104 protein-coding genes and 1 tRNA gene (1 of these 105 cut by a window edge) are annotated in these 115,343 nt (G+C 69.4%); 69 read left to right on the top strand and 36 right to left on the bottom strand.

The genetic code is table 11. The features are described from left to right. The first annotated feature begins 41 nt into the window (after positions 1-41). The 14 genes from ASF76_RS11575 to ASF76_RS11510 all read left to right on the top strand — a co-directional run bounded on the left by ASF76_RS11575 (position 42) and on the right by ASF76_RS11510 (position 12,965). Positions 42-689, top strand: coding sequence for a SatD family protein (locus ASF76_RS11575; RefSeq protein ID WP_055957733.1), 648 nt, complete (start codon positions 42-44; stop codon positions 687-689). Further along, positions 686-1,396 carry a hypothetical protein gene (locus ASF76_RS11570; protein WP_055957730.1) on the top strand — a complete coding sequence of 237 codons (711 nt, stop codon included), beginning with the start codon at positions 686-688 and terminating at the stop codon, positions 1,394-1,396. The genes ASF76_RS11575 and ASF76_RS11570 overlap by 4 nt, the downstream gene beginning before the upstream one ends. A 24-nt stretch (positions 1,397-1,420) precedes the next feature. Then, a complete protein-coding gene (locus ASF76_RS11565; RefSeq protein ID WP_200936126.1) occupies positions 1,421-2,005 on the top strand; it encodes a putative glycolipid-binding domain-containing protein in 585 nt (194 codons plus the stop codon). 277 nt (positions 2,006-2,282) lie between these two features. After that, positions 2,283-3,596 (top strand): tyrosine--tRNA ligase, encoded by a 1,314-nt coding sequence (gene tyrS / locus ASF76_RS11560; protein WP_055957727.1) that lies wholly within the window; start codon positions 2,283-2,285, stop codon positions 3,594-3,596. Position 3,597: 1 nt separating this feature from the next. Further along, on the top strand, positions 3,598-4,398 hold the full coding sequence (locus tag ASF76_RS11555) for a DUF4184 family protein (protein ID WP_055957724.1): 801 nt from the start codon (positions 3,598-3,600) through the stop codon (positions 4,396-4,398). 154 nt (positions 4,399-4,552) lie between these two features. Further along, entirely contained in the window at positions 4,553-5,455 is a 903-nt protein-coding gene (locus ASF76_RS11550) for a ParA family protein (protein ID WP_055957721.1), read from the top strand. Next, a complete protein-coding gene (locus tag ASF76_RS11545) occupies positions 5,439-6,311 on the top strand; it encodes a segregation and condensation protein A (RefSeq protein ID WP_055957717.1) in 873 nt (290 codons plus the stop codon). The genes ASF76_RS11550 and ASF76_RS11545 overlap by 17 nt, the downstream gene beginning before the upstream one ends. Beyond that, positions 6,301-6,948 carry an SMC-Scp complex subunit ScpB gene (gene scpB, locus ASF76_RS11540; RefSeq protein WP_055957715.1) on the top strand — a complete coding sequence of 216 codons (648 nt, stop codon included), beginning with the start codon at positions 6,301-6,303 and terminating at the stop codon, positions 6,946-6,948. The genes ASF76_RS11545 and scpB overlap by 11 nt, the downstream gene beginning before the upstream one ends. After that, entirely contained in the window at positions 6,945-7,754 is an 810-nt protein-coding gene (locus ASF76_RS11535; RefSeq protein WP_055957712.1) for a pseudouridine synthase, read from the top strand. Before scpB ends, ASF76_RS11535 begins: the two co-directional genes overlap by 4 nt. Positions 7,755-7,809: 55 nt before the next feature. Continuing rightward, entirely contained in the window at positions 7,810-8,943 is a 1,134-nt protein-coding gene (locus tag ASF76_RS11530; RefSeq protein WP_055957709.1) for a prephenate dehydrogenase, read from the top strand. Beyond that, positions 8,936-9,706 carry a (d)CMP kinase gene (gene cmk, locus ASF76_RS11525; protein WP_082485027.1) on the top strand — a complete coding sequence of 257 codons (771 nt, stop codon included), beginning with the start codon at positions 8,936-8,938 and terminating at the stop codon, positions 9,704-9,706. The genes ASF76_RS11530 and cmk overlap by 8 nt, the downstream gene beginning before the upstream one ends. Then, on the top strand, positions 9,696-11,219 hold the full coding sequence (der, locus tag ASF76_RS11520) for a ribosome biogenesis GTPase Der (RefSeq protein WP_055957703.1): 1,524 nt from the start codon (positions 9,696-9,698) through the stop codon (positions 11,217-11,219). The genes cmk and der overlap by 11 nt, the downstream gene beginning before the upstream one ends. A gap of 144 nt (positions 11,220-11,363) precedes the next feature. Further along, positions 11,364-11,801: a DUF805 domain-containing protein gene (locus ASF76_RS11515; RefSeq protein ID WP_055957701.1), complete on the top strand. Its 438-nt coding sequence runs from the start codon at positions 11,364-11,366 to the stop codon at positions 11,799-11,801. 261 nt (positions 11,802-12,062) lie between these two features. Continuing rightward, positions 12,063-12,965 carry an NUDIX domain-containing protein gene (locus tag ASF76_RS11510; protein WP_055957695.1) on the top strand — a complete coding sequence of 301 codons (903 nt, stop codon included), beginning with the start codon at positions 12,063-12,065 and terminating at the stop codon, positions 12,963-12,965. Between the two features lie 126 nt (positions 12,966-13,091). On the opposite strand, the gene ASF76_RS11505 is transcribed toward ASF76_RS11510, so the two are convergent. The 3 genes from ASF76_RS11505 to ASF76_RS11495 all read right to left on the bottom strand — a co-directional run bounded on the left by ASF76_RS11505 (position 13,092) and on the right by ASF76_RS11495 (position 15,033). After that, positions 13,092-13,883 carry a bestrophin-like domain gene (locus ASF76_RS11505; protein WP_055957693.1) on the bottom strand — a complete coding sequence of 264 codons (792 nt, stop codon included), beginning with the start codon at positions 13,881-13,883 and terminating at the stop codon, positions 13,092-13,094. Positions 13,884-13,958: 75 nt separating this feature from the next. Then, positions 13,959-14,342 (bottom strand): RNA-binding S4 domain-containing protein, encoded by a 384-nt coding sequence (locus ASF76_RS11500; protein WP_055957691.1) that lies wholly within the window; start codon positions 14,340-14,342, stop codon positions 13,959-13,961. A gap of 127 nt (positions 14,343-14,469) precedes the next feature. Then, positions 14,470-15,033: a GNAT family N-acetyltransferase gene (locus ASF76_RS11495; protein WP_055960006.1), complete on the bottom strand. Its 564-nt coding sequence runs from the start codon at positions 15,031-15,033 to the stop codon at positions 14,470-14,472. A 144-nt stretch (positions 15,034-15,177) separates the two neighbouring features. Here ASF76_RS11495 and ASF76_RS11490 point away from each other — a divergent pair. Continuing rightward, positions 15,178-15,251: transfer RNA gene (locus tag ASF76_RS11490), tRNA-Pro, on the top strand. A gap of 56 nt (positions 15,252-15,307) precedes the next feature. Here the strand turns inward: ASF76_RS11490 and ASF76_RS11485 are convergent. From ASF76_RS11485 to ASF76_RS11475, 3 genes are read right to left on the bottom strand one after another with little or no spacing between them, the layout of a single operon-like run. Then, positions 15,308-16,036, bottom strand: a complete 729-nt coding sequence (locus tag ASF76_RS11485; protein ID WP_235561295.1) for a tyrosine-type recombinase/integrase — start codon at positions 16,034-16,036, stop codon at positions 15,308-15,310. Between the two features lie 53 nt (positions 16,037-16,089). Further along, positions 16,090-16,452, bottom strand: a complete 363-nt coding sequence (locus tag ASF76_RS11480) for a PIN domain-containing protein (RefSeq protein ID WP_055957688.1) — start codon at positions 16,450-16,452, stop codon at positions 16,090-16,092. After that, on the bottom strand, positions 16,452-16,892 hold the full coding sequence (locus ASF76_RS11475; protein ID WP_055957685.1) for a helix-turn-helix domain-containing protein: 441 nt from the start codon (positions 16,890-16,892) through the stop codon (positions 16,452-16,454). The genes ASF76_RS11480 and ASF76_RS11475 overlap by 1 nt, the downstream gene beginning before the upstream one ends. 456 nt (positions 16,893-17,348) lie before the next feature. Between ASF76_RS11475 and ASF76_RS16780 the strand changes: the two genes are divergently transcribed. The 3 genes from ASF76_RS16780 (at position 17,349) to ASF76_RS17100 (ending at position 27,965) form a co-directional block, all read left to right on the top strand. Beyond that, complete coding sequence (locus tag ASF76_RS16780) at positions 17,349-23,393, top strand: hypothetical protein (RefSeq protein WP_235561294.1); 6,045 nt, start codon at positions 17,349-17,351, stop codon at positions 23,391-23,393. Beyond that, positions 23,302-24,018: a hypothetical protein gene (locus ASF76_RS11445; RefSeq protein WP_200936124.1), complete on the top strand. Its 717-nt coding sequence runs from the start codon at positions 23,302-23,304 to the stop codon at positions 24,016-24,018. The genes ASF76_RS16780 and ASF76_RS11445 overlap by 92 nt, the downstream gene beginning before the upstream one ends. A 173-nt stretch (positions 24,019-24,191) precedes the next feature. Then, on the top strand, positions 24,192-27,965 hold the full coding sequence (locus ASF76_RS17100; protein WP_156459237.1) for a hypothetical protein: 3,774 nt from the start codon (positions 24,192-24,194) through the stop codon (positions 27,963-27,965). A 314-nt stretch (positions 27,966-28,279) separates the two neighbouring features. Here the strand turns inward: ASF76_RS17100 and ASF76_RS11435 are convergent, their stop codons facing one another. The 5 genes from ASF76_RS11435 to ASF76_RS11415 all read right to left on the bottom strand — a co-directional run bounded on the left by ASF76_RS11435 (position 28,280) and on the right by ASF76_RS11415 (position 31,388). Next, positions 28,280-29,455 (bottom strand): acyltransferase family protein, encoded by a 1,176-nt coding sequence (locus ASF76_RS11435; RefSeq protein ID WP_082485025.1) that lies wholly within the window; start codon positions 29,453-29,455, stop codon positions 28,280-28,282. Between the two features lie 85 nt (positions 29,456-29,540). Beyond that, on the bottom strand, positions 29,541-29,840 hold the full coding sequence (locus tag ASF76_RS11430; RefSeq protein WP_055957656.1) for a SelT/SelW/SelH family protein: 300 nt from the start codon (positions 29,838-29,840) through the stop codon (positions 29,541-29,543). A gap of 89 nt (positions 29,841-29,929) precedes the next feature. Beyond that, positions 29,930-30,388, bottom strand: a complete 459-nt coding sequence (locus tag ASF76_RS11425; RefSeq protein WP_082485024.1) for an acyl-CoA thioesterase — start codon at positions 30,386-30,388, stop codon at positions 29,930-29,932. Between the two features lie 84 nt (positions 30,389-30,472). After that, the gene (locus tag ASF76_RS11420) at positions 30,473-30,979 is read right to left on the bottom strand and encodes a GNAT family N-acetyltransferase (protein ID WP_055957652.1); all 507 of its coding nucleotides are present in this window, start codon (positions 30,977-30,979) and stop codon (positions 30,473-30,475) included. A 34-nt stretch (positions 30,980-31,013) separates the two neighbouring features. After that, positions 31,014-31,388: a DUF732 domain-containing protein gene (locus ASF76_RS11415; protein WP_162240821.1), complete on the bottom strand. Its 375-nt coding sequence runs from the start codon at positions 31,386-31,388 to the stop codon at positions 31,014-31,016. A gap of 119 nt (positions 31,389-31,507) precedes the next feature. On the opposite strand from ASF76_RS11415, the gene ASF76_RS11410 reads away from it, so the two are divergent. After that, complete coding sequence (locus ASF76_RS11410) at positions 31,508-32,287, top strand: SDR family NAD(P)-dependent oxidoreductase (protein WP_055960000.1); 780 nt, start codon at positions 31,508-31,510, stop codon at positions 32,285-32,287. A 134-nt stretch (positions 32,288-32,421) separates the two neighbouring features. Here ASF76_RS11410 and ASF76_RS11405 read toward each other — a convergent pair whose 3' ends face one another. The 3 genes from ASF76_RS11405 to ASF76_RS11395 all read right to left on the bottom strand — a co-directional run bounded on the left by ASF76_RS11405 (position 32,422) and on the right by ASF76_RS11395 (position 34,410). After that, positions 32,422-32,958, bottom strand: coding sequence for an AAA family ATPase (locus ASF76_RS11405; RefSeq protein WP_055957645.1), 537 nt, complete (start codon positions 32,956-32,958; stop codon positions 32,422-32,424). Between the two features lie 191 nt (positions 32,959-33,149). Beyond that, a complete protein-coding gene (locus ASF76_RS11400; protein WP_055957641.1) occupies positions 33,150-34,139 on the bottom strand; it encodes a zinc-binding metallopeptidase family protein in 990 nt (329 codons plus the stop codon). Positions 34,140-34,221: 82 nt separating this feature from the next. Next, positions 34,222-34,410: a hypothetical protein gene (locus ASF76_RS11395; RefSeq protein ID WP_055957637.1), complete on the bottom strand. Its 189-nt coding sequence runs from the start codon at positions 34,408-34,410 to the stop codon at positions 34,222-34,224. Positions 34,411-34,584: 174 nt separating this feature from the next. Between ASF76_RS11395 and ASF76_RS11390 the strand changes: the two genes are divergently transcribed. The 3 genes from ASF76_RS11390 to ASF76_RS11380 all read left to right on the top strand — a co-directional run bounded on the left by ASF76_RS11390 (position 34,585) and on the right by ASF76_RS11380 (position 36,349). Continuing rightward, positions 34,585-34,929, top strand: coding sequence for a YnfA family protein (locus tag ASF76_RS11390; protein ID WP_055957633.1), 345 nt, complete (start codon positions 34,585-34,587; stop codon positions 34,927-34,929). Between the two features lie 23 nt (positions 34,930-34,952). Further along, complete coding sequence (locus tag ASF76_RS11385) at positions 34,953-35,162, top strand: hypothetical protein (protein ID WP_156459235.1); 210 nt, start codon at positions 34,953-34,955, stop codon at positions 35,160-35,162. A 374-nt stretch (positions 35,163-35,536) separates the two neighbouring features. Continuing rightward, the gene (locus ASF76_RS11380) at positions 35,537-36,349 is read left to right on the top strand and encodes a shikimate 5-dehydrogenase (RefSeq protein WP_055957626.1); all 813 of its coding nucleotides are present in this window, start codon (positions 35,537-35,539) and stop codon (positions 36,347-36,349) included. Positions 36,350-36,558: 209 nt separating this feature from the next. Here the strand turns inward: ASF76_RS11380 and ASF76_RS11375 are convergent, their stop codons facing one another. The 4 genes from ASF76_RS11375 to yczR all read right to left on the bottom strand — a co-directional run bounded on the left by ASF76_RS11375 (position 36,559) and on the right by yczR (position 41,775). Then, complete coding sequence (locus ASF76_RS11375) at positions 36,559-38,394, bottom strand: Na+/H+ antiporter (protein WP_055957623.1); 1,836 nt, start codon at positions 38,392-38,394, stop codon at positions 36,559-36,561. Positions 38,395-38,457: 63 nt separating this feature from the next. Then, positions 38,458-39,720 carry an MFS transporter gene (locus tag ASF76_RS11370; RefSeq protein ID WP_055957620.1) on the bottom strand — a complete coding sequence of 421 codons (1,263 nt, stop codon included), beginning with the start codon at positions 39,718-39,720 and terminating at the stop codon, positions 38,458-38,460. After that, positions 39,717-40,307 carry an ArsR/SmtB family transcription factor gene (locus tag ASF76_RS11365; protein ID WP_055957615.1) on the bottom strand — a complete coding sequence of 197 codons (591 nt, stop codon included), beginning with the start codon at positions 40,305-40,307 and terminating at the stop codon, positions 39,717-39,719. The genes ASF76_RS11370 and ASF76_RS11365 overlap by 4 nt, the downstream gene beginning before the upstream one ends. Positions 40,308-40,311: 4 nt before the next feature. Further along, positions 40,312-41,775, bottom strand: a complete 1,464-nt coding sequence (gene yczR / locus ASF76_RS11360; RefSeq protein WP_055957612.1) for an aminotransferase-like domain-containing protein — start codon at positions 41,773-41,775, stop codon at positions 40,312-40,314. Positions 41,776-41,794: 19 nt separating this feature from the next. Between yczR and ASF76_RS17095 the strand changes: the two genes are divergently transcribed. Next, positions 41,795-42,109 (top strand): hypothetical protein, encoded by a 315-nt coding sequence (locus ASF76_RS17095; protein WP_055957608.1) that lies wholly within the window; start codon positions 41,795-41,797, stop codon positions 42,107-42,109. A 58-nt stretch (positions 42,110-42,167) separates the two neighbouring features. Here the strand turns inward: ASF76_RS17095 and ASF76_RS11350 are convergent, their stop codons facing one another. Next, positions 42,168-42,716: a GNAT family N-acetyltransferase gene (locus ASF76_RS11350; RefSeq protein WP_308220473.1), complete on the bottom strand. Its 549-nt coding sequence runs from the start codon at positions 42,714-42,716 to the stop codon at positions 42,168-42,170. A gap of 159 nt (positions 42,717-42,875) precedes the next feature. Between ASF76_RS11350 and ASF76_RS11345 the strand changes: the two genes are divergently transcribed. Further along, on the top strand, positions 42,876-44,657 hold the full coding sequence (locus ASF76_RS11345; RefSeq protein ID WP_082485022.1) for an HNH endonuclease signature motif containing protein: 1,782 nt from the start codon (positions 42,876-42,878) through the stop codon (positions 44,655-44,657). Between the two features lie 467 nt (positions 44,658-45,124). Here ASF76_RS11345 and ASF76_RS11340 read toward each other — a convergent pair whose 3' ends face one another. From ASF76_RS11340 to ASF76_RS11330, 3 genes are read right to left on the bottom strand one after another with little or no spacing between them, the layout of a single operon-like run. Further along, a complete protein-coding gene (locus tag ASF76_RS11340) occupies positions 45,125-48,472 on the bottom strand; it encodes an ATP-binding protein (RefSeq protein ID WP_055957597.1) in 3,348 nt (1,115 codons plus the stop codon). After that, the gene (locus ASF76_RS11335; RefSeq protein WP_055957594.1) at positions 48,469-49,176 is read right to left on the bottom strand and encodes a DUF4194 domain-containing protein; all 708 of its coding nucleotides are present in this window, start codon (positions 49,174-49,176) and stop codon (positions 48,469-48,471) included. The genes ASF76_RS11340 and ASF76_RS11335 overlap by 4 nt, the downstream gene beginning before the upstream one ends. Beyond that, a complete protein-coding gene (locus ASF76_RS11330) occupies positions 49,169-50,644 on the bottom strand; it encodes a DUF3375 domain-containing protein (RefSeq protein ID WP_055957591.1) in 1,476 nt (491 codons plus the stop codon). Before ASF76_RS11330 ends, ASF76_RS11335 begins: the two co-directional genes overlap by 8 nt. 275 nt (positions 50,645-50,919) lie before the next feature. Here ASF76_RS11330 and ASF76_RS17225 point away from each other — a divergent pair, with 275 nt between their 5' ends. Beyond that, complete coding sequence (locus ASF76_RS17225; protein WP_162240820.1) at positions 50,920-52,296, top strand: hypothetical protein; 1,377 nt, start codon at positions 50,920-50,922, stop codon at positions 52,294-52,296. 20 nt (positions 52,297-52,316) lie between these two features. Then, a complete protein-coding gene (locus tag ASF76_RS17220) occupies positions 52,317-53,882 on the top strand; it encodes a S8 family peptidase (RefSeq protein ID WP_055957582.1) in 1,566 nt (521 codons plus the stop codon). A gap of 176 nt (positions 53,883-54,058) precedes the next feature. Here ASF76_RS17220 and ASF76_RS11315 read toward each other — a convergent pair whose 3' ends face one another. From ASF76_RS11315 to ASF76_RS11300, 4 genes are all read right to left on the bottom strand, one after another. Then, positions 54,059-55,471, bottom strand: coding sequence for an APC family permease (locus ASF76_RS11315; protein WP_082485171.1), 1,413 nt, complete (start codon positions 55,469-55,471; stop codon positions 54,059-54,061). A 218-nt stretch (positions 55,472-55,689) separates the two neighbouring features. Beyond that, entirely contained in the window at positions 55,690-57,084 is a 1,395-nt protein-coding gene (locus ASF76_RS11310) for an aspartate aminotransferase family protein (RefSeq protein ID WP_055957579.1), read from the bottom strand. Then, the gene (locus ASF76_RS11305; protein ID WP_055959993.1) at positions 57,081-57,551 is read right to left on the bottom strand and encodes an Lrp/AsnC family transcriptional regulator; all 471 of its coding nucleotides are present in this window, start codon (positions 57,549-57,551) and stop codon (positions 57,081-57,083) included. Before ASF76_RS11305 ends, ASF76_RS11310 begins: the two co-directional genes overlap by 4 nt. A gap of 181 nt (positions 57,552-57,732) precedes the next feature. Then, positions 57,733-58,530, bottom strand: a complete 798-nt coding sequence (locus ASF76_RS11300; RefSeq protein WP_055957576.1) for an alpha/beta fold hydrolase — start codon at positions 58,528-58,530, stop codon at positions 57,733-57,735. A 57-nt stretch (positions 58,531-58,587) separates the two neighbouring features. Between ASF76_RS11300 and ASF76_RS11295 the strand changes: the two genes are divergently transcribed. From ASF76_RS11295 to ASF76_RS11270, 6 genes are all read left to right on the top strand, one after another. Further along, on the top strand, positions 58,588-59,154 hold the full coding sequence (locus ASF76_RS11295) for a mismatch-specific DNA-glycosylase (RefSeq protein ID WP_055957573.1): 567 nt from the start codon (positions 58,588-58,590) through the stop codon (positions 59,152-59,154). Further along, positions 59,151-59,561 (top strand): ribosomal maturation YjgA family protein, encoded by a 411-nt coding sequence (locus ASF76_RS11290; protein WP_055957570.1) that lies wholly within the window; start codon positions 59,151-59,153, stop codon positions 59,559-59,561. The genes ASF76_RS11295 and ASF76_RS11290 overlap by 4 nt, the downstream gene beginning before the upstream one ends. 94 nt (positions 59,562-59,655) lie before the next feature. Beyond that, on the top strand, positions 59,656-59,952 hold the full coding sequence (locus ASF76_RS11285) for a DUF1905 domain-containing protein (RefSeq protein WP_055957566.1): 297 nt from the start codon (positions 59,656-59,658) through the stop codon (positions 59,950-59,952). Positions 59,953-59,960: 8 nt separating this feature from the next. Beyond that, the gene (locus tag ASF76_RS11280) at positions 59,961-60,419 is read left to right on the top strand and encodes a prepilin peptidase (RefSeq protein ID WP_055957561.1); all 459 of its coding nucleotides are present in this window, start codon (positions 59,961-59,963) and stop codon (positions 60,417-60,419) included. A 211-nt stretch (positions 60,420-60,630) separates the two neighbouring features. Beyond that, positions 60,631-61,704: a YihY/virulence factor BrkB family protein gene (locus ASF76_RS11275; RefSeq protein ID WP_055957557.1), complete on the top strand. Its 1,074-nt coding sequence runs from the start codon at positions 60,631-60,633 to the stop codon at positions 61,702-61,704. A gap of 47 nt (positions 61,705-61,751) precedes the next feature. Beyond that, positions 61,752-62,498 (top strand): NAD(P)H-hydrate epimerase, encoded by a 747-nt coding sequence (locus ASF76_RS11270; RefSeq protein WP_082485021.1) that lies wholly within the window; start codon positions 61,752-61,754, stop codon positions 62,496-62,498. Between the two features lie 122 nt (positions 62,499-62,620). On the opposite strand, the gene ASF76_RS11265 is transcribed toward ASF76_RS11270, so the two are convergent. Then, positions 62,621-63,376, bottom strand: coding sequence for a glutamine amidotransferase (locus ASF76_RS11265; protein ID WP_082485020.1), 756 nt, complete (start codon positions 63,374-63,376; stop codon positions 62,621-62,623). A 68-nt stretch (positions 63,377-63,444) separates the two neighbouring features. Between ASF76_RS11265 and ASF76_RS11260 the strand changes: the two genes are divergently transcribed. After that, positions 63,445-63,672, top strand: a complete 228-nt coding sequence (locus ASF76_RS11260; protein ID WP_055959987.1) for a hypothetical protein — start codon at positions 63,445-63,447, stop codon at positions 63,670-63,672. After that, a complete protein-coding gene (locus ASF76_RS11255) occupies positions 63,669-64,313 on the top strand; it encodes a CYTH domain-containing protein (protein WP_055957554.1) in 645 nt (214 codons plus the stop codon). Before ASF76_RS11260 ends, ASF76_RS11255 begins: the two co-directional genes overlap by 4 nt. A 151-nt stretch (positions 64,314-64,464) precedes the next feature. Here the strand turns inward: ASF76_RS11255 and lpdA are convergent, their stop codons facing one another. Together lpdA and ASF76_RS11245 are read right to left on the bottom strand one after the other, a co-directional pair. Next, positions 64,465-65,862, bottom strand: a complete 1,398-nt coding sequence (gene lpdA, locus ASF76_RS11250; protein WP_055957551.1) for a dihydrolipoyl dehydrogenase — start codon at positions 65,860-65,862, stop codon at positions 64,465-64,467. A gap of 9 nt (positions 65,863-65,871) precedes the next feature. Beyond that, a complete protein-coding gene (locus ASF76_RS11245; RefSeq protein WP_055957548.1) occupies positions 65,872-66,513 on the bottom strand; it encodes a copper resistance CopC family protein in 642 nt (213 codons plus the stop codon). Positions 66,514-66,781: 268 nt separating this feature from the next. Here ASF76_RS11245 and ASF76_RS11240 point away from each other — a divergent pair, with 268 nt between their 5' ends. From ASF76_RS11240 to ASF76_RS11230, 3 genes are all read left to right on the top strand, one after another. Beyond that, on the top strand, positions 66,782-67,267 hold the full coding sequence (locus ASF76_RS11240) for an FHA domain-containing protein (RefSeq protein WP_082485019.1): 486 nt from the start codon (positions 66,782-66,784) through the stop codon (positions 67,265-67,267). Then, positions 67,267-67,953: a transcriptional regulator FtsR gene (ftsR, locus tag ASF76_RS11235; RefSeq protein WP_055957544.1), complete on the top strand. Its 687-nt coding sequence runs from the start codon at positions 67,267-67,269 to the stop codon at positions 67,951-67,953. Before ASF76_RS11240 ends, ftsR begins: the two co-directional genes overlap by 1 nt. A 96-nt stretch (positions 67,954-68,049) precedes the next feature. Beyond that, positions 68,050-68,595 (top strand): MerR family transcriptional regulator, encoded by a 546-nt coding sequence (locus ASF76_RS11230; protein WP_055957540.1) that lies wholly within the window; start codon positions 68,050-68,052, stop codon positions 68,593-68,595. Positions 68,596-69,056: 461 nt separating this feature from the next. Here the strand turns inward: ASF76_RS11230 and ASF76_RS11225 are convergent, their stop codons facing one another. After that, positions 69,057-69,869, bottom strand: coding sequence for a ParA family protein (locus ASF76_RS11225; protein ID WP_055957537.1), 813 nt, complete (start codon positions 69,867-69,869; stop codon positions 69,057-69,059). Between the two features lie 68 nt (positions 69,870-69,937). On the opposite strand from ASF76_RS11225, the gene ASF76_RS11220 reads away from it, so the two are divergent. From ASF76_RS11220 to ASF76_RS11210, 3 genes are read left to right on the top strand one after another with little or no spacing between them, the layout of a single operon-like run. After that, positions 69,938-73,345, top strand: coding sequence for a pyruvate carboxylase (locus ASF76_RS11220; RefSeq protein WP_055959980.1), 3,408 nt, complete (start codon positions 69,938-69,940; stop codon positions 73,343-73,345). Positions 73,346-73,391: 46 nt separating this feature from the next. After that, a complete protein-coding gene (locus tag ASF76_RS17690) occupies positions 73,392-76,004 on the top strand; it encodes a nucleotide-binding protein (protein ID WP_327037575.1) in 2,613 nt (870 codons plus the stop codon). Next, positions 76,001-76,492, top strand: coding sequence for a peptide deformylase (locus ASF76_RS11210; RefSeq protein ID WP_055957534.1), 492 nt, complete (start codon positions 76,001-76,003; stop codon positions 76,490-76,492). The genes ASF76_RS17690 and ASF76_RS11210 overlap by 4 nt, the downstream gene beginning before the upstream one ends. Positions 76,493-76,635: 143 nt before the next feature. On the opposite strand, the gene ASF76_RS11205 is transcribed toward ASF76_RS11210, so the two are convergent. Further along, positions 76,636-78,462: an AMP-dependent synthetase/ligase gene (locus ASF76_RS11205; RefSeq protein ID WP_200936123.1), complete on the bottom strand. Its 1,827-nt coding sequence runs from the start codon at positions 78,460-78,462 to the stop codon at positions 76,636-76,638. A 155-nt stretch (positions 78,463-78,617) separates the two neighbouring features. On the opposite strand from ASF76_RS11205, the gene ASF76_RS11200 reads away from it, so the two are divergent. Genes ASF76_RS11200 through ASF76_RS11190 form a run of 3 tightly spaced genes read left to right on the top strand, consistent with a single transcriptional unit; the run spans position 78,618 to position 81,616 of the window. Continuing rightward, complete coding sequence (locus ASF76_RS11200) at positions 78,618-79,553, top strand: ROK family glucokinase (RefSeq protein ID WP_055957527.1); 936 nt, start codon at positions 78,618-78,620, stop codon at positions 79,551-79,553. A gap of 2 nt (positions 79,554-79,555) precedes the next feature. Further along, a complete protein-coding gene (locus tag ASF76_RS11195) occupies positions 79,556-80,269 on the top strand; it encodes a lysophospholipid acyltransferase family protein (RefSeq protein ID WP_055957524.1) in 714 nt (237 codons plus the stop codon). A gap of 9 nt (positions 80,270-80,278) precedes the next feature. Continuing rightward, positions 80,279-81,616, top strand: coding sequence for a class II 3-deoxy-7-phosphoheptulonate synthase (locus ASF76_RS11190; RefSeq protein ID WP_055957521.1), 1,338 nt, complete (start codon positions 80,279-80,281; stop codon positions 81,614-81,616). Positions 81,617-81,821: 205 nt separating this feature from the next. On the opposite strand, the gene pknB is transcribed toward ASF76_RS11190, so the two are convergent. Together pknB and ASF76_RS11180 are read right to left on the bottom strand one after the other, a co-directional pair. Further along, on the bottom strand, positions 81,822-83,774 hold the full coding sequence (gene pknB / locus ASF76_RS11185) for a Stk1 family PASTA domain-containing Ser/Thr kinase (RefSeq protein ID WP_055957518.1): 1,953 nt from the start codon (positions 83,772-83,774) through the stop codon (positions 81,822-81,824). A 60-nt stretch (positions 83,775-83,834) separates the two neighbouring features. Next, entirely contained in the window at positions 83,835-84,824 is a 990-nt protein-coding gene (locus ASF76_RS11180; RefSeq protein ID WP_055957515.1) for a LysM peptidoglycan-binding domain-containing protein, read from the bottom strand. A 149-nt stretch (positions 84,825-84,973) separates the two neighbouring features. Between ASF76_RS11180 and ASF76_RS11175 the strand changes: the two genes are divergently transcribed. Beyond that, positions 84,974-85,318, top strand: coding sequence for an Rv2175c family DNA-binding protein (locus ASF76_RS11175; RefSeq protein WP_055957511.1), 345 nt, complete (start codon positions 84,974-84,976; stop codon positions 85,316-85,318). A 95-nt stretch (positions 85,319-85,413) separates the two neighbouring features. Here the strand turns inward: ASF76_RS11175 and ASF76_RS11170 are convergent, their stop codons facing one another. Next, positions 85,414-86,493, bottom strand: a complete 1,080-nt coding sequence (locus ASF76_RS11170; RefSeq protein WP_055957508.1) for a polyprenyl synthetase family protein — start codon at positions 86,491-86,493, stop codon at positions 85,414-85,416. Between the two features lie 64 nt (positions 86,494-86,557). Here ASF76_RS11170 and ASF76_RS11165 point away from each other — a divergent pair, with 64 nt between their 5' ends. The 20 genes from ASF76_RS11165 to ASF76_RS11070 all read left to right on the top strand — a co-directional run bounded on the left by ASF76_RS11165 (position 86,558) and on the right by ASF76_RS11070 (position 106,158). Further along, positions 86,558-86,953, top strand: coding sequence for a DUF3040 domain-containing protein (locus ASF76_RS11165; RefSeq protein WP_055957503.1), 396 nt, complete (start codon positions 86,558-86,560; stop codon positions 86,951-86,953). A gap of 385 nt (positions 86,954-87,338) precedes the next feature. Further along, positions 87,339-87,770, top strand: a complete 432-nt coding sequence (mraZ, locus tag ASF76_RS11160) for a division/cell wall cluster transcriptional repressor MraZ (RefSeq protein WP_055957500.1) — start codon at positions 87,339-87,341, stop codon at positions 87,768-87,770. A 99-nt stretch (positions 87,771-87,869) separates the two neighbouring features. Next, positions 87,870-88,823: a 16S rRNA (cytosine(1402)-N(4))-methyltransferase RsmH gene (rsmH, locus tag ASF76_RS11155; protein WP_200936122.1), complete on the top strand. Its 954-nt coding sequence runs from the start codon at positions 87,870-87,872 to the stop codon at positions 88,821-88,823. After that, entirely contained in the window at positions 88,820-89,446 is a 627-nt protein-coding gene (locus ASF76_RS11150; protein WP_055957496.1) for a hypothetical protein, read from the top strand. Before rsmH ends, ASF76_RS11150 begins: the two co-directional genes overlap by 4 nt. 5 nt (positions 89,447-89,451) lie before the next feature. Beyond that, entirely contained in the window at positions 89,452-91,245 is a 1,794-nt protein-coding gene (locus ASF76_RS11145) for a peptidoglycan D,D-transpeptidase FtsI family protein (RefSeq protein WP_055957493.1), read from the top strand. Between the two features lie 64 nt (positions 91,246-91,309). Next, entirely contained in the window at positions 91,310-92,722 is a 1,413-nt protein-coding gene (locus ASF76_RS11140) for a UDP-N-acetylmuramoyl-tripeptide--D-alanyl-D-alanine ligase (protein ID WP_055957490.1), read from the top strand. Then, positions 92,719-93,825, top strand: coding sequence for a phospho-N-acetylmuramoyl-pentapeptide-transferase (gene mraY, locus ASF76_RS11135; RefSeq protein WP_055957487.1), 1,107 nt, complete (start codon positions 92,719-92,721; stop codon positions 93,823-93,825). The genes ASF76_RS11140 and mraY overlap by 4 nt, the downstream gene beginning before the upstream one ends. After that, a complete protein-coding gene (gene murD, locus ASF76_RS11130; protein WP_442922764.1) occupies positions 93,807-95,342 on the top strand; it encodes a UDP-N-acetylmuramoyl-L-alanine--D-glutamate ligase in 1,536 nt (511 codons plus the stop codon). Before mraY ends, murD begins: the two co-directional genes overlap by 19 nt. Before the next feature lie 11 nt (positions 95,343-95,353). After that, positions 95,354-96,604, top strand: coding sequence for a putative lipid II flippase FtsW (gene ftsW / locus ASF76_RS11125; protein WP_055957481.1), 1,251 nt, complete (start codon positions 95,354-95,356; stop codon positions 96,602-96,604). Between the two features lie 52 nt (positions 96,605-96,656). Next, a complete protein-coding gene (locus ASF76_RS11120; RefSeq protein WP_055957477.1) occupies positions 96,657-97,730 on the top strand; it encodes a UDP-N-acetylglucosamine--N-acetylmuramyl-(pentapeptide) pyrophosphoryl-undecaprenol N-acetylglucosamine transferase in 1,074 nt (357 codons plus the stop codon). A gap of 102 nt (positions 97,731-97,832) precedes the next feature. After that, positions 97,833-99,239, top strand: coding sequence for a UDP-N-acetylmuramate--L-alanine ligase (gene murC, locus ASF76_RS11115; protein WP_055957475.1), 1,407 nt, complete (start codon positions 97,833-97,835; stop codon positions 99,237-99,239). 2 nt (positions 99,240-99,241) lie between these two features. Continuing rightward, entirely contained in the window at positions 99,242-100,174 is a 933-nt protein-coding gene (locus ASF76_RS11110; RefSeq protein ID WP_055957472.1) for an FtsQ-type POTRA domain-containing protein, read from the top strand. Positions 100,175-100,508: 334 nt separating this feature from the next. After that, positions 100,509-101,696 (top strand): cell division protein FtsZ, encoded by a 1,188-nt coding sequence (gene ftsZ / locus ASF76_RS11105; RefSeq protein WP_055957469.1) that lies wholly within the window; start codon positions 100,509-100,511, stop codon positions 101,694-101,696. A gap of 71 nt (positions 101,697-101,767) precedes the next feature. Then, entirely contained in the window at positions 101,768-102,451 is a 684-nt protein-coding gene (locus ASF76_RS11100; RefSeq protein WP_055957465.1) for a YggS family pyridoxal phosphate-dependent enzyme, read from the top strand. Positions 102,452-102,482: 31 nt separating this feature from the next. Beyond that, positions 102,483-102,956, top strand: a complete 474-nt coding sequence (locus tag ASF76_RS11095; protein WP_055957462.1) for a cell division protein SepF — start codon at positions 102,483-102,485, stop codon at positions 102,954-102,956. A 6-nt stretch (positions 102,957-102,962) separates the two neighbouring features. After that, positions 102,963-103,265, top strand: a complete 303-nt coding sequence (locus ASF76_RS11090; protein ID WP_055957458.1) for a YggT family protein — start codon at positions 102,963-102,965, stop codon at positions 103,263-103,265. Positions 103,266-103,400: 135 nt separating this feature from the next. Beyond that, a complete protein-coding gene (locus tag ASF76_RS11085) occupies positions 103,401-104,021 on the top strand; it encodes a DivIVA domain-containing protein (protein WP_055957456.1) in 621 nt (206 codons plus the stop codon). Positions 104,022-104,030: 9 nt separating this feature from the next. Continuing rightward, positions 104,031-104,621 (top strand): signal peptidase II, encoded by a 591-nt coding sequence (lspA, locus tag ASF76_RS11080; RefSeq protein ID WP_055957453.1) that lies wholly within the window; start codon positions 104,031-104,033, stop codon positions 104,619-104,621. A 1-nt stretch (position 104,622) separates the two neighbouring features. Next, positions 104,623-105,546 (top strand): RluA family pseudouridine synthase, encoded by a 924-nt coding sequence (locus ASF76_RS11075; RefSeq protein WP_055957449.1) that lies wholly within the window; start codon positions 104,623-104,625, stop codon positions 105,544-105,546. Between the two features lie 45 nt (positions 105,547-105,591). Further along, positions 105,592-106,158 carry a GNAT family N-acetyltransferase gene (locus tag ASF76_RS11070; RefSeq protein WP_055957447.1) on the top strand — a complete coding sequence of 189 codons (567 nt, stop codon included), beginning with the start codon at positions 105,592-105,594 and terminating at the stop codon, positions 106,156-106,158. A 3-nt stretch (positions 106,159-106,161) separates the two neighbouring features. On the opposite strand, the gene ASF76_RS11065 is transcribed toward ASF76_RS11070, so the two are convergent. After that, positions 106,162-106,635, bottom strand: a complete 474-nt coding sequence (locus tag ASF76_RS11065) for an NUDIX hydrolase (RefSeq protein WP_055957444.1) — start codon at positions 106,633-106,635, stop codon at positions 106,162-106,164. 148 nt (positions 106,636-106,783) lie between these two features. On the opposite strand from ASF76_RS11065, the gene dnaE reads away from it, so the two are divergent. The 5 genes from dnaE to ASF76_RS11040 all read left to right on the top strand — a co-directional run bounded on the left by dnaE (position 106,784) and on the right by ASF76_RS11040 (position 114,844). Then, positions 106,784-110,248 (top strand): DNA polymerase III subunit alpha, encoded by a 3,465-nt coding sequence (gene dnaE, locus ASF76_RS11060; RefSeq protein WP_055959974.1) that lies wholly within the window; start codon positions 106,784-106,786, stop codon positions 110,246-110,248. A 96-nt stretch (positions 110,249-110,344) separates the two neighbouring features. After that, the gene (locus ASF76_RS17495; RefSeq protein ID WP_055957441.1) at positions 110,345-111,700 is read left to right on the top strand and encodes a hypothetical protein; all 1,356 of its coding nucleotides are present in this window, start codon (positions 110,345-110,347) and stop codon (positions 111,698-111,700) included. Between the two features lie 308 nt (positions 111,701-112,008). Continuing rightward, complete coding sequence (gene hisD, locus ASF76_RS11050) at positions 112,009-113,310, top strand: histidinol dehydrogenase (RefSeq protein WP_055957438.1); 1,302 nt, start codon at positions 112,009-112,011, stop codon at positions 113,308-113,310. 2 nt (positions 113,311-113,312) lie between these two features. Further along, entirely contained in the window at positions 113,313-113,813 is a 501-nt protein-coding gene (gene nrdR / locus ASF76_RS11045) for a transcriptional regulator NrdR (RefSeq protein WP_055957435.1), read from the top strand. Positions 113,814-113,818: 5 nt separating this feature from the next. Continuing rightward, entirely contained in the window at positions 113,819-114,844 is a 1,026-nt protein-coding gene (locus ASF76_RS11040; RefSeq protein WP_055959970.1) for a quinone-dependent dihydroorotate dehydrogenase, read from the top strand. A 163-nt stretch (positions 114,845-115,007) separates the two neighbouring features. On the opposite strand, the gene ASF76_RS11035 is transcribed toward ASF76_RS11040, so the two are convergent. After that, positions 115,008-115,343, bottom strand: the 3' portion of a protein-coding gene (locus ASF76_RS11035) for a DUF3043 domain-containing protein (protein ID WP_055957432.1). Its footprint extends 237 nt past the window's final position; 336 of the gene's 573 nt are visible here — the last part of the coding sequence; the start codon falls outside the window, past its right edge; it ends in the stop codon at positions 115,008-115,010.

Below are 115,343 nucleotides of genomic sequence, written 5' to 3'. Positions count from 1 at the left end.
TTCACTTATCAAAATGAAATGATAAGCGATAGGCTTATGTCGTGACCGTGGTCGTGATCGCCGACATCGTCGCCTCCCGGCGGCTGAGCGATCGCGCCGCCGCGCAGCACCGCCTCGCAGAGGTGGTCGAACAGGTCGGCGCCGATCTGCCGGTCGCCGTGCAGGCGCTGACGGCGACGGTCGGCGACGAACTCCAGGGCGAGTATGCCCGCCTCGACGACGCTCTCGCCTCGCTGCTGCTGGTGCGCCTGACCCTGCCCGACGACGTCGACTGCCGCTTCGGCGTGGGGGTGGGCGAGGTGCGCCCCATCGTGCTCGACGACCGCACCGTGCCCGAGGGGCCCGCGTGGTGGGCCGCGCGAACGGCCGTCGAGACCGTCGAGGGGATGCAGCAACGCGCCGCGCCGTTCGCGCGCACCTGGATCGCCGCGTCCGAGGGAGAGGATGCCGCCATGGCCGATACCGTCGCCGTCGCGAACGCGTATGCCCTCGCTCGCGACCAACTCGTCTCGGCGATGAGCGAGCGCACGCGCCGGCTCACCGCCGGGCGCTGCCTCGGATGGTCGCAGCGCGAACTCGCCGAACAGGAGGGCATCAGCCAGTCGGCGGTGTCGCAGGCGCTCGCCGCAGCCGGGTCGGCCGCGCTCGTCGAGGGCTTCGCCGTGCTCACGCGGAAGGGCCGCGCGTGATCGCGGCAGGTCTCCTTCTCCTCGCCGTCGGTGCGGTCGATCTGCTCCGTCAGATGATCCGCAGCCGCCGGTGGATCGCCTACGCGGTCGCCGCGGCACTGCTCATCGTCGCCGCGGCGGGTGTCAACGCCGTGATTGCGGGCCTGCTCGCGGTGGCCGTCGCCGCGATCTGGACGTGGGTCGTGCCCGAGCAGGGCCCCGCCCGTGCGGGGCTCTGGCCGGTCGCGCTGCTCGCGCTCGCCGCCGCCGCGTGCGTGGTGGTCGCCCCCGGCCGTGCGCGTCCCGGCATCCTGGGCGAGATGTGGGCCTCGTATCGCCCGACGGATGCCGTCTCGATCGACGTGGTCGTGCTGGTCGTGGGGTGCCTGGTGTTCCTGCTCGAGTCCGGCAACGCCGTGGTGCGCATCGCTCTGCGCTCGGAGATGGGCGCGGGCGAGACACCCGACGAGACGACGGCGCCGACGCTCAAGGGCGGCAGGCTGATCGGGCCGCTGGAGCGCATCCTCGTCTTCGCTCTGACGCTGGCAGGGGCGTACACGCTCATCGCCGCCGTGCTCGCCGCCAAGGGCATCGTGCGCTTCCCCGAGATCTCCCGCGACGGCGACGGTGGCGACCGCGCGGAGTATTTCCTCATCGGCAGCCTCGTGAGCTGGGTGACGGCGTTGGCGGCGGCGTTCCTCGTGGCGTGGGGTATCGCGCCCGGCTGAGCGCGAGGGCCGAGGAGGACGCAGATGGACCGGATGACGTCGCTCCCGGCGGCCGCGAGTTGGCGACACCACGGAACCCGAACCGGGTTCGAGGTGGCCTTCTTCGCGGCGACGCCCGGCGGGCATCGCCTCGCCGGTCGCACGACGGCCGACGACGGTGCATCGATGTGGTCGATCGACTATGCGGTGATCGTCGACCGCGCGTGGCGCACCCTCGAGGCGCGGGTATCGGCGTCGACCGCGTCCGGTGAGACGCACATGACGCTGACCCGTGACGACGTCAGCGGATGGAGCGTCGAGGGGGAGCCCCGACCGGAGCTGCACGGGTGCGTCGACATCGATTTCGAGTCGTCGGCGATGACGAACATGCTTCCCGTTCGCCGCCTCGAGATGATCGAGGGGGTGACCCGCGAGGTACCGGCCGCGTTCGTACGAGCGCCCGACCTGCGGGTCGAGCGCCTCGAGCAGCGGTACACCCTGATCGAGGCCGCCCCGGAACGCGTCGTCTTCCACTACGAATCGTCGACCTTCGACTTCGCGTGCGAGCTGGTCTACGACGGGGCCGGACTCGTGACGGGGTACCCCGGCATCGCCACGCGGCACGCGTGACCCCGCGGTGCGGTGGGCCGCGGCAGTCCGCAATGCGGTAGCCCGCGGTGTGGTGGGCGCGTGACCCCGCGGTGCGGTGGGCCGCGGCAGTCCGCGGTGCGCTGGCCCGCGGTGTGGTCGGCGCGTGACCCCGCGATGCGGTGGGCCGCGGCAGTCCGCGGTGCGGTGGGCCGCGGTGTGGTGGGGCCGCGGTGTGGGGGGCCCGCGGTGCGGCGGCCCGCGGTACGGGGACGCCGCGGCATCCGGAGCCCGACACCCCCGCTGATACCCTGAACCGGTGTCTGCCTCCCTCGACGCGGCGCCCGTGAGCGCCCTCGCACCTGCCAACGACCCGACCTTCGACAACGTCTGGGACGAGCTGGTGTATCGCGGACTCGTGCAGGTGTCGACCGACGAGGGCGAGCTGCGAGAGCTCCTCTCGGGCGACCCGATCGTGTACTACTGCGGATTCGACCCGACCGCACCGAGCTTGCACCTCGGAAACCTCGTGCAGCTGCTGACCATGCGTCGTCTGCAGCTCGCCGGTCACCGTCCGCTCGGTCTCGTCGGCGGTTCGACCGGTCTCGTCGGCGACCCGCGTCCGACGGCCGAGCGCACGCTCAACACCCGCGAGACCGTCGAGGAGTGGGTCGGCAAGCTCCGTGCCCAGGTCGAGCGTTTCCTCAGCTTCGAGGGTGAGAACGCCGCCCGCATCGTCAACAATCTCGACTGGACCGCCCCGCTGAGCGCCATCGACTTCCTCCGCGAGATCGGCAAGCATTTCCGCGTCGGCACGATGCTGAAGAAGGACGCCGTCAGTGCACGCCTGAACTCCGAGGCCGGGATCAGCTACACCGAGTTCAGCTACCAGATCCTCCAGGGCCTGGACTACCTCGAGCTGCACCGCCAGTACGGCTGCGTGCTGCAGACCGGCGGCAGCGACCAGTGGGGCAACCTCACCAGCGGTACCGACCTGGTCCGCAAGGTCGAGGGCGTCTCGGTGCACGCGATCGGTACGCCGCTGATCACCAACAGCGACGGCACGAAGTTCGGCAAGAGCGAGGGCAATGCCATCTGGCTGGATGCCGAGATGTGCAGCCCGTGGACGATGTACCAGTTCTGGCTCAACACCGACGACCGCGACGTCGTGGAGCGTATGAAGGTGTTCACGTTCCTCACGCGCGACGAGATCACCGCCTACGAGGCGCTCGTCGAGGCGGAGCCGTTCCGCCGCGCCGCGCAGAAGCGCCTCGCCCGCGAGGTGCTGACCACCGTGCACGGCGAGGACGCGACCGAGGCGGTCATCGCGGCGACCGAGGCGCTGTTCGGTCAGGGTGATGTGACGGCGCTGGATGCCGCCGTGCTCCGCACCGCGCTCGACGAACTGCCGCACGCGACCGTCGCCGCCGGCACCACCGTCGTCGAGGCCCTCACGGCCACGGGCCTGTCGAACAGCCTCAGCGACGCGCGTCGCGCGATCGCCCAGGGCGGTGTCTCGCTCGACGGCGAGAAGGTGACCGCCGACGATGCGATCGTCACGGGCGCGCTGCCGGGTGGGGTCTCGGTGCTGCGCCGCGGCAAGAAGACGCTCGCGGGGCTGTTCCTGAGCTGACATGCCGTTCACCGTCAGTCACGCGGTCGTCGCGCTGCCGTTCGTGCGCACACCGCTGGTGCCCGCCGCGATCGCCATCGGCGCGATGACACCCGATCTGCCGCTGTTCCTCCGCGGGATCGTGCCGCCGTACTCGGTGACCCATGACCTGAGGTGGCTTCCGGTGACGGTGGTCATGGCATTCGTGCTGCTCCTGGTGTGGCGCTGCGTGCTGCGTCCCGCCACCCGGGAGCTGGTGCCGCGGCCCGTCGCCGAACGACTGCCGGACGAATGGGATGCCGGTGCCCCGGCGGCCGCGAGGGAGACGCTGAGCGGGGGAGTCGTCGGCATCCTGTGGCTCGTGCTGTCGCTGGCGCTCGGGGTGATCACGCACGTCTCGTGGGACTTCTTCACGCACGAGGGTCGGGCGGGGGAGTCCCTGCTCCCGGCCCTCGAGCAGCAGTGGGGACCGCTGCCGGGCGTGAAGTGGTTGCAGTACGGGTCGGGGGTGTTCGGGCTCGCGGTGCTGGCGATCTTCGCGCTGCGGTGGCTGTCGCGGCGGACCGCGGGGCCCGTCGACCGCGTGTTTCCGGATGCCGTGCGCGTGGCCTGGTGGCTGTCGCTGCCCGCCGCGATGATCGTCGCGACCCTCGTCGCGCTCGTGGTCGAGGGGGGCTTCGGCGCCGACTACACCCCGACCCACCTCATCTACGGCGTGCTGGTGAAGGTCGCCGCCGCCTGGGGTGCGGCGACGCTGGTGCTCGCGCTCGCCGTGCAGGTGCGGCGGACGCGCACGCTCAGTGATTCGCGCAAAGTCAGCTGAGCGTCGCTGGTTCGGGCAGAGGTTGTGCGCATCGCGGAGGTTGTGTGCACGGGCCCCGCGCGTCGCGGTCCCTTCGACAGGCTCAGGGACCTGAGCCGGCGTCCGGCGCGTGCACCGGGCGGGGGAGCGGGCGGCGGCTAGACTCGACGACGTTATGACGAAGGCGGGAGACTCGGTGTCGGCGAGCACGAAGGGCACGAAAACGGGCGCGGACGAGGTCATCCTCGGACCCACCGGACGCCCCTACCACGGGTTCCCCACCCCGAAGCCGCTCGACGGACACGGTCCCGCCCGCATCATCGCGCTGTGCAACCAGAAGGGCGGCGTCGGTAAGACGACGACGACCATCAACCTGGCCGCCTCCCTCGCCGGCTACGGCCGTCGCGTGCTCGCGATCGACTTCGACCCGCAGGGCGCCCTGTCGGCGGGTCTCGGCATCCAGACGCACGACGTGCCCACCATCTACGACCTGCTGCTCGACACCAAGCGCGACCCGCGCGAGGTCATCGTGGCCACCCGCGTCGAGGGTCTCGACCTCCTACCGGCCAACATCGACCTGTCGGCGGCCGAGGTGCACCTGGTCAACGAGGTCGCGCGCGAGACGATCCTCGCCCGGGTGCTGCGCAAGGTGGCGGCCGACTACGACGTCATCCTCATCGACTGCCAGCCCTCGCTGGGGCTGCTCACAGTGAACGCGCTCACCGCGGCGCACGGCGTGCTGATCCCGCTCGAGTGCGAGTTCTTCGCCCTCCGCGGAGTGGCCCTGCTCGTCGAGACGATCGACAAGGTGCGCGATCGGCTGAACCCGGCCATCGAACTCGACGGCGTGCTCGCCACGATGTACGACCCCCGCACGCTCCACTCGCGCGAGGTGCTCGAGCGCGTGGTCGAGGCGTTCGGCGACGACGTGCTCGAGACGGTCATCGGCCGCACGGTGAAGTTCCCGGATGCCTCGGTCTCGGGCATGCCGATCACGGAGTTCGCGCCCGAGCACGCCGCCGCCCAGGCCTACCTGCGGCTGGCGCGGGAGCTGGTCGCCCGTGGCGCCGTCGCCTGACGACACCCTCGCCGACACGTCGGCCCCCGAGCGTGCGACCCGGGTCGCTGAGCCCGTCGAAGGGACCGCCGCGGCACCCGGCTTCCGCGTCACCCTTCCCGTCTTCGACGGACCGTTCGACCTGCTGCTCACCCTGATCTCGCGGGCGGAGCTCGACATCACCGAGGTCGCGCTCAGCCGCGTGACCGACGAGTTCATCGCGTACCTCCGCGCAATGGGTCCCGAGGGCGATCTCGACGAGGCCTCAGAGTTCCTCGTCGTCGCGGCGACTCTGCTCGACATGAAGATCGCCGGCCTCCTCCCACAGGGAGAACTCGTGGATGCCGAGTCGGTGGCGCTCCTGGAGGCGCGCGACCTGCTGTTCGCGCGTCTGCTGCAATATCGGGCGTTCCGAGAGGTGTCGGCGTGGTTCGCCCGCTGCCTGCAGCGCGAGGACCGGCGGCACACCCGCAGCGTGCGCCTCGACGAGAAGTACCGCAGCGCCGTGCCGGAGTTGAAGTGGACGCTCAGCGCCGACGATTTCGCCGCCCTTGCCGTGATGGCGTTCGCACCGAAGCAGATTCCGACGGTGGGCCTTGATCACCTGCACGCACCGCTCATCAGCATCCGCGAGCAGGCCGCCATCGTCGTCACCCTCCTCCGCTCGGCGGGCACCCTGAACTTCCGCGACCTCGTCGCCGGCGTCACCGAGACCGGCGTCGTCGTCGCGCGGTTCCTATCGATCCTCGAGCTGTACCGTCACGCCGCGCTGTCGTTCGAGCAGCTCGAACCGCTGGGGGAGCTGACCCTGCGCTGGACCGCTGAACGGTGGTCGGAAGACAACCTCGCCGCCCTCGGAGCCGACTATGACCGCTGACACCACCATCACCGCAGCCGAGCACGGCGACGACACCTCGCCCACGCCGGCCACGAGCCTCGCCTCGCGCCCGAGCGACACGGCATCCGTCGCCCGTCGTCTCGAGGCGATCCTGCTCGTCATCGACGAACCCCAGAGCCTGGTGAGCCTCGCGACGGCGGTGGCGGCGCCCGTGCCCGCCGTCCGCCAGGCGATCGAGGCGCTTGTCGCCGACTACGACGGTGAGACCGGCGGCCCACGTCGGGGCTTCGAGCTGCGCGAGGTCGGGGGCGGGTGGCGCCTCTACGTCCGAGAGGAACACGACGATGTCGTGGCCGAGTTCGTGAACACCCAGGCCCCCTCGCGCCTGTCGCAGGCGGCGCTGGAGACCCTGGCCGTCATCGCGTACAAGCAGCCCGTCACGCGCGGGCAGGTGGCATCCATCCGCGCCGTGAACGTGGACTCGGTCGTTCGGACCCTGCTCTCGCGCGGGCTGATCACCGAGGTGTTCACCGACCCCGACACGGGCGCCATCCACTACGGGACCACCAACCAGCTGCTGGTCAACCTCGGCATCAACTCGCTCGACGAGCTGCCGCACATCTCGCCGTTGCTCGACGACGGCTCGGACGGATTCGACGGAGAGGTCCCGAAATGAGTGACACGACAGGTTCAGCGACCGGGGGCGAAGGCCCAGCGAGCGGAGGGTCGGCCAGCGACGACGGCATCCGCCTGCAGAAGGTGCTCGCCAATCGGGGAGTGGCCTCGCGCCGCGTCGCCGAGCAGATGATCGTCGAGGGCCGCGTGCGGGTGAACGGCCTCGTCGTCACCGAGCTCGGTCGCCGCATCCACCCCGAGACCGACCTCGTCGACGTCGACGGTACGGCGATCCAGCTCGACGAGTCCAAGCGCTACGTCATCCTGAACAAGCCCACCGGCGTCGTGAGCTCGATGAGCGACGACCGAGGCCGCCCCGACCTGCGCCAGTTCACGACGGACTGGGACGAGCGCCTGTACAACGTGGGGCGATTGGATGCCGACACCTCGGGCCTGCTCGTGCTCACGAACGACGGCGACCTCGCGCACGTGCTCGCCCACCCGAAGTTCGGGGTGACGAAGGTGTACATCGCCAAGGTCGAGGGTCAGGTGCTGCCGCAGACCATCCAGCGGTTGATCCATGGCGTGGAGCTGGAAGACGGACGGATCGCGACCGACAAGGCGCGGCTGCTCGACTCCTCGCGCGGGGAGAGCCTGGTGGAGCTGACGCTGCACTCGGGCAAGAACCGCATCGTCCGGCGGTTGATGGCGGAGGTCGGCCATCCCGTCGTCGAGCTCGTGCGGCGGCAGTTCGGACCCCTGCACCTGGGAACTCTCCCGGTGGGAGCCGCGCGCGAGTTGACTACAGTAGAACGTGGTGCCCTGCTGACGCTGTCTCGTCGAGACGGCGACACTCCGACGGAGTGAGCCTCCGGGGCGTCTTGCGGCGCCTGGCGCACCGCACAGGGCAGCAGGAGACCCGATGAGCGAACCGAACGGAACGTCCGCGCGCGCGGCCGGTCCTTTGGCGACCCGCACGAGCGGCAGCGTCCGCATCGTCGGCTCCGGTCTGCTCGGCGCGAGCATCGGCCACGCACTCATGGCCCGCGGGGTCGATGTGGTGCTGGTCGACGCGTCTCCGTCGCAGTTGCGCCTCGCGATCGACTACGGCGCGGGCCGCGCCGAGCGTCCCGACGACGCTCCGTCGCTCATCGTGGTGGCGGTGCCGCCCGACGTCACGGCCGACGTCGTGCAACGCGAGCTCGGGGCGTACCCGGATGCCGTGGTCACCGACGTCGCGAGCGTCAAGCTCGAGCCGCTGCGCACCCTTCGCCGGCGCGGTGTCGATCTGACGCACTACATCGGTTCGCACCCCATGGCCGGCCGCGAGCGCGGGGGAGCGATCTCGGCCCGCGCCGACATCTTCGTCGGACGCCCGTGGGTGGTGTGTCGCGATGGTGAGACCTCCGCGCACGACCTCTCGCTCGTCGAGGGTCTCGCGCTCGACCTCGGCGCGACCCTCATCGAGATGACGCCCGAGGAGCACGACGAGTCGGTGGCTCTCATGTCGCACGTCCCGCAGCTGGTGGCGAGCCTGCTCGCCGGCCGCTTCGTCGAGACGCCCGACGGCTCGCTGCGTCTCGCAGGTCAAGGGGTGCGTGACACCACGCGCATCGCGGCATCCGCTCCCGAGTTGTGGGTGCAGATCCTCGGTGCGAACGCCGCTCCCGTGGTCGAGGTGCTCGACCAGCTGGCCGCCGATCTCGGCGACGTCGCCGACGCCCTGCGCGACCCCGAAGCGCCGGGGGCCCGCCGCGCGATCGCCGACACCATCCGCCGCGGAAACGAGGGCGTGGAGCGCCTCCCCGGCAAGCACGGCCAGAACCGCCGTTTCGACACCTTCGTCGTCATGATCGACGACACCTCCGGCCAGCTGGGTCGCCTTTTCGGCGAACTCGGCGACCTCGACGTCAACGTCGAAGACCTGCGCCTCGAGCACTCGCCCGGAGCCCCCTTCGGCCTCGCCGAGATCAGCGTCGTCCCCGACGCGGTCCGCCGGGCCGTCGACGGGCTGCAGCAGCGCGGATGGCGGATTGCGAGCACCACCCATGACTGAATCCACCCCCACCATCTTCCGGTCGGGCGTCGCGGCGCCGGTCACGACGCCGGTCGGCGGCTCCGCGCCCGAGGGCTCGGCATCCGCTCCGGTCGTCATCGCGATCGACGGCCCCGCCGGCAGCGGCAAGTCGAGCGTCTCGAAGGCGACGGCGGTGCGGCTCGGCTACGGCTTCCTCGACACCGGCGCCGCCTACCGGGCCCTCGCGTGGCACGCGCTCCAGCACGGGGCTGACACCTCCGACGCCACGGCCGTGCTCGAAGTGTTCGGCGACTTCGACTACGCCATCTCGCTCGACACGGCCCACCGCTGGGTGCGCGTCGGCGACGTCGACGTGACGACGGCGATCCGAGAGCCCCGGGTCACCGACGCCGTCAGCGGTGTGGCGCGTGTCGCGCCGGTGCGCAAAGCGGTGAACGAGCTGTTCCGCCGGCTCGTGGCATCCGCCGCCGTGTCGGGCGTCGTCGTCGAGGGCCGCGACATCACCACTGTCGTGTTCCCCGACGCGCCCGTGCGCATCCTGCTGACCGCGGCTCCCGAGGTGCGAGCCGCCCGGCGCAGTGCCGAGCTGACCGATCAGGATGCCGCCAAAGTCGCCGCAGCGCTCCACCGCCGCGACGCCGCCGATTCCACGGTCGTCGACTTCCTCACCGCCGCCCCCGGCGTCGAGGTCGTCGATTCGACTCACTTGAATTTCGAACAGACCGTCGACGCCGTGCTGAGCGTCGTCGAGACCACGATGGGAGCCCGCGATGGGCGTTGAAGACGAGTACGAAGGCGGGCCCGACCAGCTCGCCGAGAAGATGGAGCAGCTCGACGAGGTGCTCGCCGAACAGCGGGCCGAAGCGCTGCGCGCGGGGTTGGAGGACTTCGACCTCGACGAAGAAGACGCCGAACTCCTCGCCGGTCTCGCCTCGGGCGAGGGGGCGATCGAGTTCCTGCCCGCGCTGCCGGTGGTCGCGATCGTCGGCCGCCCGAACGTCGGCAAGTCCGCGCTGGTCAACCGCATCCTCGGTCGCCGTGAGGCCGTCGTGGAGGACACCCCGGGTGTCACGCGCGACCGCGTCACGTACAAGGCCGAGTGGCTCGACCGCCGCTTCTCGCTGGTCGACACCGGCGGCTGGGAGCCCGACGCGAAGGGCATCGACCGTTCGGTCGCCGCCCAGGCCGAGGTCGCGATCGATCTCGCCGACATCGTGCTCTTCGTGGTGGATGCCACGGTGGGGGCGACCTCGACCGACGAGCACGTCGTGAAGTTGCTGCGCAAGAGCGGCAAGCCGGTGTTCCTCATCGCCAACAAGGTCGACGACGCCCGCCACGAGCCCGAGGCCGCAGCCCTGTGGAACCTCGGCCTCGGCGAGCCGCACCCCGTCTCGGCCATCCACGGTCGCGGCGTGGCCGACCTGCTCGACGAGATCATGAAGGTGCTGCCCGAGATCTCGGCCGTGGCGCGGTACGAGATCGGCGGACCGCGTCGCGTGGCGATCCTCGGTCGCCCGAACGTCGGCAAGTCGTCGCTGCTCAACAAGGCCGCCGGCGAAGAGCGCGTCGTCGTCAACGAGCTCGCCGGCACCACGCGCGATCCCGTCGACGAGGTCGTCGAGCTCGGCGGCAAGCTCTGGACCCTGGTCGACACCGCCGGCATCCGCCGCCGGGTGCACCTGTCGCAGGGCGCCGACTTCTACGCCTCCCTCCGCACCTCCACGGCGCTCGAGAAGAGCGAGGTCGCCGTCGTCGTGATCGACGTGTCGCAGCCGATCAGCGTGCAGGACCTCAACATCATCGACCTCGTGCTCGAGTCGGGCCGTGCGCTCGTGCTGGCGTTCAACAAGTGGGACCGCCTGAACGACGACGACATGGAGAACCAGGACCGTCGCCGCTACCTCGAGCGCGAGATCGAGCAAGACCTCGCGCACGTCGCGTGGGCCCCGCGCGTGAACATCTCGGCGCGCACCGGCCGTCACCTCGACAAGCTGGTGCCCGCTCTCGAGCAGGCGCTGGAGTCGTGGGACACCCGCATCCCCACCGGCAAGTTCAACGCGTTCCTCTCGGAGCTCGTCGCCGAGCACCCGCACCCGCTGCGCGGCGGCAAGCAGCCCCGCATCCTGTTCGGTACGCAGGCGGCGACGCGTCCGCCGACGTTCGTGCTGTTCACGACCGGGTTCCTCGACCCCGGCTACCGCCGGTTCATCCAGCGGCGCCTGCGCGAGATCTACGGCTTCGAGGGCACCCCGATCGTGCTCAACATGCGCATCCGCGAGAAGCGCCAGCGCTGACCCGCGTCGCGAACGCCCCGGTTCCCTCGAAGGGAGTCGGGGCGTTCGCGCGTGAGCGCAAGGGCACGGGGCGGATGCCGAGACCTCGGTACAGTCGGGCCACGGAGCCGCCGCGGCATCCGGGATCCGCACGGGAGACATCTCATGAGCCACGTCGAACCACCCCTCGACCAGCCGTACTACGGCGCACCCCTCGGTGCGGCCGTGCGCCGCTTCTTCGCGAAATACGCCACGTTCTCGGGCCGAGCGAGCCGCAGCGAGTACTGGTGGTGGGTTCTCGTGGGTGCCGTCGTCGGCACCGTGCTGAACGCCCTGCCGACGCTCACCGACGGCATCCGCATCGAAGCCGACGGGTCGGCGACGATCACGGGCCCCCTCGGCGTCATCCTCGGCCTGGTTTGGCTCGTCTGGGCCGTGGGCACGTTCCTTCCGACGCTGGCCGTGCTCGTGCGCCGGCTGCATGACACCGGCCGCAGCGGTTTCTGGGTGTTCATCGGGCTCGTGCCCCTGATCGGCATCCTGGTGCTCGTCGTCTTCACGGTGCTCGGGCCGCGTCCCGAGGGCGCGCGGTTCGATCGGTGAGGTGCGACGCCGCAGCCGGGGTCTCTGCGAGCGGGTCGGGGTGACGGCGCCGGTCGACGCCTCAGCCCGTGCATGTGCCGGCGGGCAGGGGGCTCGTGCCGGCACGCCTGCGCGGGTCTGCGCGGCGCGATGTGACGTTCGTCGACGCCCGCGCGGTGCGGCTGTGCGAAGGCCTCGGGCCGGCACACCCGCGCGGGTCTACGCGGCGCGATGTGACGTTCGCCGACGCCCGCGCGGTGCGGGTGTGCGAGGCTGAGAGCGATGACCATCGAGCCTCCCGCCCCGGGTGAACCGCGGCGTCCGCACGGTCCCCGCGACCCCGGCGACGCGTGGGTCGTCGCGCCCACCGGCGAGAAGTATTGGGGCCGTTTCGGCGCGTCGGGCCTATTAGCCCTCGACGCCGAACGGGGTGTGCTGCTGCAGCATCGCGTGTCGTGGAGCCACTTCGGTGACACGTGGGCGCTTCCCGGCGGCGCGCGGCACGAGGGCGAGTCAGCGCGCGACGGCGCTCTTCGCGAGTCCGGCGAAGAGGCGGGCGTGCCCGAGGATGCCGTGCAGGCCCGTTTCGAGAGCGTGCTCGACCTCGGCATCTGGTCGTACACGACGCTCGTCGCCGATGTCACTTCACCGTTCGAGCCGGTGATCAGCGACCCGGAGAGCGTCGCGCTGGCGTGGGTCCCCGTCGACGAGGTCGACGCGCTTCCGCTGCATCCGGGATTCGCGTCCGCGTGGCCCGCACTCCGGGCGGCGCTGGAGGCGCGCCCCGCGATCCTCGTCGACGCGGCGAACGTCGTGGGCTCGGTGCCCGACGGGTGGTGGAAGGACCGCGCGGGAGCCGCCGGCCGCCTGCTCACGCGCCTGTCCGCCCTGGCCGAAGGGGGAGTGGATGCCGAGGAGCTGGGGCTCCCGGCCACGCGCTGGTTCCCCTTCGTCGGCGCCGTGCTCGAGGGCGAGGCGCGTGCGGCCGAGATCGATCACGACGGTGTGGCGGTGTGGCGGGCACCCGCGTCGGGCGACGATCGGATCGTGGCCGTGACGGAGGACCTGGTGGCGACGTGGAACCCGGTCGTCGTGGTCACCAGCGACCGCGGCCTGGCGGCGCGGGTCGAGGCCCTCGGCGCGACGGTGCGCGGTGCGGGTTGGCTGCGCGACCAGCTCGGCTGACGGGCGAAGCTGCCTCGGCCGGCATATGGACCGGCTTGGCTGAGGTGAGACGTCGCCTTGGCCTGACCGCAGGGATGGGTTTGGCTGACGAGGGATGCTGTCTCGGCCGGCTGCATAGACTGCGGCCTAAGGCGACTGCAGGAACAACCCGGTGAGCAGCTCGCGGAAATGCTCCGGCGTCACCGCGATCGGCCCCGAATAGACGTGGTCGAAGCCGGCGATCGAATAGACCAGGATCGCCAGGAACGTCGAGATCAGCCCGCTCATGAGCAGGTGGATGCGCAGGTCTCTGACCTCGATCAGGGCGAGCAGCACCGCGTTCAACAGCGCTCCCACGCCAATGACGATCCACAACATCCACGGCAGCGACAAGTGTGTCAGCGAGATGCGCTCGCGTCGGTCGGTGATGAAGGTGTTGAAGGCGCCGATGGTCTGAGACTTCGCCACGACATCGGAGTCGGTCGCGGGTTCGAAGTCGGCGATGGCCCGCTGGATGGCCGTGACGTGTTCGTCGGTGGTCTCGGGGGTGATCTGCTGCTCCTGCAGGGGCCAGTCCTCGGTGATCACGGCGTTCGTGTAGGCGACCAGGGCGTCCTTGAGCTCGGATGACGCGGGCTCGCTCAGGAACGCCGCATCACGGTAGAGGACGGCGACCGAGGAGGACTCTTTGACCACGACGCTGTTCACGAGGGCGAAGTTGCCGTACGCGCCGGCGGCGATGAGGCCCAGCGTCACGCCGTAGATGATGCCGTAGGCGCCGACCGCGTAGCTGAGCACCCGGTCCCACTCGCCCCGGCCCGCGGACGCCCTGCGCACCCATCCGCGGAGGGCGAGGACCAGCAGGCTCGACACGGCGACGACCACGAGGACGAAGATGGGGAGTCCCACCCAGATCGGCAGGTCGAAGAACGACGGCATCGGGTTCCTTCCGAACGATGAAGGAAATCATGACAGAAGGTCTGCAGCCGGGGGCGCCCCTCGCGGCTCGAGAAGTCAGTCCAGCTCGCGCCCGCGCAGCTTCTCGATCTCGCGACGGTCGCGTTTGGTGGGTCGCCCGGCGCCACGGTCGCGGACGGGCACGAACGGCATGCTCTCCTTCGACGGCGGTGGGGGAGTACGGTCGTCGACCGATTCGGCGACGAGGGCCGCGCCGACGCGCTTCGCGATGGTCTTCTTCACGACGAGGATGCGGTCGAACCCCTGGATCCGCACTCGCAGCTCATCGCCCGGCCGGACGGGTTGCGCGGCCTTGGCCCGCTCGCCGTTGACGCGCACGTGTCCGGCGCGGCACGCCGTCGTCGCCGCTGAGCGGGTCTTGTAGACGCGGATCGCCCACAGCCACGCGTCGACGCGCGCGGTGGTGCTGGCATCCGTCATGTGGGGTCCCCGTTCGGCGAACCTCCATCGTAAGACGGCCGGTCAGTCGCGGAGGGTCAGGGAGACGAGCGCGGGGTCGGTTTCGCTTGGCCGGCCAGGGGCAAACCGGCCGGTCAATCGCGGAGGGTCAGCGCGACGAGGCGCGGTCGGGTTTCGGTCGGTCGACCACTGTGAACTCCGCCGCCTCGAAGACGGGCAGGATGCCGCGGAACAGCTGATTGGACGACCTCTTCGCCGCGGCGGGGTCGAGCGGATAGCCCTCGACCACGCGGGCGCCTCCCTCGCGGGCGGTGGCGACCGCGGCATCCAGGAGTCGGGCCGTCAGGCCCTTCTTGCGATGCTCCGTGCGGACGACGAAGCACGAGACGGCCCAGACGTCGTCGTCGTCGAGCGGTTCTTCGGTGGATGCCGTGACGTCGCGGGTGCGCGTCAGGCGCGGCTGCGCGGTGCGCGGCCCGACCCGTACCCAGCCCGCGGGCTCGCCGTCGACGTAGGCGATGAGTCCGGGTGGGCGGTGCCCCTCGAGCTCGGTGCGGAACATCTGGGTGCGGTCGTCGATGGAGGCGTCTTTCCACGGGCCGTTCGGCAGGAGCCACCACTGGCACTGGCATTCGGGGCCGTCGCCGCTGTCGAGCGCGATCTCGGCGTCATCGAATCGGTCACCGGTGGCGGGGAGGATCTCGATCGTCATGTCCGAGACCGTAGCGAGGGGGTCCGACATTGGCAATGCTCCGGCCCGCCCGATCTCGTCTGGCCCGCACACGCCCGGGGCGCCGCTGGTTCGCGAGACGCCCACGGAGCGGCTAAGATAGACGAGTTGCCCGCTCGCGGGTAACGGGATGTGGCGCAGCTTGGTAGCGCACTTGACTGGGGGTCAAGGGGTCGCAGGTTCAAATCCTGTCATCCCGACAAAAAGCCCTGGTGAGAGGCAACTTTCACCAGGGCTTCGTCGTTTCTGGGAGTGGTCACTGGCTGGTCCACTCGCTCGGGCTGCTCGATCCGGCCGCCGCCGAAGTGGACCAATCCCGTTCGGCGTTCTCGCCCGCGAAGTGCACCAGAAGGTGCCCGCGGAGTGGACCAGAATCCGGGCAGGACGGTGCTCCGGCCCTCTCTTGGAGGGTCGGAGCGTGGGTTCGCGGGCGGTCACAGGCGGGGTCCGTCGCGGCGGGTGGTGTCCCCTCTGGTGGGGGCTGTGAAGAGGAACTGGTTGGCTTGTCTGGCGGCTCGGCGAGGTGTCGATGGTCGGGGTGCAGGTAGCCCTTGGTGGTCTCGATCGACTGGTGCCCGAGGATCTCTTGGAGCACGTGCAGGGCTAATCCGGCGTCGGCCATCCAGGTCGCTCCGGTGTGGCGCAGCCCGTGCCGGGTGAGGTTGTCGAACCCGAGCTTTGCCACCAGGTCGTCCCAGTGCGTCGCGTCGCGGACGGTGGCGGTGGCAAGGACGCCACCGCGCGGCCCGCGCAGGAGCGGATCGTCGAGCGCCTTGCCTTCGGTGAGACGTTCGAGGGTGGGTTCGAGCGCGTCGAGCATCGGCACGGGGCGGTTTCTGCGGCCTTTGGTCTGCTTGACGACGAGGCCGCCTCTGCCGGGGTAGTGCTGTCGTCTGATCCAGACGATGCGGTTGCCCCAGTCCACGTCCCCGGCCCGCATCCCTGCGACTTCGGAGCCGCGGGCGGCGAGGAGGGCGGCGAGCATGACGTGATCGGAATACGACTGGTGCACCTTCCCGCACGCGTCCGCGAGCTTCTTCAACGTCGGAACCGGTCGGCGGGGAAGTCGCGGACGTTGCGGATGGGGATCACCGGGGCTTCGGCGTGGATCGTGGCGGCCAGCACGTGCCGGTCGTCGACGTCGGGGAGGTCGAGCTGGTCGATCAGGGGCTCGTAGCCGGTCACGGTCACGTCGCGGATCGCGTCGTTCATCAGGCGGCGGGTTCGATCCAGCCGCACGGGGTCGAGGTCTGGTTGGTTCGCGCGCAGGTTGCGGAACACTTCATCGAGGGTCTGCTTGGTCCACTTCGGTTGTACCAGCCGGGCAAGTCCGACGCGAATCAGTCCGTCCGGCAGGGTGGATGGGTAGAGCACCTTGGCGTCGTAGACGACGACCTGCATCAGGCGAATCCGAGCTCGCGAGTCTCCGCGGTCAGCGCATCAGCAGCAGCGTGGCGTCGCTTGTCGTCTTCACGCAGGTAGCGGACCAGTGACGCCGCCTTGACACGACGGTGCGTGCCTACCGTGCGGTACTCGATCTGTCCCGCGTCGAGCAAGCCGATCAGGAACGGGCGCGATACATGCAGCGCATCGACGGCCTGCTGGGTCGTCAGCGCCGCTTGCGAGGGAAGAACGGTCACGCCCTCGCCGTGCGCGAAGCTGTCGAGCACCTGCGCCAGCGCGGCGAGCGCAGACCGGGGAACCTCCAACTCGCCGACCTGCCCAGCCAGGCGTAGTCGCACCGGGCCCTCGGCGTCGAGTGCGGCGTCGAGCCCGCGCAGAGCGGAGGCCGCCAACTCAGTGTCTGCCGACTCGGGAACCAGAGTCGCTATGTCGCTCATCAGCCCAACCTCCTAATCGAAACAATCGAAGCAGTCGCAATAAGTGTGCCGCGAGGTGTCGTGCGCGACCAGCTACGTCCCACGTTGCGGGAGCGGTCTGAGAAGAGCGGGTGCCATCGGCCGCTTGGCGCGTGTCGCCTGGGAGTGGAGATGCGGATGCGCGAAAATGAATCGATATCGAACGAACAGTAGGTGACCCGGTCACGGGTAGGAGGTTCCCGCCAGGTGATGTCACCCAGTACCGACACAACAAGTCGTCACCCGAGTTCAGCTTGGCGCTGTCCGATCCGCGGGGAGCGATGAAGAGTGGCTGCGGGGAAGGGCGCATGCACTCAGCGAAGCAGATCCACCGCGTCGGCACGCGTGCGCGCCTCACGCGACGGTGATCGATTCCACTACACCTGGGGTGCGGCTCGCTTACTACAGCTCTTGAGCCCAGCGTCCAACCTCCAGCAGGTGTTCGTGGAGGGAGCTGGCCCAACCTCTTCGGAGGAGGAGCCAGACGGTTCCGAAGTCATAGACCTTACCGAGTTTTACGGCCCCCCAGAGGAGAACTTCACATCGCTGGAAGTGCGCCAATTCAAGCACTCGACGCTGCACTCTGACGAAAATCTCACTTTGGGAGAGGTCGGCAAGGTCTTCAGCAAGTTCGCTCAGCTTGACGATGCGCTACATACGCAGCACCCCCATGCCACCATTCGTTTCTCTATCGTCACGAACAAGCCGATCGCCCTAGAAGCGATCATTGCCGTGCGCGATCTGGCGACTGGTCAGTCGCCCGCAGAAGGATCGCCGGCCGCCAAGCTGAAGGATGCTGCGCAACTCACCGTCGCTGCGGCGGCGTCCCTCTGTTCGCGGCTCGACCTTCGAGGCGCAGAGCCTGGAATTACAGCTCTCCGGCGTGGGCTTGATCGAGAGGTTGGCGGCCTCACTGCCGACGCTGACCTTCGCGTGTCTGCCTCTCTTGTTGACCTTGTCGCTTCGCGAGCGAGCACCGAGTCGGACGGCCCAATCCTGAGGGCAGATGTCCTCACCGCGTTTGGGTGCCGAGAGGATGAGCTTGCTCCGGCGCCGTGCCTGCTCGACGACGCACCTTTCATCGCGCGAGATGCTTACAGGGATCTCGCGGACCGGATTCTCGAAGCCACTGGATCGATAATCGTTACTGCGGAGGGCGGCGTAGGTAAGAGCACGTTCGCTCGGGCGCTGCCAGACCTCGTATCTGATCGTGCCGACGTCATCATCTACGACTGCTTCGGGAACGGCAATTATCGGAATCCGGCTCACCCGAGACATCGTCACAGGGACGGGCTCGTTCAACTTGCGACTGAGATGGCCGGCCTGGGACTGTGCTTTCCGATCGTTCATGCCGGGAATCTCGCGCCCGAGGAGTACACCAAGGCTTTCGTTCGTCGGCTCGATCAGGCAAGCGAGATGCTCATGCAGAGCGGAAATCGCCAGTTGGTCATCGTCGTGGACGCGGCCGACAATGCTGTGATCGCAGCCGAGGACAACGCAGATTCCAGACCGTTTGTGCGCGACCTCCTCAGGCTGCAAGCCGATATTCCCTCGAATGTCCGCATCGTGCTCACCTGTCGACCAGAGCGTCTCGATCGCCTGGAGGCTCCGGTTGGCATGGCTTCGTTCGAATTGCCGGCCTTTACTCCCGAAGAGACGGCGAAAGTTGTTTCAAGCTCCCACCCGTCGGCGACCAATCTGGACGTTTCAGAGATTTATGATCGAACTGCGGGTAATCCGCGAGTCGTGTCAACGGTGTTGTTTGAAACCGCGACGATTCATGATGCTCTTGGTCGAGTCACGGGCATTGCGAGCGCCACATCTGCGCTTGACTCTCTCATGCAAGAGCAGGTCGCCAACGCTTTCAACAACGCCGGTAGATCGCGAGTAGAACTCGAACGTGCGGCACAACTCCTTACGCTCTTGCGTCCGAGTGTTCCGTTGGACGTGCTTGCGGAACTTGCTGGCACGCAGGCCGCGGGTGTGCGTAGTTTCATATCAGACCTTGGTAGAGGCCTGATCTTGGATGGGCAAAGTGTCCAGTTCCTCGACGAGCCGACCGAAACGTACTTCCGGAAGCGGCACCCTGCAACACAGGAGGTCGCGGCCCAGGCCGCGGCGCAATTACGAGCGCTTAGCGGATCGTCTGCTTACGCCGCGTCGTCCCTGCCGGAGGTTCTCTGGAGTGCGAATCTCCATGACGAACTCCTTGCCCTTGTCGCCACGGACGATGCTTTGCCGTCAACGAGTGACATCGAGCGTACCCAAGTCGAGCACCTCCGGGTGGAGTTTGGTCTTCGTGCCGCTGTCCAGCTACGCCGTCCGGATTCGATCGTCCAGCTCGCCATGCGCGCTGGCGCCGGACGCGCAGGAAAGGCCCGCCAATTCACGATCATCAGAGACAACCCTGACCTAGCCGGTTCACGGATCGACTCTCGAGTGCTCGGTGAACTAATTGCGTCGCGAGAACTGCCAGAGAGCTGGCCGGGTTCGACACTAGGCTCCGAGGCAGCGTTGCTTGCGCACACTACTGGAGGTGCGAGTACAGCCAGGAGCAGAGCGCGGCAAGCAGCGTCAGCTATCGCCGCCTGGGTACGCGCCCCGAGGGAACGGTACTCGCGAGACGAGAACGTCACTCCAGAACACGTGGCACACATCGCATTGGCGGTCCTGCGAACTGACGGGCCAGATCCGGCTACCCGATACCTCGCAGGTTGGCGTCCAGCTCGCTTTGTCCTGGAATCGAGCGCAGCGCTTGCTCGGATGCTCATTTCATCTGCCAGTGACGAGGACGTTTCGGAGTTGATTGCGAGTTCCACCCATCCCGGGCTACTGCTTGGCGTTCTCGGCGAGATGCAGCGCGTTGGCATGACCATGGATGCGGATGTCGTCAGCGATGTGTGGACAAAACTGAAGCGATTCCGTTCTCGCCTCCTCGCCGACGACTACGACCACCGGAATGCGGAAGATACCGCGTTCCGTGGCGCCTCATGGCTTTGCGCACTTGCGGTGCGTCACTCGATCGTCGACGTAACAGTAGCCGCGGAACGGCTTGCCGGATGCCTACCAACTTCGCTGCCCGTTGGGCTTGGTGACAGGCATGGTCCAGGTCGATCGGGCCTCCTCTTCGCGGTTGCGTTGCGCGCGGAACTCATGGGGGAGGCACTCGATGTCGGTCACTACCGGCCTGTTGAAGCTCAAGAGAAGCGTGGCAAGTATGATCCCGCGAAGTCCAATGACGAGGACCTCAATCGCCATCTGCGGCCCGCGCTCAGCTGGCTCAGTGCCTGGGTAAAGTACGCTCGCGGCGACCTCGACCCGCAAGCCGCAGCAGCAGTGATCGCGAGCTACCCCAAACGCCACTCACAAGATGATCTCTGGTCGATGTCCAATCGAATCGCTCGGCAGGTCTTGCCTTTACTCGGCGCGGTCTCCGAGGAAGAAGCAGTCACAGCCGCTTGCAATCAAGCGATTCAGACGATCGCTGCTGATGCTCCGATTGCCGGTGCGCTCGACCTGATCCTGGGTTTGCGTGGCGACGCCCGTTTCGCGGCGGCGGTCCTCGAGCTCTCCAACGCGGCGCGGCATGCTCTGACCAATACCGCTGAAGGGGCCGACAGCAAGGCCGACATGCTAGTGCGCATAGCTCGGGGACTGCACCGCTTCAGCCCGGCCGAAGCTGAAAGCTACTTCGACCAAGCTGTCAAAGCTGCTACCGGAGTGGGCGATGACGCGCTTCATCGATGGGATGCAATAGTCGCCCTCACACGGGCAGCTGCTGGCATCGATCCTCTGGAAGCGATCACCCTCGCCGAGCGTGTCGCTCATCTCGGCGAGGCCGTCGAACCGATTGTGTACGACGGATTCAACCAGCACCAGCTTGTCGCTGCGCTCGCGCTTGTCTCGGGCACCAACGTTCTCCGAGTCCTCGGGCAGTGGCGGGATCGCCGGTTCGGGACGCTCGACTGGCAGTTCAGGGGACTTGTCGAAGGGGATGATGCCCTGTTCGCGGGACGACCAGACCTCACGACAGTTTTGGCACCCTTCTCAACCAACCTTGATCTAAACGCCGCGCTCCGCAAACTTGACGCATCCGGCGGCCTCAACGCAAGAACCCTGTCTACTGCGAACAATCTCGCAAACCGACTTGGACGCTCCCTCGACGCCGAGCTCACGCAAACCTCACTTCCTGACCCCCCACGTGCCAATGACCCTGACGAGTTTCGGAGAACCACCTTCGACCTCACACCAGACGAAGAAGCAGAACGGGCCGCTCAGCTGGAGGAATGCAAGGCGCAGATCGCGGCACTCGACCTCACTCAGACAAGCGGCGTGGACGCGGCGGTCCGACTTCAGCAAGAGGCTCATTCGTACAGTGACAGCCTCTTCATCGCAGAGGTCTTTACGCGTCCCGTGCTTCAGTGGGGTCCGATCCTGGACGCCGCATTGAGCTCTGACGCCCTCAACGATTACGAGCTAGCCAAACTCTTGAACGCGGCCCTCGCGCGTCCTCGAACCGCTCAATCGTTCGTCGACTCGCTGAAGAAGGCAGTCAGCACCTACGTCGATCGACATGGCGCCCGTCTGCTTCACCACAACTGGATGAGCTTTGACCTGCCTGCGGCGGCCGACCTCTTGGAGGTGCGCACGACCGATCTCCTCCAACGCGCCCTCGACCACCTGAATCTTGAGCAAGCGTTGACCGACGCCGACCACTGCTACATGCTCGCAGCTGGAGCCTCAGCAGTCCTCGACCCTTCCACTGCTGCCCGCGTACTCGGCGAAGCGCTCACCGCCTTCGAGGGAGAACTGGGAATTGGTCCCAGAACAGTCATCGAGAAGACGCCAGCGGACCCAATCGATATCGCTGTAGCCAACTTCCTCTGGGCCGCGCTGGGCGACCCGCGCTCAGCAGTTCGTTGGCAGGCCGCACACGCAGTGCGCACTGCCATCGAGCTCGGCGCGAGCGATGTGATCAATGCGCTCAACTCGGCCGTCGTACGGGGCGACGCAGCTGGGTACGCCGATGAACGATTCCTCTACTACGAGATGAGCGCGGCAGAGTGGTTCCTAGTCGCTGTCAAGCGAATAGCACGCGACGATCCCTCTGCCATCGACGCGCTCATGTCCGCAGTAATCGAACTAAGCGACCGCTATCCGGACCACGCCGTGATTCAAAGGCACTGCTCATCAATTGCACGACTGACCTCCACACCGATTGATCGTCCTATTGGGACCGACTGGAACGCCAAGCTTGCAGAGCCCGTGGTCCTCAAAAGCTGGCATCGCCCCACTCACCCCAGTCCAATGATGAAAGGCGCGCCGCAAGGTGAGCATCGATTCCATTCCGACTTCGACGAGTACGTCCTCGGCAAACTGACGAAAGCACTCGTCATCACACACCAAGAAGTGCTCGATGCGGCTAGCGCTCTCATCCTCGACGAATGGGGATGGCGAGCCGACGGCGATCGTCTAGAGGACCCGAGACGGACGGCAGTTGTTTACCAGGACGGCGAAACTTATGGGTACAAGTGGGAGATCCCCAAAGCTGAGGACCTCGACTACTACCTAGAACGTCACGCGGCCCTCACCATCGCCGGAAGACTGATGCGGACCGCGACTCCTTACCGCGACCCCGACGCGGAACAGCTGGACGTCCTAGAATGGCTCGCCGACTTCGACATCGCACGCCACGACGGGCGATGGATTACAGATCAGCGAAGCTCGGTCCCTGGTCCATTGGCTACCGTCGGCCCACGAGGAAGAAACCAAGTTCACGAATCCGAATTCCTGGCCGCCCTCAAACCCGCGGACGGATGGGTAACGGTCTGGCAATCGGCGTCTGTCACCGAATACGACCGATCCCTAAGCATCAACGTCGCGACAGCTCTAGTCAACCCGGAGGCCGCCGGGGCGCTTGTGCGTGCCCTGCAAACTGCTGACGGTTACTGGAGCTTCCGAATCCCATCAGCTGACCTCGACGACGAGGACTTCCAATTCTCTTCACCTCCGTTCCACCTTCACGGCTGGGTGTCAACGCCGAATTCTGAAGGCGGCATTGATCGACTGGACCCCCTCGCCACCGAACTCACGCCCGAGCTCCCTCGCCCTTCCGCGGACATTGTGGAGACACTCAGCATCACATCCGTGGACGGTGGCCTCCGCTGGGAGAGCGAGAACGGGGACGCCGTCTTGGCGTCTGAAACCTGGGCGGAGATTAGCGTCGGCCGTGAACCACACGGCCCATCAGGCAACCGGCTCCGAATCACGACCGAAGCGCTCAACCAGATGCTGGGACGCCTCGATGCCGCGCTCATCGTGGAAGTACGAGTGAGGCGCGAAGATCGTCGCGCTCGCTACGCCGGCATCTCAGACGACGACAATGAAGGAGGTGACGCCGATCATGACAACGACTTCCGAGTCTTCTCCTACCAACCAGGAACAGGATGGAACGACTTCATCGGCAGTGTTGGAACTAGGTAAGCTGCTGGCGGCTGAGCTGGAACAGACCGACACGCTCGGACGCTGGGTAGCTCACTATCTTGCGGAGCGCATGACCAGCCTTGAACAGAGGACTGGATCTGAGAGAGGCATCGCCGAGGCTGAGGTCGCCGACCTAATCCTCCACCTCTGGTCGCTCCGTCGTCAGCTGCCCGGCGGCCGGTTGCCTCTCGCTGAAGTGGACGAGGTGGAGGCGGCAATCGAAAGGCTGGCACCCGGCCGAAGACCGTGGGCATACTTCGGCGCATTCGCCGCTGATGCCGAGCCAAGCACCGAGGAGACCGAGACAAACACCACGCTGAAAGCCGCACTGCTCATCGATCGACTCGCCGGCGATCTCGTCCATGGGCTGATTGGCCGCGCGGCTGCACTTGCCGAGGAAGATGGCGCGGCTTGGACCAAGCACGCGGAGAAGATCGGAGATGGGGCGCTGCGGACACTCCGTCGCATTCGCTTCGCCGACAACGGCAGCGAAGACGATGCCGAGAGTCCGAACTGGAACAGCGAGGTCATAAGGAGAGCAACAGCGCTGTCATCGGTGGTGTCGACCCTCGTCACCGCACTTGAAGCTGAGGGTTCAGATTTTCCGGGCGAGAGTCGTGGCTGACCTTTCCGGCACCGGTACTGCCAGCATGTCGTGGACGCTCATTGGATATCCGTTCTCGTCGTTGAAGATTGGCGGAGCAGGACCCGATAGACCGGCGTCCGGGCGCCTGATTCGGCCGCAGCAACGCGAACGCGACAGAGCGCTGCATCTTCGATGTGGGCTTGGGGGCTAACGTGGGCCGCAGCAAGGCGAGAAAACCGAAGCGCGCTCATACCAAGCCTTCGGCGCCCAGACTCGACAAGCTTGCGCAAGCCTACGGTCAGTTCAATCCTGACCCGCTGTGGGCCACATTGTTCGCAGTGGCCTCGTCCCCGGCCGCGCGGCACCGCGCCACATCGACAGGCGTAGCGCTCGCCGCCAGCCTTCGCGCGAGCTCCAATACCAACGAGAGTTCGAGAGAGCCTCTCCCCGATGTACAGGAGTTAGTTAACACGGCGGCTGAGTCCAAGGGCATCGGTGTCATGCACGAGGACTACATCTCGACCGACCCCACCAATGTCGCTACTGTCCGAGTCGATGACGAACTGCTGCGCTACGTGCCCGGTTTGGTCGAGAGGCCGATAGCCGACCTATCCCGGGCTCTGCGACTTGCCGACGCGGTCGACGATCGACTTGTGCGGCGGCACAAGTTTGGGATCGCCAACGTTGTCCGAGTAGCGCTCAGGTACGTGGACTACTGCCTGAACACTCTGCTGCCGGAGTGGAAACCGGCTCCGGACATCGAACTCGGCGACAAAATCGACCTTCCAGTCAACGAGCTGGACGCCGCCAGCAGGCTCGTTTCCGCTGACCCGCTCGAATCGCTCCAACTCGACCAAGCGGATCTGCTTGCGCTTGAATGGATGACCGCACCCGCGGCCTCGGCAAAGTACAACCACGAAAGCCCCACAAGCCCCTTCGGGCGAACCTTGCGTTATCGCCTTGCAACGCCCGACCGGCAGTATCGATGGCTTCCGCCGACATATGTCCCCGAAGTTCTTGCTCACGCAGTCACGGAACTTGTCGATGGCCTTGAACGCGACAACCACGCCAGACGAGCGCTCCGAGCTTCCTGCATCGATGCGATCCGCGGCGCACTCTGGCGGTTCTCGAACGCCTTGATCGAGGCGCCCCCCAAAGCACCCGAAGATATACCTCCACTGACAGGGAACGAAATCCAGTGGATCGTTCCCGTCGACGGGCCGAACTTCATCGCGGTATCGATCCTCTTCACAGAAGATCTTCCTAGAACAGGACCGTCGTCTCCAGCGTGCGTCACACTGGCAGACCGCGTCCGGCACCATGGCCCATCCGACGGTCCGATCTCAGCGCAGGTCGCTGGCGGCGGCACTATCAAGTTGCTCCCAGGCGCGAGCGTCGTACCGCTTGTCATCGTCGCCGGCACATCCCATCTAATGGCTCCGCAGGCGCATGGACAGGCAACCCTCGCACTGGAAGACCTCACCTGGATTGCGGAGACAGCAACAGCAGACGACGACCTGTATCGATTCGTCCGCGACTTGAGTTCACCAGAGTTCCCCTCCAGCTTCGGCTGGGAAGCAATCAACTACTGGGAACCATGGAGGACGAACGACAAGACCTTCTTCAAGGGCGGGATCAGCCCAACACACATGTACTTCGAGGCGCACGCAGGAGAAGCCGAGTGGGAGCGCGCGATCGCTCTCTCGCGCTTAGAAATCGCGCTTCATGGAACAGGACTACCGCCGCTGCGGCACGCGGAGATGGCCGAAATCTCATCCGGCAACGTCGCGTCCGTATCGTTTCGTAGTCCCGAGAGCGAATACGACTATCGACGGGGAACCCACCATGCCCCCAATCGCATCGGATGGTCCCTGCCTCTCATCACGCCTCCGATCGCAGTCGTCAGGTCCGACCCAACCTGGGCCGACGACCAGGACCATCGGTTCCTGTTTGACGTCTGTGGAGGCCTCATCTTCGCCTTCGACGCAATCGGTGAGTCATGGCGACATGCCCACGAAAACCTCGGAACTCCCGGATACCGGCTCCGGCTTCGGACGGTTGAACGAGGCGATGAAGTAGTCGAGTTCGCGTCTTCGCGGACTCGAACGGAAGGTGGTCCGCGCCTAGCGCTCTGGAGTTTCGACATAGAGGAGTTCGTGCAGGAGGCCGACGGCAAGCCCTTCGCAGCCAATGCGCTCACAGCCAACGCCCTCGAACAGCTTCTTGTGTACGGCGGCGTCGGTGAGAGCGTTGCACAAGAGATCGGACGCGAATGGCTCACCTGTCGACCATTCCTGATACTCGAGACGAAGACCGCGCGAACCAAACTCAACCATCTGCCGAGGCCCTGGCAGCTGAGCCCATCTGACGGGTCAGCAGCAACTGCATCCTTCGCCCGTCGCTTGCACGCGACGGGCATACAACCCGGCGAGTACCGTGGGATCGAAGCTAATGCGCTAGTCAGAACCCATCTCGCGCCCGCAGCTCTGGAACAGCTCAACGATCGAATCGCGTTGCACAACACCGATGTGATCGTCGCCACGGGGATGGAGCAACTCAATCGTGTCTATGACTACCTCCAGGAAGAACAAGGAAACCTGACCCGCGTCGCCCAGAATCTGAGCACGGAGTGGGATCCAGTGGCGCGCATGGCCGAGCTCGCCAGCGAAACGCTCGAACTACGGCAGTGCAACGAGATCATCGTCGAAGCCGCATTGAGGCTGAACCCGGATGTTCATGGGCAACAGCCTGTTACGGCTCAGAGCTGGAGCGCGCTCCTGGCTGCCGCAGATGCGTACCGCACAATGACGACGTTGAGCGAGCGGCTGCATCACCGGGTTGCTCCCACGATCATCGAGATCAGTTCTGCATTCGAGCTCACATTCAAAGACGACGAGCACGTGACCGATGATTCATGGGCGCTGGAAGGAGGGTCTCTCAACACGGCGGCAGCCACTATCCGCCTCGGTCCGGTACTAGATGACGACGAGGCAGGCGCAGGAGGGCTTGAGGACGCCGTTGACCCAGCGATGCTGGAATCCTTCGGCGCGTCCACGTCCGATCTCTTCATAGTCTTGATGGCGCTCGCTCAATGGGATTCATTCAACGACGGCAGAAGCATCACATTTGCCTCAGAGGACGAGGCTCTCGGCTGGGTCTTCGAAGCAGCCGGTGATCTCGATGAAGACCAGCGGTTGCGTCTCCGGAACGCATTTCAAATGCTCACGGTGTCCTCAGACATACTGCGATCCAGCAGTTGGGAGCCGTGGCAAACACGAACCCGCAGACATCGTTTACTCGTCCAACCGCTTGTAAGACGTCCAGATGACACCATCCTGATCGCTCCGCAGTATCTCCTGACAACCCTGAGCGTCTACAACAATCACTTGACGCAGGGCGTTCTTCCCTGGACGGGCGAGGTGCCTGACAAGGTGTCCAAGGCTCTTGCCGAGAGACGATCGGGGAGGAACAAGGCGTTCGAGCGAACACTTGAGCGGCAGCTTCAAGAAGTTGGGTTCAAGACCATCGCGCGCGTGAAGCCCGGCGACCACGCTCGTCTGGGCGTCCCGGAGCTGACGACAGAAGTAGACCTCGTTTGCGGGCGTAGCGGCGATCCGAACATCTGGCTGATCGAGGCGAAAGACCCCGCCTCCGTTTACGGCTTCGCAGAGACAGCGCGCCAGCTGCGAACCTTCTACAGCGACTCGGAGAACAAAGGCAGGGTCAAGCCTTGCTACGCCACACAGCTCGCGCGCAAGGAGGCAGAGCTGAAGCCCTACGTTGAAGACATAGCCAAGAAGCTCGGCCTGGAGTCATTGCCGGACCACGGCGCTCACGTGCTTCAAACACGCTTCGTTACTCGCCACCTGACGCCAGCCGGCTACTGGGTCTCGCGCCCGTACGAGGTGCTCACGACCTCGCAGTTCCTTGTTGCGCTTGGTGAAGGCGGCGAGGCCATCGCGCAGGGTGAGAGAGACCTGGCGTGAAGTGGACCAATCAGGTGACCAACAGTCTACAAACCCTGCAAAACGTGACGCGCAGAGCACGCTCCTGGAACATAAAAACCCCGGTCAGGTGGGCTATGGGCACTACTTCTGCCACCTGGGGGTCAAGGGGTCGCAGGTTCAAATCCTGTCATCCCGACCGAAGAGGTCGAGAAGAGGCTCGGGGCCTTGCAGAGATGCAGGGTTCCGGGCCTCTTTCGTTTGCTGTGAAGACGCGTCGTCAGGCCGTCGCCGCTCGGGGTGAGCCGGGGCGCGTCGACCGACTGCAGGGACTGCTGACGGGGCCCGCCCGCAACTCACGCGGCAGGTCGGCTTGTCGCTGTCGGCTGGCTCGAAGCCGTCGGCGTCCGCGACCCTGCCCGGAGTTCCCGCTGGATCGCTTTCTGGCGGTCATTGATGAACGGCTTCTCCGCGAGGTAGAAGAAGCCGATGCAGGCGGCGATCGCCAGTGGTGCGACCACGAACGTCATGGCAACCCACTGCGCCAGGATGGGCAACCCCAAGGGGAGCAGCAGGAGGTTCCCGAGGGCGAGCAGGGGACTGTGCAGCAGGTACACGCTGTACGACACGAAGCCCGCGTACTCGAGCGGCTTAGCGCCGAGCAGCAGTACCGCTCGAGGTGCGCGGTTCTCGTTGTAGGCGCGGGCCATGAGAGCGATGGCGATCGCGGCGACGACGCCGGCGACGGTCTCGGAGAACCAGAGCCCCGACACCTCGTCGCTCTTGATGAGCGAGGTGATGCCGAGCACGAGCGCGACCCAGGCGAGGGCTGCGCCGACGTGCACGGCCTTGTAGTGGGCGCCGCGTGCGTACTCGGCGGCCGCCATGCCGGCGGCGAACAGTCCGATCAGCCACGGGTGCGCCACCGTGCCCGCGCCGATGGCGACGGGCGGTATGACCGTGACCGTGAGCATCAGTGCCGCGAGCGCGAGCGGGTGCAGGAGCTTCCGGAGGGGGAGCAGCAGGAGCGGGAGAAGGAAGTAGATCTGCCATTCGACGGCGATGCTCCACATGGGCCCGTTGATGTTCACAGCCCACGCGCCGGAGAAGTTCTGCACCAGGAACAGGTGCGCGATCACGGAGGGGATCGTGACGGGGATCTTGCTGTCCCAATCGGTACCGCCCTCCGTCTGCAGCAGAGGGACGTACGCGATCAGGGCGAGTGACACGGCCAGGGCCGCGTAGTAGGGCGGGAGGATGCGGCGCGCGCGGCTGCGGAAGTAGCGTTTGGCTCCGGCCTGCCACGAGTAGCGCAGCAGGAATCCCGAGAGCACGATGAAGACGGGTACGCCCAGATATCCCCATCCGACGATCACGTAGATGATCGGCAGTTGCTCCTCCGACTGATTCGACAGGCCGGTGAAGAGGAACGTGTGGTAGATCACCACAGCCAGAGCGGCGAGTCCTCGCACGCCATCGAGGAACGGGTACCCCTTGCGAGCGGGGGTGGGAAATGCTCCGGCGCCTGGCATGAGGCCGATGCTATAGGGACCTATTCCCGGTCATATTTCGGTGAGATGAATACGACTCCCGTGGCCGATTTCCGAAACGGTCGAATCACGACTCCAGCCTCCGCGCCGCCCGATCCGCATGACCCAACTCCCGCTCCGGAGCGATGCGATCACGCACGCGGCGTTTCAGCTCGACGATGTCGGGGAAGCCGCCGTCACTCTTTCGCGACCACACGCGCTCCCCGTCGGCGTGCACCTCGAAGATCCCGCCGGTGCCGGGCTCCAGCGTCGCTCCGCCGCCCATGAGCTCGGTCTGGAACGTCGTCAGCAGCTCTTGCGCGATCCACGCTGCGCGCAGCATCCAGGCGCATTGCGTGCAGTACACGACTCGAATCGTGTGCGTCATGAGACCCTCATCTCTCCGTGCGCGGTGCGGGTGCCCGAGCGACGGGCCCTTCGGCGTGATCCCTCACCGGCGACGTGTCACCGCCGACCTCACTCCAGGGAGATGCTCCCGGTCGCGGGATGCTCGTGCGGCATCCTGTCACGGTCGAAGGTGATGTCGGTGTAGCCGTGGGGCGTGGGGCGGCCGTCCTCGTCGACGCTGACGAACACCAGCCGTTCGATCGTGAGGATCCGTTTGCGCGTGATCATGTTGCGCACGACGGCGCGCATCGTGAGCGACGTGCGACCGAAGTTCGTCGCGGTCAGGCCCATCTCGATCAGGTCGCCCTGCAGGGCGGATGCCTCGAAGTTGATCTCGGAGATCAGCTTGGTCACCACGCGGTAATTGCCGAGCTGGATGATCGCGTAGATCGCGGCTTCCTCGTCGATCCAGCGCAGCAGGCTGCCGCCGAACAGCGTGCCGTTCGCATTCAGGTCTTCCGGCTTCACCCACTTGCGGGTGTGGAAGTTGATGCCGTCGTCCGAGGGATGCCACTGCGGTTCCGTCACCCCTCCCACGCTACTCCCGCGCCGTCTGCCGAACCTCCGCGCGGCGGGCTCCCCGCGCAGAGAGACGGAACCACCCGTCCGTCGTCACCTCAGCGCCAATCGCATGAGCACCGAGTCCCCGTGAACGTCATCCCGTTCCCGCTCCCCGGTGTCGACGAACCCGAGTTTGTCCAGCACGTGGAACGACGCGGCATTCCAGGCGCGCACGGTCGAAGCCAGGCGGTCGTAGCCGAGAGAAGCCGCCCGGTCGACGATCAGCCGCGACGACTCCGTCGCGTAGCCGCGACCCCAGAACGCGCGGAGGAACTCGAAAGCCAGTTCCGGCTCCTCGGGCGTGCCGACGCTGTTCGCAACGAGACCGCAGTATCCGACGGGGATGCGGGATTCCCGAAGCTCCACGACGCACAGACCCGGCGCGGGCTCCGGTCGGTACGTGCGCAGCCACTGCTGCATGTCGGCCAGGGTGGGGTGACCGTCGGCGCTGATCCGCCGCCGGGCGGGGACCCGCGGGTCGCGCTCCTCCCACAGCCGGCGGTGGAAGGCCGCATCCTCTTCGGCCCAGGGCCGAAGCCGGAGACGCTCCGATTGCATGTCGTGCACGGTGGCATCACGCGTCAGCGCGCGCTCACGGCGCGGGCGCGTACTCCGGACAGAGATGGATGCCGGAGAGCACGACGACCGCGCTGGCCTCCGGCTCCGAGATCGCGCCGCCCTTGATCGAGTCGAAGACCTCTTTCGGAGTGAGGCCCTCGTCGAACGCCTTGCACACCGCCTGGCCGAGGTCGATCCACAGGCCCGGGTTGGACAGATCGGTCTGCGGCAATTGCTGGCGCAGGGCGCGGAAGTAGGCGGATTCCTGTGCGAGGACGTCTTCGGTCACCGAGCTCGTCTGTGTCGGCGCCGCCGAGGCCGATCGCGACGGCGGGACGGGGAGTGCGCCGCACCCCGAGAGCATCCCGACCGCCAGGACCGCGGCCGCCATGCCACCGATCTTCCTCATGCCGCGAGCGTAGGCGAACACCTGTTCGCAGACGAGGGGTGTCATCCCCCTCCGTCCGTTCGGGACCGAGAGTAGCGTCGGTCGTGAGCACACGGAAGGGGCACACGATGAGCAGGACCATCAGCATCGACCTGGCGGGCAAGACCGCCGTGGTCACCGGGTCCACGCAGGGGATCGGCCTGGCGATCGCGCGGAGTCTGAACGCGGCCGGGGCCGACGTCGTCGTCAACGGTCGCACGGTCCAGCGCGTCGAGCAGGCCGTGTCGAACCTCGGGGAGGGGGTTCGAGGGGTGGCCGCCGACGTCACCACCGCCGAGGGCGCCGAGCAGCTCGTGCGGGAGGTCGGGCGCATAGACGTGCTCGTCAACAACCTCGGGATCTTCGGTTCCACCCCCGCGCTCGACATCGACGACGCGGAGTGGCATCGCTTCCTTGACACCAACGTCGTCTCCGCCGCCCGCCTCATCCGCCTGACGTTGCCGGGCATGATGGAGCGCGGATGGGGGCGGGTGCTCAACATCGCGAGCGACTCCGCCGTCGTCATCCCCGAGGAGATGATCCACTACGGCGCATCCAAGAGCGCGCTGCTGGCGGTCTCCCGCGGATTCGCGAAGGCGGCGGCCGGAACCGGTGTCACCGTCAACTCGGTGGTCGCCGGCCCGACGCACACGGAGGGCGTCGAGGACTTCGTCTATGAGCTCGTCGATCGCGAGCTGCCGTGGGAGGAAGCACAGCGAGAGTTCATGAAGACCGCGCGACCGCAGTCGCTCATCCGCCGCCTCATCGAGCCGGAGGAGATCGCCAACATGGTGGCCTACCTGGCGTCGCCGCTGGCTTCGGCCACCACCGGTGGCGCATTGCGCGTCGACGGGGGATACGTCGACAGCATCCTGCCCTGACGCGTTCATAGCACCGGAGTGCCGTCGCGCGATGTGTCGACGGGCTCGGCGGCCCTGTGTGAAAGGGTGCTCGACGGACGCAGCCACCGCGGGTGCCGTGCGCACCGCCGTGATTGAAACGCCAGCGCGCCGGATCAGCGCAGCAGCGCTTCGACCGCCGCCACCCGCTCCTCGGGCGTTCCCGTGATCTCGCGGACGAGCAGATGCCCGCCGACCAGGTCGGGGTCGTCGATGAGGTCGAGCAGCACGTCGTTCATCGTCTCGCGCAGCTCCAGGTGCTCGTCGTCGGAGACGTGGATGGCATCCCGCGCGGTGAGCGGGAGGACGACCAGCACGTCGACGGTCCGCATCGCCGCGACGACGAGTGCGATGACCTGCTCGCGGATCCCGTCGTCGAGGGGGCGGCCCGACAGCTCGGCGAGAGCGAGGAGGTAGGCGAGGAAGTCGAGGGGTCCGCGTTCGGCGATGACGTTCGTCGCGGTCTCCTCCGCCAGCCGGTCGGCCGACAGTCGAAGCTGCGCGGTGAACATCGCCGCCGAGGGCGAGTCCGAGGCGTCGTCGAGCAACTCGAACGGATCCGGGAGGACGGTGAACCCCGGATGCCGGAGGGCGAAGTCCGAGATGAGGGTGCTCTTCCCGCTGGCGTGGGTCCCCGAAACGACGATGCGCACGGCGCGAGACTACCGGGGCCGAGCGTCTGGGGTCTCCTGCGGCGAGATTCGAGCGCCTGGCCCCGGGCGCCGCGCTTCGAGCCTCCGCTCCGTCCCCGAGGCCCGAGGCTCGAGCGCCGAGCCCCAGGCCCGGAGTTTCAGTCCCCGCGCCTCAGCCCCCGAGCCTCAGCCCCGGAGCCCAACCCCCGCCGTCAGCTCCCCGGCCGGAGCGACGCGACGAAGTCGAGCTTGTCGAGCACCGGATCCGGGATGACGAAGGGGTACAGGTCTGCCTTGCCCATCGACCGGTTGACCATGTTGAGCGCGGTGGACAGCGGTATCCACGTGTCCGTCACGAATGTGCGGAAGGAGGGGGAGTCCTGGATGCCGCCCGTGCGCGCCAGACCGTAGATGTGGGCTGTCTCGACGGTGTCGGTCATGTGCAGGAAGTGCGCCCACGTCTCGGCGAAGTCCTCGTAGGGGTGCATGGTGGCGTAGGTGGAGATATAGCGCTCCCACCAGTTCGCCGGCGGCCCCTGAGAGTAGTGACGGTCGATCTCGGCCTGGTAGTCGGCGGTCTCATCGCCGAACAGGCGCCGCGCCTCGCCGATGCGGGCGGTGCCCTCGACCAGGCGCCACTCCATGTAGTGACCGACTTCGTGACGGAAGTGACCGAGCATGGTGCGATAGGGCTCGCCCAGCTGCTCCTGCACACGCACGCGGTAGGCGTCGTCGCTCTCGGCGAGATCCATCGTGATCACCCCGTCGGCGTGGCCGATCGTGACGTTCTCGGCCACGCTCGACAGCAGGTCGAAGCAGAGGCCGTACGTCGGGTCCTCGCCCTTCCCGACCACGGCGAAGCCGAGCCGGTCGAGGTCGACGAGCAGCCAGCGCTTCGCGCGCTCGGCGACCGGGAACTGCGAGAGCCCTTTGGCATCCGCATCGTTCGGACGCACCCGCGTCAGATCGCAGGCCGAGCACTGACCGCCCGGGAATCGCGCGAGCCAGGTGCACCCCGACAGGTTGAGGTTGCGGCACACGTGCCAGACGAGCCCCGCGGCATCCACGTACCGTCCGTAGCCGTCGACCGGAACGATGTCCGCCTCGTCCCGGGAGTAGCCGAGGCCCGTCCCACACGACAGGCAGACGGAGTTCTCGAAGTACAGGTCGTTGCCGCACACTCGGCATCGGAAAGCTTTCACTCATCGAGAGTGTCAGAGCGGAGCCCGAGTCGCCCGGCGGTTGCGTTGCGCCACCTCATCCGGGCGGGGAATCGAGGAGGGGTCACCGCGGCGGGGGATCGTTCAGCAGCGAGACCTCGCGCACGTCGAACAGTCCGCGCCGAGCGCGCACCATCGACACGCCCCTGCGGCGCAGGGCGTCGGCGAGGTCGGCGGTCAACGCGCCCTCAGACGACTTCTGCCAGCCGCCCTGCAGCGTGTAGGTGTGTGTCACGGTTCGGGGTCGGGACATGAGCACCTCCGGTCCGAAATCTAGCCAAAAAAATGTCGGTCCCCGCCGAATTTTCCTCAAGCGTCACGCGCCGTGTGTTCTGTCGTAACGCAGCTGACCGCGGCCCGTCACGGGGGTCGGTGGACCGCGCACCGCGCGCGACGAGGGCAGACCCCGTCGCCGCATAATGGCGGAATGACCACGGCCCGCATCGTCATCCTGTTCGCGCTCGCCGCCGTCGCCGAGATCGGCGGCGCGTGGTTGATCTGGCAGGCGGTGCGCGAGAACCGCGGGTGGTGGCTGGCGCTGCTCGGCATCCTGGCCCTCGGTGCGTACGGGTTCATCGCCGCTCTGCAGCCCGACGCGCACTTCGGGCGCGTACTCGCCGCGTACGGGGGCGTCTTCGTCGCGGGGTCGCTGGCGTGGGGGATCGTGGTCGACGGCTTCCGTCCCACGATGTGGGATTACATCGGGTCGGCGGTCGCCCTCGTGGGAGCGGGGATCATCATGCTCGCTCCGTCAACACCTGCGGCCGAATGAGCCGCGAGCGTACGCTGGCGAGCATGACCAACGAGCCCGGAGACGTGAACCGGCTGCGTGCCGTGATCGCGAAGATCGACGCCGACAACCCGCTCAAGGTGCCCTTCAGCTTCAATCAGGGCCACATCAGTCCTCGGCTGGACCGACTCGAGGCGAAGCTGTCGTACATGGCGGACTACATCGCATACCTCGAGCAGCGCATCGAAACCCTAGAGACCCAAGTAGTTAGCTAGGCGAGATATTAGGCAGTGTCAAGAGCCCTGCCCTCCGACGGTCCCTGCGCGACACTCGGTGAATGAAGAACGAGAATGCGCCTCACGAGGGCATCGCCGACGATTTCTCCGCCATCGAGACCGAGCGTCCCTTCGGGTCGTACCTTTCGGTGATCAACGGGGGAGCGTAATCGCCCCGAACCTCCGTGCGAGGTTCACCACGACAGGGTCGGATGCCGCAAGGCTCCGGCCCTTCGTCGTGCCGGGAGGCCCCGCGGCAGCGCGCGCGAGCGGGGCGCGTGCAATCCACGACGTGGCACCGCGTCTGCGGCATCCCGTTCAGCCCTGCCCCCGCCGTAGCATGAGAGGTCCGCCCGCGCGACGAGATGAGACCCATGCCCGAGCTCAGCAAAGACACCGCCCTCTGCATCTCGCTGTCGGGTCGCCCGTCGAACATCGGTACGCGCTTCCACAACTTCCTGTACGCGGAGCTCGGCATCGACTTCGTCTACAAAGCGTTCACCACCACCGACATCGCGGCGGCGATCGGTGGCGTGCGGGCCCTCGGCATCCGGGGCTGTTCCGTGTCGATGCCGTTCAAAGAGGCGGTGATCCCTCTCGTCGACCGCATCGAGCCATCGGCGGCGGCGATCGGCTCGATCAACACGATCGTCAACGACGACGGAGTGCTCACCGCCTCGAATACCGACTACGAGGCCATCGCGAGCCTGATCGAGAGCCACCGGCTCGACCCCGCGTCATCCGTCCTCGTGCGCGGCTCGGGGGGAATGGCCAAGGCCGTCGTCGCCGCCTTCCACGGCGCGGGGTTCACCGACCTGACGGTGGTGGCACGAAACGGCGCGGCGGGCACGGCGCTCGCCGAGGCGTACGGGGCGAGCTGGGTCGCCGACGACCCGGAACCCGGCGCACGCATCATCGTGAACGTCACGCCGCTCGGGATGGACGGACCGGATGCCGACGCGCTCGCCTTCACGCCGGAGCACATCGCGGCGGCCGAGACGGTGTTCGACGTCGTGGCCTTCCCGGCCGAGACGCCGCTCATCCGCGCCGCGCGCACGGCGGGTAAAGCGGTGATCACGGGAGCCGAAGTGATCGCCCTGCAGGCCGCCGGCCAGTTCGCGCGGTACACCGGCGTCACCCCGACCACCGACCAGGTACAGCGCGCGTCAGCGCACTCGCGGGCCTGACGGCCGGGCGCGCCCGCGCACTCGCGGGCGTGACGGCCGGGCGCATCCGCGACGAGCGGGCCTGACGGCCGGGCCGCCCGCGCAATCGCGGGCCTGACGGCCGGGCGCACCCGCGACGAGCGGGGCCTGGTGGCGGGCACACGCGTCGCCACGGCGCCGCCGCGCACCCCGGCCGCCCGCGCGCCGTCATACCGGTGCCCCGCCCGGGGTCACTCCACCGTCTTGTCGAGGCCGCGGGCGCGGATCTCCTCCAGGTCGAGGCCCGCGAGGATCTTCCTCGCGACGAGGTCGTCGATGGTGCCCTCGCGGCGCAGACGCAGCAGCACCTCGCGTTTGCGGTCGAGAACCGCCAGACGCAACCGTTGCGCCTCTTTGTGGCGCAGGAGCGGGGAGCGCTGGGTGACGTCTATGTCGTCGCTGACGGCGAGCATCTCGAAGGGCCCCGTCATCTGCCTCGCCGTCCCCGCTCCCGCGTCTGCACCGGCCGAGGAGTCCGTGGTTCCACCCGCGTCGGAGAGCGGTCGCGAGACGACGCGCGGCGACGGTGCACGATCGTCGTCTTCATCGGAGGCGCCCGGCGGGATCGGTCCCGTGGCCGAGGGCGCATCGTCGCCGAGCGACGCATCGAGCTCGGCGAGGTCGCGTTCCTCCGCCGCGCGTTGGCGGGCGACGGCCCTCGCATTCGCCAGTTCGAGTCGCTCGTAGCCCTCGCGGCGCGCGCGGTCGCGCACCCGGTCGCTCACCCCGTGCTCGACGGCCAGCTCGTCGAGTGCGGCCAGCGCGGCACCCGAGATGGCGCGTTCGGCGAGCTCGTACTCTTCGATGGCCGCGTCATCGCTCGGCAGTTTCGCCCAACGGATCACGACGGGCAGCAGCGGTCCCTGCACCAGCAAGGTCAGGACGATGACGCCCGCGGTGACGAAGACGATGGCATCCCTGCCCGGCACGGGATCGCCGGCGGCCGTCACGGTCGGCACCGAGAGCGCGATGGCGAGCGACACGGCACCGCGGAAGCCCGAGACCGTGCTCACCACCCGGGAGCGGTGCCGGAGCGAGCGCGACGCCGACGCCGCTGGGCGCGAGAACGGGGAGAACAGCCACTGGAAGAGGTAGCGCACGACGAACAATGCGACCCACGCCGCCACCGTGATGAGGAGCAGGATGCCGATCTCGGACGGTGAGATCTCGTGCAGCACGAGCTGCACCTCCAGCCCGATCAGCACGAAGAGCGCGCCGTTGAGCAGGTAGACGCCGAACGGCCACGTGGCATCCGCTGCCCGGCGGGAGATCGCGGTCGTGATACGCGGCGACACCCACGCGACGATGAGACCGGCGAAGACGACGGCGAGCACCCCCGACGCCTCGATGATCTCGGCGATGAGGAACGCCAGGAACGGCACGAGCACCAGGGTGAGGTTGATGGTGAGCGTGGACTGCATGCGGCGCAGCGCGAAGAAGGCCAGAACGGCGACGGCGATGCCGGCGGCAGCGCCCCCGAGGTACGACAGCAGCACCATGCCCGTGATCTGCAGCGGCGTGATCTGGTCGCCCAGCAGCAGCGCCACGGCGATGGCGTAGAGCACCAGAGCCGTGCCGTCGTTGGTGAGGCTCTCGGCCTTCAGCTTCATGAAGGTCTTGGCCGGGAGCAGTCGGCCGAGGGCGGCGACGGCGGTCGCGTCGGGCGGGGCGACGGCGGCGCCCAGCACCAGAGCGGCTTCCCACGGCACCCCCATCCAGGTGGCGACGCCGGCGACGGCGAAGGCGGATGCCACGACCAGCAGGGTGCTCATCGGAATGATGTAGCGAAGGGATCGGCGCACCGAGCGCAGCGACGTCGTCCACGCCTCGCGGAACAACATGACCGGGAGGAACAGCAGCAGCACCGTCTCGGGAGGAAGCTCGATCTGTCGCAGCTCGGGGATGAACCCGAGGGCGAGGCCGATGACGAGCAGCACCAGCGGCGTCGCCACCCGCAGCCGCGGCGCCAGCACCGTGCCCACGAGCATGGCGAGGCCCAACAGAACCGTGATCTCGAGTCCCTGCATGCGTCCCGCCTTTCGCCGTGCCCCTGACCTCAGCGTAGAGAGGCCGGCGGACATTCCCGAGGCTCAGCGGGAACCTCGACGCGTCATCGTCAGCGCGAGGAGCCCCGCCACCACGTAGAGCGCCCCCTGCACCTGCAGGGAGGCCGCGAACGCCGGCCCCGACCCCACGAACCCCCCGAGCAGCGTGCCCACCGCCTGCAGTGCCGTCAGCGCCGCGAAGAGCAGGCTCGTCACCCGTCCGCGATGGCTCGCGGGCGTCTCGCGGTCGACGATCGTGAGCATCGCCGTCATCGCGACCAGCCCCGGCGCGCCGACCAGCGCGAACAGCACGACGTACACCGGAAACCACGTCGTCACGGCGGGGAGGTTCCAGATCGCGAGCGTCAACACCCCGAATCCGAGGATGGACGCCGCGGCCAGCCGCCACGGCGCGACGCGTCCGACGACGCCCATCAGGCCCAGTCCGGCGATCAGCGCCCCCACGGCCTGGATGCCGCGGAGGATGCCCACCTCGGTGTCGCCGCCACCGAGCGAGCGCTGTACGAAGAGCACGAAAAGGATCGTGAAGAGCCCCTGCGCGAGCGACATGAGCATCGCCACCACCATCAGTCTGCGGAGGACGCTGTCGGCGGCGACGATGGCCAGACCCGATCCGAGTTCGGCGAAGAACGTGGTGCGCGGCGGCGCGCCGGTGGCATCCCTCTCCATCGTCTGCGGGGGCGCGAGGTCGGCGGGCGGGGGAGACGCGGCATCACGTCGCTTCGTCGCGCGGATGAAGAGCACCGCGGATGCCACGGCATAGGCCCCGGCGGTCGCCACGACCAGCGCGTTCACGCCACCGAGACCGAGCACCAGCCCGCCGATGGGGGCGCCGACGAGACGAGCGAGGCCCGATCCGACGCCGAGAAGTTGATTCACCGGGGCGACGTGTGCGGGCGGCACGAGGGCCGCGGCCACGCTCGGGCGGGCCGGCTCGATGATCGCGCCGAGAACGGACTGCACGATCGCGACGAGGTAGACGATCCACAGGTCGGCGACGGAGTCGACGAAGATCAGGGGCAGGACCGCGACGACCTGCACGGCGGCCGTGCCGCCCATGAGATGCCAGGGGTCGGCGCGATCGATGAGCAGGCCCGCCAGGGGAGCGGCGGCGACGGAGAGCAGCGCCTGCAGCACGAACACGATCGAGGTGATGAGGGGAGATCCCGTGACGCCGAGCACGAACAGAGGGAGCGCGACCAGCAGCATCCAGTCGGCCGTCTCGGCGACGGCTCCTCCCGAGACGAGACGGACCACGCCGGGATAGCGCCAGGTCCCGGCCGTCATGTCGCGCCGTCGATGAATCGGGGATCCACGACGCCGCGGATCGAGACCGACGCGACCGCGCCGCCCTCGGGCGTCTCAGCCCGGGTCGCGCGGATGTAGGGGCGGATGATCTCGTCGATACGGGTGCCGATCGCCGCGAGCTCGTCGGCGGTGACCAGCACGGCGTAGTCGCTGATGACGGCCGCCTCGCGCCAGGCGGTAGGGAGCGTGCTCTCGTGCCGCAGGAAGTCGGCGAAGCGGGCGTCGGTGTCGGCGAACCACGCCGAGCGCACGGCGGCTCGCGCGAGATCGTCGCCGGGGCCCCCGCCGGCGTCGAGGTCGATCCCGGTGATCGTCGCCCGCCACGGACGCTTGCGTGCGTCGCCGGCGTCGGCGGCGGATCGCTCGACGAGCCCGAACTTCGCCAGCTCCCGCAGGTGCCACGAGCAGTTGGATGCCGTGAGCCCGACGGCGTTCGCGCATTGCGTGGCCGTCTGCGCGCCGACCGAGAGCAGGTGGGAGAGGATCGCGAGGCGAGACGGCACGGCGAGGGCCGCGAGCATGTCGGAGGTGGGGACGACGCGCCGCTCCGGGAGATCTGAAGTCACCGCTTCATAATAGTGGGCCTCCGTCCCGCCCGACGTAGCTCGCCCAGGCCCGGCCCAGCCGCTGCATCCCGGCCTCGAGCACCTGCGGCGCCGGGGTGATCGGGATCCGGATGTGATCATCGGCATCCATGTCGGAGGCGAACTGGGCGGAGCCCGCGACCGACACCCCGAAGCCCGCCGCGTGCCGCCCGAACGCCCCCGCCGAGCCCGAGGGAAGGCGCGCCCACAGGCACAGCCCGCCGCGCGGCGGTCGCCATTCCCAGTCGGGCAGGTGCGCCGAGAGCAGCCTCCCCGCGGCGACGGCCGCCTCGCGATGCACCGTGGCGAGATCCCGCCGGAGCGCCGGCGCCTCGGCGAGCAGGTCGAGCGCGAGCAACTGCGCGGGCACGCTTGTCGACAGATCGCTGCTCTGCCGCAGGCCGCGCAGCCGGCGGACGAGCACCGGATCGGCACGCAACCAGCCCACCCGCAGACCCTCCCAGGCCCACTTCGACAGCGACTCGACGACGACGATCGGCGCGTCGGGTCGGAGGGCCGCGAGCGAGGGCGGGGTGACCCCGTCGAACGACGCGTGGGCGAGCACGCGATCCTCCACCACCGTGATCCCGTGTTCGGCGGACAGCTCGGCGATGCGCTGACGCACCGGAGGACTGGTCTGCACGCCGGTCGGGTTGTGGTTGTGCGGGTTCAGGGCGATCAGTACGGGCCGGCGCACCACGATCGCCGCCTCGAGCGCCTCGACATCGATGCCGGAGGGGGTGAGACGGATGCCGTGCACGAGGCCGCCGCGCCGCCGCACGGCATCCGTGAGTCCGGGCCAGGCCACCTCCTCGGTGAGTACCGTGTCGCCGGGGGAGACGAGTTCGTCGACGAGCAGGCTGAGCGCCTGTTGTGCGCCGTGCGTGACGAGGATCTGGGCCGAAGTCGTCGGGGTGCCGTCGGCCGCCATCGCGGCCGCGATGGCCGTGCGGAGGTCCGCGAGAGCGGCGGGGTCGGCCTCGGCGGTGCGGGCGTTCAGCACGGGACGGTGCCGTTGCACGATGTCGACGGCCAGCGGCGAGATCGCGGGCACGGCCCGCAGCAGGTCGATGCTGGAGGGGAGGGTGGCGTACAACGCCTCTCCCCGCCCGGCGGCATGGCGCGCGGCGGTCGGGGCGGCGCCGGCGATGCGTGTTCCGCTTCCCTGGCGTCGATCCAGGATGCCGTCGTCGTACAGGCGTGCGTATGCGCTGACGACCGTTCCGCGCGAGACGGCGACGGTTGCGGCGAGGGTGCGTTCCGAGGGCAGGCGGTCGCCGCCGCGCAGTTCGCCCTCGCGGACGAGGCGCGCGATGCCGTCGGCGAGTCCGGCGGCGAGCGTGGTGTCGGCGCTGGCCCATCTGCCCAGACGCTCGGCCAGGCGCTCCGCCGACACCGTGGCCGTGCGATGGTCCACCAGGGCGGAAGTGGCTCTGTCGACGAGGGTCATAGCCCCCGATTCTGGTCCAATGAACCAACTCATCGCGTACGAAGCCCTCGTTCTCGGTCCAGTCAGCCCCGATTGGACCATTGCCGAAGTGCTCGCGTGGATCGGTGCGGACGATGCCCGGTGCCACGACGAGCGGCTGGTGGGGATCCTGGATGCCGTTCGCCGGGCGCTCGACCCCGGCGCCGCGCCCGTGACGGGACGCGTGGTGGGACTCGTGCGCGCGGTCGCGATGCAGGTTGCGGCGCAGCCCGCGTGGGGGGAGTGGAGGGTGGGCGAGGTGGTCGGGGTGCCGTCGGCGGAGGCGCTGGCTTCCGCCGCCTTTGCGACGGTGTGACCGACGACGTCGTGTCGACTCCACGTTTGCGCGTCGGTACTTCCCGTGATCGCAACTGTTAGAGCGGATCGTCGCAGCTCGACTCCGGCCCGCTGAGGGGCCGTGACCACGCAGCTTCTCGAGCGAGCTGCCCGGTCGCCCGGAACAACCGGACCTGATGAGTGTCCGCCAGGGCGGTCGCGAGGTCCTCACGAGCAGCGGGGTCGAATCCGAGGCTCTGCCAGAACGGTCCGGAGCGGCGGCTGAAAAGCCACGCCGTGGTCGCACCCTCCTCGGCCGCGCGGTTCAACGCGTGAAGGGCCAGAGCACGGCCGCGCCCCCGCGAACGCTGCATCGGGCCGACGGCAACGCTACGTATCAACGCGTGGGCGCCATCGACGCTGAGTTCGTAACCTGTGCTGCCGACGATCGTGCCCGACTCGTCTCGCTCGATCCACAGGCGAACCGTCGGCGCGTCCAGTCCGCTCAGCGTGAGATCGACCGCCCGAAGAAAGGCGGTGAGCTCGGCGATGTCGCTCGCACGGCAACGTTCAACCCGCATCTGCCCAGTCAAACACTCGCGGCTCGGGGCGGCGTGATGTGGCGCTGCGGCGGCGTCCGATGTCACCACCCCGGGGATGGAGCGGCGCCCGTCTACCGGGGATGAGCGGCGCTTCTCGGCCGAGGGTGGGACGGCGCTGTCCTCGCGGTGAGGGGATGGCACCCCTCTCGCGAGGACTGAACGGCGCCCGGGACCGATGTCGGACCCCCTCGCTAGCGTTGGATCATGGACATCACGGCACCTCGGAGCAACCGGCAACAGTCGGTGTGCACGGCGTGGGGCGTGCCGTGGCCAAGCGACGAAGACCTGCGGATGGAAGCCGAGACTGCGTGGGCGATCGAGGTCGGGCTCGTCGACCCAGGCGCCTTCGACGCCGAGACGATCGGCGTTCTCGATCCTGAGATTTCTTGTGCGGCCCCCGCGGAGCTCCTCGACGAATTGGAGCGGAGGGTGCGCGAACGACACCGCGCGACGGCCGCGGAGTACCGGCTCGTCCGGCTCGTGCTCGCTCGGGCGGCGGCAGACCCCGTGCCGTGGGTGGGTCCCGATCCCACTCTCGATCTGGCGTGGAACGACACGCGCGGGCGTACGGTCGCCGCCGTGCGACGTGACCGACGTGACATGGCGGAGCGAGCCGCGATCGCCGAGATGGCGACGAGACTCTGCGTGTCGGAACAGACCGTGCGAGCGCGAGCCGCCAACTCCGACACGCTGCAGACGCGCTGCCCCGAGGTCTGGGCGGCATTCGTGGAGGGGAGCATCTCCGAGCGTCACGCGATCGAGTCGGCACGCTTGGCGACGTCGCTGCCGGACGCGGAAGTCGTGACGGTGGCCGTACCGACCGCCACACCGCCGGAGTCACCGGATGAGCTCGGGCTCGGCTCCGCCGAGCTGGACTCGGCCAACGATGACTGCCCTGCGGGCGATGGCGCGCTGACCCCGGATCCCTCCTGTGCAACGCCTGCGTCTGAGGGACATGAATCGTGGCGGGCCTTCGACGAAGGCGCGCTGGATCGTGCGCTCCACCTCCCGCCCGCCCGCTTCGTTGCCGCCGCTCGCTCCTTGCGAGAGCGAGTGCACAGAGAGTCTCTCGAGGCCCGGCATCGACGCGCGACGCGTGACCGCGGCGTGTGGCTCACCGCCGAACTCGACGGTATGGCGACGCTCTCGGCCCTTCTGCCCGTGGATCGCGCCGCCGCCGCCATGGCACGGATCGATCGGGCCGCCCGTCACCTGAGGGTCGCCGCTGACGAGGACCGGACGCTCGCACAGCTACGAGCCGATGTGTTCGCCGACTTCGTGACCACGTCGCCCGCGCCGCCCGCGCAGCCCACGCCGTTGACGACGCCGGCAACGCAGACGGATTCTTCAGCTGACGGAACTTCCGCCCTCCGTAGCTCGGGATCGCGTGCTCCGGGGAGCAGTGGTTCGGTGGGCACTGCTTCGGGGAGCGGCGGTTCGGCGGTCCGTGGTTCGACGCCCGCTGCCCCGGCGGGACCCCTCTCACCGACCGCGGCGACCCCGGCGTCGACGCGGCGCGCGGCGGTCGTCGTGACCGTCCCCGCGCTCACCCTGCTGGGCGCGGGCACGGAGCCCGCCGTCCTCGACGGCTACGGTCCGATCGACCTCGATACCGCTCGTCGGCTCGCGGGCGAGGCGACTTCGTGGGTCCGCGTCCTCACCCATCCGCTCACCGGCGTTCCGCTCGCGCTCGACCGTTCGACTTACCGGGTGCCCACCGCTCTGCGCCGTTGGCTCGGGGTCACGTCACCGACGTGCGTGTTTCCCGGGTGCGGACGCTCCGCCCGAGACTGCGATCTCGACCATCTCACGGCGTGGATCGACGGCGGCAGAACTGATGACGACAACCTTGCGCCAGAGTGTCGACATCATCACCGCCTTCGCCACGAATCCCGTTGGCATCCGTCCCGCGACCCCGATACCGGCGACCTGCGCTGGACGTCTCCGCTGGGCGCGCAGATCGCGGAGGACCCACCGCCGTTCTAGCGATGGCGACGACACGTCGCCGCTTCCCTGGACGACGCGTGAGTCCGGCGGGAGGGGCGATATCGGTGCCGCTTCCGGGGGCGCCGCGTGCACTGTGACGTCTCGGAAGAAAGTTGTCGGCGCAGGGCTGGTTTCGATCGGGCGAGATGGGACGGGTGTCGGGGAGGCGATCCTCCGAACACGCCCTTCTTCCTGGCGTACGACCGCCGCGGCATGAATCCCCAGGTACCCCGGGCGTCCAAGCCGCGACCCTCCGCGACGACCGCCGCGGCATGAATCCCCAGGTATTGCCAGCGTCCTGACCGCGACGATCCACGGCGACCGCCGCGGTAAGAAGCCCCAGATACCCCCGGCGACCCGCTCGCGACCCTCCACCGCGACGGCCCCCGAACGAACCCCGGCCGCTCCGCGTCGGCCCGCGGCCTCACCGTCGCCGTCGCGCGCGAGCGCCCGCGTGTGCGTCGCCCTCAGCCCGCGACCCCCACCTTCGCCTTCGCCCACGAGCGCCCCCGCGTGTCCTTCAAGATGTCGTACTCGACGTCCACGTGCGGTTCGATCGCGCTGTACTTGTCGTTCGGTGCGCCGATGACGAGCTGGAAACCGAGCCCCCGCCACGCACCGATCGCGCGCTTGGTGAAGTGCGCGTCGGCTTTGATGAGCGCCTCGTCCAGGAACACCGGCGCGTAGCGAGGGCGCTCGGCTCCGGCATCCCCGAGCTGATACCGGAGTGCTGCGCCGACGATGAACGCGATGAGCTCTTGCGATTCACCACCCGACTTCTCGCCGATGTGGTCGTACAGGGCGACGTGCTCACCGGTCTCGGCGCGGAAGCGCTCGGCGCTCACCCGCACGTGGTTGCGCACGTCGACGAGGTCGGCGAAGTCCGGCGCCGTCGGGCGGATGCGATCGATGAGCCGGGCCATCCGTGCGTACACGGCCTCGCGTTCCTCGTCGGACCCTGCCGCGTCGATCGCGGCACGCACATCGCGCAGCTCCCGTCGGAACCGTCGACGCACCTCCGACTGGCTCTCGCGCGGCACGATCTGCAGACGGTGCGCGTCGTCGTAGAACGGCAGGTCCTGCATGATGTCGTTGATCGGGGCGATGCGCTCGCGGATCTCACGCATGGCCCGCGTCAGCGCGGAGTCGAGGTTCGTGAGGTCGTTGCCCGACAGCCGCAGCAGCGAATCCCGCCACTCCGCCTCGAGTTCATGCAGGCCGCTGGCCTCGAGGTCGGCGAGGATCCGCTCGAAGTCGCCGAGCGACTCGTCGGGATCGGCGAGCAGGTTGGGACTCGGCCACCGGTCGATGAACGCCGTCAACGTCCGTCGCAGGCTCTCGCGCTGGTCGGCCCAGGTCTCCTGCGCCGCCCGTTGCTCCTCGAGCAGACGCTTCGATGCGGATTCGAGGGCCGCGTCGAACCGTGCCAGCAGCTGCGACGGCGTGGCATCGGACGCGCCCGGCGCCACGAAGAGGCTGTCGAGATAGGCGTGCTCGTCGTCCGAGAGGGCGACTCCCGCATCGTCCGCACGTTCGAGCAGGATCTGCGCGGCATCCACATCATCCGTGATCTCGGCCCACCGCGCGGCGAGCGCCTGCTGCTCGGTCTTGGCTCCGCCGATCTCTTCGCGCAGCCGCGCGGCGCGGGCGCGGGTACCCGAGATCTGTTCCTGCAGCTCGGCGATGCGGGGGTTGCCGGCCGTGATCTCGACGATCGTCTCGTTCCAGCGGTCCAGATCGCGTTGAACGGATGCCACGTCGACCTGGTCCCACGAGAGATCGACGATCTTCTCGAAGGCGCTGCGCCGTGCGTCGAACGCATCGAGGGCTGCGGCCGCCGTCTCGACCGCGGCCTTCGCCGTGGCGAGGTCGCGACGTACCGCGACGATCTGCTCGCCGAGCTCGGACAGGCGCACACGGGAGGAGAATCCGAGCACGCTCTGGCGGGTCGATCCGCCGTGCGCGCCGCGCGAACCCTGACTCGTCTGCCCCGACACGGTCAGCGCGAGGCGGTGGGCGGCCAGCTCAGCGGAGGAATCAACGCACAGGAACGCGAACTGCTGCTCGAGCCGGTCCTGCAGCCAGCCGGTGAAGGGGGAGCGGCGGTACTCCAGGCGTCCGGGCAGCGTCGCGGGGTCGAGGCCGGTGCGCTCGGGGAGCCCCGTCGACACCCCCTCGAACCGCAGACGTTCCGACAGTCGCACGCCGTCGATCGCGGACCGGAAGGATGCCAGGTGCGCGGCATCCACCAGCAGCGTCGTCGCGAAGCCACCGAGGGCCAGCGTGAACGCCCCGCGCCACGGCTCGTACTCGGTGCGGACGTCGACGAGCTCGGCGACGAAGGGCAGCTCGGCGGCGGTGAGACCGGCTGCCGCGGCCAGAGCCTCGCGCGCCTCGTGCAGGCGCTGCGGGATGTTGTCGTCGCGCGTCTGGGTGCGGCGGTGCTCGGCTTCGAGCGCGGCGAGCTTCTGGCGCAGGTCGGTGTGGGTGCCGCTGGCCGCGACGAAAGCCTCGCGGACGGCGGTCTTGGCATCCGCGTCCGCGAGGGTGCGCCGCGCGTCGTCCTCCACCGCGGCGAACTGCTTCTCGGTTGTCACCTCGACCGAGAGCACCGCCAACGCCGCCTCGAACCGCTCGCGATCGCGTTCCATCCCCGCCAGGCGACGCTCGAGTCCGCGAAGCTCCCGCTGGGCGGCGTCGAGCCGGTCGCCGCCGGCTGCGCGCAGCACGTCGCCGAGTCCCTCGCGTTCGGCCTCGGCCGCATCCGCCAGCCCCTGTCGTTCGCGCACGAGAGCGTCGGTGGAGTGCGTGCGGACGCGGAGTTCCGCCTCGACGGAGCCGAGCAGGTCGACCCGTCGCCGCGCGCGCCAGAGCGACGCGCGCGACGCGGGGTCGCCGAAGCGTCCGAGCGCGTCGATGAGGCGGAGGCGCTCCGCGGCCTCGTCGATACGCGTCCTCATCGCGCGGATCGGTTGCAGGGCCCGCACCTGCTGCCGTGCCTCGAGCATGCGCGTGCGCGTGGACTCGAGCCCGTCGAAGTGCGACACGACGGCGTCGGCGACAGCGAGGGTCTCGGGTTCTTCGAGCACCATGCGCTTGTAGAGGTCGTCGACGGTGGTGATCTGCTGCCCGGCCTGGATGCGGGCGAGCAGGCTCATCGCCTTCGCCCCCGACCCCGCTGCGCCGATGCCCAGCACCGCGTGCAGCCGCGCCGAGAACTCGCGGTCGGTCGGGAGCGTGTCCAAGCCCGTCGCCCGCACCGCGGCATCCGACAGATGGGTGCGCGCGGCCGGCTCCAGCGCCCGCAGGTCGAACACTCCGTGCACGGTCGCCCGCACTTTGACGGCGTCGTCGAGGGTGCGCGCCGAGGCCGGGATGTACCACGCCCGCACCGCCGTGAACCGGGCGCCGTCGTGGTCGGCCCACGTCATCGCGATCGCCGTCCACGTGTCGACTCCGTCGCCGCGCAGCACCCGCACCTTCGTGCCCTCGTCGGTGCGCGACTCGTCGAGCTTGCCGCGGCCGTACGACAGGATGTTGCGCTGTTCTTGCCCGCGAGGGCGCCCCACCACCGCGCCGTTCGACGCGCCGTTGAAGGGGGTCGTGTGGGGCATCATCAACGCCACGTACGCGTCCATGAGCGTCGACTTGCCCGATCCCGATCCGCCGCACAGCAGCGTCGCCGTCGGCGCGAAGCGCACGCGGTGCGTGCCGTCGTAGCCGCCCCAGTTCACCAACTGCAGGTCTTCGGCTACCCACTGCTGCCCGCGGGACGCGGCGGGGATCAGCCCGAAGAGCGTGTCGAGCATGGTCATGAGAGGAGATCCTTCCCGGGAGTCTCGGATGCCGGGACCTCGACGGGCGAGCCCTGTGTCTGTTCGTCGAGCCACTGCTGGAGCTCGCGGAGCGTCTCGGCGCTCAGCACGACTTCGATCAGGGGGCCGATGCGGTAGCGGCCCTCGGACTCCTCCTCGACGATGCCCTCGCGGTCCAGGCGCGCGATCGCGGTGCGCACGGCACGCTGCTGGCTGGCGCGGGTGCCGTCGCTCTCGGCGAAGTAGGTCAGCACGGTCTGCTCGACCTCTTCGACGTCGACGCGGGCCGAGGCGGTACCGGCCGTGGTCTCGCGTTGGAACACCGTGCGCAGGTAGACGAGCACCAGCGTCTCGGCGCGCGAATACGCCTCGTCCTTCAACAGGATCGGCACGTCGAGTTCGTCGCTGCGGACCTGCTCCTTGTACGCCACGCCCCGGGAGTGATCCACCACGAGACGCACGAACAGGTCGTTCAGACGCGACTCGATCCTCTGCTGGTGCTCGATCAGCAGCTTCCACTCGGCGGGGGAGTTCTCAGCGAGCAGGAATCGGCGCTGCAGAATGCGCACGAGCACGCGCCGCACCTCGGCATCCAGGATGCCGCGGTCGCCGGCGAACAGCGCGTCGGGGTCGTTCTCCATCGCGACGGGGGCGATGAACACCGGGGAGTCGGTTTCGGGTGTTCGAAGGTCCACGTCAGTCATCGGCATCCGTTTCTCTGAGGTTCTCTGCTCTGACCGCCCCGAACGCGAAGCGCCGCGTCGTGCCGTCGGGGCGCACGGCCTCGACGATCGAGACGTCGTCCGTCTCGGTCAGGCCGCCGCGGTGCATGATCTCGAGGAGGCCCACCAGGTCGACCGGGCGGCGGGTGCCGGCATCGGCACCGGCGAACGCGGTCGCCAGGTCGAAGCCCCGGCCGAGGGTGGCGACGTACGCCTCGAGTTCGGCGTAGTGCGGTCCGCCCCAGGCGCGGGTGTCGACGCCGGCGAACTCCGCATCGGGATCCTCGGATGCCAGGGGCTCGGGTGCACCGCTCGGACGGACGTCGCTGAGCGACTGCCGGAGATGCCCGATGTCGGCGAGCGGCAGGGTGCGTACGGGCTCCACGCGTCCGGGTACGCGCGTCTGGCTCCAGCGGTGAAGCCCCGCCATGACTCCGCGCAGCAGGTCGTCGACCTGGCGGTCGCGGATGGGGTCGTGCGTGCGCACCTGCGCGGTGATGACGTGCGAGGCGCGCCGCTGGGCGGTGAGCACCTCCTGCACCCCCGCCTCGACACGACGGGCGATGGCATCCAATTCGCCCCGCTGGTCGGGGGTCATCAGCCGCGAGAAGGGCTGGGTGAGCACGGCGTGCAGCTGGTCGGTCAGGTCGTCGATGTGCTCCGGATCGCCGATCAGGCGCAGCGCCCCCTGGAACGCCCGGCCCTCGGGGGTGGCCTGCATCACCTGACGGCCGCGTTCGAGGTATTCGCGCAGCACCTCGCCCGTGGGGCGCACGTCGCGGCGGAGCTCCGCGACGACATCGCGCTGCATGGCGGCGATCGATTCGGCCACGCGCGAGAAGTCGGCCGGGAGCTCGCGGGCGAGATGGATGACGTTCTCGGCCTCCTCCAGGAGGTGCTCGTCGTCGAGCGGTTCGACGACACCCTCGTTCAGCGCGGCGAGCTCGGCGTCGATGGCTTCCCGCTCCGCGAGCAGCATCTCGCGACGACGGTCGGGGTCGCTCTCGGCGTCGCGGGCGAGCCGCTCGACCGCCTCGAGCAGCGTGCGCACGCGAGAGCCCGACACGCGGGCCCGACCGCCGCCCGCGCGACCGGCGATCTCGAGAGCCCCCACGGCGTGCGCTGACAGGCGGTACACCTCGACGTCGTCCTCGATCTGCAGGCCCAACCAGCCCACCCGCACCCATCCGCGGCAGATCTCCCGCGCGGAACCGGCGGGGATGCGACGGTCGTCGTCGGTGTCGAGACCGGCGGCGCGCAGCTCGTCGATGGCCCCGGCGACCTCGACGTGCGCGTCGGCGACGGCCACGGCGGATCTGTCGGGTGAGAACACCACGGAGAGCACGGCCACGACGAAGGGGGCGAACCGACCGTGCAGCAGATCGAGCGTGGGGTTCTTGAACGCCGTGATCGAGCGCAGGTAGGCGGCTTCGGCGCGGGTGCGGGTCACTGAGAGGAGTCTACCGGGGGGCCCGTGCGGCCACGATTCGAGAGGCGCGCGCATGGCGGGCGAGGGGGCGGGTGAATCGGACGACGGCGCGGGTATCGGTGGCCGGGGCGCGGGAAGCCCGCCGACTCGGGACAGGGTGCCACCTCCTCCGCCCTCACCCCGTCTCGCGCGGTCCGACGAGCGAGGGCACTGCGCCGACGGTGGGGCATGCTCGCGGCGACGTCGTCCGCCCCGCCCCGCACCCGGTGCGGTCGGCACAGAAAGGACCGCCACCCGTGTCCCACCCCTCTGATCCCTCGCACCGGGATGCCACCGTGTCCGGTCATCGCGCGGTCCCGCACGCGGCTCCCGGTCGTCGCGCGGTCCTCCACGCCGCCGCGTGGGCGGTTCCGGCGATTGCTCTCATCTCGGCGTCGCCGGCGGCAGCCGTCTCGGGTCCCGTGCTGTCGTTCTCGTCGACGTCGTACGCCGGCGTCGCCTGCGGCGTCTTCACCGACGTCGTCGTGCGTCTCTCCGACGGCGTCGACGCCATCGCCGGAGCGAGCGTGACGCTGCAGCTGGCCGGGGGATACACCTTCGACGGCGGCGCCGTCACCGCGACGATCCTGACCGGGGCCGACGGCTCCGCCCCGTGCGGCTCGGTCCACGTTCCCGCGGGCGGCGCGGTCGGGACCATCGCGGCCACCACCTCAGGGGCGACGGGGGCGACGGCGACGCTGACGTCGTTCGATGCGCGCCTGCTGTCATCGCCGCGGGGGCTCGCCGACGCCTCCCTCGTGCCGGTCGGCGCGTCGCCCGTCGCCCTCGACCTGTACCTGTCGTCGGGCGTGCTGTACCGCGCGGGCGTGGGCGCCGTCGCGACCGGGATCGACGCCGTCGGGGCCCTCGCGCCCGCGGTCGGCGATGCCACCGCGTTCCTGCTGCCGCTGCGGCGCGTCGACGGCAGCGCGGCGGTCTTCGACACCGTCTCCGGCGCGGTCACCGCTGTCGCGGGCGTCCCGTCGGGAGCGGCACCGGTCGCCGCGGACCTGTTCCTCTCCGGCTCCGCGCTTCACCGTGCGGGCGGTCTCGTCGCGTCCGACGTCGACCTCTGCGGCCAGCTCGTCGATCACGACGCCGATGCCGCGGGGCGCTCGTATCTGCCGTATCGCGCGACCGACGGCTCGCCGCGGCTCCTGCGCCTGCCCGACGGCGACACCCGGACGGCGTTCGAGTTCGGATCCGCCGGCGGCCCGCCAGCGGGTGCGACACCCCTCGCCGACGACCTGTTCTTCGCCGCGGGCGCGATCCACCGCGTCAGCTGGGACGGCTCCTCCTCGTTCGGCACGGGGGTGGTGGCATCCGGGATCTCCGCGTGGGGCGCACTCACCCCCAACCCGTTCTTCGCCGGCGAACGACTGCTGCCGGTCGTCCGGGCGACGGGGGATGCCGCGCTGCTCATGGTGTCGGGAAACGTCGTGCGGGCGGCCCGCGGCGTCCCGTCGGGGGCGACTCCGTTGGGTGCCGACCTGTTCCGCGTGGGATCCGACATCTACCAGGACGGGGTCGGACTCGTCGCCTCCGAGGTCACCGCCGTCGGGGCCCCATCACCCGCATCGCGCGGGGCCACGCGCGTCGTCGTGCCCCTCGCCTCGGCGGTGGCGTCGTGCTGAACGAACCAGAAGGAGACCCCGTGTCGCAGCGTCACCGACCCACCCACAGGCGCCGGTGGGGGGCGCTCGGCCTCCTCGGTGTGCTGCTCGTCGTCGCCGGCGTGGGCTCCGCGATCCGTCCGATCGTCGACGACACGCGGTCGGTCCCGACCTCCGAGGTACGTGCGGCGCAGCCCGCCCCCGCGACACCGAGCCCCGCGCCGACGGAAGCCTGGTCGGCACCCCTCGGCATCCCCGCGGATGCCACCGACGAGGAGCGCCTGCGGATCAAACTGTCGTACGACCTCGTCGCGGTCCCCGCCGACCGGCTCGAGCAGTTGCAGTCCCTCCCCGGTGTCACGGTGGTGAGCCCCCGCACGCTCGATGACGTGGCGTACGCCGCCGTCCGCGAGACCGACGTCGCCGCGGTGCGTGACGCGCTTCCCGAAGCCACGGTCATCCCGAACGACCTTGTCTCCGCCGACCAGGCCCAGACGCCGGTTCCTTCGTGGGGGCTGGACGCGGTCGACAACTCGAGCGCCGTCGGCGACAACGCCTACCTGTACGACTCGACCGGTGCGGGGGTCACCGCGTTCGTGGTCGACAGCGGGGTGCAGTCCGACCATCCCGACTTCGGCGGTCGCGTGGATGTCGCCGCCGGTCACGACGAGGTCGGCGACGGTCGCGGCACCGAGGACTGCAACGGTCACGGCACCCACGTCGCCGGCACGATCGGCAGCACCACCTACGGGGTCGCGAAGGACGTGCGGATCGTGCCGGTCCGCGTGCTGGGGTGCGGCCGCACGGGATCGATCATCGACGTGCTGTACGGGATGCTCTGGATCGAGCAGAACAACGACTCCGCGCAGTCGGTGGTGAACATGAGCCTGGGAAGTCCCCAGATCAGCCTGGTCGACGAATTCGCCACCGACCTCGTCGAGGCGGGGTTCGTCGTCGTCGTCGCCGCGGGCAACGAGGCGCAGGACGCGTGCAACGTCTCCCCGGCGAGCGCTCCCGCACCTCTGACCGTGGGAGCGTTCGACACGGAGCGGGCTCTCGCCTGGTACAGCAACTTCGGCTCGTGCGTCGACATCCTCGCCCCGGGCTCCGACATCACCTCGACGTGGATCGGCTCGACGACCAACACCATCAGCGGCACCTCGATGGCGTCTCCCCACGTCGCGGGACTTGCCGCCCGACTGCTTCAGCTCCACCCCACGTGGGCGACGGCGGAGGTGCAGCAGGAACTCACCACCGCTGCCGCGACGGGGCACATCTCAGGCCTCCCCGCCGGCACGCCCGACCTCGTGGCCGCCATTGCCGGCATTCCCCGCATCGCCTCGCTCACGGTCTCCACGGACGCCGCCGGTCTCGCCATCACGTGGGCCACCAACGACATCGGTTCGTTCACCTCGTTCGCGCTCACCGTCACCGACACGACCACGGGGCGGGAGTACCCGGTCACCGTCTCGGGCTCACGCTCGTCGACCGTCTTCACCGACCGGCAGCCGGGGCACGCGTACACGGTGCTCATCACCGGTACGGCGCGGATGCCGTCGGGGGCGCTGGTCGCCATGGATCCGGTGACCGCGAGCGCGCCGGGCTGAGAGGCCGTCGCGGGGACTCCGGCGGGGCCGCGGCGAGTGGCATCCGGTCGCCGGGGCCCTGCCCGGGTGGAGACGTCCGGAGGAGTGCGGGCGCGTGACGACCGCGCCGGCGGCGACTCGCGCGGGAGCGCCGGAGGCGTGACATCCGGTCGCCGGCGCCACGCCCCCGGCGCGGGTCACAGGTCGGAGCGCGGGCCCGACACCGTCTTGTTGACACCGGTCACCGGCTGGTTCTCGTCGAACGAGGCGATCGGGCGGCGGAAGCCGCGCGTGAGGATGACGAGGTACACCACGCCGAGGCTGGTCCAGATGAGACCGCCGATGAGGGCGTGCGCGTCGAGGTTGACCCACAGCAGGCCCGTGAGGAGCACGCCGATGCCCGGCATCACGATGTAGCGGAAGATGTCGCCCGGGGTCTTGCGCAGCCCCCTGCGGACGGCGAACCACGCGATCACCGAGACGTTCACGAAGGTGAAGGCCACGAGCGCGCCGTAGTTGATGTACGCCGCGATCTGCTCGAGGGTGAACGAGATCGCGAGCAGGCTGACGAGGCCCACGATCACGATCGAGATCGTCGGGGTGTGCGTCTTGGGGTTGACGAAGCCGAAGATGCGGCGGGGCAGCACGTTGTTGCGCCCCATCACCATCAGCATCCGCGAGACCGACGCGTGAGAGGCGAGCCACGACGCCAGGGTCGCAGCGAATCCGGCAGCCGTCAGCACAGCCTGCAGCACCGGCCCGCCGACCTGGACGCCGATCTCGGGCAGGGTGCTGTTCTCGATCGCCTCGGTCGGGAACGCCGACGCGTCGGGGAAGCGCAGCTGCGTGACGTATGCCGCGATGAGGAAGATGACACCTCCGGCAACGAGCGTGAGGAGAATCGCGCGGGGCATGATCTTGGGCGTCTTGGCTTCTTCGGAGTACATCGACACTGCGTCGAAGCCGATGAACGAGAAGCACACGATCGTGGCGCCCGCCAGGACGGCGCCGAACTGCACGTCGTCGTGGACGAAGGGCGCGAGCGAGACGGGCGTCCCCGCGCCCGCTCCGCCCACGAGCTGCACCACCACCATGACGACGAACACCGTCATGACGACGATGGAGAAGACAAGCAGGATCATGTTGATGTTCGAGGTGCCGCGCATCGTCAGATAGATGACGCCGGTGACGCCCGCGGTGAAGACGACGACCCAGAGCCACCCGGGGACGTCGGGGAAGAGCGCTTCCATGTAGCTGCGCAGGATCAGCGCGTTGACCATGGGGAGCAGCAGGTAGTCCGTGAGAGCGGTCCACCCGACGACGAAGCCGACGCCGGGGTGGATGGACTCCCGAGCGTAGGTGTAGGCGGAGCCCGCGCTCGGAACGACCCGGACCATCTTGCCGTAGCTCACGGCGGTGAAGGCGAGCACGATGAGGGCCACCGCGTAGGCCGCGGGGACGACGTTGTTCGTCTCGTCGGCGACGAGGCCGAAGGTGTCGAACACGACGGTCGGGGTCATGTAACCGAGGCCGAGACCCACGATCGACCAGAGGCCGAGGGTGCGGGCGAGCTTTGCTGCCGAGCCGGACGTGGCCGTCGGGGCGGCGATGTTCTCGTTCGTGGCTCCTCCTAGAGGGTGCGGGGCGCGATCGGGTGTCGCGCGAGCGGGTGCGGTGCGCGATCGTGTGTCGCGTCCGTGGGGCTGATGGCGGGGTACAGCACGCGGAGCACCGCTCTGAGTGGGAGCGGACGTGTCGGCCGGGGTCGGGCCGTGGAGCAGGGCGGGGTGAGGATGCCGAACGGGGTGGGCTCGGCATCCCCGGTCTGTCAGAGACGGTTCGCCGCCTCGGTGAGGGTCGCGCGGAGGATCTGTTCGATCTCGATGAATTCGGACGGGCCGATGGTCAGGGGCGGGGCGAGCTGGATGACGGGGTCGCCACGGTCGTCGGCGCGGCAGTAGAGTCCGGCCTCGAAGAGGGCCTTCGAGAGGAAGCCGCGCAGCAATCGCTCCGACTCGTCGTCGTCGAAGGTCTCTTTGGTGGCCTTGTCCTTCACGAGCTCGATGCCGAAGAAGTAGCCGTCTCCGCGCACGTCTCCGACGAGCGGCAGGTCGAGGAGCTGCTCCAGCGTCGAGCGGAAGACGGGGGAGTTCGTGCGGACGTTCTCGAGAAGCCCCTCCTCCTCGAAGACGTCGAGGTTCTCCAGTGCCACCGCGGCCGACACCGGGTGTCCGCCGAAGGTGTAGCCGTGCGGGAACGACGCGTCGCCGTGCGCGAAGGGCTCGTAGACGCGATCGCTGATGATCGTGCCTCCCAGCGGCGAGTAGCCGCTCGTGACGGCCTTGGCGAAGGTGATCATGTCGGGCTGGTAGTCGTACGCGCTGGCGCCGAAGTAGTGCCCGAGACGACCGAAGGCGCAGATGACCTCGTCGGAGACGAGCAGCACGTCGTACTTGTCGCAGATCTCGCGCACCCGCTGGAAATACCCCGCCGGGGCCGGGAAGCATCCGCCGGCGTTCTGCACCGGTTCGAGAAAGACCGCGGCGACCGTCTCGGGCCCCTCGAACTGGATCATCTGCTCGATGCGGTCGGCGGCCCACAGGCCGAACTCCTCGGGGGTGCCGCCCCCGAAGCCCGACTCCTCGGCGCGGTAGTAGTTCGTGTTCGGCACGCGGAAGCCCCCCGGCGTGACGGGCTCGAACATGTGCTTCATGACGGGCAGGCCCGTGATCGCCAGGGCGCCCTGCGTCGTGCCGTGGTAGGCGATCGCGCGGGAGATCACCTTGTGCTTCGAGGGCTTGCCCTGGGTCTTCCAGTACTGCTTCGCCAGCTTGAACGCGGTCTCGACGGCCTCGCCGCCGCCCGTCGAGAAGAAGACGTGATTGAGGTCGCCGGGGGCGAGGTTCGCGAGGCGCTCCGCGAGTTCGATCGCGGCGGGGTGGGCGTAGGACCAGAGCGGGAAGAACGCCAACTCCTCGGCCTGTTTCGCCGCCGCCTGCGCGATGCGTCGCCGCCCATGACCGGCGTTGACCACGAACAACCCGGCGAGGCCGTCGATGTAGCGCTTCCCTGTGGAGTCGAAGATGTGGTGGCCCTCGCCCTTGACGATGATCGGAACGCCGGGGCCGTCGGTCATCACCGACTGACGGGAGAAGTGCATCCAGAGGTGGTCGCGGGCTTTCGCCTGGAGAGTGGAGTTCTGGTCGGTGTCGAGAAGGGTCATCGTGTTCCCCAGTTGTAGAGCTGACGGTGGAGCTTGAGATAGACGAACGTCTCGGTCGAGACGACGCCGGGCAGTGAGCGGATGCGGTCGTTCAGCAGGTCGATGAGGTCGTCGTCGCTCTCGCACACGACCTCGACGAGGAGGTCGAACGACCCCGCGGTCGAGACGACGTACGTCACACCGGGGAGTTCCGTCATCTGGGCGGCCGCGACCCGGGTGTCACCCGACACGCGCACGCCGATCATGGCCTGTCGCGCGAACCCCAGCTGCAGCGGATCGGTGACAGCGACGATCTGCAGGATGCCGGCATCCTGCATCTTCTGCACGCGCTGGCGCGTCGCGGTCTCGCTGAGGCCCACGGCCTTGCCGATCTCTGCGTACGAGCGGCGCCCGTCCTCCTGCAACTGCTCCACGATCGCCTTGGAGAGACCATCGAGAACGGTGGTACGTTCGGCCGAGATGCTCATGATGGGCGACGGTATCAGCGCAGCCGAGCCGATAACAATGATGATCTCGACATTCACGGAGGCGTAACAACGCGGAAACCGTCGTTCTCGGAGTGACGGTCGCTCCCCGCCCGCCCGGGCGGCGGGTGCTCGCCCCGCCGCGCCGCGGTATTCGCTGCGCGGGGCGATGGGGGCGTGCGCCTCAGACCTCGCGCGCGAGGAACTCCAGACCGGCCTCGCGGAACGTGCGCGCACCGGGGGCGTTGACGTGGTGGCGCCCGGGGATGTCGGAGAACTCGCCGTGCGGCAGCAGTGCGGCCAGGCGCGCCGACTGGTCGTGGATCGGATCCTCGGTGCCCGTGGCGATCAGCACCGGCTGCTGCGGCGGCGACGTCGGATCGGGATCGGTCTCGCCCAGGCGCATACCCTCGGCGATCGCGACCAGGGCTCGCAGATCGTTGCCGGGAACCCGCTCGGCGAGCGAGACGTAGCGCAGGGTCGTGGCGTCGTCGACCGGGGTCCCGTGGTCGAGGAACGCGCGGGCCTGTTCGACCTTCAGGCGCGCGAGGGGGCGACCGTCGGGGATGCCGCCGAGCACCGCCCGCTCGACGTGCTCGGGCGCGTCGACGGCGAGCTGCCAGCCGACACGACCGCCCAGGGAATACCCGAGGTAGCGGACGGAATCGAGCAGGTAGGTGTCGAGCACGGCGACGAGGTCGGACACCAGGGTGGGCATCGTGTACGACGCGGCGTCGAACGGCTTCTCGCTCGCTCCGTGGCCGCGCTGGTCGACGGCGACCACGCGGAAACCGGCGCGCAGCAGGTCGCGCACCCAACCGGTGTTGACCCAGTTGTCGCGCGTGCTCGATCCGAAGCCGTGGACGCACAGCACGGGATCGGCCTCGTGGTCACCCCAGGTGTACGTCGCCAGGCGCACGTTGTCGCCGACGAGGACGTACTGCGGCGCGGGCATCTCGGTCAGGGCGGGCACGGCATCCATTCCTCAGATCCTGGCAGACGCTCAGCCGCCACCCGGGGTAGTGGTCATAGTGGTCTCATGGGATTCACGCGCGCCGAGCTGGAGTCGTTCCGGGATGCCACCATCCCCGACCTCGTCGAGCCGGGGGTGCGTCTGCTCTTCGTGGGCATCAACCCGGGGCTGTGGACGGCGGCGACGGGCACCCCGTTCGCGCGTCCGGGCAACCGGTTCTGGCCCGCGCTCGTGGAGGCGCGCGTCTTGCCCCGGCTACCGCGATACGCCGAGGAGCTGGGCGAAGACGATCGTCGCATGATCTTCGACGCCGGCGTCGGGGTGAGCAACCTCGTCGCCCGTGCGACCGCGCGCGCCGACGAACTGTCTCGCGACGAGCTGCGCGCCGGGGCCGCAGCGCTCGAGGACCGCGTCGCGGCGTGGCGTCCGCGGGTGGTGGCCGTCGTGGGTCTGACGGCGTATCGACAGGGGTTCCGGCGCCCCCGCGCCGTCGCCGGGCGGCAGGAGGAGTCGATCGCCGACGTGCCCACGTGGGTGCTGCCCAATCCCAGCGGCCTGAACGCGCACGACACCGTCGCCACGCTGGCCCGCGCGTACGCGGAACCCGCCCGTGCGGCCGGAGTGCCGGTATGACGCCCGCGCGCCGTCGTCTCGTCGCGTTGGCGGCGCTGGTCGTGGTCGTGGCAGCGGGGCTGGTCGTCGCGAAGGTCCTGCCATCATCGGCGGCCACCGACATCGCGGGCGATGCCCTCTACGCCGTCGCCGTCTACACGGGACTCGTCCTGCTCCTGCCTCGGGTGGGGCGGTTGATCCTCGCGATCGCGGCCACCGGGTGGTGCGTCTTCGTCGAGCTGCTGCAGCTGAGCGGACTCCCGGTCGCGCTCGCCGAGCGGATACCGCTGATCGCGCTGGTGCTCGGCACGGGCTTCGACGCGCGCGACCTCGTCGTCTACGCGAGCGCGGTGCTGGTCGCCGCCGCGGCCGATGCGGCCATCACCTCACGGGTGCTTCGCCGCGGGCGATCGACGGTCGGTCCCTGACGAGTCGGACGCGGGGACGCCTTCTCCCCAGGGGACGGCGCTCCGCCGGCGTCCGAGGCCCGGAGTAGGGTGACCGCGACGAGAGGAGGCCCGTGTGATCGTGCGATTCGACGGCGACGTGTTCCGCTGGGAGGCCCGCAGCGACAGCGACTGGTACTTCGTCGCCCTGCCGCCCGAGCTGAGTGCCGACATCCGTGAGACGCAGACGTACCGCCGAGGCTTCGGGGGCGTGCGGGTCGAGGCCACAATCGGTGGGTCGAGCTGGCGCACGTCGATCTTCCCGCAGGCAGGTTCCGTCTACGTCCTCCCGCTCAAGCGCGCGGTGCGTGACGCCGAGGGGATCGACCCCGGCGCGACCATCGTGGTCGACCTCGTCGTGCTCGACGCCTGAGATCCCGGATGCCATGGGCCCTCGCCCCCGCGCTGACGGTGTTCGCGGTGCTCGGCGTCGTGCTCGCCGTGATCGACGCCCGCACCCACCGCCTGCCCGATGCGATCCTCGTGCCCGGCGCCGGAGGGGTGCTGATGCTGCTGGGCGGAGCGGCCGCGACGATCGGAGAGCCGGTGCGTGCAGTGGGGGTCGCCGGCGGAGCGGCGGCGGCGTTCCTCGCCTGCCTCGCGGTGCACCTCGCTCGGCCCACAGCGTTCGGCGGCGGTGACGTCAAGCTCGCGGGGCTCTGCGGCGCGGTGCTCGGGTGGGTCGGCCCCGAGGCGGTGGCATCCGGGATCGCACTGGGATTCATCGCAGGCGGGGTCGCTGCGTCCGGCGCCCTGCTCGCAGGCGTGCGCGGTGCGTCGATCGCGTTCGGACCGTATCTGCTGGCGGGCGCGTGGGGGCGCTTGCTCGCGGGTCCGTGATCGGGTGCATCGTGGGGGAGCGGTGCGGATCGGGTGCGTCGCGGGGCAGCGGTGCGGATCGGGTGCGTCGCGGGGCAGCGGTGCGGATCGGGTGCGTCGCGGGGCAGCGGCGCGGATCGCGTGCGCGGCCCGGATCGGACGGCTCTGTCCCGCCCGCGCGCCGCGGTCAACCCTGCGGGACCGTTCGCGCCCGCGTCGATACGCTGAGCCCATGCTCGACCTCATCCGTCGCGTCACCGCGTGGGCGCTGTCGCTCCGCCTCGTGCGCGCCTTCCTCGTCTATTCGGGGGCGCGCGGTCCGAGCCTGGCCGACAGCGTCACCTATCGCACGTTGTTCAGCCTGTTCGCCGCCGTGCTCATCGGTTTCTCGTTCGCGTCCCTCTGGCTGGCCGGCAACCCCGAGGGGCTGAGCGCCCTCGTTCGGTCGGTGAACAGCGTGGTCCCGGGGCTCGTCGGAGAGAACGGACTGATCAAGATCGAGGACATCGAGGCGCCGGCCGGACTCACGCTCGCCGGCATCCTCGGCTCTCTGGGTCTGATCGGCGCCGCCATCGGCGCGATCGGGTCGCTGCGTGCCGCTCTACGGCAGATCGCGGGCGTCACCACCGACGACACCCTCATCGTGTGGGTACTCCTGCGCAACCTCGCCCTCGCGGTAGGGATCGGTCTCGCCCTCGTCGCGGGCGCGGCGGTCACCTTCCTCGCCACGGCGGGACTCACGTTCGTCCGCGAACTGCTCGGTGTCTCCGCCGACTCCTGGGTCACCGCGGTCCTCACCTGGTTGCTGTCGACGCTGGTCGTGCTCGCCCTCGACTCCGCCGCGATCGCCGCCGCCTTCGCGCTGCTGTCGGGGGTGCGCGCCCGGAGGAGCACCCTGATCCGCGGCGCACTGATCGGCGGCCTCGGCCTCGTGGTGCTGCAGCAGCTGTCGGGACTGTTCGTCGGGGGCGCGAGCAGCAACCCGTTGCTGGCCACCTTCGCCTCGCTCATCGCCCTCCTGCTGTGGCTGAACCTGTCGAGCCAGGTCATCCTCATCGCCGGCGCATACATCACGGTCGCCACCGAGGAGGACCACGATCGCGTGCGGGCCAAGTACGGTGCCGCGACGATGATCCAATTCCGCGTCCGGCGTGCCGAGAAGGCGATGAGCGCCGCCCTCGGCGAACTCAACGCCGCGCGCGAAGCCGAGGCGAAGGAGCGCGAGACCCTCGCGAAGACCGACCCCGAAGCGGCGGCACGAGAGACCGACGCCGAACGTGACGCGCGGGCGAAGAGCGATGTCTGAGACACCGACCGGTTCCGGTGACGGCGCCGCCCCCGGATCGACGACTCATGTCTGACAGCCCGGCTGAGGACCGCGAGCGTGCAGCCACGCCCGCCGCACCGCGCACCGCGGCCTACACCGCCGACGCGGTCCGTGCCGCCGAGGCTCCCCTCCTCGCCGAGGGACGACCCCTCATGAGGTGGGCGGCTGAGGCCCTGGCCGAGATCGTCGCCGGCGAGCTGCTCGCAGCCCCCGGTGCCGTGCTCGTGCTCGCCGGCGCCGGTGACAACGGCGGCGACGCTCTCTACGCGGCCGCCGACCTCGCGGGCCGGGCGGATCGGGTCGACGTGGTGCTCGTGCGCGACCGCGTGCACCGCGGTGCGCTGGATGCCGCGACCGCCGCCGGCGCACGCGTGGTCTCGGCCAGCGACGTGTCCGCCCGACTGAGCGGGTATTCGCTCGTGCTCGACGGCATCCTGGGGATCGGACGGCTGAGCGACCGCCGCCTCCGCGGCTCCGCCCGCGCGCTCGTCGAAGCCCTCCTCGCCCTCCCCGAGCGTCCGCGCGTCGTCGCCGTCGACCTGCCGAGCGGCCTCGACCCCGACGACGGGACGGCGGAGGGCGCCGTGCTCCCCGCCGACGTCACGGTCACGTTCGGGGCCGTCAAGGCCGGGCTGGTGCTCGGCCGTGGTCCCGGCCTCTCGGGTCGCGTGCACCTCGTCGACCTCGGGCTCGAGCCCGCACTTCGCCGTGCGCACCCCGCCGCGACCGCGCCGATCGCGGTGGTGCGGGTACCGGCGCGTCACCGGCTCTGAAGGGGCGCTCGCAACCGCCCGGGGCGGTTCAGCGCGCTCGTTGGCGCGAGCATGGGCCGACGACAGCGCCCGTCCCCGGGAGCAGCGGTGGACGACCCCGCTCGTTCCGCGAGTGGGGGCGGCTACCCCGCGTAGCGCTCGACGAAGGTGCGCAGCATGCGCGACGGTGCCGTCACGGGCGCACGGCGTACGGCCGCGAGAGTGGTCTCCAGCTCCTCGGCGGCGAAGTATCCGTAGTCCGCGTAGGCGTGGATGCGGGTGACGATGCCGTCGACGTCGAGCTCGGGATGGAACTGCGTCGCGTAGACGTTCCGACCCACACGGAACATCTGCACCGGGCATGTGGGGGAGGACGCCAGCAGCACCGCCGCCCCGGGCAGTGCCGTGATCGCCTCCTTGTGCCCCACGAACGCCGAGAACGTGTCGGCCAGCCCCGCCGCCAACGGGTCGCCGCGCCCCTCGTGGGTGAGGGTCACCTCGACCACGCTGATGGGTTCTGCGAACGTGCCGTCGATCGTGGCATCCAGATGCGTGCCCAGGGTGCCGACGCCGTAGCAGGCCCCCAGGAACGGCAGGTCGCGGGCGACGACCTCGTCGAGCAGCGCGGCCATCTCGGCCTCGACCCGTCGCTGCACCGACGACTTCTTCTCGAACGGGTCGGAGGCGTTGAAGGGGCTTCCCCCGACCATGATGCCGGCGACGTCGTCGAGATCCAGAGCGGGCATCGGTTCGCGCTCCAGGCGGATGCGACGCAGGCGTTCGGGCGGCAGCCCGGTGTAGCGGAGGAAGAGCGCGTACTCCTCGTCGGCCGGGAGATCCTCGGCTCGGGTGGCGAGCAGGACGAATGGGCGCTCGCCGGGCAGGTCCGTCCATGTCACCCGAGCGATTCTAAGCGAGCACTGTCAAGGTGCCGGGCGGTGTCGGGGTCGCGGTCTACGCTTTCAACATGGCTATTGCACGACTGACCGGAGGCCCGCTCGACGGGCAGGTCCTCCCGCTCGAGAACGACTCCGACGACACGCTGATCATGCCCTACAGCGAGGGCCAGCTGGTCTACCGCCGCCAGGGCGAGCCGACGAACACCGGCGAGTCCGACGGCCCCACCGAGACGGTCTTCGCGTACACGGAGGAAACCGAAGACATCAACCCCGACGCCGACGGACGCGACGATTGAGTGAAGCCGACCACGGCGCGTCGAGCGTCGAGGTCGAGGCGAAGTACGACGTCGACGACGCCACGCCGCTCCCGGACTGGTCGGCGCTACCCGGTGTCGCACGGGTCGGTGATCCCGAGCCCCGTGATCTCGACGCGCGCTACGTCGACACCACGAACGCCGAGCTCGCCCGCGCCGGTGTGGCGGTCCGCCGCCGGCGCGGCGGTCCCGACGAGGGGTGGCATGTGAAAGGCCCGGCGCAGGGCGCGGGGCGCAGCGAACGTCAGTGGCCGCTCGGCGACATCGCCGATGACGAGGCCGACCCCGTGGTGCCTCCGGCGGTTCAGGATGCCGTCGCCTCGATCGCCGCGCCACCGTTCTCCCCGCTCGCGCGCGTGCGCAACAATCGCACGGCGTACGACCTTCTCGACGTCGACGGCGAGGTGGTCGCGGAGTTCGTCGACGACCGTGTGCGGGCGCGCGACGAGCGTCTCGGCGTCGAGTCCGCGTGGCGCGAGTGGGAGGTCGAGCTCGGCCCCGCGGCCCCCGCAGACGATCAGGGACGCGCAGAGTTCTTCACCGCGGTCGACGCGGCGGTGTTCGCCGCGGGCGGTCGGCACGCGGCATCCGGATCCAAACTCGCCCGCGCCCTCGGTCACTGACCCCCGCACGACCTCCGACGCGGAGCGCCGATGCGGCATCTCGCCGGGCGCCGATGGTGCGCGCAAGAGAGATGAATGCCGGGATTCCCACCCGGAGAACGACAGAAGGCCCGACCGGCGTGAACCGGGCGGGCCTTCGTCGCTCTGTCGATCAGAGGTTGATCATGTGACCCGTCAGGCCGTGGAACGCCTCCTGCAGGCCCTCCGACAGTGTCGGGTGCGTGTGGACGTTGCGGGCAGCCTCGAGCGCGGTCAGGTCCCACTTCTGCGCCAGCGTGAGCTCGGGCAGCAGCTCGGATACGTCGGGGCCGATGAGGTGGCCACCGATGAGCTCCAGCGTCTCGGCATCGGCGACGAGCTTGACGAAGCCGACGGGCTCCCCGAGACCGTTCGCCTTGCCGTTGGCCGAGAAGGGGAACTTCGAGACCTTGATGTCGTGGCCGGCGTCGCGCGCCTGCTGCTCGGTGAGACCGAACGAGGCGACCTGCGGGTTGCAGAACGTCGCGCGCGGCATGTTGCGGTAGTCGCCCAGCGTCTGCGTCTCGGCCTTGCCGATCGTCTCGGCGGCGACCACACCCTGCGCCTCGGCGACGTGGGCGAGCTGCAGTTTGGCGGTGACGTCACCGATCGAGTAGATGTGCGGCACGTTCGTGCGCATGTGGTCGTCGATGTCGATCGCGCCGCGCTCGGTGAGCTTCACACCGGTGTTCTCGAGTCCGAAGCCGTCGACCTTGGGGGCGAAACCGATCGACATGAGCACGCGGTCGGCGTCGATCGAGCCCTGCGCGCCGTCCTTGCCGGTGTAGGCGACGGTGACCTTGTCGCCGTGGTCGGTGACCGACTCGACCTTGGTGGAGGTGAGGATGTCGACGCTGTAGCCCTTGTACTGCTTCTGGATCTCTTTCGAGACCTCGGCGTCTTCGTTGGGGAGGGCGCGATCGAGGAACTCGATGATCGTGACCTTCACGCCGTAGTTGGTCATCACGTAGGCGAACTCCATGCCGATGGCGCCGGCGCCGACGATGACGATCGACTCGGGGAGCTCGCGGGTGAGGATCTGCTCCTCGTAGGTGACGACGTTCTCGCTCAGGGTGACACCGGGGAGCAGGCGCACGGTCGAGCCCGTGGCGATGATGACGTTGTCGAAGGTGACCTGCTCCTTCGAGCCGTCGGTCTTGGTCACATCGATCGTGTGGTCGTCGGCGAAGTAGCCGCGGCCCTCGTACTCGGTGACCTTGTTCTTCTTCATCAGGTAGTGGATGCCTTTGACGTGGCCGGCGGCGACGCTGCGCGAGCGGTCGAACGCCTTGCCGAAGTCGAAGTGCACGTCGCCCGAGATGCCGAACAGGTCGGCCTTCGCGTGGAACGTGTGCGCGAGGTCGGCGTTGCGCAGGAGCGCCTTCGAGGGGATGCAGCCCACGTTGAGGCACACACCGCCCCAGTACTTCTCTTCGACGATCGCGACCGACAGTCCGAGCTGTGCGCCGCGGACGGCGGCGACGTACCCGCCGGGACCCGCACCAAGAATGACCAGATCGTAATGAGGCATGGCTCCAGCCTATCGCCCGGCGGTGCCGCCTCCGGCGGTCTTCCGCGCTCCCCGCGACGCGAAGACGTACACCAGCACGCCCGCCACGATCACCAGCGCCACGACGATCAGGATCCACGGCAGCGGAGACGCCGGAGCCGCCGTCTCGACGGGGGCCGCGGTGGGTTCGGCCGACGCGACGGTCGTCGCCTCCTCGGTCGCCGACGCGACGGGGGAGGCGGTCGGGGATGCGGACGGTGTCGGGGTGGGAGAGGCGGTCGGGACCGAGAACGCGAATTCGCCGTCGATGGGGTGGCCGTCGCTGGACACCACGCGCCAGCGAACGGTGACGGCACCGGATGCCGGGCCCGCCAGCGCCTGCGTCACCTCGGCGCCCGCGGCCTCGGGCGTGCCGTCGGTCAGGGACGCGCCCGAGGCGTCGGTCACCTCGACCACCGTCGCGCCCGCGTCGGGGAGCACGTCAGCGCTGAAGGAGAGTGTGATCTGCGCCGGCGGCGACTCGAGCACCGCGTCGGCGGTCGGGTCCGTCGCGATCAGTTCGTCGTGCGCCGCAGCCGGAAGCGCCGGAGCGAGCAAGGCTGCGGCGGCCAGGAACGCGGCGGCCAGGACGGCGGGAAGGGTGCGCCGGCGCGGCGCCTGGGAGGACCTCATGCTCCGACCCTAATGAGGACAGACGAGGAGGGGCCTGGGAGCCTTGCCCCTTTGCGCAGGACTCGGAGCCCGACGCGCACCGGCCCCCGGACTCGACAGGGGCGTGCTCGGGTCGATAGGTTCGAGTGTCTCGTCGACCGTTTCGCGCCCCGAACCGCGGTGCCGGTATCGACGGGCCGAGACACATCACGCATCATCATGGCCCGCTCGAGGCCGGTCGCCCTTCCGGTGCGAACCGGTCGGTTATGGTGAATGAGAAGGAGAAGCCGTGGACGAGACCAGCCGATTCGAGCGAGACGACATCCGGCGTGCAGGCGAAGCCGCCGCCGCCGGTTCGCACGACACGACCCAGACCCACGACGCCGACCTGTCGTTCGTCCCCTTCGGTGCAGACCTCACCGAGGCCGAGGTCGAGGCGATCGGCGCCCTTCCGTCGGGTGCCGCTCTGCTGATCGTCCGTTCCGGGCCGACCACCGGTGCCCGCTACCTGCTCGACACCGACATCACCACCGTCGGCCGCCACCCCGAGGCAGACCTGTTCTTCGACGACGTCACGGTCTCGCGTCGACACGCCGAGATCACGCGCACGGGAACGTCTTTCGAGATCGTCGACCAGCGCTCTCTCAACGGCAGCTACGTCAATGGCGAGCGTGTCGACCGCGCCGCGCTCGTCAACGGAAGCGAGGTGCGCATCGGCAAGTTCCGCCTGAACTTCTTCGGTTCGCCCGTCGATCTGCCCGCGGCAGAGCACTGATGGCGGCAGCCCCGTCCCGTAGTCGTCAGACGGCTGCGGGGCTGCTGAGTATCGGGCAGGTGCTCGCGCGCCTGACGCCCGACTTCCCCGCGCTCACCTCCAGCAAGCTGCGCTTCCTCGAGGTGCAGGGCATCGTCTCGCCCACGCGGACCGAGTCGGGGTACCGCAAGTTCTCGCCCGCAGATCTCGAACGCCTGCGTCTGGCTCTGACGCTCCAACGCGATCACTACCTGCCGCTCGTCGTCATCCGCGACTATCTCGCCGACCTCGACGCCGGTCGGAATCCCGCGCCGCCCACGTCGATCCCGTCGATGACGAGCGCCCCGCGCCGGTACCGTCGCGACGAGTTGCTCGCCGCCGCCGGCGCAGGACCCCAGCTTCTCAATGACGCCGTGGGCACCGGCGTCATCATCGGCGCCGAGAGCTACCCCGAGCAGACGGTTGCGCTGCTGCGGGCCCTCGTCGCCCTCGACCGACACGGCATCGAACCGCGCCACGTGCGGGCTCTGCGCCAGAGCGCCGAGCGCGAGGTGTCGCTGGTCGAGTCGGCGCTGTCGGCGCTTCTCCGCCGCCCCGACGCGCCGTCGCGGGCGCGCGCGAGCGAGCTCGCTCCCGAGCTGGCGGCTCGCCTCGACGAGGTGCGCACCATGTTCGTCCGCGACGCCCTGGACCGGATGCTCTCCTGAGTGCGACACGCCGCGCGTCTCGGAGCGGATGTCATTGCCGGGGAACCCTCGCTGATCTAGCGTGGAAGCAACGAACCGAACAGGAGGGACGCGAGCATGAAAGCTGGCGACGCACTCGGTGAACCTCGGTTCGCCGCGGACCTCCTCTTCACCGACGGTCTGCCCGAGATGGATGACGACACCGGTTATCGCGGGGCCGTCGCCGCGCGTGCGGCCGGCATCACCTATCGCCAGCTCGACTACTGGGCGCGTACCGAACTGGTCGTCCCGACCGTCCGAGGCGCGAGCGGCTCCGGCTCGCAGCGTCTCTACGGCTTCCGCGACATCCTCGTGCTCAAGCTCGTCAAGCGCCTGCTCGACACCGGCATCTCGCTGCAGCAGATCCGCACCGCCGTCGAGCAGCTGCGCGTCGCCGGCATCCGCGATCTGGCAGGCACGACGCTGATGAGCGACGGTGCCTCGGTGTATCTCTGCACCTCGAACGACGAGGTCATCGACCTCGTCAGCCGCGGCCAGGGCGTGTTCGGTATCGCCGTCGGCAAGGTCCTGCGCGAGGTCGAATCCACCCTCGTCGACTTCGAGACCGCTCAGCCCGACGCTGTCGACGAGCTCGCCGCGCGTCGCGCCGCACGCACCGCCTGACGCGTCCGCGTCGTCTTCGACCCCCGGTCGCCTCGGCATCCTGCGGTCTTCGTCGTCGAAGTCGTGGCGGCTCCGCGACGAACGCGATCGGCGGGAAGAAACGCCTCGGCGACGCGTGTCTTGCGGCGGGTGGCCGTTTCTCGCGGCCGTGGGGGGGAGTGCGCGATCGGGGCGTCGTAGCTCGAGAAAGGCGATCGGCGGGAAGAAACACCTCGGCGACGTATTCTGCCGGCGGATGCCGTTTCTCACGCACCTGGAGAGCGTCCTCGACCGGCTCCGCGCGCCATCGACACGGGGACGGCGGCCACGGCCGACGCCTGCCGTCGACGGCCGGCGCGGCACGACGGCCGGCGCGGTACGACGAGCGGCGCGGTGTTACGAGCGGCGCGGTTCTACGAACGGCTCGCTACGACGAGCGGCGCGGCACGACTAAGGGCGCGTACCGCCGGGCGGAGGAGGGCTCAGGCCTGCGGTGCCTCGTTGGCGACGGGGATGCGGCCGGTGCGGACGATCCGGTCGAGCAGCGCGTCGAAGTCGGCGGCGAGCTCCTGCGCGGAGTCGCCGGGCCACACGTGCAGCGGTTTCGCGGCACCCTGCGCCTGCTGGAGCGAGGTGCGCTCGGGCAGCTGAGGGTTGAGCACGAGGGGACCGAACATGTCGCGCAGCTCTTTGATGCGGAACTGGTGCTCGATCGACTGCGGCCGCACGCGGTTGACCACCACGCCCAGCGGCTGCAGGCGCGGCGAGAGGCCGCGACGGATCTCTTCGATCGCACGGAGGGCGCGGTCGGCGGCGGCGACGGAGAACAGTCCCGGCTCGGTGACCACGACGACGCGGTCGCTCGCGGCCCACGCGGTGCGCGTGAGGGCGTTCAGCGAGGGGGCGCAGTCGATGAGCACGAGGTCGTACTCGCTCTCGATGGTGGCCAGGGCCTCCTCGAGCTTCCAGACGTCGCGGACGCTCGGGTGCGGGCCGTCGAAGTTGATGGCCGACGGGCTGCCGATCAGCACGTCGATGGTGCCGGGATGCACCTTGGCCCACCCGCTGGAGGTGATCGCCTGACGCACGACCTTCTCTTTCGGGTTCGCCAGGACATCGGCGATGTTGAGACGGCCGGCCACCGAGATGTCCATGCCGGTCGACACGTCGGATTGCGGGTCGAGGTCGACGACGAGAGTGCGAACGCCACGTGCGAAGGCTGCGGAAGCCAGCCCGAGTGTCACGGTCGTCTTGCCGACCCCGCCTTTGAGAGAGCTGACGGAGAGTACGTGCACGAGAGTCCACGTTACCTTCCCCTAGGCTGTGAGCACATTCAGCCCCGCCAGATCGACCTGAGGTGCGCATGTTTTCGAAGATCCTGGTCGCCAACCGCGGCGAGATCGCCATCCGAGCGTTTCGCGCCGCCTACGAGGTGGGAGCCCGCACCGTCGCGGTCTACCCCTACGAAGACCGCGCATCGCTCCACCGGCTGAAAGCCGACGAGGCCTACCAGATCGGCGAGCGCGGTCATCCCGTGCGCGCCTACCTCGACGTCGACGAGATCATCCGCGTCGCGCGCGAATGCGGGGCGGATGCCATCTACCCGGGGTACGGCTTCCTGTCCGAGAACCCGGAGCTCGCCGAGAAGGCCACTGCTCACGGCATCACGTTCATCGGCCCGCCCGCCGAGGTGCTGTCGATGGCGGGCAACAAGGTCACCGCCAAAGAGCACGCGATCGCCGCCGGCGTCCCGGTGCTGCGCTCCACGCCGGCCTCCGACGACATCGACGCGCTGCTGGCGCAAGCGGAAGAGATCGGCTTCCCGATCTTCGCCAAGGCCGTCGCCGGTGGTGGCGGGCGCGGCATGCGCCGCGTCGAGAGCATGGGGGAGCTGGCCCCCGCGCTGGCTGAGGCGATGCGCGAGGCGCAGAGCGCCTTCGGCGACCCCCGCATGTTCCTCGAGCAGGCCGTGCAGCGCCCGCGTCACGTCGAGGTGCAGATCCTGGCGGACGCCACGGGCGAGACGGTGCACCTCTTCGAACGCGACTGCTCGGTGCAGCGGCGCCACCAGAAGGTCATCGAGATCGCTCCGGCCCCCAACCTCGACGACGCGGTGCGTCAAGACCTGCACCGCTACGCCGTCGCCTTCGCCCGCTCGATCGGGTACCAGAACGCCGGCACGGTGGAGTTCCTGCTCGAGACCGCGGGCCCCCGCACGGGCGAGGTCGTCTTCATCGAGATGAACCCGCGCATCCAGGTCGAGCACACCGTGACCGAGGAGGTCACCGACGTCGACCTCGTGCAGTCGCAGATGCGGATCGCCGCGGGCCAGACCCTCGCCGACCTGCACCTTCTCCAAGACGACATCCACCTGCGGGGCGCCGCCCTGCAGTGCCGCATCACGACCGAAGACCCCACGCAGGGCTTCCGCCCCGACACCGGCAAGATCACGACCTACCGTTCGCCCGGCGGCGCCGGCATCCGCCTCGACGGCGGCACCACGGCAGCCGGCTCCCAGGTGAGCCCGCACTTCGACTCCATGCTGTCGAAGCTGTCGTGCCGTGGCCGCGACTTCCCCGCCGCAGTGGCGCGTGCCCGACGCGCGCTGGCCGAGTTCCGCATCCGCGGAGTCTCGACGAACATCCCGTTCCTGCAGGCGGTGCTCGACGACCCAGCCTTCGTCGCCGGCGATCTCAGCACCTCGTTCATCGACGAGCGCCCCGAACTGCTGCGCGGACGCGAGTCGAAGGACCGCGGCACGAAGGTCCTCTCGTGGCTCGTCGACACCACGGTCAACCGCCCCAACGGCGAGAACCCGCTTTCGATCGACCCCGGCGCCAAGCTCCCGCGTCTCGACCTCGCGGCACCCGCCCCGGCGGGTTCGCGCCAGCGCCTCCAGGAGCTCGGCCCCGCGGGGTTCGCCCGGGCGCTGCGCGAGCAGACCGCCCTGGCGGTCACCGAGACCACCTTCCGTGACGCGCATCAGTCGCTGCTGGCCACGCGCGTGCGAACCCGCGACCTCGTGCGTGTCGCCCCGCACGTCGCCCGCTTGACCCCGGGTCTGCTCTCGATCGAGGCGTGGGGCGGGGCGACGTACGACGTCGCACTGCGCTTCCTCGGCGAAGACCCGTGGGAGCGCCTCGACGCCCTCCGCGAAGCGCTGCCCAACATCGCGATCCAGATGCTGCTGCGCGGGCGCAACACCGTCGGTTACACCCCATACCCGACCGAGGTCACCGACGCGTTCGTCGCCGAGGCCGCGGCATCCGGGGTCGACATCTTCCGCATCTTCGACGCCCTCAACGACGTGTCGCAGATGCGGCCGGCGATCGACGCCGTGCTCGCCACCGGCACCGCCGTCGCCGAGGTCGCCGTCTGCTACACCGGAGACCTGCTCGACCCGGCCGAGAGCCTGTACACCCTCGACTACTACCTGCGCCTCGCCGAGCAGATCGTCGATGCGGGCGCGCACGTGCTCGCGATCAAGGACATGGCGGGTCTGCTGCGCCCCACCGCGGCCGCGAAGCTCGTCTCGGCGCTGCGCGAGAGGTTCGACCTGCCCGTGCACGTGCACACGCACGACACCGCCGGCGGACAGCTCGCGACGCTGCTGGCCGCCTCCGCAGCGGGGGCGGACGCCGTGGACGCCGCCGCCGCGCCCATGGCCGGCACGACCAGCCAGCCGTCGCTGTCGGCGCTCGTCGCCGCCCTCGCGCACACCGAGCGCGACACGGGACTCGACCTCGGAGCCGTGAGCGACCTCGAGCCCTATTGGGAAGCGGTCCGTCACCTGTACCGCCCGTTCGAGTCGGGTCTGGCCGGTCCGACGGGCCGCGTGTACCGCCACGAGATCCCGGGCGGTCAGCTGTCGAACCTGCGCCAGCAGGCCATCGCCCTGGGCCTCGCCGACGACTTCGAGCTCATCGAGGACATGTACGCCGCCGCCGACCGCATTCTCGGGCGCGTGCCGAAGGTCACCCCGTCGTCGAAGGTCGTGGGAGATCTCGCCCTGCACCTCGCCGCCGTCAAGGCCGACCCGGCCGATTTCGAACAGAACCCCGAGAAGTACGACGTGCCCGACTCGGTCGTGTCGTTCATGGCGGGCGAGCTCGGCGACCTGCCGGGCGGTTGGCCCGAACCGTTCCGCTCCAAGGTGCTGGCGGGCCGGGATGCCAAGATCGGCGTCGCCCCGCTCACCGACGACGACACCGCCGCCCTCGCGGGGGAGTCGGGCGATCGACGTGCCCGCCTGAACCGACTGCTGTTCCCCGGGCCGACCCGGACGTTCGAAGAGATGCGTGCGAACTACGGCGATCTCAGCGTGCTCGACACCGCCGACTACCTCTACGGGCTGCGTGCGGGTGGGGAGCACGTCGTCGAGATCGAGCGGGGCGTGCAGCTGTTCGTCGGGCTCGAGGCCGTCGGCGACGCCGACGACAAGGGCATGCGCACGGTCATGACGACCCTCAACGGCCAGCTGCGCCCGGTGTTCGTGCGCGATCGCTCCATCGACGTCGAGGCGCGCCAGGCAGAAAAGGCCGACACCTCGAAGCCCGGTCAGGTCGCCGCGCCCTTCTCGGGCGTCGTGACGGTGAAGGCGAGCCCGGGCGACCGGGTGGCGGCGGGCCAGGCAGTCGCGTCCATCGAGGCGATGAAGATGGAGGCGGCGATCACCTCGCCCGTCGAGGGAATCGTGGAGCGTGTCGCGATCAGTAGCACACAACAGGTCGAAGCAGGAGACCTTTTGCTGGTGATCCGCCCGTCGCAGTAGCCTGGGAGGGGGCGCTTTCGCGCCCTCTTCCCGTTTGGAGACTGCAGTGACCCCCGACCGCACCGACGCGAACCCCGACGAGAACGCCGAGCACGGCGTCCTCGACGAGAGCGGGAACCTCGATACCGCCAGCATCACGATCCTCGGTGGGCACATCGCTCAGGTCAGTGTCGACCTGCCCGTGACCGGCGACGACGACATCGACGACGACGTGATCGAAGACGAGATTCCCATCGACGACCCCGATCGTCCCCTCCTCGACACCCCGTACGAGCGACGCTCCGACAACAGCGATCGCGAGATCGCCCAGGTGCACCACGTCGAACTGCTGCCCACCGGCGACATCATCCTCGAGCCCCACGACGGCTCCGACGACACCGCATCGACGTACGGCGACGAGAACCACGATGTGCAGGATGCCGAGCTCGTCGACGACGAGCACGGCGCCGAGACCCGGTACCCGCACGTCGGGGATGCCGAGAACGCGGAGACGGACGACGTCGCGCACGCCGAGACGCACGACGCGGAGAACACCGAGACGCACGACGCGGGGAACGCCGGTACGTCCGACTCCGAGCACGCCGATCCCCGCGACGCCGAGAACGACGTCGACGCGCACGGGGTCGGGCACACCGAGACCCACGACGCGGATGACGCCGTCGCGCACGCCGAGACGCACGAGGCCGAGCACGCGGGCGCGCACGTCGCCGAGGACGCCGAGGCGTATGACGCTGAGCACCTCGACGTGAACGACGCCCACGAGCCGGAAGCCGCCGAGTACGGGGATTCTTCCGGCACGGGCGCCCACACGGCGCACGCCCACCAGGAGGAGTCCAGGCACGAGGCGGAGGCTCCCCATGACGCCGACCAGCGCGACGGCGGTCACGACGCGGCCCCCGAGCCCGGCCGAGACGCTGTCGGCTTCGATCACGCCGGTACGCGAGAAGACGTCCGCGCGGCCGACCTGCGCGACGCCGAGATCGTCGACGATGTCGAGCTGTTCGAGGCCGACGCCGCCGATCCCGACGAGGTCCCCGCAGCCGGCGTGACCGACGTCCCGCTGCCGGAGAGCGCGCACGGCCTCGAGCAAGCCCCTGAGCCTTCGGGTGCACCCGCGGTTCGGGATGCCGCGGCAGGCGGCACCGCTCTCACCCACGCGCCGTGGGTTCCGGCTTCCGACCGGAGCCGCACCGACGACGACGACGCCGTGTCCGCCTCCGCGGTCGAGACGGACGAACCCGCAAGCGGGTCGGCAACGGCCCCGGAGGAGGACGACATGGCATCCGACGAAGAAGCCCCCGGGGTGGAGGCGACCGCATCGGCGAGCGCGGGACCGTCGGCGACGACGCACCCGGCACCGCAGCGCACCGGCGCCGCGTCGACCGGCCCGGTACCCACCCCCACGGAGGCGGCTCCTTCGACCGGTGACGCTCCCGCGTCGGTGACCGCTCCCGCGACCGGCCCCGTTGCGGCCGCATCCGACGCGGCGCCCACGACCGGGTCCGTGCCCGCCACCCGCGCCGAGCGCGCGGCGACGGGGGCGATCGGCACCCTTCCGCTCACGCGCCGAGGCGCGCACCAGGCCGATGAGGCCGCACGCGCCGCCGACGAGGCCGCGCGCGTCGACCGCGCGCACGCGATGGAACGCGTCCGCACGCCCGCGCCCGAGGTCACGCTGACGTCGAAGCGCATCGGCGAGATCGACGACGCCCGCGAGAGCTCCGACCTGCTGACCGCAGACCGTCTGCTCGATCCTCGCCAGATCTCCAAGCCCGAGCCCGAGGGACTCTGGCAGCAGCTCGTCTATTCGGTGTCCGGACACCGCATCAATCTCGGCGACGGGCGCCGTGCCCGTGATCGCAAAGACCTCGACCAGCGCATCGCCGCGCCCCTCTCCGGTGGCGCGCGATTCGTGCCGGTGCTTTCGCGCAAGGGTGGCGTCGGCAAGACCACCGTCACGTCGCTGTTGGGAATGGCCCTCGCCGATGCCCGCGACGACCGCATCATCGCCGTCGACGCCAACCCCGACCGCGGCACGCTCGCCGACCGGGTGGGTCGTCCGAACGGCCGCACCGTGCGCGATCTCGTGCGCTCCCACGACGAGGTCGCCGGCTACCACGACGTCTCCTCGATCGTGGCCCGTGACGCCACACGCCTCGACGTGCTGGCATCCGATGCCGATCCGCGGGTGTCGGAGGCGTTCAGCGACGACGACTACCGACGCGTCGCCGACGTGGCCGCGCACTACTACTCGATCGTGCTGACCGACACCGGCACGGGCATCGTGCACTCGGTGATGGGGGCGACCCTCGAACTCGCCCACACCGTCGTGATCGTCGCGGGGCTCTCCGTCGACGAGGCCCGCCTCGCGTCCGAAACCCTCACCTGGCTCGAGACCAACGGGTACGCCGCGCGCGTGCGCGACGCCGTGGTGGTCCTGAACAATTCGCGGCCGGGCGCCCCTCTCGTACGCGAGAGCGAACTCGAGGCGCACTTCCGCTCGCGGGTGCGCACCGTCATCCGGATGCCGTACGACGCCCGCATCGCCGCGGGCAGCGCCATCACCTTCCGCGACCTGCAGCCCTCGACCAGGCAGGCGGCGCGCGAGCTCGCCGCGGCCGTGGTCGAGGGGCTGCGATCCCCGGCGGCCGCCGCATGACCGTGCGTCCGATCCGCTTGTTCGGCGACCCGGTTCTGCGCGCCGTCAGTACGCCCATCGGTCGGATCGACGACGGTGTCCGTGCTCTCGTGCAGGACCTCATCGACACCGTCGAGCTGCCCGGTCGGGCCGGGGTGGCCGCCCCCCAGATCGGGGTGGGCCTCCGGGCCTTCAGCTACAACATCGACGGCGACGTCGGCTACGTGCTGAACCCCGTGCTCGTCGAGACGCGCGGCGAGCCGGAGGCGGTGGGGGAGGGATGCCTCTCGGTCCCGGGTCTCTGGCACGATGCCATCCGTTACCCGTGGGCGAAGGTCGTGGGCGTCGACCTCGACGGCGCGGAGGTCGTGCTCGAGGGCGAGGGGTTGCTGGCGCAGGCGCTCCAGCACGAAACCGATCACCTCGACGGGATGCTGTATCTCTCGCGCCTGCCCGCCGACACGCGTCGTGAGGCGATGCGCCAGGTGCGCGAGAGCGATTGGTTCTGACCTCCAGAGTCGCGTCACGCGAACAGGCTGCGGGCCCAGGAGAGGCTGACGTGCGGCTGGTCGCCCTGTCCCCGTCGTCCGCCCTGGTCTGGTGACACGAAACGGCCCGGCCCCGCGGGGGGACCGGGCCGTCGTCGTTCGCGTCAGGGCAGCGACACGTTTGTCGTGTTCACCGGCACGGCGTAGAGGTCCTCGATGGCGTCGGCGTAGTCGGACACGATGACGTTGCGCTTGATGCTCATCTTGGGTGTCAGGTGTCCGCTGGCCTCGGTCCACTCGGTGGGGAGGATCGTGAACTTGCGGATCGACTCCGCACGCGACACGCGGGTGTTGGCGCGGTCGACGGCACCCTGCACCTCGGCGCGTACCTTGTCGTTCTCGGCGGCGTCGGCGAGAGACATGTCGGAGGGAAGGCCGTTGTTGGCGAGCCACGTCGGCAGCATCTCGGAGTCGAGGGTCACCAGCGCCGCGATGAAGGGCTTGTGATCACCCACCACGACGACCTGTCCGACGATCGGGTTGGCGCGGATCGGATCCTCGAGAGCCGCGGGGGCGACGTTCTTGCCGCCGGCGGTGACGATGATCTCCTTCTTACGACCCGTGATCGTGAGGAACCCGTCGTTGTCGAACGCTCCGATGTCGCCGGTCTTGAACCACTCGCCGTCGAACGCCTCGGCCGTGGCCTCGGGGTTCTGCCAGTATTCGCGGAAGACGTTGATGCCGCGTACCTGGATCTCGCCGTCGTCGGCGAGCCGCACGCCGACGCCCGGCAGCACGGGGCCGACGGTGCCGATCTTGGACTTCGTGGCCAGGTTCACCGTGGCGGGTGCGGTGGTCTCGGTGAGGCCGTACCCCTCGAGGATGACGACGCCGAGGCTCCGGAAGAAGTGGCCCAGACGCGGGCCGAGCGGGGCGGATCCCGACACCGCGTAGACGACGCGGCCACCCATGGCATCCCGGAGCTTGGAGTAGACGAGCCTGTCGAAGAGAGCGAACTTGAGCTTGAGTCCGAGCGGGATCTTCTTGCCGTCCTGCAGGCGCTGCGAGTGCTCGATCGCGGCGTCCGCGGCCGCGCGGAAGATCTTGCCCTTGCCGCCCGCCTCGGCCTTCTGCTCGGCGGAGTTGTACACCTTCTCGAACACGCGCGGAACGGCGAGGAGGAACGTCGGCTGGAACGAGCCGAGCGCGGGAAGGAGCTGCTTCGTGTCGGGCTGGTGGCCCGTCTTCACGCCGGCGTGCACGTTCAACAGCGAGATGAACCGCGCGAACACGTGAGCCGTCGTGATGAAGAGCAGCGTGGAAGCCCCCTGCGTCTCGACGACCTCGTGCAACGCCTTCGCCGAGTTGCGCGCCAGCTCGACGAAGTTGCTGTGCACCAGCACGCAACCTTTGGGACGCCCGGTCGAGCCCGAGGTGTAGATGAGGGTGGCCACGTCCGACGCCTTCGCGAGGTGACGGCGCCGCTCGATCTCTTCGTCGGTGATGTGCGTACCCCCCGCCACGAGCCTGTCGAGGTCGCCCGCGTGCATGGCCCACACCTCGCGCACGAGGGGGACGTCGCTGCGCACCTCGTCGAGCCGCTCGGCATGGTCGGCCGACTCGAGCACGACGGCAATGGCGCCCGAATCCGCAAGGATCCACGAGATCTGCGCGGGGGAGCTCGTCTCGTACACCGGCACCATCACGGCCCCGGCGTAGAACAGCGCGAAGTCCACGAGCGTCCAGTCGTACGTCGTGCGCGCGATGAAGGCGACTTTCTCTCCCGGCTGCACTCCCGCGGCGACGAATCCCTTCGCCAGGACGATCACCTGACGCTCGAATTCGGCAGCGGTCACGTCACGCCAGCCGTCGGCATCGGGGACGGCGAACAGGGGACGGTCGGGGGTCGCCCGAACACGGTCGGCCAGCAGGTCGGACGCGTTGGCATCCGGGTCTGCGGGGACGATGAGGGGGAGGTCGAACTGCATCACGGTAACTCCTTCGGCACCGGAAAGAACGTCGAGCGGTGCGTCGAGTCTATCCGCACGGTTTCCGGCCACACCGGGACGCGGTGTCCCGCGCCGCGCACGCGGCATGGCTAGACTTCACCGGGCCGAGCCGCTCGGTCGGCCCGGAAGGGAGCACGGTGCAGAACGTCGGCATCGACATCGGGGGCACGAAGATCGCGGGAGGCGTCGTCGACGACGACGGCACCATCATCGAGAAGCTCCGCGTCGACACCCCCATCGACCCCGCCGCCCTCGTGGATGCCGTGGTCGACATGGCCGACCACCTGCGCCGCGCGCACGACATCCACGCGATCGGTGTCGCGGCGGCCGGCTTCATCAGCCTCGATCGCAGCACCGTCATCTACGCCCCCAACATCGACTGGCGCGACGAACCGTTGCGCGCCCGCCTCGAGCAACGCCTCGACGCACCCGTCACGATCGAGAACGACGCCAACGCGGCAGGCTGGGGCGAGTACCGCTTCGGGGCCGGTCAGGGCGTTCACGACATGGTCATGCTCACCATGGGCACCGGTGTCGGCGGTGCCGTCGTCAGCGCGGGTGAACTCTTCCGCGGCGGCCACGGCATCGGCGGCGAGCTCGGCCACATGCGCTTCGTGCGCGGCGGGCACCCCTGCGGGTGCGGGCAGAACGGATGCCTGGAGCAGTACGCCTCGGGTCGCGCCCTGCAGCGTGAGGCGAACGCGATCGCCGACGAGGGTGGAATCGGGGCGGCCCTGGCCGCGATCCGCGAAGAGAAGGGCGCCATCCCCGGGCCCGCCGTCTCACGACTCGTGCTCGCCGGCGACCCGGGCGCGGTCGAGGCCCTCCGCCGCGTCGCCACCGCTCTCGGCGAGGCGTGCGGCGGCTTCCAGGCCGTGCTCGATCCCGAGCTGTTCGTCATCGGCGGCGGCGTCGCACAGCTGGGCGCCGACCTGCTCGCCCCGGTGAAGCTCGCCTACGAGACGTCGCTCCCGGGGTACGGTGAGCGTCCGGTCGCCGAATTCGCCATCGCCCGTCTGGGCAACGACGCCGGCCTCATCGGGGTCGCCGACCTCGCCGGTAAGGAGCGCTGACGATGTTCTACTGGCTGATGAAGTACGTGGTCATCGGGCCCGTCATCAAAGCGATCTTCCGCCCGTGGATGGTGGGGCGGCGAAACATCCCGACCGAGGGGGCGGCGATCCTCGCCAGCAACCATCTGTCGTTCTCCGATTCGATCTTCCTGCCGCTCATGATCGACCGTCGCATGGCGTTCCTCGCCAAGAGCGACTACTTCACCGGCAAGGGCATCAAGGGCTGGGCGACGCGGATGTTCTTCACCGCGACGGGGCAGCTGCCCATCGACCGATCCGGCGGCAAGGCGTCGGAGGCCTCGCTCAACACGGGCCTCGGCGTGCTCGGCCGTGGGGAACTGCTCGGCATCTACCCCGAGGGCACCCGCAGCCCTGACGGCACCCTCTACCGAGGCCGCACGGGAATCGCCCGCATGGCGCTCGAGGCCCGCGTGCCGGTCGTGCCGGTCGTCATGGTCGACACCGGTGCCGTCATGCCGATCGGTCAGCGCCTGCCACGTGTCGGGCGGGTCGGAATCGTCATCGGCGAGCCGTTGGACTTCTCGCGGTTCGAGGGCATGGAGGGCGACCGTTACGTGCTGCGCTCGGTCACCGACGAGATCATGGTGGCGCTCCAGCGCCTCGGAGAGCAGCGTTACGAAGACGTCTACGCCTCGACGGTGAAGGACCGTCTGGCCACGGCGCAGGCGGCGAAGACGCCCGCGTCCCGCCACTAGACTTCAGGAGTGAATCAGCAGCTCCACGACCTCGACCATTGGCGATCCCTGCCCATCAAGCAGCAGCCCCAGTGGTATGACGAGGGCGCGGTCGCCGCGGCATCCGCAGAGCTGGCGACCCTCCCGCCGCTGGTCTTCGCCGGCGAGGTCGACAACCTCCGCGACCGTCTCGCGCGCGCCGCCGCAGGTCAGGCATTCCTCCTGCAGGGCGGTGACTGCGCCGAGACGTTCGCCGGCGCGACCGCCGAGCAGATCCGCAACCGCATCAAGACGGTGCTCCAGATGGCGGTCGTCCTCACCTACGGCGCCTCGATGCCCGTGGTGAAGATGGGCCGCATGGCCGGCCAGTTCGCCAAGCCGCGCTCGAGCGACGTCGAGACGCGCGGTGACGTGACGCTGCCCGCGTACCGCGGCGACATCGTCAACGGCTACGACTTCACCGAGGCGTCGCGCAGGGCCGATCCTGCGCGACTGCTCAAGGGCTACCACACGGCCGCCTCGACCCTGAATCTCATCCGCGCTTTCACGCAGGGCGGGTTCGCCGACCTCCGCGAGGTCCACAGCTGGAACAAGGGCTTCGCAAGCACCCCGGCCAATCAGGCCTACGAGGCGATGGCCACCGAGATCGATCGGGCCATCAAATTCATGGAGGCCGCCGGGGCGAACTTCGACGAGCTGACGCGCGTGGAGTTCTACACCGGTCACGAGGGTCTGCTCATGGACTACGAGCGCCCCATGACGCGTATCGACTCGCGCACGGGGCTCGCCTACAACACCTCGTCGCACTTCCAGTGGATCGGCGAGCGCACGCGCGAACTCGACGGCGCGCACGTCGACTACTTCTCGAAGATCCGCAACCCGATCGGCGTGAAGCTCGGCCCCACGACCACGCCCGAGACGGCGCTCGCACTCATCGACAAGCTCGACCCCGAGCGGGAGCCGGGCCGGCTGACGTTCATCACGCGCATGGGCGCCGGCAAGATCCGCGACGCGCTGCCTCCGCTGCTCGAGGCCGTCCGCGGCTCCGGCGCCGTGCCCTTGTGGGTGACCGACCCGATGCACGGCAACGGGATCACCACCCCCACCGGCTACAAGACGCGTCGCTTCGACGACGTCGTCGACGAGGTGCGCGGGTTCTTCGAGGCCCACCGATCGGTGGGGACGCACCCCGGCGGCATCCACGTCGAACTCACCGGCGATGACGTGACCGAGTGCCTGGGCGGTTCGGAGCAGATCGACGAAGCCACCCTCGCGACCCGCTACGAGAGTCTTTGCGATCCCCGCCTGAACCACCGTCAGAGCCTGGAATTGGCCTTCCTCGTGGCCGAGGAGCTCGAGAAGCGCTGACCGGCCCCGCCGTCAGGCCGACGCCCCCGATCCGCTGTGGTCGGGGGCGTCGCCGTTCGTGCGGGTAACCAACCCGTTGACGGGCTCGAGGGGCCCCGGTGAGAGAGAGGCGGGTGGCGACCCCCTCGACGGTCTCAGCGAGCCTGACGGGAGAGCCGCCGTGACTGAGCCGGTCGGAGTCGCCCGCGACTCCGGTGGGCGGCGACTACAGCGTCGGCGTCAGGGTGATGGTGCTGCCCTTGGGGGCGGTCTCGCCCGCCTTGGGGTTCGTGGCCCGCACCTTGTAGACGTCCCAGTACGTGAAGCCGAGAGGCAGGGTGCCGTCGTCGATGCCCGCGTTCACCTCGAACCCGAGCCCCTCCAGCGCCGTCACCGCCTCGCGGATGGTCATGCCCACGACGTTTCCGGGGATCTCCACCGGCTCCGGTCCGATCGACACGAACAAGGGCACCGTGTCACCGGGGCGCCAGTTGCCCTCGCCGTCGCGATCGCCGATGCCGATGACGACCCCGGATGCCACGCTGTCGCTGTACCGCTCCGAGATCGAGGTGGAGAGGCCGGCCTCATCGAGCGTGCGCTCGGCGCGTGACTGCGACTCGCCGGAGACGTCGGGGAGAGGACCGAGCGACACGACCAGCGATGCCGCGTCGCCCTCGTACACGGTGCAGCCGTCGGTGCAGCCGATGGCGTCGCCGCCGGATCGGGGGATGACGGATGCCGACAGCACGGTGCCGTCGCCGGCATCCGAGAATTCCCGCGCGGGCTCGTCGGAGACGCCGACGAACGCGGCCTCGAAGATGCCGTTCACCTCGTCGGCGCTCTTGCCGGCGAGGGCGGGGATCTGGTGCGTGGCGGGGCCGACGGAGACGTACACGGTCACGAGCGCGTCCTTGTCGAGGCGCGCACCCGGCGAAGGGTCGGACCCCACCGTCGTGCCCGCGGGGATGTCGCGATCGTTGACCTCTTGTGCCTGCGCGCGCAGCTGGTTGGTCGCCAGCAGCGTCTCGGCGTCGGCGAAGCTCCGCTGCGACACATCGGGGACGGCCACGAGGGATCCGGGGCCCGAGCCGAAGTACCAACCGGTACCCGCCGCGCCGACGGCCAGCAGCAGCACGATCACGAGAGTCCAGACGCCCCGGGTGGTGCGGCGGCGGGTGCGGGTGCGCAGTCGCGCGGCGTTGTCGGGCTCTTCGGCGGTGGCGACGGGCAGTGACGCGGTCTGGGGGAGCACCTTGGTGAGCTCGCGCGATTCGGCGGCGCTCGCAGCGCCGGTGGTGCCGACGGCGACGGCACGGGCGACCTGAGGGGCGAGCCCCAGCTCCTTCTCGATCGCGCGCAGGCGCTCCAGCATCGTGCCGGCGTCGAGCGGGCGGTCATCGGGCCGGCGCTCGGTGGCCCAGAGCACGAGCTCGTCGAGCTGTTCGGGCACCGACGGGTTCTTCACGCTCGGACGCGGGACCGAGTCCGTCGCGTGCTGGTAGGCGATCTGCATGGGCTGCTCGCCCTTGTAGGGCTGCTCGCCGGTGAGCATCTCGTAGAGCATGATGCCGAGCGAATAGATGTCGCTGCGGGCGTCGGCGGTGCCGCGGGTGACGAGTTCGGGTGCGAGGTAGGCGATGGTGCCCATCAGCTGCGCGCCGCTGGCGGTGTTCGCGGTCGTCGCCCGCGCGAGGCCGAAGTCGCCGATCTTGATGCGGCCGTCCTCGGCGAGGAGCACGTTCTCGGGTTTCACGTCGCGGTGCACGATGCCGGCGCGGTGGGCGGCGGAGAGCCCCGACAGGATGGCATCCATGATGGTCAGGGTCTGATCGATCGTGAGTCGCCGGTGCTCGCGCAGGAGTTCGCGCAGCGTGATGCCGGGGAGGTACTCCATGACCAGGTAGGCCATCTCGCCGTCCTGGCCCTGGTCGAACACGTTCACCACGTGCGGATCGCTGAGACGCGCGGCGGAGCGGGCCTCCTGGATGAACCGGCTCTGGAACACGGTGTCGTCACTGAGGTGGCCGTGCATGACCTTCAGCGCCACCCGACGCTCGAGCCGCAGGTCGGTGGCGACGTACACGGTCGCCATGCCGCCGCGCGCGATGCGCGCGCGCACCCGGTACCGGCCGTCGACGAGACGGCCGATCAGCGGGTCTGCCTGCTGACTCGTGCTCACGGGTCGAGTCTACGGAGCGGCCCCTGTGAGCCCGGGCAACGGCTCACCGTGGGCCGCGACTCAGCCCAGAACCGCGAGCCACGTGGTGGCGGGCTGCTCCCACTGCGCGTAGCGGTCGGGGTAGGCCGAGATCTGAACGGCCTGCGCCGCGTCGGCGTAGGCCATCTGCTCCCAGCCGGGGATGTCGAGGAGGCCCCGCGTCGTGAAGCCGTTGGGGTCGGACGGGCCGCCGTAGAACACGCGCGTCGCACGGTCGGGGTCGCGGATCTGCTCGGGGGTGCCCCAGCCCATGCTCGGACGCTGCTGGAAGAGACCGAGCGAGTCGCGGTCGCCCCAGTCGAGGTTGCGCAGCCACGACTCCTGCATCGCGGTGCCGAGGGCGATCCGGATGCCGTGGTCGGAGACGCCGAGCTCTCGACCGATGCGGATGATCAACCGGGCGTTGTCGGACTGCTCGGCGTCGAGGCCGGGGGCGGTGACCGCGGCGACGGCGGCGGGGGCTGCGGCGGGAGCGCCGGAGGGGATCTGCAGGACGTCGCCGGGATAGATGATCGACGCGCGGGTGAGGCCGTTCGCGCTGAGGACCGCATCGAGCGAGACGCCGTTGGCGCTCGCGATCGCCGAGATGGTGTCGCCGGGCTGCACCTCGTGTGTCACGGCCGCGGGGGCCGGGGCGGGGGCCGGGGTCGGAGCGGCGGGCTCGGCGGGTGCGCCGCCCAGCACGAGCACCTGGCCGGGGCGGATGACGCTGTCGGGGCCGAGTCCGTTCGCCGCCTGCACCGAGGCGACGTCGAGACCGTTGGCGCGGGCGATGCCCCACACGGTGTCGCCGGGCTGCACGGTGTAGGTGACGGCGCCGGTCAGGGCGGTGAGCACCGGAAGGACCTTGAGCGGCGCGGTCGGCAGGGAGCTGAGGGGCGGGGCCGGGGGTGCCGCATGGGCCGCGCCTTCTCCGGCGAGGCTCAGGGCGATGGTGCCCGCCACGGCGGCGGGCCAAGCGGCGACGACGCGTCGGGTCGTCGGCGGGGCAGGGAAGGGGAGTCGTCGCATGGTGGGGGGATTTCCGTTCGTCAGACTGCCCGCCACGCTCGCATGCTGCGATACGGATGTCAACGTGTGAGGCGCATGTGACGAATGAGACACGAGTGACGACACCGTCGCCGAGATGTGCCGTCGGCAGAGGGTGAGATAGTTGCACCGTGACCGAGACGACCCGTTACGAAACCGACTGGCTGACGATCCCCGACCTCGTGGAGCTCCTCGACGAGCCCCTCGGCCGCGTGCGTCGACTGATCGACGAGGACTACCTCGTCGGATCCCGCCGTGACGGTGTGTTCAAGGTGCCCGCCGTCTTCCTCGCCGAGGGCCGCCCGCTGCCCGCATTGCGCGGCACGATCATCGTGCTGCACGACGCCGGGTTCGACCCCGACGAGACAATCGACTGGTTGCTCACGCCGGAGCAGACCATCGGCGTCGCACCCATCGAGGCTCTGCGTGCGGGACGCAAGAGCGAGGTGCGCCGGGTCGCCGCGACCCTCGCCTGAGTCGTCGAGGCGGCAGAGGCCGAGGCCCGACCCCTGCGTGAGCCGGCGAGGCGTCGGCGCCGACCGCTGAGCCGTCGGCCATCGCCGGCGTCCGGTCAGGCCGCGCGATCCGTGGCCGCGCGGGCGAGCGTCCGCAGCTCGTCGACCGCATCGGCTCGAAGCGGTGCTTCAGCGAGCGCGAGGTCGGCGCGACGGGCGTAGTGGGCGATGAGCTCCTCAGTACGTGCGAGCGCGCCGCTGTCGACGATCGTCCGTTGCAGGATGCCGATCTGCTCGGCATCCAGAGCCGGGTCGCCCAGCCGCTGGTCGATCGCCCGACGCTCCTGCGGGGAGACGGCTTCGCGGGCATAGGCCACCAGCACGGTGCGCTTGCCCTCGCGCAGATCGTCGCCCACGGGCTTTCCCGTCACGGCGCTGTCACCGAAGACCCCGAGCACGTCGTCGCGCAGCTGGAACGCCATGCCCACGTCGTGGCCGAACCGGCCCAGCGCGTCACTCTGCGCGTGAGCCGCGCCGCCGAGCGCCGCACCGATCTGCAGCGGCTGCTGGATGCTGTAGCGCGCCGACTTGTACGAGGCCACACGCAGGGCGCGTTCGGCGTGCGTGTCGTCGGGGTGGACGGTGTACGCGGACTCTTCCGCCACGTCGAGGAACTGTCCGATGGTGACGTCGCGGCGCATCTGCGCGTATGCCCGCCGGGTCGCGTCGGCGGTAGGCGAGTCCCGCAGGCCCTCCTCGAGCAGGTCGTCGCTCCACGCGACGAGAAGGTCGCCGAGCAGGATCGCCCCCGAGCGGCCGAACGTGTCGGAGTCGCCCGTCCAGCCCGCGTCCCGGTGCGCGGCCTGCAGGGCGCGATGCGCCGCGGGTTGCCCGCGACGGGTGTCGGAATTGTCGACGAGGTCGTCGTGCACGAGGGCGGCCGCGTGGAAGATCTCGAGAGAGGTGGCCACGGCGAGGGCGGCGTCGTCGAAGCCGGCGGGTGACGGTCGCACGGCCCCCCAGCCAGTGAGGCAGAAACGCGCGCGCAGACGTTTTCCGCCGCGGAGCGCGGACGCGCCGGATCGCGTGAGCATCTCTGCCTCCGGACCGAGAGCGGCGGCGTACAATAGCTGTTCGGTGAGGAAGTTGTCGAGTCGCTGGGAAACAGCTTCGATCGGTTCCGGCGAGGTCGGCACGGGCCTAGCCTAGTGATCCTCGCCCCACGTAGAATCGTCCACATCGAAGAATAGAGGGGGATGCATGCCACTCTCCGAACAGGAGCAGCGTCTGCTGGATGAGATGGAGCGCCATCTCATGAGTAACGACACAGATGTCGTCACCGCCCCCAGTCGCGCCCTGAGCTACCGCAACATCGTGCTCGGCTCGATCCTGGTGCTCGCCGGGCTCGGCGCCCTGGTGGTGGGCGTGTCGATCGGCTTCAACACGGGCTTCCTCGGCATCGCGATCGGTGTGCTCGGCTTCCTCCTGATGGTCGGCGGCGTGATCTTCGCGGTGACACCCACGCGCGGGTCGGTCGCCGCTGCCCCCGGTGCCGGAGCATCCGGCGGCGCCAAGCCGCGGGCAGCGCGTGCCTCGGGCTCGACGTTCATGGACCGCATGAACGAACGGTGGGACCGCCGCAACGAGGGGCAGTAACCCTCCTCGAATTCTCGTGAAGCACCGGCTCTTCGGAGCCGGTGCTTTTTCGTGCGCCCGGGGCGTGGCACGCGCACGCCGGCCCGGGGTCCAGGCCCGCTGAGTCGCCGCCGGGGCCTGGCCGCCGCCACCGCCGGTTCCGGCCCGCGGCGGACAGGGAAGGGGTCGGGCCCTCCCTTTCCCTCCACGGGCGCCGTCGTGCGGACTCCGCCGGCCCCGTGAACCCCGTCATTCCGCGGATTTCGCACGCCATTGCGACGGGCGGCCTGCACCGTACACGTCGGGTACTTCGGATGGAAGATGCCGCGTTTGATAGCTAAGTGGAGGCCAGTGGAGTAAAGTGGGGGAAACTTCGCAGGCCGGACGAAGGGGAGTGGGTGCCCGAATGCTGCTCGGTACGCACACTCCCAAGCTCGATGACAAGGGGCGCGTCATCCTGCCCGCGAAGTTCCGCGACGATCTCGGCGCCGGAGTGGTGATCACCCGGGGGCAGGACCGCTGCCTCTACGTGTTCAGCACCGAGGAGTTCGAGCGCGTGCACGAGCGGATCCGCGAGGCTCCGCTCAGCAACAAGCAGGCCCGCGACTTCCTGCGCATGTTCCTTTCGGGGGCCAGCGCCGAGAAGCCCGACAGCCAGAACCGCATCACCGTTCCCCCGGCCCTCCGTAGTTATGCCGGGCTCGGTCGCGAGCTCGTCGTCACCGGCGTCGGCGCCCACGCCGAGATCTGGGACGCGGAGGCCTGGAACGCCTACGCCGAGAGCAACGAAGACACGTACGCCGAGATGGAGCAGGAGGTGATCCCGGGATTGTTCTGACCCTCCGGCTGTGATGCCCAGCCGCACGCCCTGACGCACTTCCCCGGCGCCAGGTCGATGCGGATGGGGATCAGAGCCGAAGGATCGGAGCCCGTCATCATGGACATCCGCGACATCCACACCCCCGTCCTGCTCGAGCGCTGCGCCGATCTGCTCGGGCCCGCTCTGCACAAGCCCGGTGCCGTCTTCGTCGACGGCACGCTCGGCATGGGCGGGCACTCCGAGGCCTTCCTCGAGCGTTTTCCCGAGGCGCGCCTCGTCGGCCTCGACCGTGACACCGACGCCCTGAGGATCGCGGGGGAGCGGCTCGCACGGTTCGGCGACCGCGTGACCCTGGTGCACACCGTCTACGACGGGATCGCCGAGGCCGTGGCATCGGCGGGAGTGTCGAAGGTGGACGGCATCCTGTTCGACCTCGGGGTGTCGTCGCTCCAGCTCGACGAAGCCGCGCGCGGTTTCGCGTACGCGCAGGACGCGCCCCTCGACATGCGCATGGATCAGACCACGGGCGTCACCGCCGCCGAGGTGCTCGCCACCTACGGCGAGGGCGACCTGCGCCGGATCTTCGAGCGCTACGGCGAAGAGAAGCTCGCCGGGCGATACGCCCGCGCGATCATCGCCGCGCGCGCCGAGAAGCCGCTGGAGCGATCGGGTCAGCTCGTCGACGTGCTGCAGGCCGCGACGCCGGCCGCCGTGCTACGCGAGCGTCACCCGGCCAAGCGCGTCTTCCAGGCCCTGCGCATCGAGGTCAACGCCGAGCTGTCGGTGCTCGAACGCACCATTCCCGCCGCCCTCGGTGTCCTGGGCGTCGGCGGGCGCATCGTCGTGCTGTCGTATCAGTCGCTGGAAGACCGTCTGGTCAAGCGCGAGTTCGCGGCGGCGTCGACGTCGACCGCTCCCCGGGGACTGCCCGTAGAGCTGCCCGAACACGCTCCGAAGTTCCGGTTGCTCGTGCGCGGAGCCGAGCTCGCGGGCGACGAAGAACGCGCGGTCAACCCCCGTGCCACCCCCGTGCGTCTGCGCGCGGCCGAGAGGATCCAGGAGGACGTATGAGTGCATCCCCGGCCATCGACCCCCGGGTCGTCGACGACTTCCTCCCCGACTTCCCGACGCCCGTCCGCGAGCGTCGTCTCACCGTCGTCCCGGCCCCCGCCCGTCGGCGCGTACCGCGGCGGCTGTTCGGCATCATCGCCGTCTCGGGCGCCCTGGTGATCGTGCTCGCGCAGATGGGGCTCAGCATCCTGACCACGCAGAGCTCGTTCGAGATCGCCTCGCTCACGCAGCAGCAGCGCGACCTGACCTACCAGAAGCAGATCCTCTTCGACGAGACGGCGGGCCTGAACTCCCCGCAGTATCTGGCCGCCAACGCCGCCGCCCTCGGGATGGTCATCGACGAGTCGCCCACCTACCTGCGTCTGAGCGACGGTGCCGTCGTCGGTTCCGACAAGCCGGCCGACACGACATCGTCGGTGGATGCCAAAGGCCGCGGTTCGGTCGGCAACGCCCTCATCGCGGGTGTGCCGCTGGTCACCGATCCGACGGCTGCGACCACCGAGACCGGCGGCACGGCCCCCGAGGCTGCGGCCACGGCCCCGACCGGGGCGACGACCCCGGACGCCGGATCCGCGACACCCCCGCCGATCAGCGACGGTCTGCCCACTCCCGCGACACGATGAGAGCCATGACGACAGCCACCTCCCGATCCCCGCGGCGTCGCACCGTCGTCGCCCTCGCGGTCGTGCTGATCGTGCTCGTCGCCTTCGTGGTGCGACTGATCGACATCCAGGTCGTGAACGCCCGCGAGCACGTCGACGATTCGCTCTCGATGGGTCTGCAGTCCTCGCGCACGCTGTACGCCTCGCGCGGCCCCATCGTCGACGCGAACGGTACGCCTCTGGCGACGAGCATCAACCGGTACGACGTGCAGATCGACCCGTCCCTCGCCGTCGACGGCGTGACCACCTACGACGACGACGGCAACGAGGTCACGACTGCGTGGCCGGAGCTTGCCGCGCGCATCGCCTCCGTCCTCGGTCAAGAGGCGCGAGACGTGCAGAAGGTCGTCACGGATTCCGTGGCAGACAATCCCGAATCGCAATACGCCGTGATCGCCAAGGGCGTGCCCACCGAGCAGTACCGGGCGCTCGCTGACCTCGGCCTGCCCTTTCTCAGCTTCCCCCCGCAAGCGGGTCGGGTGTATCCCGACGGGGCCGTCGGCGGGAACCTCCTCGGTTTCGTCGGAAGCGACGGCCAAGCGCTGGCGGGCCTGGAATCGGCGGACGACTCGTGCCTGGCATCCACCAACGGCAAGGTCGTCTTCCAGCAGAGCCTGCACGGCGTGGTGCTTCCGGGAACCCAAGTCGTCACCCAGCCCCCCGTCGACGGTGGCACCCTCCGGCTTACGATCGACCGCGACCTGCAGTGGTACCTCGGCCAGCTCATCGCCGAACAGGTGCAGAACACCGGGTCGCTGCGCGGCACGATCACCGTCGTCGAAGCGAAGACCGGCAAGATCCGGGCGCTGGCGGAGTACCCCACGGTCGACCCCAACGACCCCACCGCGACGCCGGACTCCGACCGCGGCAGTGCCGCATTCGGAGACCCGAACGAGCCCGGATCGACGATGAAGGCCATCACGGCGGCCATCGGCCTCGACAGCGGTTCCTTCACCTCCGACACCACGGTCACGGCGTCGTCGCGCGAGGAGTTCGGCGACGGCGCGCGCGTCTCCGACTCGTTCGCGCACCCCGAGAACCGCTACACCCTCACGGGCGTGCTCATCGACTCCTCGAACGTCGGCATCTCGAAGTTCGGCGACATGATCCCGCTCGACACCCGTGTCTCGTACCTCGAGAAGTTCGGGTTGACGCAGCAGACGGCGGTCGGCTTCCCCGGCGAGTCGTCCGGCATCCTGCGCGATCCCGCGGGATGGGACAAGCAGACCTTCTACAACACCACGTTCGGACAGGGTCTCGCCGTCACGGTGCCCCAGCTCGCGGGCGCCTACCAGACGATCGCCAACGGGGGAGTGCGGATGCCGCTCACCCTCGTCGAAGGCTGCACCGCGGCCGACGGCACCGTCACCGACGTACCCGACGCCCAGGGCGAGCGGGTCGTGTCGGAGAACGCCGCCGACACGGTCTCGCAGATGCTCGAGAACGTCGCGACCCAGGGCACGCTCGCCGACCAGGTCGCGATCCCCGGGTACCGCGTGGCGATCAAGACCGGTACCGGAGAGAAGACCGACCCGGACACGGGCGCGTACAAGTCCGACGCCTACTTCACCACGATGATCGGTTTCGCCCCCGCCGACGACCCGCAGTACGTCGTCGAGGTCAACCTCGACGAACCGCGGACGGTAAAATCGTCGGCGGCCACCGCGCCCGCGTTCCAGAAGGCCCTGACGCAGGTCCTCAAGACCTACCGGGTCATCCCCTCCGGAACCACGACCCCCGAACTGCCCAAGTTCGGCTGAGACACCCGCTCACCGGTCTCGTCTCGGTAACGAATGCGACATCGGAAAGGGCGTCCGCACAGCAATGATCTCTCTCAGCCTCTCCCACATCGCCGACGTGCTCGGCGGTCGTCTCGTCGCGCGCGGCGGCGACACCGGCGACACCCTCGTCTCGGGCCTGGTCGACACCGACTCCCGCCTGATCGCGCCCGGTGACATCTTCGTCGCCAAGCCCGGCGAGACCACCGACGGTCACCTGTTCGTCGGCACCGCCGTCGAGCGTGGAGCGGTCCTGGCGATCGTCGAGCGCGAGCTCGACGACGAGGTCAGCCAGATCGTGGTGCCCGATGTCGTGGCCGCCCTCAGCGACCTCGCTCGCGACGTCGTGGCCCGCGTGCGGGCCGCGGGCGAGCTGAAGATCGTCGGCATCACGGGTTCCAACGGCAAGACCACCACCAAGAACCTGCTCGCGCGCATCCTCGAGGGCGTGGGCGAGACGGTGTCGCCGCGGGCATCATTCAACAATGAGGTCGGCGCTCCTCTGACGATGCTCCGCGTGACGGATGCCACCCGCTACCTCGTGAGCGAGTTCGGTGCGAGCGCCCCCGGTGCGATCGCGCACCTCGCGGGGCTTGTCACCCCCGATGTCGGCGTGGTGCTGATGGTCGGGATGGCCCACGCCGGCGGGTTCGGCGGTATCGAGTCGACCTTCCACGCCAAGAGCGAGCTCGTGCGCGCCACCCGCGAGGGGGGCCTCGCCGTGCTCAACGTCGACGACCCGCGGGTCGCCGCGATGAAGCCCCTCGCGCGTGAGCGCGGTCAGGGAGTGCGCTGGTTCGGCCGCAGCGAGCGCGCCGAGGTACGCGCCGTCGACGTCGAGGTCTCGGCATCCGGAACACGCGCCGACCTGCTCGTCGATGGGCAGGCGCACACCCTGACGCTTCGCGTGCTGGGCGAGCACCACGTCATGAACGCCCTCGCCGCCCTCGCCGCCGCCACCGCACTGGGTGTATCGACGGCTGAGGCCATCGCGCGCCTCGAGACGGTCGAGATCGCCGAGCGGTGGCGTATGCAGCCGCTGGGTTCCGACCGTGTGCGCATCATCAACGACGCCTACAACGCCAGCCCCGACTCGATGGCCGCTGCCCTTCGCACCCTCGCGCAGATCACCGGTCCGGGCGAACGCACGGTCGCCGTGCTCGGCGCCATGAGCGAGCTGGGCGAGTACGCCGACGAGGAGCACGACCGCGTGGGGCTCCTGGCCGTGCGCCTGCGCATCCAGCGCATCGTCGTCATCGGTCCCGAGGCCCGCCGCATGTACCTCGAGGCCATCGCCCAGGGGTCGTGGGACGGCGAGGCCGTCTTCTTCCCCGACGCCGACGCCGCGTACGACTACCTCTCGACCGAACTGCGCGACGGTGACCGCGTGCTGGTGAAGTCGTCCAACTCGGCGGGGCTCCGGCACCTCGGCGACCGTCTGGGAGACTTGTTCGCGTGAGATCACTTCTGACAGCAGCGGCGATCTCGCTCGCCTTCACCCTGTTCCTCACACCGGTGTTCCTCCGATGGTTCCGGCGGTGGGGCTGGGGTCAGGTCATCCGTACGCCTGAGAACGTGCACAACCCCTCTCACGGGGCCAAGCGCGGCACGCCCACCATGGGCGGCACGATCTTCATCCTCGGCACGATGATCGGTTACCTCATCGGGTCCTACGCCGGCAACAATCCGCCGACGCTGTCGGGGCTGCTGGTGCTGTGGCTCATGCTCGGGTTCGGCGTGGTCGGCTTCATCGACGACTACATGAAGGTGCGCCACCAGAACAGCCTGGGCCTGTCGGGCTGGCGCAAGATCGCCGGCCAGATCATCGTGACGGTCCCCTTCGCGGTCGTCGCCCTGAACTTCCCCAACAACTTCGGCCAGACGCCCGCTTCCGAGTACATCTCCGTCTTCCGCGACATCCAGGTGCTCTCGCTCTTCGCCCTGGGTCCCGTGCTCGGCTGGCTGCTGTACCTGGCGTGGATCTCGTTCATCGGCACGGCGGCATCCAATTCGGTCAATGTCGCCGACGGGCTCGACGGTCTCGCCGCCGGCTCCGGCATCTTCGTCGTCGGCGCCTACAGCCTCATGGCGTTCTGGCAGAACAAGCAGATGTGCGCCGATGTGCTCGACCCCGCGGTGCAGGCAGGATGCTATGCCGTGCGCGATCCGTTCGATCTGGCGATCGTGTCGGCCGCGTTCGTCGGCGCACTGGTCGGATTCCTCTGGTGGAACGCCCCGAAGGCGAAGGTCTTCATGGGCGACTGCGGGTCGATGGCCATCGGCGGTGTGATCGCCGCCATGGCGATCCTCACCCGCACCGAGATCCTGCTCGTGCTGATCGCCGGTGTGTACGTCATCGCTTCGGGCTCGGTGATCCTTCAGCGGGCCTACTTCAAGGCCACGAAGGGCAAGCGCCTGTTCCTCATGAGTCCGCTGCACCACCACCTCGAGATGCGCGGCTGGCCCGAAGTCACGATCGTCGTGCGCATGTGGATCATCGCCGGTCTCCTCGCCGTCTCGGGCATCGGATTCTTCTACGTCGAATGGCTCTCACGCGTATGACCGACCTCTCCTCGCTCACCAGCTGGCACGCCGACTGGAAGGGCCTGCGCGTCGCCGTGCTCGGCCTGTCGGTCACGGGTTTCTCGGTCGCCGACACCCTCTCCGAACTCGGCGCCGTCGTGCTCGTCGCCACGGAACGGGCGGATGCCGAGTACGCACGGCTCCTGCCCGTGCTCGGCGTCGACCTGTACGAGGGCCCGCTGGAGGCCGTGCCCGCCGCCCTCGTCGACTTCGCGCCCGAGGTCGTCATCGCTTCCCCCGGCTTCGCGCCCCACCACCCGGTCATCCGTTGGACGCAGGAGGAGGGCATCGCCCTGTGGGGCGACGTGGAGCTCGCGTGGCGCCTGCGCGACAAGGTCGTGCGCGCCGACGGGCGCCCCGCCGACTGGGTGCTGATCACGGGTACCAACGGCAAGACCACGACGACACGTCTGACGGCCGAGATGCTGGTCACCGCCGGCCTCCGGGCCGCCCCCGTCGGAAACATCGGCACCCCCGTGCTCGACGCCGTGCGCGATCCGGGCGGCTTCGACGCCCTGGTCGTCGAGCTGTCGAGCCACCAGCTCTGGTACCTCAACCTGCAGAGCGGTGCCGACGCGCTGTCACCGCACGCGGCGGTGTGCCTGAACCTCGCCGACGACCACCTCGAATGGCACGGCGGCGCCGACGCCTACCGCGATGCGAAGGCCGGCGTCTACGCCCGCACGCGTGCGGCCTGCGTCTACAACAAGGCCGACGTCGCGACCCGGACGATGGTGGAGGATGCCGAGGTCATGGAGGGCGCGCGCGCCATCGGCTTCGATCTCGGCGTCCCAGGCCCCAGCGACCTCGGCGTCGTCGACGGCATCCTGGTCGATCGCGCCTTCCTCGAGGAGCGGGCCACCTCGGCCCTGGAGCTCACCACGGTCGCCGACCTCGCCGCGCACGGGCTCGCCGCCCCCCACGTCGTGGCCAACATCCTCGCCGCGAGCGCCCTCGCGCGCTCGCTCGGGGCGACGCCGGCGCACATCCACGACACCCTCGAGCGCTTCCGCCTCGACCCTCATCGCATCCAGGTCGTCGGCGCGCACGCCGGTGTCACGTGGGTCGATGATTCCAAGGCCACCAACCCGCACGCGGCCGCCTCGTCGCTCGCCGCGTACCCCGGCGCCGTCTGGGTCGTGGGGGGACTGCTGAAGGGTGTCGACCTGAGCGAACTGGTGCGCTCCCGGGGCGACGCCGTGCGCGCCGCGATCGTGATCGGCACCGAGCGCGGCGACATCGTCGCGGCGTTCGCACGACACGCCCCGGCGGTGCCGCTGTTCGAGGTCGACCACACCGAGACTGAAGACGTCATGGCCCAGGTCGTCGAACTGGCGGCGGGTGTGGCCCGGGACGGAGACACCGTGCTCCTGGCTCCCGCGGCGGCATCCTTCGACCAGTTCTCGTCCTACTCCGACCGCGGCGAGCGCTTCGCCGACGCGGTGCGGGAGTGGATCGCGGGTCGGGGCGACGGAGCGATGAGACCGAACGACTGAGGGGGACACGCGTGACCACGACGGCGCCCCCTCCGCGGCAGGCCCCCGACGACCAACCAGAGCGGGGCGGGCTCATCGCCCGTGTCTCGCTGGGGCGGGCCTTCCGGCCGGTGTCGACAGAGTTCCTGCTGATCGCTTCGGCGGCACTGCTGCTGACGGGCTTCGGTCTGGTCATGGTGCTGTCGGCGACCTCGGCGCTGGACGGGGGGCAGAGCCCCTTCGACCACGTGATGAAGCAGAGCGTGTTCGCGATCGTCGGCATCCCGCTGATGTTCGTGCTCAGTCGCGCGCGCATGGGCTTCTGGCAGAAGATCGCCTGGCCCGCGCTGATCTTCGCCACGGCGTTCCAGCTGCTGGTGTACGTGCCCGGAGTCGGCATCGCCGCGAACGGCAACCGCAACTGGGTGCTGATCGCCGGCTTCCAGTTCCAGCCCGCCGAGTTCCTGAAACTCGCGCTGGCGCTGTGGATGGGCGCCGTGCTGTACCGCAAACGCCGGCTGCTCACCTCGTGGGCGCACGTGTTCATCCCTGTCGTGCCCGTGTCGGTGCTCGTGATCGGCACCGTGCTCGGTGGAAAAGACCTGGGCACCGTGATGATCCTCGTGCTGGTCGTGCTGGGTGCGCTGTTCTTCGCCGGCATCAAACTGCGCATGTTCATCGTGCCGGCGGTGCTCTCGGTCGCGGTGGTGCTGTTGTCGGCGGTCGGCAGCGAGAACCGCATGGAGCGCATCGGCAGTCTCTTCGCGCCCGACGACGCCTCGTGCTACTACACGACCTGTTACCAGTCGTTGCACGGCGTGTGGGGCCTGGCGAGCGGCGGGCTGTTCGGTCTCGGCCTCGGCAATTCGAAAGAGAAGTACGACTGGCTCCCGGCCGCGGCCAACGACTACATCTTCGCCATCATCGGCGAAGAGCTGGGCCTGATCGGGTGCTTCGTCGTGCTCGTGCTGTTCGCGCTGTTCGCGGTGGGTGCGTTCCGCATCATCCGGCGCACGGACGACACGTTCGTTCGCATCATCGCGGGGGCGATTACGCTCTGGATCGTCGGCCAGGCGCTGGTCAACATCGGAGTCGTGTTGCGCGTCTTCCCCGTTCTGGGCGTACCGCTGCCGTTCATGTCGCAGGGCGGAACATCGTTGCTGTCGGTGCTGATCGCGTGCGGCGTGCTGCTGTCGTGCGCGCGCACGCTCCCGGACCGCCGCGCGGTCGCGGACGAGGCGCCCCGGAGCACGTCGGGTCGGCGTCCGGCTCGACGGAGCTGACCGGCCCCGCCCCGCGACCTGGCCCGCCCCGCGACCTCGTTAGGGTCGTACGGTGACGACTTATCTCCTCGCCGGCGGCGGCACCGCCGGGCACGTCAACCCACTCCTCGCCGTCGCCGACGGCCTCCGTGCGCGCGACGCCGCGGACGACGTGCTCGTCCTCGGCACGCGCGAGGGGCTGGAGTCGCGCCTCGTGCCCCTGCGCGGCTACGAACTGCTCACGGTGGCGAAGGTGCCGTTCCCACGTCGCCCCGACCGTGCGGCCGCGGCGTTTCCGACCCGCTTCCTGCGGGCAGTGGCGCACGTGCGCCGGCTCATCCGCGCCCGAGGCGTCGACGTCGTCATCGGTTTCGGCGGGTACGCCGCCGCGCCCGCCTACATCGCCGCGCGCCGCGAGCGGGTGCCGTTCGTCGTGCACGAGGCGAACGCGAAGCCGGGCCTGGCGAACGTCCTGGGTGCGCGACGTGCCGCAGCCGTCGGCGTCGCCTTCGCCGGCACACCGTTGCGGGGCGCGCGAGAGGTGGGGATGCCGCTTCGCCGCGAGATCGTCGACCTCGACCCCACGGCATCCCGCGCCGAAGCCGCCGCCCACTTCGGACTGGATGCCGCCCGCCCGGCCCTTCTCGTCTTCGGGGGGTCGCTCGGCGCCCTGAGGCTCAACGAGGCGTTCGGGGGAGCGTGGCGTGACGTGCTCGACGCCGGCTGGCAGCTGCTGCATGTGACGGGACAGGGTTCCGATCTGCCCGACCCCGCTGTCGACGGGTATGCGGTCGTCCGCTACGTCGACCGCATGGACCTCGCCTTCGCGCTGGCCGACCTCGTCGTCTCGCGCTCGGGGGCCGCGACCGTGAGCGAGATCAACGCCCTCGGCATCCCCGCGGTCTACGTTCCCTACGCCGTCGGAAACGGCGAGCAGAGCCTCAATGCCGCCGCCGCCGTGCGCGCGGGCGCGGCGATTCTCATCGCCGACGCAGACCTCACGCCCGACCGCGTCCGCGACGACATCGTGCCGCTGCTGCGCGATGACGCCCGCCGTGCGGCGATGCGGGCCGCTGCCGCCCGCACCGGCATCCGCATTGGCACCGAGAACGTCATCGCGCTGATCGACGAGGCGCTCGCGCGCTGAGGGCCGGGGGCCACGCAGCAGGACGGTCCCGGGGGTTCGCAGGGTCCGTGCGGGCGCGCCGGGGCATGTGCGCAGGGTGGGCGACGTAAACTCGCAGACGCCATGATCAGACCCGACCTGAGCCTCCCCCTCCCCGAGGACATCGCCTCCGCCCACTTCATCGGAATCGGTGGATCGGGTATGTCGGGGCTCGCCCGCATGTTCCTCGACCGCGGCATCCGGGTGTCGGGTTCCGACCGTTCCGACAGCGCCGCCCTGCGAGACCTCGCGGCGCGCGGCGCGACGGTCCACGTCGGTCACGACGCCGCCCACCTCGGCGACGCCGACACGGTGGTGCACACCGGCGCCATCTGGCCCGAGAACCCCGAGTTCGTCACCGCCAAGCAGCGCGGACTCCACGTCATCCACCGCTCTCAGGCCCTGCATTGGCTCATCGGTGGCCGCCGCCTCGTCTCGGTCGCCGGCGCTCACGGCAAGACCACGTCGACGGGCATGATCGTCACCGCCCTCCGTGCCCTCGGAATCGCGCCCACGTTCGTCAACGGGGGAGTCATCGCCGATCTCGGCGTCTCGAGCGGTACCGGTGGCGACGACCTCGTCGTCATCGAGGCCGACGAGTCCGACGGCACCTTCGAGCTCTACGACACCTCGGTGGCGCTCATCACCAACGTCGACCCCGACCACCTCGACCACTACGGCTCCCGCGACGCGTTCGACGCCGCGTTCGCCCGTTTCGCAGATGCCGCGAGCGAGGCCGTGGTCATCTCGGCCGACGACCCCGGTGCGCGCGCGGTGCGCGAGCGCATCACGCACCCGGGCGTGGTGACCTTCGGAGAGGATGCCTCCGCCGACGTGCGCCTCAGCGGCATCCGCACCGACGGCCCGGTCGCCTTCACCCTCACCGCCGGCGGCGAGAGCATCGACGTGCAGCTGCGCGTTCCCGGTGCCCACAACGCCGTCAACGCCGCCGGCGCGGTCGCCGTGCTGCGCGTGCTCGGGCACTCGCTCGCCGACGCCGCACGCGCCGTCGCGGGCTTCGGCGGAACCGTGCGCCGCTTCGAACTGCACGGCGTCGCGCAGGGGGTCAGCGTCTACGACGACTACGCGCACCACCCCACCGAGGTCGCCGCAGCCCTGTCGGCGGCGCGCACGGTCGTGGGCGAAGGGCGCCTGATCGCCATCCAGCAGCCGCACACGTATTCGCGCACGCAGGAGATGTACCGCGAGTTCGCCGAGGTGCTCGAGTCCCACGCCGACCACACCGTCATGCTCGACGTGTACGGTGCCCGCGAAGACCCGGTGCCCGGGGTCACGGGCGAACTGGTGAGCGGCGCGTTCGTTGATCCCGCGCACGTGCACTACGTGCCCGACTGGCAGGCGGCGGCGGACTACACCGCTCGCATCGCCCGCCCGGGCGACTACGTCATCACCCTCGGCTGCGGCAACGTCTACCAGATCATCCCGCAGGTGCTCGACGCGCTTTCGCGCACCGAGGCCGCGGCGGTCTGAGCGTGAAGCGGCCCTCGCCCCTTCCGCAGCAGCCGGAGTCCGTCCGCCCCGCCGCGCGGACCGAACGTGCCGCGCAGCACCAGGACGCCTCGATCGTCGGCGCCGCACCGGTGACACCGCTCGTGCGCCAGGAGACGGCGGATGCCGTATCGGAGCCGGCCCTCGCGGGTGCGGGCTTCCGCGACGTGCTGCGGGCGTCGCGCGCCCGCCGTCGCGCGCTGTCGGCCGAGGTCAAGCGGTTCACGGTGCGCAGTCGTCGCCGTCGCAACCTCTGGATCGGCGTGGGTGCGGCGATCCTCCTCACCGTGGCCGGCACCGCGGGCGCGGCTTACTCGCCGCTTTTCGCGGTCGAGCGCATCGACGTCGTCGGCACGTCGCAGCTCGACGCTGCCGCCGTCACCGATGCGCTCGTCGGGCAGCTCGGAACCCCTCTCGCGCTCGTCGACGACAGCGCGGTGAAGGCGGCCCTCGTGCGCTTCCCGCTCGTGGAGTCCTACACGCTCGAGGCCCGGCCGCCGCACGATCTCGTGGTGAACATCGTCGAGCGCACCCCCATCGGGGCCATGCAGGGCGCAGCGGGTTTCACGGTGGTGGATGCCGCCGGTGTCGCCCTGTCGACCACCCCCGACGCACCGGCCGGCCAACCCGTGCTCGACATCGCCGAGGGGACGGGGTCGGCGGCGTTCCACGCGGCCGGGCGTGTCGTGCGGGCCCTCCCCGACGCGGTTCGTGCGCAGGTGACGGGCGTCTCGGCATCCACTCCGGACGACGTCACCCTGACGCTGGGTGCCTCGGGCTCGACGGTCGTGTGGGGGAGCGCCGAGCGCTCGGCCGAGAAGGCTCTCGTGCTCGATCGACTGATGCAGAAGAGCCCGCCCGACCGCGCCAGGGAGTACGACGTCACCTCTCCGGACGCGGGCGTCGTCCGTTCGTAGACGAAGACGACGTCGCGCTCCGACGCGGTGGGGGTCGATCGCCGTGGCCGGCGTCGTGCGCGGGCGGGCGGAGGCCGGCGTCGTGCCCGGGCAGGCCCCGCGGCCGTCGTGCGCCGAGGTCGACGGCGGGCGCCACCCCTGTCGCGCGTCCTCCACGAGCGTGGGCCCGGGCGTCCGCCGCGGATCTGCGAGGCGATAGTCCGACACGCCGCGTGTCGGGCGAGCGGCATCCGATCCGCCACCTACCTTCGAGCTAAGGAATTGCATACCGGGCAATTCTTTAACCCTCAACATGAGGTTTAGAGTTTCGGTTCGGGGACAAACGGAGGCCGGCATGAGCCACAACCAGAACTACCTCGCCGTGATCAAGGTCGTCGGTGTGGGCGGCGGCGGCGTCAACGCCGTCAATCGCATGATCGAGCTCGGCCTTCGTGGCGTGGAGTTCATCGCGATCAACACCGACGCGCAGGCGCTGCTGATGAGCGACGCCGACGTCAAGCTCGACGTGGGACGTGAGCTCACCCGGGGTCTCGGCGCGGGCGCCGACCCCGAGGTCGGCCGTCGCGCCGCCGAAGACCACGCGGAGGAGATCGAAGAGGCCCTGCGCGGCGCCGACATGGTCTTCGTCACCGCGGGCGAGGGCGGCGGCACGGGCACCGGTGGCGCACCGGTCGTCGCGAAGATCGCCAAGTCGATCGGCGCGCTGACGATCGGTGTCGTCACCAAGCCCTTCTCCTTCGAGGGTCGCCGTCGGCAGAGCCAGGCCGAGGCCGGTGTCGGACGCCTGAAGGAAGAGGTCGACACCCTCATCGTCGTGCCCAACGATCGCCTCCTCGAGATCAGCGACCGCGGCATCTCGATGATCGAGGCCTTCGCCACCGCCGACCAGGTTCTGCTCGCGGGTGTCCAGGGCATCACCGACCTGATCACCACGCCGGGTCTGATCAACCTCGATTTCGCCGACGTGAAGAGCGTCATGCAGGGGGCAGGTTCGGCCCTCATGGGCATCGGCTCCGCCCGCGGCGCGGATCGCGCCATCAAGGCCGCGGAGCTCGCCGTGGAATCCCCTCTCCTCGAGGCGTCGATCGAAGGCGCGCACGGCGTGCTGCTGTCGATCCAGGGCGGATCGAACCTCGGCATCTTCGAGATCAACGACGCCGCCCAGCTCGTCAAGGAAGCGGCCCACCCCGAGGCGAACATCATCTTCGGTACGGTCATCGACGACACCCTCGGCGACGAGGTGCGCGTCACCGTGATCGCCGCCGGTTTCGACGGGGGCGGGCCCTCGCTGCGCATCGACCCCGTGGGCGCCCAGCGTCCGGCATCCGCCCCTGTGCTGCCCGCGATCCCCGCCGACGACGTCGCCCGCGACCTCGACGCGGCCGAGGAGCAGAAGGCCGCGACCGAACGCGCCCCCGAGCGTCGCCCGGAGCCGGCACCCGTCACCGCGCGCGTGCCTGAGACCTCCTACGACAACGGCTACGCCGACGACGACCTCGACGTGCCCGACTTCCTGAAGTAAGCACGCACGATCTCTCCGACGAAAGCGGGTCCGGTCTCCACCGGGCCCGCTCTCGTCGTCGAAGGAGCCTCATGGACACCGCCCTGGCCGACCGTCTCGCCGCCGTCGACGAGCGCATTCAGGATGCCGCCCGCGCGGCGCACCGCGACGCCGCAGCCATCACCCGGATCGTCGTCACGAAGTTCCACCCCGCAACGCTCGTGGCCGAGCTGCATGCCCTGGGCGTGCGCGACGTGGGGGAGAACCGTCAGCAGGAGCTCACCGCCAAGCGCGCCCAGTTGCACGGCATTCCGGATCTGAGATGGCACTTCATCGGCCAGGCGCAGACGAACAAGGCGCGGGCCGTGCGGGCGGCGGCGGATGCCGTGCACTCGGTCGACCGCGCACGCATCGCCGAGGCGCTCGACGGCGCCGACGGTGACGGCCTGCTCGACGTGCTGCTCCAGGTGAACCTCACCGACGACACGGGCCGCGGCGGGGTCGACCCGAGCGCTGTCGAAGAGCTCGCCGCCCACGTCGCGGGTCTTTCGACCCTGCGCCTGCGCGGTGTCATGGCGGTCGCGCCGCTCGACGAAGAACCCGCGCGGGCATTCGAACGACTGCGCCGGTCGGCCGACGCGGTGCGCGCGGTCGTGCCCGATGCCGAGTGGATCTCGGCGGGGATGACGGGCGACTTCCCCGAAGCGATCGCGATGGGCGCGACACACCTGCGGATCGGTTCTGCAATCACGGGCCCGAGGCCCCCGCGCGACTAGCCTCGAACCAGACGAGCGAACGGAGGATGCGATGTCGAACCCCCTCAAGAAAACGATGGTGTACCTGGGCCTCGCCGACGAGGAAGAGACCTATGAGGAGACAGCGCCGCAGCCCATCGCGCGCAAGCAGCCCGCACAGACTGCTGCTCCCATCGAGAAGGCCGCGCCGGTGACCCCCCTGCACCGCCCCGCTGTGGTGCGTCAGCCCACTGCCGGGCCCGTGAGCGAGATCCTCACGGTGCACCCCAAGCAGTACCGCGACGCGCAGACGATCGCCGAGAACTTCCGCGAGGGCATTCCGGTCATCATCAATTTGTCGCAGATGAGCGACGCAGACGCACGTCGCCTGATCGACTTCGCGAGCGGACTCTCGCTCGGGCTGTACGGACGCATCGAGCGGGTGACGAGCAAGGTGTTCCTGCTCTCGCCCGAGAACATCGCCGTCTCCGGCGACGGTGCGATCGCGCAGGCCGACCCCGAGGGTGCGCCCTTCGTGTCCCAGTAACGCGTCGTGGCCGTCCTGAGCCTGGTCGGCTCCATTCTCAGCGTCATCCTGTTCATCTACATCGTGATCCTGCTCGCGCGCCTCGTGCTCGAGTACATCCCGATGTTCAACCGGGAGTGGCGCCCGCGCGGCGCCACCCTGGTCCTCGCCGAGATCGTCTACACGGTCACGGATCCGCCTATCAAGCTGATCCGTCGCGTGATCCCGCCCCTGCGCATCGGGGGGATCGCGATCGACTTCGGTTTCGCGATCGTGATGTTCGTCTGCTTCCTGTTGCTCAGCGTCACCCGGTCCCTCGCGGCCGCGTGATCCGCATCGCCGCCGTCACTTCGACAGTGCACTTCGACACTGTGGAGGGGCGGCGGCTATGCTGTTCCGAAGCGGTACGCCTCGGTGCGACACCCCCACCCCTTCTTCATCAGAGCTCTCGAAAGAGGAATCACCATGGCACTGACCCCCGATGACGTCGTCACCAAGCAGTTCCAGCACGTGCGTTTCAAAGAGGGTTTCGACCCCGACGAGGTCGACGACTTCCTCGACGAGATCGTCGTCGAATGGCGCAAGACGATCGCTGAGAACGACGAGCTGAAGAACAAGCTCGCAGCCTACGAGTCCGGCGAGGCCACCCCCGCCGCCACCGAGGCCCCGGTCGCCGAGCCCGCCGCGGCGGAGCCCGCCGTCGAAGAGGCTCCCGCGCCTGCCCCTGTCGCGTCGACGCCGACCCCCGACATCGAGCCCGCCGCCCAGAGCGCCGGCATCATCGAGCTGGCACAGCGCCTTCACGACGAGCACGTCGCCGAGGGCCGCGCGCAGCGCGACCAACTCGTCAGCGACGCGCAGGCGCAGGCGGCGTCCATCGTCGCCGAGGCCGAGCAGAAGGGCCGCGAAGAGCGCGCCCGTCTCGAGAAGGAGCGTGTGACGCTCGAGGGTCGCATCACCGAGCTTCGCAACTTCGAGCGCGACTACCGCTCGCAGCTGCGTTCGTACATCGAGGGTCAGCTCCGCGACCTCGACACCACCGCGACGTCCTCGGGCTCGACGCCGGTGTCGGCGATCGGTCTGTAGGACCACTCTTTGCGCAGTCGTTCTCCTCTGCGTCCGGCGGCGGCCGGCATCGTCATCGCGATACTCGCGGTGCTGGTGCTGGCCGCCGACCAGTTGGCGAAGACCGTCGCCATCGACACACTTCCCCCGGAGCGCGTCGTACCGGTGCTGGGCGAAGCCCTGCAGTTCTACCTCGTCCGCAACCCCGGTGCCGCCTTCTCGCTCGGCGAGGGCGTCACGTGGGTGTTCACGATCGCGCTGGCCGTCGTCGCCTGCGTCATCGTCTTCCTCGCCCTGCGGCGTGTGCGATCGCGGCTGTGGGCCGTCGTCCTCGGCCTGCTCCTCGGCGGAGTGTTGGGCAACCTCACCGACCGTCTCGTGCGCGAGCCGGGGTTCCCTGTCGGGCATGTCGTCGACTTCATCTCGACCCCCTGGATGATGCCCGCGATCTACAACGTCGCCGACATCTTCATCGTGTCGATGATGATCTCCGTCGCCATCCTCGTGCTGGTGGGGCTCCGACTCGACGGCACGCGCGAGACCCGCGCGTCGCGGGCGGCCGGGGCCGATGCCGCTGCCGACGGCGAAGTCGAGCCGTCGCCCGAGCAGGGCACCCGCTGACATGGAGTCGCGGAGCCTGCCCGTCCCCGACGGGCTCGACGGAACGCGCATCGACCAGGCGCTGGCAAAGATGCTCGGCTTCTCGCGCACGTTCGCGGCCGAGGTCGCCGACGCCGGGGGAGTGAGCGTCGACGGTCGCCCCGCCGGACGGTCCGATCGCCTCCGCGCGGGCACCTGGCTGAGCGTGGAATGGGAGCCCAAGCGCGAGCCCGAGATCGTGCCGGTCGCCGTTGCCGACCTCGGCATCGTGCACGACGACGACGACATCGTCGTCGTCGACAAGCCCGCGGGCGTGGCCGCGCACCCCTCGCTCGGCTGGGAGGGCCCCACGGTCCTCGGCGCGCTGGCGGCGGCGGGCTTCCGCATCGCCACGAGCGGTCCGGCCGAGCGACGCGGTGTCGTCCACCGCCTCGACGCGGGGACGAGCGGTCTCATGGTCGTCGCCAAGACCGAGCGTGCTTACACGCTGCTCAAGAGCGCCTTCAAAGAGCGCGAGGTCGAGAAGATCTACCACGCGGTCGTGCAGGGGCATCCCGATCCGCTCAGCGGCACCATCGACGCGCCGATCGGGCGGCATCCGCACCACTCGTGGAAATTCGCCGTCACGCCCGACGGCAAAGACTCGATCACGCATTACGAGACCCTCGAGGCCTTCCCCCGGGCGTCACTCCTCGAAATCCACCTCGAAACGGGGCGCACTCACCAGATCCGCGTGCACATGGCCGCTCACCGGCACCCGTGCGCGGGCGATCCGCTGTACGGGGGCGACCCCACGCTGTCCGCGCGCCTGGGGCTGACCCGCCAGTGGCTGCACGCCCACCGGCTCGCCTTCACGCACCCCGGCTCGGGGGAGTGTGTCTCGTTCGAGTCGCCGTACCCGCCCGATCTGGCGCGCGCGCTGGAGATCCTCGGCGACGGAGCCTGAGGCCGCGTCTTCCCCCAGACAACCGAGTGCGGCACCCTGGGTCGGGTGGACATCAGGGTGCGGGCCGCGACCGACTTCGACGACATCGCGACGATGGTCGGCCCCAAGCGCCCGGACGCGTCGGTCTGCTGGTGTCTCAGTTACCGCATCCCATCCAAAGAGAATGTGGCGCTGAAAGGCCTCGATCGCGGGGAGCGGGTCCGCGAACTGCTGTCGGAGGGTCCCCCCGGCGTGCTGGCCTACGAGGGCGACGAGGTGGTCGGGTGGGCGGCCGTGCACCCGCGTCGCGACACCTCGTTCGCGCGCAACCGCAGGATCCCGCACGTCGACGGTCGCGACGTCTGGAGCATCTGGTGCGTGCGGGTGCGGCCCGGTCATCGCGGCCGCGGCGTCTCGCACGCCCTCCTCGACGGAGCCGTCGCGTTCGCCCGTGACAACGGCGCACCGGTGGTCGAGGGCTACCCCGTCGACAACGGCGACGCGAAGGTCGACCTGACCATGGCGTACGTCGGCACGAAGCGGCTGTTCGAGGCGTCCGGCTTCGTGCTCGCGGCGCAGACCACGTCGGTGCTGTCCGGATTCCCGCGCGTCCTCATGCGGCGGGAACTCTAGCGTTCAGCGCCCGCCCTCGAACCGCGTCGATCCCTCCGCCAGGGCTGCGCGCACGCGCGACGCCATCTCGGCATCCATGATCCGTTCGACCTCCGACACCGGATGCCACCCCACCTCGGTCATCTCCCCGTCCACCGGCACGGGTTCGCCCGAGATCCACCGGCACGCGAAGGTCAGGTCGAGGTAGTCGCTCTGGTCGCCGTTGACGTAGGTGACCCGCGGGATCTGGTGCACCCACGCGAGCCGTTCGGCGCGGATACGCACCCCCGCCTCCTCCTCCGCCTCGCGGACGGCGGCGTCGGCGGGTTCTTCTCCCGGGTCGACGATGCCCGTGATCGGCGTGAGCCGCCCGGTGTCGCTGCGGCGGCCGAGCAGCACCTGGCCGTCGTGCACGATCACCGCGGTCACCCCCACGAGAGGGAGGGGACGGATGCCGATGTGACGGCGGAGCTCCAGCACGAAGTCAGGGGTGGGCACGCGCCCACCGTAGCCGAGCCGCGCGCGGCGGTCATCGCCGACTGGGCGTCCGCCCCGAACATCAGGGAGCGATGTCGGAGGCCGAACGTACACTCGATACGTGGCAGCAGACTCCTTCGCTCACCTTCACGTGCACAGCGAGTATTCGATGCTCGATGGCGCCGCGCGCATCGGCCCGATGGTGCAAGAGGCCGTCAAACTGGGCATGCCGGCCATCGCGGTGACTGACCACGGCAACACCTTCGCGGCCTACGAGTTCTACAAGACCGCGAAAGACGCCGGCATCAAGCCCATCATCGGCATCGAGGCCTACGTCACCCCCGGCACGCACCGCTCCGACAAGGCGCGGGTGCGGTGGGGCACCCCCGAGCAGCAGGGCGACGACGTCTCGGGTTCCGGCGCCTACACGCACATGACGCTCCTGTCCGAGACGACCGAGGGAATGCACAACCTGTTCCGCCTGTCGTCCCGGGCGAGCATGGAGGGCTACTACTTCAAGCCCCGCATGGACCGCGAGCTGCTGCAGACGTACGGCAAGGGGCTGATCGCCACCACCGGCTGCCCCTCCGGCGAGGTGCAGACCCGGCTCCGCCTCGGTCAGTACGACGCCGCGCGCGCCGCGGCGGCCGAGTTCCAGGACATCTTCGGCAAAGACAACTACTTCGCCGAGATCATGGACCACGGCCTGTCGATCGAGCGGCGGGTCATGACCGACCTGTTGAAGATCTCGAAAGACCTCGGCATTCCGCTCGTCGGCACGAACGACCTCCACTACACCCACCAGCACGACGCCACGAGCCACGCCGCTCTGCTGTGCGTGCAGTCGGGGTCGACGCTCGACGACCCCAAACGCTTCAAGTTCGACGGCGACGGCTACTACGTCAAGTCGCCGGCCGAGATGCGCCAGGTGTTCCGCGACAACCCCGAGGCGTGCGACAACACCCTGCTCATCGCCGAGCGATGCGAGGTCGAATTCGACACCTCGGCGAACTACATGCCGCGCTTCCCGGTCCCCGCGGGCGAGACCGAGGGCAGCTGGATGATCAAAGAGGTCGAGAACGGCCTCCGCGACCGCTACCCCGACGGCATCCCGGACGACGTGCGTAAGCAGGCCGAGTACGAAACCGACGTCATCCTCCAGATGGGGTTCCCGGGCTACTTCCTCGTCGTCGCCGACTTCATCAACTGGGCCAAAGACCACGGTATCCGCGTGGGGCCGGGCCGTGGCTCGGGGGCGGGGTCGATGGTCGCGTACGCGATGAAGATCACCGATCTCGATCCGCTCAAGCACGGCCTCATCTTCGAGCGCTTCCTCAACCCCGACCGTGTCTCCATGCCCGACTTCGACGTCGACTTCGACGACCGTCGTCGTGGCGAGGTCATCCAGTACGTCACCGAGAAGTACGGCGACGAGCGCGTGGCGCAGATCGTGACGTACGGCACGATCAAGGCGAAGCAGGCTCTCAAAGACGCCGGGCGCGTCCTGGGCTTCCCGTTCAGCATGGGAGACCGTCTCACGAAGGCCATGCCCCCGGCCGTGATGGGCAAGGACATGCCGCTGGACGGCATGTTCAACCCCGAGCATCCGCGGTACAAAGAGGCGAGCGAGTTCCGCACGCTCATCGAGACCGACGCGGAGGCCAAGACGGTGTTCGACACCGCGCTGGGTCTCGAGAACCTCAAGCGCCAGTGGGGTGTGCACGCCGCCGGCGTGATCATGTCGAGCGAGCCCCTCATCGACATCATCCCGATCATGCGCCGCGAGCAGGATGGCCAGATCGTCACGCAGTTCGACTACCCCGCGTGCGAGTCCCTCGGACTGATCAAGATGGACTTCCTGGGGCTGCGCAACCTCACGATCATCAATGACGCCCTCGACAACATCGAGGCCAACCGCGGCCACCCTCTCGTGTTGGAAGACCTCGACCTCGACGACTCGGCGTCGTACGAACTCCTCGCCCGAGGCGACACACTCGGCGTCTTCCAGCTCGACGGCGGACCCATGCGCTCTCTTCTGCGCCTGATGCGGCCCGACAACTTCGAAGACATCTCGGCCGTCCTCGCCCTGTACCGTCCCGGCCCGATGGGTGTGAACTCGCACATCAACTACGCGCTGCGAAAGAACAGGCAGCAAGAGATCGAGCCGATCCATCCCGAGCTCGAAGAGCCTCTCGCCGACATCCTAGACACCACCTACGGCCTGATCGTGTATCAAGAGCAGGTGATGGCCGTCGCGCAGCGCGTCGCCGGCTACACGCTCGGTCAGGCCGACCTGCTGCGGCGAGCCATGGGTAAGAAGAAGAAGAGCGAGCTCGACAAGCAGAAAGAGATCTTCTTCGGCGGTATGACCGAGCGGGGCTTCGGCGACGTCGCGCAGCAGACGCTGTGGAAAGTGCTCGAGTCGTTCGCCGACTACGCCTTCAACAAGGCGCACACCGCCGCTTACGGGCTCGTGTCGTACTGGACGGCCTACCTCAAGGCGCACTATCCGGCCGAGTACATGGCCGCACTGCTGACGAGCGTCGGCGACTCCAAAGACAAGATGGCGGTCTACCTGAACGAGTGCCGCCGCATGGGCATCAAGGTGCTGCCGCCCGATGTCAACGAATCGATCCGCTTCTTCGCGGCCGTCGGCGAAGACATCCGCTTCGGTCTGGGCGCGGTCCGAAACGTCGGCACCAACGTCGTCGACGGCATCGTCGCTGCGCGCCAGGACGCCAGGTACACCTCCTTCCACGACTTCTTGTCGAAGGTGCCGATGCACGTGGCGAACAAGCGCACGGTGGAATCGCTGATCAAGGCCGGGGCGTTCGACTCGCTCGGGTCGACCCGGCGCGCGCTGGTCGAGGTGCACGAGGATGCCTGCGAGGGTGCCGTCCTCGACAAGCGACGGGAGGCGAACGGCGAGGTCGGCTTCGACTTCGATTCGCTGTGGGATGAACCGCAGCAGGTCGTCAAAGTCCCCGAACGACCCGAGTGGACGAAGAAAGACAAGCTGGCGTTCGAGCGCGAGATGCTCGGGCTCTACGTGTCCGATCACCCCCTTGCGGGCCTCGAGGTGCCGCTGGCCAAGCACGCATCGACTTCCATTCACGATCTGCTCGCGTCCGAAGACGTGCAGGACGGCGATCAGGTTACGGTGGCGGGTCTGCTCACCAGCGTCCAGCACCGCGTGGCGAAGCAGAGCGGCAATCCATACGGAATGATCACCGTCGAGGACTTCAACGGCGAGGTGACCGTGATGTTCATGGGCAAGACCTACGCCGAGTTCGCGCCGGTGCTTCAGGCCGACTCGATCCTCGTCGTTCGCGGCCGCGTGTCGCGGCGCGACGACGGCCTCAACCTGCACGCGCAGAGCGCATTCGCGCCCGACCTCGAGGGGCTGGACGAAACGGGCGGTCTGACGCTCATGGTGCCGGAACAACGCGCGAACGAGGCCCTGGTCGGTGAGCTCGCACAGATGCTGCGCCGGCACTCGGGCTCGACCGAGGTCGTTCTCAAGCTGCACAAAGGCGGGACCGCCAAGGTGTTCGAGGTGCCGATGCCCGTGCGCGTCACGGCCGACCTCTTCGGCGAACTGAAAGGCCTGCTCGGGCCGAACTGCCTCGGCTGAACCGCCCCTGAAACTGTCGCTGCAAGCCCCCGCGGATGCCGACGAGCCCGTGATTATGATGACCAGGCGCTCCGCCGCCCTGGTGAAAGGATCATCGTGACCGATCAGAACCCCCACGACGGGAACGCCCCCGCCGATCGTGAGCGTCTCGCCACACCCACCGACGAGACACCCTCAGTCGACCACCCCGTCTCCGCCGTGCACGCAGGGGAGCACCGTTCCGTTCCGGCGTCCGCTCACGCCAACTCCGGTGCACGCGACCACGACCACCTCCCTCGCACCGCCGATGCTCCGCAGTACGGCATCGGACCTTTCTCCGTCCGCGAAGTCGCCCTTCTCGGCATCTGGGTCGTCGCCTTCTTCGTGTCGTTCTTCCGGATCAACATCCTCGACTCGCCGTCCGGCGTGCTCATCGGCGGCCTGAACGTCTGGCTGTCGGGACTGTGGTGGATTCCCACCGTCGCGCTCCCGACCGTCGCCGTGGGGCTCCTGGTGCTCCGCCGCCTGTCGCCCCAGGGCATCCGTCGTGTCGGCTCGCTCGGCATCGACCAGTTCGCCTCGGTCGCCTTCACCGTCTCGGCGTTCGTGTGGGTCTCCTGGGTGTGGGACACGGTCGTGATCTTCAACGAGACCGGCATCTGGACGCGGTCGTGGGTCATCTGGGTCGAAGCAGTCGTTCTGCTCGCCGGTATGGTGCTGACCGTCTTCGGGCCCGTCATCCCGCCTTTCGCCCAGGACTTCCGGGACCGCGAGGAGGTTCCCGCGCACCGGAGCGCCCGCCCGATCCGTCCCGTCGTCTCCCGGCCCCGCGCTCCGCGGCGCGCTGAGGAGAACCACGCCTCGGGGCCCCCGGCTGAAGAGCCCTCTCCCCGTCACGGCGCCGATGGGGCCGCGCCCGGCACCTACACCGGGTCGACCGACTTCGCGCACGACGAGGCGGCCCCGCGCACGACGGTGCTTCCTGCCCGTGCCGGCGACGACAGCGACACCGACGTCTTCGCGCCCCTGCGGGCGGATCGCGACGATCAGCCGGACGGCGGGCAGCGCCACGATGCCCACCTCTCCGACGACACCCGCCGCGACGATCGGGGCCTCGACGACCCGCTACACGACGAGCACCGCGCCGATGACCGGCGTCACGAAGAGGATGGTCACGGCGAGCACGACCGCTCCGGCTATCTGCGCGACGGGCAGCGTCGGGCAGACGAGCCGCGCCGGACGGGCGACCACGATGCGCATAACTCGCGCGACGAGCACCCCCACGCGCAAGCGTTCTGGGCGCTCGCTCCGGAGCAGCGAGAAATCGTCGACGACTACGGCACGCCGATCTTCCACATCGGGCCCACGGCGTGGGCTCTCGTGGTCGAGGACCGGGGCGAGACGTTCGTGGTTCGCCACGACGACGGACGCATCGGTTACCTGCACGACGTGTCGGGAATCACGCGCGGCTGATCATGTCCCGCGAGCCGCCCGCCGTGCCCGCGTCAGCTCGCGGGACCGAATCCGCGCGGTGGAATGCGTGGGTGGATTCCGCGCGGTGTACTCCGCGGGTGGAATCCGCGCGGTGTACTCCGCGGGCGGCTTTGCTCGGCGAGGCTCACCCGGTCGTGATTGCCTCGTAGCCTGACCCGGCGAGAAGCAGGCGGCCCTCGTCGGCTCCCCGAGCAGAGGCCGACGAGCCCCGGTCACCGACTGAGCACCATCTGCGAGCCGCTCGCCGCGCGCGGGGCAGTGCGTGCGCGGCCGGTAGCCTGGGAATCATGCTCCGCACGATCGATCTCCGCGGCCGCGTGCTCTCGCCGGCTGAACTCCTCGCCGTCGTCCCGCGCGCCGACGCCGCGCGCGACGAAGCCCTCGCCACGGCTGCGCGTCTCGTCGATGACGTCGCTCATCGCGGCGAAGAGGCCCTGCGCGAGCAGGCCGCCCGGTTCGACCGGGTGAGCGACCACGCCATCCGCGTTCCCGCCGACCACCTCGAAGAGGCGCTGCGCAACCTCGCCCCCGAGATCCGTGCGGCACTCGATACCGCTATCGAACGGGTGCGAACGGCGTCCGCCGCGCAGGTGCCCGCCCCCGTCGTGACCGAGATCGGCGTTGGTGCCCGGGTCACTCAGCGCTGGCAGCCGGTGCGCCGGGTCGGCCTGTACGTACCCGGCGGCAAGGCGGTCTATCCCTCCAGCGTCGTGATGAACGTCGTCCCCGCCCAAGTCGCGGGCGTGCGCGAAGTCGCCCTCGCTTCACCGCCGCAGTCCGCGTTCGGCGGGCGCGTGCACCCCGTCATCCTGGCCGCGGCGCACCTGCTCGGCGTCACCGAGGTCTACGCGATGGGCGGGGCCGGCGCCATCGGTGCCTTCGCCTACGGGGTGTCCGAGATCGGTCTCGACCCGGTCGACGTCGTCACCGGGCCCGGCAACAACTTCGTCGCCTCCGCAAAGCGCGCCGTGGCCGGCCGCGTCGGCACGGACTCCGAGGCGGGGGCCACCGAGATCCTTGTCGTCGCCGACGACAGCGCCGCGCCGCACCTGATCGCCGCCGACCTCGTCAGCCAGGCCGAGCACGACGAGCAGGCGTCGGCCGTGCTCGTGACCGACTCCGCCGCGCTGGCCGAGGCCGTGAAGGCCGCGCTTCCCGCACGCGTGGACGCGACGCGTCACAGCGAGCGCGTGACCGCCGCCTTCCACGGCCCGCAGTCGGCTGTCGTGCTGGTCGACGACATCGCGCAGGCCACTGCGTTCAGTAACGCCTACGCCCCCGAGCACCTGGAGCTGCACCTCGCCGATCCGCGGCCCGAGGAGTTCGTCAACGCGGGGGCGGTTTTCGTCGGCCCGTACACGCCCGTGAGCCTGGGCGACTACCTCGCCGGCAGCAACCACGTGCTGCCCACGGGCGGTCAGGCGCGGTACGGCGCGGGACTGTCTGCGGCGACGTTCCTCCGGCCCCAGCAGGTCGTCGAGTACGACCGCGCCGCGCTGTCCGAGGTGCGCGATGCCATCGTCACCCTCGCCGAGGCCGAGGCGCTGCCCGCGCACGGTGAGGCCGTGACCGCGCGTTTCGAGGCGTAATCGTGCACTGTCCCTTCTGCCGCAACCCCGACTCTCGCGTCATCGACTCCCGCACGAGCGACGACGGCCTCAGCATCCGTCGCCGCCGGCAGTGCCCGAAGTGCGGAGGACGGTTCTCGACGGTCGAGACCGCGAGCCTCAACGTCATCAAGCGTTCGGGCGTGGTCGAGCCGTTCAGCCGCGAGAAGGTGATGTCGGGCGTACGCAAGGCGTGTCAGGGCAGGCCCGTAACCGACGCCGACCTCGCGGTGCTCGCCCAGCGGGTCGAGGAGGCGATCCGACAGACGGGGTCGTCGCAGATCGAGGCGAATGAGATCGGTCTGTCGATCCTCGGCCCGCTCCGCGATCTCGACGAGGTCGCCTACCTGCGCTTCGCAAGCGTCTACCAGGCGTTCGACTCCCTCGAGGATTTCGACGCGGCGATCGCGCAGCTGCGCGCGGATCACGCCGACCGCGACGCCGCCCTCGCAGACGGCGACCTCGACGGGCGTCCAGTAGCCTGACGGTGATGTATCCCCTCCTCTTCCGCACGGTCCTCACCCGCCTCGATCCCGAGTTCGCCCACCACCTCGGCGCGCTCGTCATCCGTGCCGCGGGCATCGAGCCGGTGGCATCCGTGCTCCGCCGCTTCACGTCCCCGGCACCCGATCAGCGCGTGCGGGCACTCGGGCTGGATTTCGCCTCGCCGTTCGGTGTGGCGGCGGGCTTCGACAAGAACGTCACGATGGGGCGAGGGCTCGGCGCCCTCGGGTTCGGCCACGTCGAGGTGGGCACCGTCACGGCGTTGCCGCAACCGGGCAACCCCAAGCCGCGTCTGTTCCGCCTCGTCGCCGACCGTGCCGTGGTCAACCGCATGGGCTTCAACAACGACGGCGCGGCTGCGGCCGCCGCCAAGCTCCGGCGCCTCCGTCGGTCGGGCACGCGCCCGGTGATCGGTGTGAACATCGGCAAGAGCCGTGTGGTCGCCGTCGAAGATGCCACCACCGATTACGTCCGCAGCGCCAAAATGCTCGCGCCCCTCGCCGACTACCTCGTGGTCAACGTCTCCTCGCCCAACACGCCCGGGCTGCGCGGACTCCAGGCGGTCGAGACCCTTCGTCCGCTCCTGACGGCCGTGCGGGATGCTGCGGGCGACACCCCGCTCCTGGTCAAGATCGCGCCCGACCTCGACGACACCGAGGTGCAGGACATTGCGCGCCTGGCCGTCGATGCGGGCCTGTCGGGCATCATCGCCACGAACACCACCATCGAGCGCTCGGGACTCCACACGGATGCCGCGACGGTCGAGGCCGCTGGCGCCGGCGGTCTGTCGGGTGCCCCGCTCAAGGCGCGCGCGGCCGAGGTGCTGCGGCTCGTCCGCGAGGCCGTTCCGGCGGAGTTCGTGGTCGTCTCAGCCGGGGGAGTGGAGACCGCCGACGATGTGCGCGAGCGTCTCGCCGCCGGCGCGACTCTCGTGCAGGGCTACACCGGATTCCTCTACCGCGGACCCCTCTGGGCCCGCCAGATCAACCGCGGCCTCTCGCGCGGCCGCTGACGCCGCCGACCGCTCTTCGACTCCCTGCCCGCGCGGTAGGTTGCCCCGGCACGTCCCTGCGGTCCCGTCCACGCGGCATGGTCTGGACATCCGCTGCCCGCCTCGTCAGCGGAAAGACGAAGCGGCGCGCCCGAAGGCGCACCGCTCGCGGAATCGGGTGAGATCAGACCGGGTACTGCCCGCGCTTGACCTGGGCCTTGGGCAGACGCATGAAGCGCATCTGCACGGTGCGCATCGCGGCATACCAGCCGAGACCCTTCTCGATTCGGCTCTCGCCGAACTTCTCCTTCGCGGCCTTCTTCACACGGATGGAGGTGATGATCATGTCGCCCACGACGAACAGGATGAAGATCCACAGCGCCACGAACGACCAGTACTGGAAGATCGACATGGGGATGAGCGTCGCGACGATGACGAGGACCATGAACGGCATGACGCCCTCGCCGAGGTGCCATCCGGCATCCACGAAATCGCGCGCGAAGCGGCGCTGCGGGCCGCG

It is taken from the genome of Microbacterium sp. Leaf151 (assembly GCF_001424225.1).
GTDB lineage: Bacteria > Actinomycetota > Actinomycetes > Actinomycetales > Microbacteriaceae > Microbacterium.
Note: the sequence above shows the minus strand (reverse complement) of the source record. Positions and strands in the feature narration are given on the sequence as shown.

Bases quoted from the DNA above. Each gene is read 5' to 3' on its own strand.
- ASF76_RS11565 (WP_200936126.1), top strand. From the start codon at position 1,421: ATGGACCGGATGACGTCGCTCCCGGCGGCCGCGAGTTGGCGACACCAC.
- ASF76_RS11555 (WP_055957724.1), top strand. From the start codon at position 3,598: ATGCCGTTCACCGTCAGTCACGCGGTCGTCGCGCTGCCGTTCGTGCGC.
- ASF76_RS11550 (WP_055957721.1), top strand. From the start codon at position 4,553: ATGACGAAGGCGGGAGACTCGGTGTCGGCGAGCACGAAGGGCACGAAA.
- scpB (WP_055957715.1), top strand. From the start codon at position 6,301: ATGACCGCTGACACCACCATCACCGCAGCCGAGCACGGCGACGACACC.
- ASF76_RS11535 (WP_055957712.1), top strand. From the start codon at position 6,945: ATGAGTGACACGACAGGTTCAGCGACCGGGGGCGAAGGCCCAGCGAGC.
- ASF76_RS11530 (WP_055957709.1), top strand. From the start codon at position 7,810: ATGAGCGAACCGAACGGAACGTCCGCGCGCGCGGCCGGTCCTTTGGCG.
- cmk (WP_082485027.1), top strand. From the start codon at position 8,936: ATGACTGAATCCACCCCCACCATCTTCCGGTCGGGCGTCGCGGCGCCG.
- der (WP_055957703.1), top strand. From the start codon at position 9,696: ATGGGCGTTGAAGACGAGTACGAAGGCGGGCCCGACCAGCTCGCCGAG.
- ASF76_RS11515 (WP_055957701.1), top strand. From the start codon at position 11,364: ATGAGCCACGTCGAACCACCCCTCGACCAGCCGTACTACGGCGCACCC.
- ASF76_RS11510 (WP_055957695.1), top strand. From the start codon at position 12,063: ATGACCATCGAGCCTCCCGCCCCGGGTGAACCGCGGCGTCCGCACGGT.
- ASF76_RS11505 (WP_055957693.1), bottom strand. From the start codon at position 13,883: ATGCCGTCGTTCTTCGACCTGCCGATCTGGGTGGGACTCCCCATCTTC.
- ASF76_RS11500 (WP_055957691.1), bottom strand. From the start codon at position 14,342: ATGACGGATGCCAGCACCACCGCGCGCGTCGACGCGTGGCTGTGGGCG.
- ASF76_RS11495 (WP_055960006.1), bottom strand. From the start codon at position 15,033: ATGACGATCGAGATCCTCCCCGCCACCGGTGACCGATTCGATGACGCC.
- ASF76_RS11485 (WP_235561295.1), bottom strand. From the start codon at position 16,036: ATGCTCGCCGCCCTCCTCGCCGCCCGCGGCTCCGAAGTCGCAGGGATG.
- ASF76_RS11480 (WP_055957688.1), bottom strand. From the start codon at position 16,452: ATGCAGGTCGTCGTCTACGACGCCAAGGTGCTCTACCCATCCACCCTG.
- ASF76_RS11475 (WP_055957685.1), bottom strand. From the start codon at position 16,892: ATGAGCGACATAGCGACTCTGGTTCCCGAGTCGGCAGACACTGAGTTG.
- ASF76_RS11435 (WP_082485025.1), bottom strand. From the start codon at position 29,455: ATGCCAGGCGCCGGAGCATTTCCCACCCCCGCTCGCAAGGGGTACCCG.
- ASF76_RS11430 (WP_055957656.1), bottom strand. From the start codon at position 29,840: ATGACGCACACGATTCGAGTCGTGTACTGCACGCAATGCGCCTGGATG.
- ASF76_RS11420 (WP_055957652.1), bottom strand. From the start codon at position 30,979: ATGCAATCGGAGCGTCTCCGGCTTCGGCCCTGGGCCGAAGAGGATGCG.
- ASF76_RS11415 (WP_162240821.1), bottom strand. From the start codon at position 31,388: ATGAGGAAGATCGGTGGCATGGCGGCCGCGGTCCTGGCGGTCGGGATG.
- ASF76_RS11395 (WP_055957637.1), bottom strand. From the start codon at position 34,410: ATGTCCCGACCCCGAACCGTGACACACACCTACACGCTGCAGGGCGGC.
- ASF76_RS11390 (WP_055957633.1), top strand. From the start codon at position 34,585: ATGACCACGGCCCGCATCGTCATCCTGTTCGCGCTCGCCGCCGTCGCC.
- ASF76_RS11385 (WP_156459235.1), top strand. From the start codon at position 34,953: ATGACCAACGAGCCCGGAGACGTGAACCGGCTGCGTGCCGTGATCGCG.
- ASF76_RS11380 (WP_055957626.1), top strand. From the start codon at position 35,537: ATGCCCGAGCTCAGCAAAGACACCGCCCTCTGCATCTCGCTGTCGGGT.
- ASF76_RS11375 (WP_055957623.1), bottom strand. From the start codon at position 38,394: ATGCAGGGACTCGAGATCACGGTTCTGTTGGGCCTCGCCATGCTCGTG.
- ASF76_RS11370 (WP_055957620.1), bottom strand. From the start codon at position 39,720: ATGACGGCCGGGACCTGGCGCTATCCCGGCGTGGTCCGTCTCGTCTCG.
- yczR (WP_055957612.1), bottom strand. From the start codon at position 41,775: ATGACCCTCGTCGACAGAGCCACTTCCGCCCTGGTGGACCATCGCACG.
- ASF76_RS17095 (WP_055957608.1), top strand. From the start codon at position 41,795: ATGAACCAACTCATCGCGTACGAAGCCCTCGTTCTCGGTCCAGTCAGC.
- ASF76_RS11345 (WP_082485022.1), top strand. From the start codon at position 42,876: ATGGACATCACGGCACCTCGGAGCAACCGGCAACAGTCGGTGTGCACG.
- ASF76_RS11340 (WP_055957597.1), bottom strand. From the start codon at position 48,472: ATGACCATGCTCGACACGCTCTTCGGGCTGATCCCCGCCGCGTCCCGC.
- ASF76_RS11335 (WP_055957594.1), bottom strand. From the start codon at position 49,176: ATGACTGACGTGGACCTTCGAACACCCGAAACCGACTCCCCGGTGTTC.
- ASF76_RS11310 (WP_055957579.1), bottom strand. From the start codon at position 57,084: ATGACCCTTCTCGACACCGACCAGAACTCCACTCTCCAGGCGAAAGCC.
- ASF76_RS11305 (WP_055959993.1), bottom strand. From the start codon at position 57,551: ATGAGCATCTCGGCCGAACGTACCACCGTTCTCGATGGTCTCTCCAAG.
- ASF76_RS11300 (WP_055957576.1), bottom strand. From the start codon at position 58,530: ATGGATGCCGTGCCCGCCCTGACCGAGATGCCCGCGCCGCAGTACGTC.
- ASF76_RS11295 (WP_055957573.1), top strand. From the start codon at position 58,588: ATGGGATTCACGCGCGCCGAGCTGGAGTCGTTCCGGGATGCCACCATC.
- ASF76_RS11290 (WP_055957570.1), top strand. From the start codon at position 59,151: ATGACGCCCGCGCGCCGTCGTCTCGTCGCGTTGGCGGCGCTGGTCGTG.
- ASF76_RS11280 (WP_055957561.1), top strand. From the start codon at position 59,961: ATGCCATGGGCCCTCGCCCCCGCGCTGACGGTGTTCGCGGTGCTCGGC.
- ASF76_RS11275 (WP_055957557.1), top strand. From the start codon at position 60,631: ATGCTCGACCTCATCCGTCGCGTCACCGCGTGGGCGCTGTCGCTCCGC.
- ASF76_RS11270 (WP_082485021.1), top strand. From the start codon at position 61,752: ATGTCTGACAGCCCGGCTGAGGACCGCGAGCGTGCAGCCACGCCCGCC.
- ASF76_RS11260 (WP_055959987.1), top strand. From the start codon at position 63,445: ATGGCTATTGCACGACTGACCGGAGGCCCGCTCGACGGGCAGGTCCTC.
- lpdA (WP_055957551.1), bottom strand. From the start codon at position 65,862: ATGCCTCATTACGATCTGGTCATTCTTGGTGCGGGTCCCGGCGGGTAC.
- ASF76_RS11245 (WP_055957548.1), bottom strand. From the start codon at position 66,513: ATGAGGTCCTCCCAGGCGCCGCGCCGGCGCACCCTTCCCGCCGTCCTG.
- ftsR (WP_055957544.1), top strand. From the start codon at position 67,267: ATGGCGGCAGCCCCGTCCCGTAGTCGTCAGACGGCTGCGGGGCTGCTG.
- ASF76_RS11230 (WP_055957540.1), top strand. From the start codon at position 68,050: ATGAAAGCTGGCGACGCACTCGGTGAACCTCGGTTCGCCGCGGACCTC.
- ASF76_RS11220 (WP_055959980.1), top strand. From the start codon at position 69,938: ATGTTTTCGAAGATCCTGGTCGCCAACCGCGGCGAGATCGCCATCCGA.
- ASF76_RS11210 (WP_055957534.1), top strand. From the start codon at position 76,001: ATGACCGTGCGTCCGATCCGCTTGTTCGGCGACCCGGTTCTGCGCGCC.
- ASF76_RS11195 (WP_055957524.1), top strand. From the start codon at position 79,556: ATGTTCTACTGGCTGATGAAGTACGTGGTCATCGGGCCCGTCATCAAA.
- ASF76_RS11180 (WP_055957515.1), bottom strand. From the start codon at position 84,824: ATGCGACGACTCCCCTTCCCTGCCCCGCCGACGACCCGACGCGTCGTC.
- ASF76_RS11165 (WP_055957503.1), top strand. From the start codon at position 86,558: ATGCCACTCTCCGAACAGGAGCAGCGTCTGCTGGATGAGATGGAGCGC.
- mraZ (WP_055957500.1), top strand. From the start codon at position 87,339: ATGCTGCTCGGTACGCACACTCCCAAGCTCGATGACAAGGGGCGCGTC.
- rsmH (WP_200936122.1), top strand. From the start codon at position 87,870: ATGGACATCCGCGACATCCACACCCCCGTCCTGCTCGAGCGCTGCGCC.
- ASF76_RS11150 (WP_055957496.1), top strand. From the start codon at position 88,820: ATGAGTGCATCCCCGGCCATCGACCCCCGGGTCGTCGACGACTTCCTC.
- ASF76_RS11145 (WP_055957493.1), top strand. From the start codon at position 89,452: ATGACGACAGCCACCTCCCGATCCCCGCGGCGTCGCACCGTCGTCGCC.
- ASF76_RS11140 (WP_055957490.1), top strand. From the start codon at position 91,310: ATGATCTCTCTCAGCCTCTCCCACATCGCCGACGTGCTCGGCGGTCGT.
- murD (WP_442922764.1), top strand. From the start codon at position 93,807: ATGGCTCTCACGCGTATGACCGACCTCTCCTCGCTCACCAGCTGGCAC.
- murC (WP_055957475.1), top strand. From the start codon at position 97,833: ATGATCAGACCCGACCTGAGCCTCCCCCTCCCCGAGGACATCGCCTCC.
- ftsZ (WP_055957469.1), top strand. From the start codon at position 100,509: ATGAGCCACAACCAGAACTACCTCGCCGTGATCAAGGTCGTCGGTGTG.
- ASF76_RS11100 (WP_055957465.1), top strand. From the start codon at position 101,768: ATGGACACCGCCCTGGCCGACCGTCTCGCCGCCGTCGACGAGCGCATT.
- ASF76_RS11095 (WP_055957462.1), top strand. From the start codon at position 102,483: ATGTCGAACCCCCTCAAGAAAACGATGGTGTACCTGGGCCTCGCCGAC.
- ASF76_RS11085 (WP_055957456.1), top strand. From the start codon at position 103,401: ATGGCACTGACCCCCGATGACGTCGTCACCAAGCAGTTCCAGCACGTG.
- ASF76_RS11075 (WP_055957449.1), top strand. From the start codon at position 104,623: ATGGAGTCGCGGAGCCTGCCCGTCCCCGACGGGCTCGACGGAACGCGC.
- dnaE (WP_055959974.1), top strand. From the start codon at position 106,784: ATGCTCGATGGCGCCGCGCGCATCGGCCCGATGGTGCAAGAGGCCGTC.
- hisD (WP_055957438.1), top strand. From the start codon at position 112,009: ATGCTCCGCACGATCGATCTCCGCGGCCGCGTGCTCTCGCCGGCTGAA.
- ASF76_RS11040 (WP_055959970.1), top strand. From the start codon at position 113,819: ATGTATCCCCTCCTCTTCCGCACGGTCCTCACCCGCCTCGATCCCGAG.